The organism is Patescibacteria group bacterium, assembly GCA_041665585.1.
Taxonomy (GTDB): domain Bacteria; phylum Patescibacteriota; class Gracilibacteria; order JAHISY01; family JAHISY01; genus JAHISY01.
The window spans coordinates 1-115343 of the sequence record JBAYIN010000003.1 but is presented as its reverse complement, the minus strand read 5'-3'; the positions used below and the strand labels follow the sequence as shown (position 1 = coordinate 115343).

Here is a 115343-nt window from a genome sequence, read left to right as displayed (position 1 = left end):
CCTGAGGCTGTCCCAATCACGGTGAAACCCGAGCTGACGGTTTACACGAAAAATGACGAAGATGGCTATCCGATAGTCGAGGATCTCGCAGCGGATGATCCGCGCAATATCTCCGGCTGGATTACTTTTGACCAAGACGCCATCACGCTAGCGCCGCGCTCCGAAAAATCCGTGAATTTCACAGTCACAGTGCCGGATGGTGCTGAGCCGGGCGGTCGTTACGCTTCGCTTTCGTATACCACTGTCGCTGATACAGAGACGACCGGCATCAAAATTCAAACGGCTGTACCGAGTCTTATTCTCATCAAAGTCAGTGGTGAGGAAATTCACTCCGGTACGGTCAAAAATTTCGCGCTCAAGAATGAAAAAATTCTGAGCGACAAAGGTTTGATTTTCGGCTGCGATTTCCAAAACGCCGGCAATGTCCACGAAAAACCGCGCGCTTCAGTTTCGCTCACCGATGCTGCGGGCAAGGTGCTTACGGCAGTCGCGAGTTATGCCGATAACGATTCGGGTGCGGTTGTCGTCGCGGATACGATTCCGCTCAATCTCGGCGGCGGCAATGTTTTGCCGGGCAGTGAACGCATTTTCACAGGCGAATGGAATCACAATCTGCGCCCTGGTAAATTCACCGCGAAGCTCACGCTGGATTATGCCGACCAGCCGACGATCACCCAGACGACGGAAGTCGAGATCAAAGAAGGTTTAACGCTTGATTCTTTCGTCATCAATCAGCTCGAAAAAGCGACAGACTTTTCGCTCACGCTGACCAATTCGGGCAATGTTTTCGAACGACCAAAAGGCGTGATTGAAATCCGCAACGAGTACGACGAAGTCGTCGCTTCGCCGCAAATTCCGGACAATGTCGCATACATCGCGCCCGGTTCGACTGCGGTGATTACGATTCCGTGGTTAGAAAAAACCGTGCCGCGTGGTGACTACACAGCGCAGCTGGCCGCGACTTTCGGTTTTGCCGATGCGCCGCTCACAGCCGAAGTCCAATTTTCCTCAAACGCCATCGACTTAATTTTACTCGGTCTAATCGGCGGGGGAGTCGTGATTGCGATCTTGCTCGTCACCGTGATTGTCCTGCTCGTGCGTCGCAAAAAATCGCGCCACGCGGAATTGAATTCGTGATTTATAGCTGAGTAGCCCGGATCTCGAAACCCAACAACATGAAGCATGAAGCATGGAACATGGAACATGGAGAGAATTTTCAAATAAAACTCAAAACTTCTCTGATTAGAATTACCTTCCTTTTTGTCTTCCCCGCGAAAGCGGGGATCCAGATAACAGACATGTAAGCGGGGCAATGCTAGTCATCGAAATTTACTATTAAACGCGAATCTCGAAACTCAGCAACATGGGACATGGGTTCGGAGGGTCAGTGGTCATTAGGTTCGGAAGGTTATGGGTCAGTGGGTTCGGAGGGTTGTTAAGTCTTTAAGTCTTTAAGTTCCGCCGAAAATCCGCCTGCGTAAGCTGGCTGATTTTCATGTCGTTGAGTCATTCAGTGGATTTTCTAAAATCACGCCAGTGCAAAGTGGTGGGTTAATTAAACTTACGGAAGGCTACAAATTTTTAAAAATTAGAAATTGAAATTTATTTAAAAATTACAAAATTAAAAATTACCCCACAGCTCAAGCCTCGAATTAGCTTCGAGGTTCGCGTTATAAGAATGTGCGATTTTTGCCGGTTTAGTTTTAGCGACGGCGGAATCCACCGGCACTGCTGCTGCGTCCACTGCTGCTCCGACCACCACTACTGCGGCGCGGCGGCGGCATCGCACGATCATGTGACTGTGGCGGCATCACGCGTGGCGGTGGAAGTACTGTCGGAGTTTTGCTGAGCGGCAGACGGATGCGAATCAGTCGTTCGATGGCATTCACATCACGCGCTTGATCGGGCGCCGCGAAAGAAATCGCTTTGCCCGCATGACCGGCGCGACCGGTGCGGCCGATGCGGTGAACATAGTCTTCCGGATTTTCCGGTAAATCATAATTAATCACGAGCTCAATTCCTGTCACATCGATGCCGCGTGCGGCGATGTCGGTCGCGACGAGGATGCGGTATTTACCGGACTTGAATCCTGCGAGCGCACTGCGTCTCTGACCGAGGCTGCGATTGGCGTGAATCTCATCGGCAGTGTGTCCCATCTCGCGAATCAAAATTGCGAGTTTGCGCGCGCCGTGTTTCGTGCGGGAAAAAATTAAAATTGTGCCGCGGTATTCGGTGAGGATTTTTTCGAGGAGCTGCGTCTTGCGATCGCGTGGCACGACGAAAACTTCTTGCTCGACGATTTCGCTCGCGGTGCCGGAGACGGCGACTTCGATGCGCAGCGGCAGCTGCATGTACTGCGTCGCGAGCTTGCCGATTTCAGTCGGCATTGTCGCGGAAAAAAGCAGCGTTTGTTTTTGCTTCGGCACTTCTGCGAGAATTTTCTTAATCTGCGGCGCGAAGCCCATGTCGAGCATGCGGTCGGCTTCGTCGAGGATCAGGATTGCGATATTGTGTAGATTCGCCACGCGCTCTTGCATCAGGTCGATCAAGCGTCCCGGTGTCGCGATGATTATTTTTGGCTGGCGGCGCAGCGCGGCGACTTGCAGCCGTGCGGGTGCACCACCGATGATGAGCGCGAGCGGGAGATTTGGTGCGATTTGTTTCAGGCTCATCTGCACCTGCTCGGCGAGTTCGCGCGTCGGCAGTAGCACGAGTCCTTGACTCGTCGCGGGCATTGCCGCGAGTCGCTGAATCAGCGGCACGCCGAAAGCGAGCGTCTTGCCTGTGCCGGTCTGCGCGATGCCAATCAAATCTTTACCTTCGATGGCAATCGGGATGGCTTTGATTTGGATTGGTGTCGGAATTTTGAACTTCAAGCTGTCGAGACGAGCGAGCATTCCCGGCGCGATGCCGAGACCGTCAAAAGTTTGTTGTGGAGCTGGATTCATAAAAAAAATTAAATGGGTAGTCGATAATCCCGCCAAGCAGGATACGGACACCATTCAATTTTTTGAAGTTATCCGTTGTGATCGCTGCGCGGAGTTTAGCGTGAAATGATTTTGCGCGCTTGCTTTTGAAGGCAGCACGGCGATAGGGGATCGTGAGTATAATTTAGAGTGATTTAGAAGGTTAAATTTATTCAGTTCATGTCAGCCCAAAAAAATCATCCGAACAGGAAACCGCAACGATTAAAACAATTTGATTATTCTACGGACGGCGCATATTTCGTGACGATTTGCACACACGATCGCCAGTCCGCATTTGGTGAAATTCAAAATGGCGCGATGATTTTGAATGCGTGCGGGGAAATCGTGCATGAACAATGGGAATGGCTTGGTGCGCAATATCCGTATTTGGCGTTGGACGAATTTTGCGTGATGCCGAATCATTTTCATGGAATCGTGATGATTGATAATTTAGGTTTGATGGGGGATTGTCGGGTAGGGAATGGTTGTCCGGTAGGGAATGGTTTCAAACCATTCCCTACGCATACGCCTGTAATACGACCAACAAAACACCACGGTCTATCTGAAATTATTCGCGGGTTTAAAACATTTTCATCGCGGCGAATTAATAAATCGGTCGGGGATACGCTGACGAAATTTCATTGGCAAAAATCATTTCACGATCACATCGTTCGTGATGAAGATGAATTAAATCGCATTCGCCACGAAGTGGCCCCTTTGGGGGGATTACATCATCCAAAATCCCCAAAACTTCGCGGCGGACAAAAATAATTTATTTTAATTTTGGTGCCGGGGGCGGGACTTGAAGCTAGCTGCGAGTTTTGCGAAAAACAAAATTCCATCGCGGCGCGCGCCGTCACGCTCGTGCTTTTTTTGGTTTTGTTCCTTTGCGATTTCGCGTTCACCCCACGCCAAAAAACCAAAACTTCGCCTGTGGCGAAAACTTGGTTTTTGGTGCCGGGGGCGGGACTTGAACCCGCACGAGGTTTGACCCTCAAGAGATTTTAAGTCTCCCGTGTCTACCATTTCACCACCCCGGCAAACAATTTAAAATTTTTGGATTTAATATTGAAAATTTGGTGAAGTGATTTTAGCAAAGCTAAAAGTTTTCGGGTAAAATTCCCCGGCTCTTTTAAAGTAGGTAGTTGGTAGATTGTAGTTGGTAGTAGCTCTACAAACTATTGACTACAAACTAAAAACTAAATGGGGCTGTAGCTCAGTTGGCTAGAGCACCTGCTTTGCAAGCAGGGGGTCAGGGGTTCGAATCCCCTCAGCTCCACCATTCTCCGCGCTAGCGGAGAATGTCCTCCGAAGCCTTGGCGAAGGAGGGCAGTGCGTAAAAAAACCAAACTATTAACTATCAACTATCAACTATTAACTACTAACTAAAAACTATCCCGGCCACGTAGCCAAGTGGTAAGGCAGCGGTTTGCAAAACCGCCATTCCCCGGTTCAAATCCGGGCGTGGCCTCCAATAGTTTATAGTTTTTAGTTTGTAGTAATTAGTTTTTTTCTACCAACTACCAACTATTTGGTGGATCGGCTGGGGATTGAAGCTGGCTCAGAGTTTGTGCTTGTTTGATATTTATTGACGCAAATGCTTCGCATTTACTGCGGCGCGCGCCGGAAAGATTATTTTTTAATTGGTGCTCGTGCTGACTGGCTTCTCACCTCCAGCACAATCACCAATCCAAAACCTTCCCGCTTGGCGGGGCGAAGAATGGTGGATCGGCTGGGGATTGAACCCAGGACCTTTCGGTTAAGAGCCGACTGCTCTACCAGCTGAGCTACCGATCCATTTTCTTCTTGCCTGGAGCCGACTGTCCGCCGTGGCGGACTACTGATCCAGTTCGCGGATTTTACGCGTCATTCTTTTGCCTGCCAAATTATTGTGCCGTGATGCCGGGATTTTTCAGGAAGTCGGGGACGATGCGATCAATCGTACCGGTGAGCCAGAGGAATGTTGCGACCATGATGAGTACGCCGAGCAATTTCAAAAACGAGTAGGTTCCGCCGATGCCGAACCATTTTTCAGCGAAGCTGAAGTTGCCAGTGAAATCTTTCACTTGCTTGGTTTTGATGATGAGTCCGAGGCTGACTGCGAGCATCAGCAGCGACCAAAAAATTTTAGAAAGCATGTCCACATTTTAGCAAAAAAAAGATTTGACTTTCCAAATCGACGCGATTAAACTCCATCGGCTTTTTTAGCGCGCTCTTCCTGAGAGGCGAGCGTTGCTCCTTGATTTCTCGGCAAAAAATATAAGTTAGTATTCAAAATGTAGCGGGAAAAGGATTCCGAATGGTTCGGAAAACATGTCCCCATGAAAATGGGGATCTATATTTAAAATTTTTGTTGGAACTTCGGTTCCGACACAAACTTTTCTTTACGAGGCGTTTCTTACTTTCGAGTAAGTAACAATTCGTTTTTACGAAGAGTTTGATCCTGGCTCAGGATGAACGCTAGCGGTGCGTTTAATACATGCAAGTCGAGCGCCCAGCACTTTTTCTTTGACAGAAAAAGTAAGCTCCAACCTCCAAGCACCAAATTCCAATTATTGGGATTTGGAAATTGGGATTTGGAATTTACCGAGTCGAAGACGAGGTGCTGGGAGCGGCAGACGGCTGAGTAACACGTTGGTACCTGCCCGATACTCGAGGATAGCTCGGAGAAATCCGGATTAATACTCGATAGTCCCTACGGGGTAAAGATTTATCGGTATCGGAGGGGCCTGCGGCCTATCAGTTTGTTGGTGAGGTAATGGCTTACCAAGACAATGACGGGTAGCTGGATTGAGAGATCGACCAGCCAGAATGGGACTGAGACACGGCCCATACTCCTACGGGAGGCAGCAGTAAAGAATCTTCCACAATGGACGAAAGTCTGATGGAGCGACACCGCGTGAGGGATGAAGTTCTTACGAATGTAAACCTCTTTTGTGTGGGAGCAAATTTTTGAGTCAACCACACGAATAAGCACCGGCTAATCTCGTGCCAGCAGCCGCGGTAATACGAGAGGTGCAAGCGTTATCCGGAATCACTGGGCGTAAAGCGTCCGCAGCCGGAAATGTAAGTCTGGAGTGAAATTTCAGAGCCTAACTCTGAAAGCGTTCCGGAAACTGTATTTCTAGAGTTCGACAGGGGTACGTGGAATTCCGATTGTAGGGGTAAAATCCGTAGATAATCGGAGGAACACCAAACGCGAAGGCAGCGTACTGGGTCGACACTGACGGTCAGGGACGAAAGCGTGGGGAGCGAAGGGGATTAGATACCCCCGTAGTCCACGCCCTAAACTATGATTACTCGATTTGCGAGGGATTCGATCCCTTTGCGAGTCCAAGCTAACGCGTTAAGTAATCCGCCTGGGGAGTACGATCGCAAGATTAAAACTCAAAGGAATAGACGGGGACCCGCACAAGCGGTGGAGCATCGGGTTTAATTCGATAATAAGCGAGGAACCTTACCAGGACTTGACATCCCGAGAATCCTGTAGAAATACGGGAGTGCTGCAAAGAACTCGGTGACAGGTGCTGCATGGTCGTCGTCAGCTCGTGCCTTGAGGTGTTCGGTTAAGTCCGTAAACGAGCGCAACCCACGTCGTGTGTTACTTTTTCACACGAGACTGCCGGCCCTAAGCCGGAGGAAGGCGTGGATGACGTCAGATCAGCATGGCCCTTATGTTCTGGGCGACACCGGTGCTACAATGGTCGGTACAAAGGGTAGCCAACCCGCGAGGGGGAGCCAATCCTGATAAAGCCGGCCTCAGTTCGGATTGGAGGCTGCAACTCGCCTCCATGAAGTTGGAATCGCTAGTAACCGTGTATCAGCCATGATACGGTGAATGTGTTCCCGGGTCTTGTACTCACCGCCCGTCAAGCCATGAAAGAGAGGGGCACCCGAAGGCTCTCGGTAACGAGGGACCACGGTGAAACTCTTGATTGGGGCTAAGTCGTAACAAGGTATCCGTAGGAGAACCTGCGGATGGATCACCTCCTTTCTAGGGAGTTAAATTAGTGAGTGGCTTTTAGCCGCTAATCACTAGTTATGATCGAAACTCAACTTCGGTTGGGTTAAGTCCTCATATTCAGTAATGGAGTGAGGCAATTTTCCCGCTACATTTTGGACATTACTAACACAAGCCTCGAAACTAATTCGAGGTTTTAGCCGTGCAAAATTTTCGAATTTTCAAGTCTCTGTAGGGTAATTTTTAATTCTTAATTTTGTAATTTTTAAATAAATTTCAATTTCTAATTTTTAAAAATTTGGACTTAGGATTTATTTATAAAATTAAAAATTGTAAAAATTTGTAGCCTTCCGTAAGTTCAATTAACCCACTACTTTGCACCGGCACGATTTTAGAAAATCCACTCAACGACTTAATGGCTTAAAGACTTAGCGACTTAATGACCCTCCGAACCAATGACCCTTCATGCCCCATGCTCCATGCCAAGAGCCTTGTTTTTTTGCGTTATTTACTGCCATTAAAATGTTGGCGTAACAACACATGGCAATCAGCAGCATTCAGAAATTTGCAATGGAAAATTCAAGCGAACGAATCACACCACCTCGTTCATGTTTTTTGGAGTTGGTTCTTCTCTCCAGCGTAGGCTGGCAGCATCGATTGTGCTGCCGCGACTCAATTCCTCGCGATTGATAGTGAGCCAATTTTTAATTTGATCGAGATTTATTTTTCCATCCGAGCCCAATATCTTTTGAGTCTTGAGACTGGCGAGATCGTATTTGGCTTCTGCCGCCAATCCGCCGAGAATTTTCCAAACCAGGGGAGTGAATGTTTCATTCTTGTCAGGGTTAATTTCCTGAGCAATATTTTTAAATTCTGCTAGATCAAGGTCTCCCAAATCGTTATCTCCGCTTTCGTAAAAAAGCGAACGGATTGTCCGAGTCTGTAAATCTTTCTCCGAAAGTTCTTGCACGCCCTCGAAAATTTTACCGCTGCCGAGATCGAGCGTGACCGGCTTCGTCCCAAAAATAATTTCTCGTTTCTCGCTTTTGAAACCACGGTCTTTGAATTGGAAATTAACTTGGCGGTCGGCAATTCCGATTTCGTCCAAATCTTCAGCCAATGCGACAAGCTGTTTTTCATAAACTGCTGCATTTTCTGGAGTCAGCGTTTGCCCTTCCAACATCTCTGTCTGCAAAAGTGTTCGATTGATTTGAGATTGTTTTTCGATGTGTCCCTTTTTCTCTTGAACTTTCTCGCCAGTTAAATCGATCTCTTCTTTTTTGATTTCGGTATTTTCCCTTTGAATATCGGTTTCAGATTTTTCAGCTTCGAATTTGTTTTTGAATTCGGGATCGAGCAAAGCTACTTTTAAAATTTCTTGGGATTCAATTCCCGCATCTTTCAATATTTGCTGCTGCTCAAAAGTAAATTCAGCGAGAAAACTCGTTGCGCTCGGTTTTTCGGGATTCGACAAACTACCTTCTAAATTCATCTGAGATTATTTTAGCAAGTTTTATTTTTTTTCAGCTTCCATTTGAGCTTTTATCTTTTCTACAATTTCGCGCATTTTGCGACGATTTTCCTCGCTCCTTTTTTTTGATTCATCAATTTCTTTTTGCGCCGCATCAGCCTTCGCTTTATGTTCCTCAGCCTCATCATCCAATGTCGCTGCCTCAGCTTCTGAAGCAGAAAGAGCTTGTTTTAATTGTGTTTTAACTTTGCTGAAATCGCCTTCTGCTCCACCGTGCGCATTGTCCGCCGCGACCAAAACTGCGAGCGCGCCAAGCAATGCTGCGATGCCATCACGAGCAACACGCTTCCAGTCAATCTCGTGTCCACGAGATTTTTCAGCTGTTTCTGCCATGGTAGATGAAATTAAAAAAACGGCTCAGAAAAACCGAGCCGGGAATTTTGCCCGAGTGAGTGCGGGCGAAAAAAGACTTTTGGTGAACATAACTAAATGCTACCGGAGCATAATTTCTACTTCACCGCCGCAGCTGTCAATACTTTCGAACACAGATATTATTCAGTGTCAATTTGTTTTTGGGAAAAGCGCAATTAAACTACAAAATTTTTCGGCGGCGAATCATGACGAATTGCGGGCGACAGGCACATTGAACGCGGCGGGATTACGCTGGGATGGTGTCGCGGTTTAATTTTCCCGACAGATCTTCGACATTCCGACTTGGTGTACCGGGAAAACATCAATTTCAGCGATATTCACATGCGGTGGTCGGCTGGCCGCCCAAAAAATACATTCCGCGATGTCTTCAGCAACTAGGGGTTTGATTCCCGCGTAAACTTTTTTCGCGCGTTCAGTGTCACCGCCGAAGCGCACGACACTGAATTCGGTCTCGACCATTCCCGGGTCGATGCTTGTAATTCTGATCGGCTGGTCGGCGATTTCGAGACGCAGTGAATCGACGAGCGCGCGCTGGGCGTGCTTGCTCGCGCAATAACCGCCGCCGTTTTCATAACTTTGGTGGGCGGCGATTGAGCCGAGAAAAATCAAATGCCCTGATTTTTGTTCAAGCATTTTTGGCAGAATTAGTCGCGTCATCTCAAACGAAGCGACCACATTCACTGCGAACATTTTCTCGATGTCGGCTATTTCTGCGTTCAAATAATTCGCGAAGCCGAGTGCCATCCCGGCGTTGTTCACGAGCGCATCGACTTTGCCGAATTTTGCCAAAATATCTTTGACGAAATTCTCACGATTTTTTTGCTCGCCGATGTCGAGTTCGCTCGCCAAAACTTCCGCGCCGAGTTTCTCGCACTCATCCGCTACGAGTGCGAGTCTATCACTGCGACGAGCGCAAATTGCTAAATTATAGCCATTTTCTGCGAATTTCCGCGCGGTCGCCGCGCCGATGCCGGCGCTTGCGCCAGTGATTACGACTAGGGGTTTTTGCTTGTTCATTTTAATTAAAAGCGTATTTTAAAACTAAAAACACAAGTAGGGCAAAAAGTGTGATTAATTGAATTAATTTCAGCCATTTTTTATCGATTCGCAGAGCCAGCGAACTTCCAAAATAATTTCCGAGTGAGATTGAAACAATCATCGACAAAATCGTTGGGATGATGTTTTGGACTTCGAGCAAATTGAAACCGAAAATGAAAATTCCGCAAAGAACAAAATCAGAGAGAAAATTCATCAAGATCGCATTTGCGATCGACTCGATTTGGCTGAATCCTCGAAAGTTTTTGAAAACCGAAGCGGTGATTGGAATCATACCTACTCCGAAAATTCCATTGTAAAGTCCTGCGCCAGCAATCGCGGAGAAATATTTTAATCGGCTAAATTTAAGTCTTTTTTCCTTTCGAACTAATTTGTAAATCAAAAAAGCAATCAGAATCGAAAATATTATAGACAATGATTTTTCGTCAAAAATTAGGTACGCTCCTGAGCCAATAACCGAAAAAGCGAGGAGAGTGATTAGCGTTTTGAATAATTTTTCTTTTTTGGTGTGTTTACGCAGCTTGATGACCGAAACTGCCCCGCCAAAAAGACAAGTAGTTTTATTCACAAAAACAGCGACCATTGGCGTGAATCCGGAAGATATTAAGGCTAGTAGCATTAGCGCTCCGCCACTACTGCCGACGCCATTTAGCATTCCCGCCAAAAACGCGATTAAGATGAGGCTAGTCATCAAATTTTGTTCCGATGAATTTATCGGATTTATCGTGTCGAGTGATGCAGTAAAAATCACCCTGATCTGCGAAAAAGCGATCAACTTTTTTGTGGATTCTTTTCTCGATGTCTTTCATTCTTCCTCCGTCGCGCCAATTGCCAAATTCGGGTACTCCGGTGTTGTAATTACAAACACCGTAATCGCCGCGATTGTTGATGATGATTCCGTTGTTCATAAAAGTGCAACGCCTCAATTCTCTCGAATAACTGCAGCATCCGCCAGTGTCTGAAAGTTCTTGTGTGCGACTTACAATTTTTTTGTAATTTTCCGGCTCTCCGACAAATTCATCTTCGGAGCCTTTCAGTGACCCTTTTGAAAATGGTGCGCCATAAATGTGGATCATCTCTGATTCTCGAAATTTTTTAATATCATCCAGCTCTCCCCAGTTGTGCTGAGAAATAACTGTGTTCATGCCAACCCGCATTGCTATTTTTCTCCTTGTCGGCATGACTACATCTTCAAACACTTCCTGCGTGTCTTTAAAAATCTCGCAAGTTTTTTGGATGTTTTGCATCAGTCTATTGTAATTACCGTCACAGCTTTTACCCGATAAATATTTATATAAATCCTTTTTGAGCGAATCAACACTGAACATTATCGTGACTAGATTGTCCTTGCAAAAATTTATCAACTCTTCAGTTAACAATGTTCCATTAGTAAAAACTATTGTCCGCAAGTTATTCTTTGCTGCCTGCTCAATTGTATGAATTAACCTTGGTAATTCTGCCGGATGAAATGGCTCACCTTCGCCGATGATGTTTATTGTCTTGCCACCGCTTTCACTAAACTCTTTTACAACATCGTTTATTTCGTCAAAAGACAAAAGCGGTTGCTCTGGTCTGTCGACCAGGTCTGGATTCCTTAATCCTTCGTTTGCACACTTTCTGCACGCAATATTGCAATGAAAGGGTAGTGTCATCGCTAGGTTATGAAGCCTGTTGTTGTAATCCCATTCACCTTTTTGTTCAGCGTATGCCGGCGTGCCTGTGACGATTTTATCCATGGTAAATGGAATTAAAAAAACAGCTCAAAAAGATTGAGCCGGGAATTTTGCCTGAGTGAGTGCGGGCGAGAAAAGGCTTTTGGTGGACATAACTAAATGCTACTAGCGATGTAATTTCTACTTCACCGCCGCGGCTGTCAATGCTCTCGAGCAAGGATATTATTCAGCCCCAATTTGTTTTTTAGAAATAAGCTACGAAATTTTTCGAGTTCGGCTGGTGGTTGAACTTGTAAACTTGATTCGCTTTCTTTTTGGGTAATTCGCTAAAATAATCGCGAAATGGCACTCACAAAAAAAGAACTTCGCGAAATTGAATCCCTCGTTCGGCGTGCCCAAAAAGATGACGCCGAGGCTTTCGGCGAAATTTACGACCGTTTCGTCGTGACGATTTACCGCTACATTTATTACCGCGTGCCCAAGCACGAAGCGGAGGATTTGGCGGAGACGGTTTTTCTGCGGGCTTGGGAGAAGCGTCATTCGTATCACAAGCAAAAAGGTAATTCATTTAACGCCTGGCTTTTTCGTATCGCGCACAATGCCGTCGTCGATTTTTACCGCGTGAATGCCAAGACGGAATTAGTCGAGCTTTCTGACAACTTGCCCGAGATGCGCCGTTCCGCTGATCCGAGCGCGACGCTCGAAAATAAGTTCGAGCAAAAAAAACTGATTCTCGCACTGCGAGAGTTGCCGGAATTACAGCAGCAAGTCGTCGTCCTGAAATTCGTCAATGGTTTCGAAAACGACGAGATTGCCGAGATTCTCGAAAAATCGGTCGGTGCCGTGCGGGTCATCCAGTTCCGCGCGCTCAACCGATTAAAAGATTTACTCGAGAAGCAGGGACAAAGTAGTAACGAAAGTGAACATTTGGCGTTTAAAACAGCAGAGGATGTTTAGTTTTTGGCGCAAATTTTCCGAATCTCCACAACCGGCGCGTTTCGAGCGTTCGTTGCTGCGTCTTTTCGTGCGACCGCGGCTCGATGCTGCGACGCGCGCGAACATCAAAAAAAGGGTTTTAAATCACATTGCCGCCGAGTGTGAAGAATTGAGAAGTGCAGAATTGCTTGATCTGAAATTGTCCGGACAGAAAGTTCATTCTTCCGGTTTGCTTGATTTGCTCGCGGCGATTGCCGAGGCTTTGCTCAATCTGCCGAAGGTTTTGCCGCGTCACAATTTGCGTGAGGTGACGCGTGAGCATTTTCAGCCGCGGAATTTTTTCCGCTTGTTCGCAGTCTTGCGGCAGGCGACGGCTTTCTTCGTGCTGCTCGTTTTCGCCGGTGGCATCACGCTCACGACTTTCATTTCTCAGACGCAGACTGCAGTCGCGCAGCTTTCCGTCAGTTCCGGCATCGTCAAAATCCGCGTCGCCGATTCACCTTTCTTCGAAGATGTGCGCGAATTCGCGACCGTGCGGCTCGGCGACACGATTCGTGTCGGTGAAAATTCCACCGCCGAACTCGCTTTTTACGATGCGAGCAAAATGTTTCTCACTGAATCAACCGAAGTCGAGATCACTGATTTCAAGCCGGATTTGCTGACTCGCGAAAATAGCTCGGTCAAAGTCGCGCTGCTTTCCGGTGCGGTCGATGCCGAAGTCGCGAAGTCGGACTCCTCCTTCGCCGTCGAAACTTCGACTGGGCTAGTCGAGGCGACGAGTGCGAAATTTTCCGTCGCGGTGAATCCGACGACAGGCAGCACCAAGATCGAGACTTCCGAAGATTCCGTCGCAGTCAAATCCGCCAATGATTCCGAAGCGGTCGCGCTCACGGCGGGCGAGTCGGTCACTTTCGCCGATACGGTGCCCACGGTCGCCGTGGCAGAAATTCCGGAGTTGCCGGCTTTGAGCAAAATTCAAACTGACCTCGAGCTAGTCAAAGTGTGGAGCTTCGATGCGCTGATTGCCGCAGAAAACGGTGACCAAGCTGTGGCGCAGCAAACACTCGAGACGAATCGCGCCAAATTATCCGACCTGCTGGCAGCGGGTGGAGCTGAGTCGGTCGAGGGCGATGAGCTTGCAGCGTTTACGGATTTTCTCCAGCAAAATTATCCCGACGGTCCGGGTCGCGCGAGCGCACTTGCGGATTTGCAGCAGGCTGCTCGGGTCGATCAAATCCTGAATTATTATTTCACCGCGCCACAAAAACTGCGCGGCGTACCGGAGTTCCAGATTCTCGCGCGTGATGGTTACGCGCCGTCCGGACGACTTCGCAATCTATTCGCCATCCTGCGCGCCGGGGAGCTCGCGCACGCCGAAGTCCAGCCGCTCGTCGACCGTCTCTCCGCCGAATTGACTGCCGAACTTTTCGGCAAGCTCGATAACACTGCTTCGCTCAAGAGTGCGAATCAGCTGTTGAGTGAAATGCAAAACCAGCCAATTTTCATTCCAATACTTGAGAGACTGCAGGACTCGGTCGCTCCGAAATTTGCCGAAGCAATTGGGCAAAAAATCGCGGCGATGGAAGCGCGCGTGAGCGAATACATCGGCGGCTAAGCAGCCTTGCCGAAGTGTCTCTGCATCTCCTGTTTGTCGGCACTGTTCTTCGCATCGCGCAGCTCACGGGAGAGAATTTTGCTCTTATCGGTGAGGTTATTGTAAGCGCGCATCACGCGATTGTAATGGCTTGGAGAAAATTGGTCGAGGTGGGCGAGATTGATGAGATAATACTCTAGGAATTCGATGAGATTTTTGTTTACCTTAGTTTCATCAGCGATTTCTCCATAAGTTGTTTTGTTATTAATATCTTTTTTACGGTACATGATTCCGTAAGCTGGATTACCATCGGCACGAGTGAAAATATCGCGATCTTCAGTGTTTTTCACGATATTTCCAAACATGATTTCGAGGGCCTTAGTACCTTTTTCCAGGCGAACTTGCCCTTTCTTTTTCATGTCGGTCTGTCCGTAGCGCACCATCGTGACACCATCCTCGATTTCTTCGCAGGCAGCTTTGATGAGGAAAGTCACTTCTTGCTGAGTGCCGACGATTTGGTTTTTGTCGTTGGCGCGTTGCGTGGCGTTGTCATAAATTTCTACACCGCCAGCCTTGACGCAGGCCGTGCGCATTTTATCGGCGACCGGGATACCGAGACCGCGGAAGTCTGAAATCGAAGTATATTTCGTTGAGTGGCGCGCATAGGTTCCTGAATTATCCGCGATGTAAATAATATTGTTCTCGCCGTCAAAGGCAACGCGACCATCGAAGAAATTAATAATTTGGCGCCGACCGAGATTGGTGATTTTGCCGTCACGAATCCAGCCCCAGAGTTCGAAGCTTGAGATTGCACGAGACTTATCACTTGGGTCGCGTTTGTCTTTCGTAATCAAAACATCTTGAAAAGCTGCATACGGCGTGTAGCCCGCCTCATTCTTTTTACTGAGACCTTGGATAGTTTGACCCGATAGTAGCCCTTTGAGGTATCCGTCCACGATCTTGAGAGCATCGAGACCCGCAGTAGCATTGTCACGAATAATGGCTTCGTCACTGCTCTCGGTTCGCATTTTCATCGTGGTCATTTGACCGTTGTCGGTGTGCTTGTTGCCACGCCCAAAACCTTTTTTGATCAGTCCGGTCACGACATTGTCACCCTCGAGACCGGCGTTGTCTATCTGGACTGCGACCATCGCGGATTCGGCTGCCGGTGAGCCGGTGATACTGTGATCGCCCAATTTCTCCCCGAGTGATTCCTTGTTCGCTTGTCCGCTCGTCTGCATGTCGATGAGTTGCTGACCGTAGCCCACTTCGTCCAGGAAATAGTGATCAATTTTTTCTTTGAACTTTCGAATAATCTCGATGTAGTCACAAGTCGAGTCAGCGTAAATCCATTGTTCTTCCGTGATTGAATTATTCGTCACCTTATTGATGAGACGGTGGTCACTCATGCGCAGATTGCCGCGCTCGGCGAGCGTCTCGAGAATCGCGCGCCTTTTGTCTCGCGGTGGGAGATCGCAAAGTTCCGCGACGAGCTCTTCATAAGAAAGGTTTTTGTAGCGTTTTTTGCGTTCGTCCGCGCGTCCTTTCTCAGCGATCAAATCAGTCTCATGGACGCGGCGCTTAACTTCTTGTTTCCAAAACATCAGTTCCTTTGCCAAGGCTCCCGATTTATCTTCGGTATACGATTCGGTATGTTTCGCCCAAGATTTCCCGATGAGCTTGAAAGTTTCACTGATGTCGTGAAAGCTGTACCACTGGATGCGACCGTGCGCTGTCACGAAGCCGAAGAACGCCTTACCGAAATCATTGATTGCGTTGCTTTTCTCGTGTCCGGTCGCGCCTTTCATGCCTAGATCCGGCGTGCTAGTGCTGCGTTTATCTGGTAGTTTTTCAGTCTTTTTGGGTTCATCTTTCTCAGCGATTCTCTCTCTCGCACCGATGCGGGCGCGCTCGTCTTCCAAGTCTTTTAGTTCTTTCGTGCTGCCCTCCAAAAAAGCCTGAGCAATGCGCAAATTCGATTTGCTCTTGTCGGCGTTGATTAGCTCCTTTAGTTTGATGGCGTCGTTGCGGCGGCGCTGAAAATGATCCGGCCAAATTTCTATAAATGGCGCGGACTCTATTCCGCGCGGCGGATTTTCGCGCATGTCCACGGCGAAGCTCTCGAGCCTTTTTTCGTACTCGAAAAACTCACTGAGCAGCGCATCGCGGCTCTTGATATCTTTGTCTTTGATTTTCTCCCATTTCTCGAAAATCATCTTGATGGCATCGAGTGCTTGCTCGAGCTGACTCAATTCGCCACCGTCGACAATCCCGATTAGCGATTCGCTTTTTTCCCAGCGCCCTTCCATTCTGCTTGCGAGCGCGCTTAGCGATTTGATCTGCATTTTTTCCATCGCCGGGATGCCTTTCGTGTCAGAAAGCAGCTCGAGAAATTTCCGCTTTTTCTCATCGTGAAAAATCTCGCGTAATTTTCGATAACACTCCTTCGCGCGTTGTTTGTCGCGCTCGATGGATTGTTGGATTGCGGCATAATCCTTGTCTTTCAGCAGTGCCGTGATGCTGTCCAAAATCTCAGTCTCAAAATCCAAAAATTCCTCGAAAGCTTGGTCTTGGAAATCAGCGATGTCGTCGGCTTCGATTGTTAAAAAACTATTAATCTCCTGGCGCACGAATTTGCGAATCTCAGCCACATCGGTCAAAAATCCTTCCTTCACCGCATCGACTGTTTTCGCAATCAATTTTTTGTCCGAGCGAATTTTGCGCGCATCCTCAATCTTTTTTTTGATTGTCTCAGCTGAAGTCGAAGTTGCTTCTCGTTTTTCTCGCTTCCATTTTTCAAATTGCCGCTTGGCATGCGCGAGCATTCCAGGGACATCGGCTGCTTCAACTTTGCCCAAACGCTGCGCCTCAATTAAGTGTTTCTCGTAGGCTGCGTAAGATTCATTTTTCCAGTCTTCGACATCCGGTCGATAATCAGCTTCGGCGTTTTCGGTTGTCTGGTCAGTCTCTCCACCAGCATTCGCATCGATGAAAATCAGCCGCGACTCGCGCGGGTCGATTTCATTTTCGGGAAAAGTTGCGTGAATTTTCATTTCAGAGATTATTGAGCTGGTTCAAAATGTCGGCTTCACTGTCTTTTTCTTTGGCGTCTTCTGCTTCCTCCGCTTCCGCGACCGCTTCGCGTTTCGCGCGGAATTTCGCCGGATCCCAGCTCGGCGCATTCGTATTCAGCTGGGCGACTTCGGTCTCATATTTTTTATCCAGCTCGGTGAGCTGATCGCGCTCGTTTTGCAGGATGTTCTGCAATTTGCCGACTTGTTCTTCGCTCATCACAGGCAGGAGTTGAAACCAATATTTGCGCTCCTCGTCTTTCATCGACTCGGTTTTCAAAATCAAATCAATGAGCGCCGGATTTTCCCGCGCTAGATTTTCGTCAATCCCAAATTTCTCCAGATCCGCGCGCGTGATTGCAATCTGTTGCGTCGCGATTTGGGCGAAGGGTATTTTGCCGCTCGAACTTTCGTCGGGGAGTGGAGCGAAGCCGGTATTTTGAGTTTGGTCCGTCATTTTGAGATCAAATTATTTTTTTGAAAAATCAGATTTTCAGCTGTTATTTCAGGTTGTTTTGTTTGGTTGTTTCAGTCTGTCCATATAATTAGCATAAGAAGTTCCCATGTAATCAGTTCCACCCAGTTGACCGCGTTCGACCTTGCTTAGTGCTCCGGCTCCACCGAGATGCATCGCACCCAGCACTTGATCGATTGAATAAGCACCTTTACCGATTTGCGCGACGACGCTAGGATTATCGCGGACGCGACTAATGTGTTCGCTCGTGAAGCGATCCATGATTTCTTCTTGTAATTGGTCGTTCTGCTTGAACGCAGTGATATCAGTTTCATTTTTAATTGGCACATCCATTCCATTCAGTGTCTCGACAGTGAATTGATATTTGCCAAGCGCGCGTTTATTCCAAGTATCGTTTGCGCCGCGACCATGATTATCGGCATCGTAGCGGCCGCCACTTTCAATCGAGGCAATACCTTGTTTGTAGGTCGCGACATTAAAATCCTTCCAAAGTTCAGCGAATTTTTTTATCGACTCGGCTTGTTCTTTGGCGACGGCTTTCATGTCTGCGCTGGCGGTTGGATCTTTTTGCATTTCAGCCAAGAATTTATCGACCGACTCTGGAGTGAGTGTGAGATTTGCTTTTGCCAAAAAATCATCGAGCGCGAATCCGACATCGTTGCGCGCAAATTCTTGGCCACGAGTTTTGCGGAGTTGCTCGATTGTTTTTTGATCGTCCGCAGTCGGCTCGACGAGTATGATTGTCTCGTTTGTATGCGAGCGAACTGCACGGTATTCGCCATTTTTGTCGACGAATGGACCGCCCTCGCTAGCACGAAAAAATTTCTCGCCACTGATTTCGACGACTTTGATATTTCCCGGCAAAGTGCGTAAACCAGCACCCATTTCGAGATTTTTATTTTTGCCGTTTGCCTCGTTGATTGAGAATTTAACTTTGTCGCCGACTTTCAATTCGCTAGAATTTGAGATTGGCGTGAGCTTGTCTCCTTCCTCGATTTTCCAAAAACAAGTTTTCAAAAGCAGTTCTGGGTTTTTGCGTTCGAGATTACGAATCTGCGCGCGTGACATTTTTTGTAGTTCGGCTGGAATTTCGCGCGACTCGACTGCTGCCTTGAGGTCTTCGGAGTTTTTGTTTTTTTCTGGACCTGTTCCTGCTGCGGCGATTTTTTGCTCGATTACAGTGAGTTTTTTTTGGTCTTCAGCTTTCGACTCTTGCTCACGAGCCTGCAATTCTTGCATTTCCTTTTTTTGCTCTGGTGTGTTTAATTTCGCCGGTGCAGATTTTTTTTCTAAATTTTTACCCCCAATTTCTTGCGTCTCGGCGACTGGCTGATTTTCCGCTGAATTTTTCCAGACGAGTCGCTGAGTTAAATCTTGGGCGAGATTTTTTTGGAATGAAATCATTTTTTAGGCTTTTAGGTAATCTGGTTTTTCTTTAAGTTTTTCTTGCAGAAAAACGAAGACATTTTTATCTTCAGTTTTTAAAGTGTTCGCATTACTCTTACTCAGAAGTTCGTTGCGTAGTTTTTCCAGTCGGGGTCTTTCGATGCCAGTTTTTTCAACTTTGGCGAAAGCATCTAAATCAGCATTCTCTGCCAAAAATTCTTTCATGCTCACTGTTTCTAGACCTTTCGATTTCGCGTTGGGACCAAGGAAGTCGTTTAATATTTTCTCTTCAGGGTTTTGTTCGGGAGTTTGTTCGGGGGCAGGAGTAGGCGCAGCAGCGTTCGCCTCGGCAGCTTGAGTTTTGACCGCATCCTCACGAGCCTTGACGATTGCTGGTCCGGCAATCCAGATTTTCCCAATCCATTCTTTATTTGCATCCCAAAACATATCGCTAAAAAGCAATTCCAAAATCTTGCCGAAACCTTTTTTCCAGTCGCCACTCGAAAATGCATCAATGATTTCACCACCAGTCTGTTTAATTTTTTCGAGACTTTGTGTGATTTTGTCCACAACACTCTTGCTCTCTGGCGTGTTAGTTGGTGCGACGACTTCGACTTGCTGCTCCGCAACTTTGATCGGAGGGACAATTTCGCCAGCTTTTTCCTTGGTTTCGCGCGCTTGAATCAATTTGTCAAAATCTCCCAAATCTTCGGCGACATTATCGAAAGCGAAATAGCGCACTAGCCAGTCTGGATTGTCTTTCCATTTTTCGATTCCTTTCAATTTGAAAAAGTCCTCAAGTTGTTTTTTCTGAACCTCAGTCGAGAAACGAGTAAAGTCGCCGGGCTCTTTTTCTTGCTTCTCAGTAGAAAAACGAGTTTCAAAGTTTTTTAAATTAGTCGCAAGCGTTGTCTGATTTTCAGCAATACCAAACCAGCCAGTATCCAAAGCAATCAAATTCAAGAGCGCAGTTTTCGCTATCTCAGGATTAAGTCCAAAGTTCTTGGCGAACGCTTCAACCTTTTCGTTAGCGGGTTTGAGCTTTTCTTTGCCCTCTTCTGCTAGCTTCTTTAAGCTGTCCGCATCTTTTTGTTCGAATTTTCCGTTTGCATCTTTTTTATTCGCCCATTCCAATATCTGCGTTTTACTTAATTTTGCTTCGGCTGCGGCGATGATCGCTTCAGGATTTTCAGGCTCGTTGGCTTTGGTTTCATTTTTATTTGCGTCTTTCATCTTTGCTGCTTCGGTTTTTATAAATTCTGCGATTTCTTGAGCTTCATCTTTTGTGACCATCATGTCGATTTGGGCATTGCCCTCGCCTTTATCAATATTTGAGCCTTTTTCGCGGATTAGAGTTTCGACATCTTTTTCTAACTTTGCTCTTTGCTCTGGTTTCAAATCATTGGTTTCTTTTTCCCAAGAATTTTCGATTTCGTTGCGAGTAGCATTTTCATCGATTTTTTTATTATTTCGATCCTTGCCCTCATAATCTTTTGCTGCTTCGTCGAACTTATTTTCTGTGAGCTCGTTGTCAATTTCGTTTGAAATTAAGCTTAAAAGCTGCTCATTCGATTGATCGCCTTTCATTTCATTTTTCAGCTGCGCGACGAAATCACCGCGTTCGCGCACACTCCAAAAAATCTTTTCAGCCTTTTCTTTATCGTGGATTGGCTTAATTTTTTCAGCCAAATCAGTTTTTTTTGCCTCTATCAATTCTTGGCTGATTTGAGTTTTCATCCCTTCGACATTTTTTGCAGGAGGAGTATCGGGCACTTTTTTGGTGTTAAAATTTGCGACAAAGTCGACCTTGTAGGTTTTTGAATCTGATTATTTTATCATAAAAATGGACGAAAAACAAGCTCGCGAGCGTATTTCCAAGCTTAGAAATTGGCTTTTGGATTGGAATAAAAAGTATTTCGCAGGGGAGGCGAGTTTGGATATTTCCGAGGGGGCGCGCGACCAGCTCAAAAGAGAATTGGAAGATCTCGAAAAAGAATTTCCGCAGTTCGTGACGACTGATTCGCCGACGCAGCGTGTCGGAGCGCCACTCGCAGGCAGATTGCCGAAAATCGCGCACAAGACGCGCAAGATGAGTCTCGCGGATGTTTTTTCTTCGGCTGAATTGAGTGAATGGGCGGAGCGTGTCCAAAAATTCGTGCCGAATGAGGTGGTCGAATATTTTTGCGAGCTCAAAATCGACGGACTGAATGTTTCGGTTTGGTACGAGCAGGGTGAATTCGCGCGCGCGCTGACGCGTGGTGACGGCGTGATTGGTGAGGACATCACGCACACGATTCGGACAGTCGTGAATCTGCCACTCAGGCTGACTGAAAAAATCGATCTCGAAGTTTCAGGCGAAGTTTTTTTGTTGAAAAAAGATTTTGAAAAAATTAACGCCGAGATTCGGGCGAAGAACCTTGCGCTGAAAAAGGCTGAAAAAAAAGAGCTTTCCGAGTTTGCCAATCCGCGCAACGCTGCGGCTGGTTCGGTGCGCCAGCTCGATCCGGTGATCGCGGCGAGTCGCAATCTGCAAATCTTTTTTTACACGCTCGGTCAAAATTCGCTCGCCAAGTCGCCCCAAAAACAATCCGAAGTTCTCGAGCTTTTCGCGAAACTTGGTTTGCCAGTTTCCAAGTATCACGCGCTCGTCACCGAAATTTCCGCTGTCGAAAAACTTTTTCAAAAGTGGGGGAGTGAGCGCGAAAAATTGCCTTTCGATATCGATGGCGTCGTCGTGAAGGTGAATTCGCTCGAACAGCAGGCTCGGATGGGTGCGACCGCGAAAACGCCGCGCGGCATGATCGCGCTGAAATTTCCGGCGGCGCAGGTTTCGACCGTTGTTGAAAACATCCAGATTCAAGTCGGGCGCACCGGCGCGCTCACGCCAGTCGCGCTGCTCCGACCGGTCGCAGTCGCGGGTTCGATAGTCGCGCGGGCGACGCTGCATAATTTCGACGAGATTGAAAAAAAAGACATTCGAGTCGGCGACACCGTCGTGATCCAAAAAGCGGGAGATGTCATTCCAGAAGTGGTTTCCGTGATTCAGGAATTGCGTCCGGCGCATTCTCACAAAATTGCCCGCCCGAAAATTTGTCCAGTTTGTGGCTCGTCGGTTGTCAAAACTGAGGGCGAAGTCGCGCTGCGTTGTCCGAATCCGAATTGCGGCGCGATTCATTTCGAAAAATTTCGTCACTTCGTCGCGAAGGCGGCGCTCGACATCGACGGTCTCGGCGAAAAAGTGCTCGCGGAATTGCTCGATCAAAATTTGATTGAGGACACAGCTGACCTATTTTTGCTGACGAAAGATGAGTTGCTCGCGCTGCCGCTTTTCCAAGAAAAACGCGCGGACAATTTAATTTTAGCCTTAGAAAAAGCTAAAAAAGTTCAACTTGCCAAATTACTTTTCGGACTCGGAATTCGCTTCGTCGGTGAGGTCGCGGCTGCCGAGGTTGCGGCGGATTTTGAATCGCAAATGCAAAGTATACCGTTAACCCCCCAGATATCTGGAGGGTTAACTCAGGGGATATCTGGAGGGTTAACTCAGAAGGAGAATCTTACTAATTTTGCGACTTGGGCTAAATCAAAAACTTTAGAAAGCTGGTCTGAGATCGAAGGTGTGGGGGAGAAAGTCGCCGAGAGTTTGGCGGAGTGGTTTGCTGACGCAGAGAATCCGCAGTTGCTCGCGAAATTGGAAAAAGTTGGTGTCGAGATTATTCACGAAGAAAAAGCGCCGCAAAAACTGGGCGGGAAAACTTTCGTCGTGACGGGCAGTCTGGAAAATTTCTCGCGGCAAGGTATCAAAGACACGATCAAAAAATTCGGCGGCAAAGTGGCTTCCGCGATTTCTGCCAAAACCGATTTTCTCATCGCGGGTGAAAGTGCCGGCTCGAAACTCAAAAAGGCTTCAGAGCTTGGAATTAAAGTACTTTCCGAAGCTGAGTTCCAAAAGATGCTGGACTAAGTTTTGCGCGAAAAAAGATGGGTCAAGTTGCTTCTGACTTTTTGTACTAGGCTTGGTGTTTCAGGGATGAATTCAATCTTGCCAACCTTAAAACCTTCGGCAATCTGAATCGAAACTTGTTTAAATTTATCCATCTTTAGTTTTTGTTCTTTCGTATTTTACAATTTTTGACTAAAAAAGTCAATCTAGCGTATTGGTTTAGTAGCTCGGAAGCAGTAGAAACGCCCCGGTGGGGCGTTTCTACGAGAGCCAGCCCTGTATTTTCAGAACCAGGTAATCGAGAAAACAAAAAATTAAAATGCTTTAAAATTACCAAAATCGAAAATGCCAAAAGTTCCGCGCATCGCGATTGTCCACGAATATCTGACCCGGATGGGTGGAGCGGAAAAAACTGTGAAAGTGCTCGCCGATCTTTTTCCGGCGGCGCGCGTTTTCACTTTGCTTTACGATGAGGCGAAGTGCGGCAAAGATTTCCCGGCGTGGCGCGTCGAGACTTCGCGCCTCCAAAACTTCCCGAAATTTTTGCGCGCTCGTCCGAAATTTTTACTGCCTTTCATTCCGAGCGCAATCGAAAGTTTCGATTTCGACGACTACGATCTCGTAATTTCTTCCTCATCCGCTTTTGCGCATGGATTGATTTTACCCGTGAAAAATAGACATATTTGTTATTGTCATTCACCGGCGCGTTTTCTCTGGGACTATTCGCACGAGTATTTGCGTGAGAATAAAATCACCGGACTGAAGAAAATTCTGCTGAATTCCAAGCTCAAGGACTTGCGGATTTGGAGTCGGCTGTCGGCGCGGCGCGTCGATCGTTTCCTCGCGAATTCTCTGACCGTCCAAAAGCGCATTCAAAAATATTTCCGCACTGATTCGGAGGTCGTCCACCCGCCGGTCGAAGTCGCGAAAATTAAACTGGGCGATCACCACGAAAATTATTTCCTCATCGTGTCGCAGCTCGCGGGTTACAAAAAAATCGAGCTCGCGATTTCTGTTTTCAATAAGTTGCGGCGGCGGCTGGTCATCGTCGGGGACGGTCCGCGGCGCGAATTTCTCGAATCGATTGCGGGCAAGACAATCGAATTTCTCGGTTGGCGCAGCGATGCGGAGATTCACGAGCTGCTGCAAAATTGCCGCGGTTTTATTTTTCCCGGCGAGGACGATTTCGGCATCGCTCCGGTCGAGGCGATGGCAGCCGGTAAGCCGGTTTTAGCCTTCAAAAAAGGTGGTGCGACCGAGACAGTCATTCACAAAAAGACGGGGATTCTTTTTCCTGAGCAGACGCCCGATAGTCTCGAAAATGGCTTAGCCCTGTTTTTCGCGCAGGAAAAAAAGTTTGAGCCGAAGAAAATTCGGGCACACGCCCACCAATTTTCGCGCCAGGTTTTCGAGCGCGCAATTCGCCGTATCGTTGCGGAAGAATTTGCTAAAATTTCTGTCGATGATTGAAGAAATTCGGAAGATTCACGACGAGCATAAGGTCAAAATTTCCGAGCGGCGCATCGCGGAAAAAGTCAGCGCGACCGGCCTGGAAGATTTCGTGCGCTATCTGCACTCGCCGTGGCGGATTATTTGGTCCAATTTACTGGCGGGGATTTTTCGCGGACTGGGCTTCATCATCGGCGCGACGGCCGTAATCGCGATTACGGTTTACATTCTCGTGCAGGTGCTGGGCAGCTTGCCGGTTGTGGGTGAATTTTTTCAGGGTGTCGGCAATTTCGTGAACGATTTGCAAGAGAGTGCCTCGACGCTCAAGAGTCTGGGACACTAGATTTAGTGCTGTTTTCTGCGTGTTAAAATCGGCAGGATGACTTTCGTGCATCTGCATACGCACACGCATTTTTCTCTCCTCGACGGACTTGGCAAGCCCGAGGATTATTTGGCGCGGGCAAAAAAATTAAATATGCCGGCGCTCGCAATTACCGACCACGGCAATGCTTTCGGCTTAATTGATTTTTACCAAAAGGCGCGGGCGGCCGGAATCAAGCCCATTCTCGGAGTCGAGGCTTATGTCGCGCGTTATGGTCGCCACCAAAAACGCTCGGGCGTAGACACGAAACCGTGGCATCTCGTCCTGCTCGCGCGCAATCTCGAAGGTTACCAAAACATTCTTCAGCTCGTCACCAAAGCGAATTTAGAGGGTTTTTATTACAAGCCACGCATCGACTTCGAATTACTCGAGCAATTCGGCAGCGGGCTGATCGGCCTGTCCGCTTGTCTGCAGGGTGAGATTTCACAAAAACTTTTGTCCGAAAATTACGCCGAGGCGGAGGAGGCTGTGCGCCGCTACCAAAAATTTTTCGGGGCGGAAAATTTTTACCTCGAAGTCCAGTCGCATCCGTCGCTGCCCGAGCAAAAAATTGCGAACGAGCGTTTGGTCGCGCTGGCGCGCAAGCTCAGCGTTCCGCTCGTCGCGACGAATGACTGCCACTATGTCGAGCGCGAGGACGCGGAGGCGCAGGATGTCTTGCTCTGTGTGCAGACCGGTAGTCTGGTCAGTGACGAGAATCGCATGCGTATGACGGCGGACGATTATTCTCTGCGTTCGCCCGACGATATGCGCGCGGCGTTTGCGGATATTCCCGAAGCCATCGAAAACACTTTAAAAATAGCTGAAAAATGCAATGTCGAGCTGCCGCTCGGCAAGCGCTTGCTGCCGACTTACGCGACCCCGTTTCAAAAAAAACCGGAAGACTATCTGCGTGAGCTTTGCTACGAGGGTATCAACCACCGTTTCGGCATTCCGATTCCTGCCGAATTTCAGCGCGTCGATGGTGCGGAAGTCGCTGCCAAGATTATTCAAAGTCCGCCCTCGAAAGACGAGACGAAAAAAATTCTCGCGCGCTTGGAATACGAATTGGATGTGATTAACAAAATGGGTTTCGCGAGTTATTTCTTGATCGTCTGGGATTTCGTCAAATACGCGAAGGAAGCGGGAATTACGGTCGGTCCAGGACGCGGCTCAGCGGCGGGGAGTTTGATTGCTTTCGCGCTCGGCATCACCGATCTCAATCCGCTCATCTACGGGCTGCTCTTCGAACGCTTCCTCAATCCCGAGCGCGTGTCGATGCCGGATATCGACATCGATTTCGCCGACAACCGTCGTGACGAAGTTCTCGAATATGTCGCGCAAAAATACGGTCGCGATCATGTCGCCCGCATCATTACTTTCGGCACGCTCGCCGCGAAGGCGGCGGTCAAAGACACGGGTCGGGTTTTCGGTATCTCGTTTGCCGAGATGAATTCTTTCACCAAATTAATTCCTGCGCGTCCGGGAATTACTTTAAATGAAGCACTTGAGGCTGAGCCGGCGCTGCGCGAAGCGGTCCAAAAAGAGCCTTTCAAAAAAGTTTGGACGATTGCCCAAAAACTGGAAGGCGTGATTCGACAGGCGGGTGTGCACGCTTGCGCCGTCGTGATTGCCGACAAAAGTTTGCCGAATTACACACCGCTGCAGACTGCGCCGGGCGATTCCGCGGAGATCATCACGCAGTTTTCGATGCATCCGATTGATGACATCGGACTGCTCAAAATGGACTTTCTCGGCTTGCGCAATCTCACAATCATTCAAAAGTGTCTCAACATCATTCGTCGGACACGCAAAACGGAGATCGACATTTCCGCGCTGCCGATGGATGACAAAAAAACTTTCGAGCTTTTTCAAAAGGCGGAGACGACGGGTGTCTTCCAGTTTGAATCAAGTGGGATGCGCCGTTATCTGAAAGACTTGTCGCCGACGCGCTTCGAAGATTTAATCGCGATGGTCGCGCTCTTCCGTCCCGGTCCGATGGAAAATATTCCCGCTTACATTCGTGGCAAAAACAAGCCGGATTCAGTCAAATACCCTTATCCGATTCTCGAAGAATTTCTACAGGAGACGCACGGAATCGCGGTTTACCAGGAGCAGGTGCAGCAGATTGCCCAGTCTTTCGCCGGGTTTTCGCTCGGTGAGGGTTACCTCATGATCAAGGCGGTCGCGAAGAAAATTCCCGAGCTACTTGAGAAGCAGCGCGAAAATTTCATCAGCGGCGCAATCAAAAAGGGTCACACCAAAAAAGAGGCGGAAAAACTTTTCGCTATCATCGAACCTTTTGCCGGTTATGGTTTCAATAAATCGCACGCGGCGTGCTATGCGCTGATTGCTTACGAGACCGGTTACTTGAAGGCGCATTTTCCCTCCGAATTTCTCGCGGCACTTTTGACTTCTGATCATGGCAATCTCGATCGGCTCGCGATTGACATCGAAGAAGCTTCGAAAATGGGCATTCGTGTGCTGCCGCCGTCGGTCAATGAATCGCTGGCAAATTTCACCGTCGTCGGTGGCGGTGATATTCGCTTCGGGCTGAATGCGATTAAAGGCGTCGGTGAAGGTCCGATTCGCGCGATCTTGGACGCGCGCAAAGCGGGCGGAAAATTCGAATCACTCGCGGACTTCGCCAGTCGGGTCGAGCCGAGCGTAATCAATAAACGCACGCTTGAGGCGCTGGCTTTCGGCGGAGCGCTCGACGATCTCGGCGAACGCGCGGCCATCGCGGCGAGCGCGGCGAGCTTGTCTGAGTTCGCCAAGGCGAGTCGCAATTCGCTCGAGACTGCGCAGGGTTCGCTGTTCGGTGATTCGGTCGTCGCACCGAAGCTCGAATTTCAGCTCGAAAAAGTCACGCCCGCAAGTCGTTCCCAAAAATTAAAATGGGAAAAAGAACTGCTCGGCATGTACATTTCCGCGCACCCGCTCGCCGGACTCAAAAAAGCGCTCGGTAAAAAATTTCACTTGGTCGAAAAATTGGAGAAAAAAAATGTCGGTAAAACTTTCACCGTCGGTGGCATCATCACCAATTTCCGCAAAATTCTCACGAAAAAATCCGGGCAAATGATGGCGTTCGTCACGCTCGAAGATCCGACCGGCATCATCGAAGTTTCGCTGTTTCCGAAAGTTTTCGCCCAGTTCGGTGAGCAAATCGAAAAAGACGAGCTCGTCACGGCGACCGGACGACTCGAATTCCGCAATGATGTTTTCCAAATTTCCGCTAACGAAATCAAAAAAATCGACCTTGAAAGATTGCGTAAAAATGCCGAGGAGAATGGCTTCATCGATGATTCGAACGGCAAGTCTGCGCCGAAAATCAGCGAGCCGCTGCCTGAGGTCAAGCTCGCGACGCCGCTCCAAATTTCCCTGCCGGCCGATGCCGACCCCGCGATTTTGCCGCAATTAAAGCAACTGCTCGTCGCCGCCAAAAGTGAGGTCGGCGCGCTGGTCGAAATTTTAATCGCCGAAGACGCGAAGAAAGTGAAGCGCGTGAAAGTTCCGTTCCAGGTCGCGATTGGCGAGGATTTAGAAAAAGCGATTCAAGGCTTGGCGGCAGGAATTACGATTAAAAACGCACAATGAACTTGCCAAAAATACGCGCGTTAGTTGTCTTCTCGGGCGGGTTGGACTCGATGCTGGCGGTCAAGATTTTGCAAAATGCTGGCTGCGAGGTCGCGGCGCTGACTTTCGAATCACCATTTTTCACCGCCGAAAAGGCGCGCGTTTCCGCGCAAAATTTAGGCATCGAACTTTTTGTCCAAGATTTTTCCGAGACGATTTTGGCACTGGTCAAAAATCCGCCCCATGGTTTCGGTAAAAATTTGAATCCCTGTATCGACTGTCACGCCGCGATGTTTCGGCGCGCTTCTGATTTTGCGGCTGAAGGTTGTTTTCAAATTATCGCGAGCGGGGAAGTTCTCGGACAGCGACCGTTTTCTCAAAATTTAATTGCGTTGCGTCGCGTCACGAAAATCGCCGGTGTTGAAATTTTGCGACCACTTTCCGCCCAGCTTTTGCCCGAAACCTCGTTCGAGAAAAACGGCTTGATTGATCGCGCCAAATTGCTGGACCTGTCCGGGCGTTCGCGTCAGCCGCAATTCGCGCTGGCGGAGAAATTTGGCATTCGCGACTTTCCGCTGCCGGCGGGTGGCTGTCTGCTGACCGAGCCGACCTTTACAGAAAAATTAAAAATTTTGCTTGACCGTGATTCAGCGGCGATGGCGGACGATGTGAAACTACTTAAAATTGCGCGTTTTCTGCCACTCGGTGTGAAAAGTTTCGCGGTGCTCGGTCGTGATTCCGTGGAGAATGAAAAACTGGAAGCGCTCGCGAATTCCACAAATTATGTCATTCAAATGGCCGAGCTCGTCGGACCGACTGCACTCGTCAAAATTAACCAACCCGACGAATTTGCCAAGATATTTCCGCTGGCTGCCGCTGAGATTCGGAGCCGCGGACGCGATTCCAAAAATCTTCCCGGCAAAATCTGGTTCGCAATCTCCGGTGCGGTTTCCGAAGTGCGCGAAATTTAGACGGTCAAAAATTTTCGGAAACGCTCGACTTCATTTTTCGAGCCGACAGCGATGACGGTGCGCTGGTCGAGGTCGAGGACTTTTTCATCGAGAATCGAAGTCTCGAGATTGGTGCTCGCGCCACCTGCCGCTTCGACGATGAAAGCCAGCGGCGCGCATTCGTAAATCAGACGCAATTTCGGCGGGCAACTCGCGCTGCCCGGGTAGCTGAAAATGCCTTTGCCTTTCACCAAAATCTGATGCACATCCGGCACCATGCCGCCGGAATATCGTAATTGATAGCCATTTTCCGCCCAAAAATCGAGCAGCGCGAGGTAATTTTTGTTCTCGGCGCAGGCGCGCAGATTGCCCGGCGCGAACATTTTGCCTTCGCCGATTTCCATTCTCGCAAGCGAAAGTTTCCACTCGCCGTTTTTTTGCAGTGTGAATTCGACTGGTTTCTCGCCGAGGGAAAGCGTGAGTGTCGTGCGTGGTCCGTAAATTGCGTAGCCCGCTGCGACAATCGCGCGGCCAGTTTTGCCGATAAAACCTTTGCCTTTCCAGATTCCGAAAATCGTCCCGACCGCGAGATTCGAATCGACGAGACTTGAGCCATCGAGCGGATCGAAGGCGACGGAAAACTCGCCATCCGCGTGCAAGACTTTTTCATTCGACTGCTCTTCGCTCGCGGCAATCGCGACTGGCGGGCAGCTCTCCAATTCGCCAAAAATAATTTGGTCGGCGAGGACATCGAGCTTCAGCTGGTTTTCACCGAAAGTATTTTGACTGCCGGCTTCGCTCGTCTCGGCTGTCCCGATTTCGGCAGTGATTTTTTTGACCGAATCAGCAAACGCCAGAATCGTGCTCCGCAGATTTTCAGGTGTGTCGGCAAGGAATTTTTCGATAGTCACGCGGGAAGAATACAGGATACAGGCTAAAGAATACAGATTAATTGCGCAAATTCTCAACATCTTTTTCCCAGTTTGCCGGGTTGCTGAGAATATAGACCTGAATGTTATTGTGTTCTTTGTCATCACAAATAATGTGATCGTGGTAGCGCGCTTGCCAAGCAAAATCTTGGCGAATTTCGCGAGCGTGTTTGGTGCAGATTGATTTGAATTGATTGATAATCACGCCGATTGTCCCAGATTTCCATTCTGGATTGTGGTGAGGGTTACATGTTTTTACCATGTTGGTAGAGACGCCCTTGGTAGAGACGCCCTTGGTAGAGACGCCCCATTGGGGCGTCTCTACGGTCTTATCATTCCAATTATCAATGATTAAAATTCCATGAACATGGTTCGGCATTACAACAAATTCATCTAATTTTGTATTTGGAAAATGCTGCGGAATCTCCTGCCAATATTTCTGAACAATTTTTCCAATCGGCGACAGAAACATTTTTTTATTACAAATCTCGCCCAAAAAATTTTCTCTGTTTTTCGTGCAAATAGTGATGAAATAATAACCGTCTGCTGAGTAATCCCAGTTCCTCAGTCGAGTAGATTTGATGCGATATTTTCCGAGGAATTTATCGACCACGCCTGTATTTTAGCGCAGCATCTTCTTCAAATACTGCTTTGATAGATTATTACTGAATTTACTCAAAATCGTAATTCTTCTTATCAATCAGGGTAATAATTTGTCCAAACGATTTCTCGCTTGGTGAAAAGTTTTCCATCGCAAATCGTAAAAGACGGATGACATTTTTTTCGCTAAGCCGATTTGTGAACGTATTGAGGTCAACTTCGTCGCCTAGAATAATTTGGAAAATCATCCTATCTTGCTCGATTTCTTGGATTTGTTTTTGACGAACATCATCTTTCAGCCTTGAGTTTCCACAGCTGGAAAGTCTTTCTTTTGTAATTACGTCGAAAAGGTTCTGCAGATGTTCGCGAGTGAATCTTCGTTGCCTTCTTTCCGAGCCGCGAAGAACCGGATTGATCCTTCCATCTCTTTCCATACTGAAGAGCTTTGATTTAGAAATTCCAGTTATTTCTAAAACCTCTGCCGTAGAATATCCCTTTTGAATTTTACTAGTCATTTTTTAAAAAATAAGGGATAGATTATAGCAAATTGTCCAGCTACTTCAGCATTTTCTTCAAATACTGACCCGTGAAGCTGCGCGCGACTTTCGCGACTTCTTCCGGCGTGCCGCTCGCGAGGATCTCACCGCCGCCGGATCCGCCTTCCGGTCCGAGGTCGATCAAGTAATCGCAGGATTTCAGAACATCGAGATTGTGTTCGATCACGACCATCGTGTTCCCGGCATCGACCAATCTCTGCAGGACTTCAATTAATCTTTTCACATCGTCGAAGTGCAAACCGGTCGTCGGTTCATCGAGGATGTAGAGCGTTTTGCCCGTCGCGCGCTTCGAGAGTTCGGTCGCCAATTTGATTCTCTGTGCTTCGCCGCCCGACAGCGTCGTCGCCGATTGTCCGAGTCCGAGATAGCCGAGTCCGACATCGACGAGCGTGTCGAGCTTCTTTTTGATAGCTGGCTGCGCCGTGAAAAATTCCGCTGCATCTTCGACCGTCATTTCCAGGACATCGGCGATATTTTTCGAGCGATAAGTGATTTCCAGTGCTTCGCGGTTGTAGCGGCGACCGCGGCATTCTTCGCATTCCACATAAATATCAGGCAAAAAATGCATTTCAATTTTCTTCAAACCGTCGCCGCCGCAGGCCTCGCAACGACCGCCTTTCACATTGAAAGAGAAACGCCCGGATTTGTAGCCGCGCAATTTCGCTTCGGAAGTCGCCGCGAAGAGATCGCGGACATCGGTGAAGACGCCGGTGTAGGTCGCGGCATTCGAGCGGGGAGTGCGCCCGATGGGGTTTTGGTCGATGACGATTGCTTTGTCGAGGTTTTCAATGCCGATGAAATCTCGGTGTGCACCGGGCACATCTTTCGAGCGATTCAAGTCGCGCAGCAATCTTTTCGCGAGAATGAAATTAATCAGGCTCGATTTCCCAGAGCCGGAGACGCCCGAGATGCCGATGAAAGTTCCGAGCGGAAAAGTTGCGTCGACATCGCGTAGATTGTGCTCCGTCGCGCCGACGATTTTCAAAAATTTGCCGTTGCCCGGGCGGCGTTTTTTCGGCGTCTCGATTTTCTCTTTACCGGACAAATACGCGCCCGTTTTGCATTTCGTATTTTTCATGATTTCTTTCGGCGTACCCGAGCAGACCACTTTGCCGCCGTGGCGTCCCGCGCCGGGTCCGATGTCGACGATGTAATCCGCCTCGCGCATGATTTCCTCGTCGTGTTCGACGACGATGACTGTGTTGCCGATGTCGCGCAGCTCGACCAAGGTTTGAATCAATTTCGCATTGTCGCGTTGGTGCAGTCCGATTGACGGTTCGTCGAGGACATAAAGCACACCCTGCAATTTCGAGCCGATTTGCGTCGCGAGTCGGATGCGCTGCGCTTCACCGCCCGAGAGTGTGTTCGCGGCGCGGTCGAGCGTGAGGTAGGCGATGCCGACATTTTCCAAAAATGAAAGTCGCGCATCGACTTCTTTCAAAACCAAGTCGGCGACTTTTTTCTCGTTCGGCGAGAGCTTCAAGCTTTTGAAAAAGGCGCGCGCTTCTGTGATCGAGAGTGCCGTCGTTTCAATAATATTTTTCCCGCCGAGCAGGATGCCGAGCACATCCTGGCGCAAGCGTTTGCCGCCGCAGGTTTCGCAATTCTTGAGCAGCATGAATTTTTCCAATTTGTTGCGCACGAAATCCGAATCTGTCTCGCGGTAGCGCCGTTCGACATTCGCGATGACACCTTCGAATTTCGTCGAATATTCGCCTGCGAATCGTTCGCTCGCGAATTCCACTTCGTAGCGTTCGTCGCCCGTGCCGCGCAAAATAACATTGCGGTCATCGTCCGACAATTTGCGCCACGGTTTTTTCAAATCGAAGCCGTGTCGTTCTGCGACCGCGCGCAAAATATTGCCATAATAATCATTCGACGCGAGTGTCACCCAGGGCAGGATCGCGCCTTCTTCGACGGAGAGATCGGGATTCGGAATGATTTTTTTCTCATCGACGGTCAGCTTCGAGCCGAGACCGTGGCAGTCGGGACAAGCGCCGTGCGGTGAATTGAAGCTGAACATGCGCGGCAAAATTTCCGGCAAGCTGATTTCACAATCAGCGCAAGCGAAGGCTTCCGAAAAAGTTAATTCACCAAATCCTCCCGCCCCGCTTTGCGCGTCTTCCCCCCTTTTCGAAAGGGGGGTTGGGGGGGATTCCGCGTCGACGATTTTGATCACGCCGTTGCCGTGTTTCAGCGCGAGCTCGACGGAGTCGGCGAGGCGTGAACGGTCGGGATTCGGCTGCTCGATTTTCTCACCTGTCGAGAGTTTTTTGATAATCGGCTGCAAATTTTTCGTCACGAGGCGGTCGACGACGATTTCGATTGAGTGCTTTTTTTTCGGGTCGAGCGCGAGTTCTTCACTGATCGTCACAACTTTGCCATCGACGCGATAACGCACGAAGCCGTCCTTTTTGATTTTGTCGATTTCGGCGCGGTGTTCGCCTTTGCGGTCGCTGACGATGGGCGCGAGCAGGAGAATTTTCTTGTCCTCGGGCATCGCGGCGATCAGGTCGACGATTTGGCTGGCGGACTGCCGCTCGATTTTCTTGCCGCACTTCGGACAATGCGGTTCACCGATTTTCGCGAAGAGCAGACGCAGATAATCGTAAATTTCCGTGACAGTGCCGACAGTCGAGCGGGGATTGCGGCTCGCGGATTTCTGATCGACCGAAATCGCAGGCGACAATCCGTCGATCGAATCGACATCCGGCTTATTCGTCAGCCCGAGGAATTGCCGCGCGTAAGTCGAAAGGCTCTCGACATATCTCCGTTGACCTTCGGCGTAAATCGTGTCGAAGGCGAGACTCGATTTGCCCGAGCCGGAAAGCCCGGTAATCACAGTCAATTTGTCGCGCGGAATTTCGACATCGATGTTTTTGAGATTGTGGGTGCGCGCACCTTTCACACGGATTTTATTCATGAAACACGGATTTAAGTATTAAGTATTAAGTATTAAATCCTTAATTTATGATTTAAAACTTATGACTTATGATTTAGTTGCACGCGCAAAAAGCGCGAGCTTAACTCAACTGGTGGAGTTTACCGCACAGTGTCGCTTTCGTCAATCAAAATCGCCTGCCAAATTAGTTTGACTTAAGCTTTGGTCTCTAATAATATATCAATGTATATTGATTCAATAAGCATTGATTATGAAAAAAAATCTCTGTTGCCAGGGTGGCTGCAACTCGAAAGCTGATTTCCAGAAAGTCATCGATTTTCTAAAAGTCATCAATGAACCAAACCGCCTGAAAATCGTTTGTTTTCTCAAGCATGGAGAACAATGTGTTTGTGAAATTTGGAAAAAACTTGAGATTCCCCAAAATCTAACTTCGCATCACCTAAAGGCCTTGAAAGAGTTTGGAATCATTGTGTCTCGCCAAGAAGGCAGAAAAATGATTTATTCATCGAACAAAGAAATTATCTCTAAATACGCAGCTCTTTTAAATAATTTTTTAATCGCCAATTTATGAAAATTCAAGTCCTCGGCTCGGGCTGCGCCAACTGCAAAAATCTACACAAAGCAGTTGAAGAGGTAGTCAAAAAATTAAATCTCGATTTCGAAGTGGAATATTCCACCGATATCGTTGAGATCGTAAAACTTGGTGCGCTGAGTAGCCCGGTTTTTGTGATTGACGGTGAGATTGTCACTGCCGGCAAAATTCCGACGGCGGCAGAAATCGAGCAATCACTCGCAGCTAAATTTAAAAAATAACTTAATTAAATGAATATTTTTTACCCGCTCGAAGTACTCGCGAATTGGCTGGCGTTCAGCGTTTTCGGCGTTGCGCCGGGTTCGCAGCTTGGCAGCTCGCTGCAGTTCTTTTTCCTCGACACATTCAAAATTTTCGCGCTCATGCTGGTTATCACGCACTTCATGAGTGCGCTGCGCTACTATCTCCCGATCGAGAAATTGCGGGATTTTCTCGCCACGCATAAATTTTACGGACTCGATTATTTCCTCGCGACTGTTTTTGGCGCCATCACGCCTTTTTGTTCTTGCTCGTCGATTCCACTTTTCATCGGCTTCCTGGAGGCGCAGATTCCGCTTGGTGTGACTTTCGCCTTCATGATTACTTCGCCGCTTATCAATGAAGTGGCGGTGGCGCTTTTCATCAGTATCTTCGGCTGGAAGGTGACTGCGCTCTATGTCGCGGCCGGCATCCTGATCGGCATGGTCGGCGGCTTAATCCTCGGACAGCTCAAGATGGAAAAGTATGTCGCCGATTTCGTGTGGAAAGCGCATGTCCAAAAACAGAATCAACCAACAATCAAAAAAATCGCCTTCCTAAAAATTCTCCCGCAGATCTCACGCGAGGCTTTCGGCATCATCACGAAAATCGCGCTCTACATCGTGATCGGCGTGGGGGTCGGTGCTTTCATCCACGGCTATGTCCCGGAGGGATTCTTCGAAAAATACCTGCAAAGTGCTGGTTTCTGGGGCGTGCCGCTCGCGGTGATTCTCGGTGTGCCGATGTATGCGAATGCCAGTGGCGTGATTCCGATCATTCAGTCGCTAGTCGCCAAAGGCGTGCCACTCGGCACGGCGCTCGCTTTCATGATGGCAGTCGTCGGGCTGTCTTTGCCCGAGGCTTTGATTTTGAAAAAGGTTCTCAAATGGCAACTACTCGCGACCTTCTTCGGAGTCGTGACGGTCGGAATAATTTTGATCGGGTATGGGTTTAATTTGTTGGTTTAAAAAATAGATGAGCTAGGAAAGCGCGATTTTAAACAGCGAAATTTATTACACCAAATATGGTTTGTAGAATAAAGCCAGTTTTTCAACAGTATCCTAAATATCTAAAAATTTTACAATAAACTAAAGAATACCAATTTCTAGGCCAAGGAATAAACCTGCAGTAAAAATTACAAAACCGATTATGTAAGCAAGTACCACCCTAAATGGGAAATAAAATTTTCTATTTAGGATGTAGGTAGCTGAAAGACTTATGGGTAAATATACTACTGCGTATAAGTAAATATCTTCCTCCCTGAGAGGGAATCCTCTCTGCCAAGCCCCAAAAAAAATTGGAATTATTATTGCTATGAGGTATGACAGCGCTTTTTTATTTAACTTATTGAGTCTAATTATATTAAAAAATGCAAAAAATATTAGGCTAATTACTGTGATTGATTCGTAGGACATATACCACCACTTTGGGAAAGACGAATATAGGCAATCCCAAAATGTTCCGTCTGCATAATATATGCATGATTTAAAGTCATTATAACCATAGCCTCCCAAAAAATAGTGGAATATGAATACAATAAAAATTATAATTACAACATAAATATTAAAAACAATGAAATTAGGGTTTAATAGCTTATCTCGTAAATTATTTTCCTTAAAAAATGTTCGCAAATTCATGCTTCCTATTTTAGACTACCTTTGAATAAACAACAAAAAAACATAAATCCAACTAGCCTTCTCCTGACTAGGATTCAGTTACTTCACTCTCAATCCCATCGACTTCGCCGTGCCAGCGATGATTTTCTTCGCGGCTTCGATGTCATTGGCATTGATGTCTGGCATCTTGATAGCAGCGATTTTCGCGAGCTGTGCATCGGTGATTTCGCCGACTTTGTCTTTGTTCGGCGTGCCGCTGCCTTTTTTCAGTCCGAGCTCTTTCTTGATGAGTTCCGCGGTCGGGGGAGTCTTCGTGATGAAAGTAAAACTGCGATCGTCGAAAACAGTGATAATTACAGGGATGATGTCGCCTTTCTGATCTTTCGTGCGCGCGTTGAATTGCGAACAAAAATCCTGAATCGCGACACCGTGCTGACCGAGCGCCGAGCCGACTGGCGGCGCGGGATTCGCAGCACCGGCAGGGATTTGCAGTTTGATCTTCGCTTTGATTGCTTTAGCCATTGGAGAATTAAGTTAGTTAAGGGGTAAGAATTAAGTTAGTTGGTAAGGATTAAGGATTAAGGATTAAGAGAGTCAAGAAAACAAGAAACTTAATCCTGTTTTCTTAATCCTTACTTCTTTTTGACTTGGACGAAGTCGAGCTCGACGGGTGTGTCGCGTCCGAAAATCGAAACATTGACTTTGACTTTGCCTTTCGCCGTGTCGACCAGGCTGACCACGCCTTCGTAGCTCGCGAATGGACCGTCCAGAATGACGACCACATCGCCGATCTTCATCTCAATCTTGAAGCTGGTCTCGGTCGCGCCGACATGTTTCTCGATGATGCCAAATTCTTCCGGCGTGACGGGGACGGGGATGTTGCCGCTGCCGACGAAGCCTGTCACATTCGGTGTGTTGCGCGCGACATACCAGGATTCATCCGTGACGATCATCTCGACCAGAACATAGCCCGGGAAAAGTCTTTTCTTCTCGCTGACTTTTTCACCACGGCGAATCGTCACTTCTTCGACTTTCGGGACTTCGACGCGGAAAATATAATCCTGCATGTTGCAGCTGTCGATGCGTTGCTCGAGCGCACTCTTCACGGCATCTTCGTAGCCTGAATAAGTGTGGATTACATACCAATTTTTGCCGGTATTTTCAGCTTGTTTACCCATTGTTTAAATTGCAAGTTTTAGTAATTGTTGGTAGCTCCAGGCGAGGAGTGTGTCGAGGAAGCCGAGCGTGAGCGCGAAGACGAAGGTGACCGCGAGGACGATGAGTGAAATACGGACTGCCTGCTGGCGCGTCGGCCAGCTCACTCGGTGTAATTCCGAGATTGCTTCGCGAAAGTAATTCAGGATATTCATTTCAATTTTTTTAACCCGCGAATTTTACCACCTCTAAAAAGCTTCCGCGAATTCGAGCGAGATTGTAAATTAGTCGAATACGAAAAGCAAGCCCCCCGCTTTCGCGAGGATAGGCAAGATTTTTTTGTTTGAAAAATTTTTACTTGACTGAATAATTTTTTTACGCAAAATGGGTTGCGTTTTCCTGGAAGAGTGATTAGACTCACCCGGCTTAAATTTCCCAAGAGACATAAGTATTCAGATTTTAAGTTTGAAAACTTAGAGAATTAAGAAATTTTAAGTTTAAAGTTTTAAATTATTTAACCCCCCCATAAAATGGCTGAAGGAACTTACGACCGCAGCAAGCCGCACGTCAATGTCGGTACGATCGGTCATGTCGACCACGGTAAAACTACTTTGACTGCCGCGATTTGTACTTACCTCGCGACCAAAGGACAAGCGAAGGCTCGCAAATTTGACGAAATCGACAACGCTCCAGAAGAGCGCGAGCGTGGTATCACCATCGCGACTTCGCACCAAGAGTACGAGTCAACCAAACGCCATTACGCGCATGTCGATTGTCCGGGTCACGCTGATTATGTCAAAAACATGATTACGGGTGCTGCCCAAATGGACGGCGCGATTCTCGTCGTTTCCGCTGCGGATGGACCGATGCCTCAGACGAAAGAGCACATTTTGCTCGCACACCAAGTCAATGTCCCGAATATCGTCGTCTATCTCAACAAATGCGACATGGTCGATGACAACGAAATGATTGAGCTCGTCGAGGAAGAAATCAAAGAATTGCTCAAGAAAAATGACTTCGACCCAGCCAAGTCGCCGATTATTCGTGGCTCGGCGCTCAAAGCACTTCAGGGTGAAAATTCCGAACTCGGCACGCAGTCGATTGATCGCTTGATTGCTGCGCTCGACGAATACATCGCCGATCCAGTGCGTGATCTCGACAAACCGTTCCTCATGCCGGTCGAAGATGTTTTCTCGATCAAAGGTCGTGGTACAGTCGTCACCGGTCGTATCGACCAGGGTGTCGTCAATGTGAATGACGAAGTTGCAATCATCGGTATCCGCGACACACAGAAATCCATCGTCACTGGCGTCGAGATGTTCCGCAAAACACTCAATCGTGGTGAGGCTGGCGACAACGCTGGTATTCTCCTCCGCGGTATTGAAAAAGATCAGGTCGAACGCGGTCAAGTGCTTGCGAAACCAGGTTCAATCACTCCGCACAAAAAATTCGAGTGCGAAGTTTATATCCTGACGAAAGACGAAGGTGGACGCCACACTCCATTCTTCAAAGGCTACAAACCGCAATTCTACATTCGCACGACTGATGTGACGGGTGATGTCGAATTACCAGCTGGTACTGAGATGGTCATGCCTGGTGACAAAGTCAATTTGGTCGTCACGCTCGGTGTGCCGGTCGCGCTCGACAACAACACACGCTTCGCGATTCGTGAAGGTGGTCGCACAGTCGGAGCGGGAGTCGTCATCAAAGTCATCGAGTAAGAAATAAGTCAGTAAGGATTAAGGAATAAGCATTAAGTTAAATCAAAAGAGGTGACCCGATGGGTTGCCTCTTTTTTTGGCACATGCTGAAATTCCATTCGTTTTGCTCGGCGGTTAATTTTTCCCAAGTATTTTTTCACTTCGCTAGTCGCGCTGCGACCGCCGACCAATTTACAATTTCCCAAAAAGCGGCGACGAACTTAGCTTTTTCATTCTTATAATCCAGGTAAAAAGCGTGCTCCCAGACATCGAGCACGAGCAGAATTTTCGCTTCCGGGAAGTAAATTTTGTTGTGATTTTCAATCGGCGCGAGGAAGAGCTTCTGATTTTCCGGCGCGTAAAGCAGCGCTGCCCAGCCCGAGCCCTCGATGGTCGTCGCGCTGGCAGTGAATTCTTTTTGAAAATTAGCGAAGCTGCCGAAATTCGCCTCAAGCAATTTTTTTAATTCACCGGTCGGTTCGTCACCACTTTGCGGTGCGAGATTTTCCCAGAAGAGTGAGTGCAATTTGTGACCGGCGACATTGAATGACAGCGCGCGCCAGAGTTTCGGATCGACATCGGCATTCGCTGCGCGCGCCGCGGCGATTTTTTCCATCAGTGCATTCGCATTCGCGATATACGCGGCGTGGTGTTTGCTGTGATGCAGTCGCAACTGCTCTTCCGAGATCTGCGGTGCAAGTGCGCCATACTCAAATGGCAAAGCGGGAAGTGTGAAGTCAGGCATTTTGGTAATTTAATAATCAAAGGTTAGCCAAACTAAAGATGGTTGGCAAAATTAGCTGAAAGCTCGTCGCGCTTATTTTTTTAAAAAACTGTAAATCGCAGCAGTGACTTTGGCAGCATTATTTAAAACAACCACATGATTGCCTTCAGGAATAATTTTAAATTTCGAACCAGCAATTTTTTCGTGGATTTTTTTCGAGATTGCCGATGGGAAAATACTATCTTTGCCGCCGACGATTACGAGGGTCGGAGTTTTGATTTGCGTGAGCTTCGGTTCGAGCTTGAGCTTGATAATTTCCTTCGAGATCAGGGCGTAGCTACGCAGTGAATTGTGCGTGATTGTTCGTATCAGACCAGTCCACTCGTAATCACTGTGAAATTTTCCGACCGGATAATCCGAATGCTTCGGCTTGTAAGGTTTCGGGCTCACGAGTGCGCCTAGATTGGCGAGACCGGCAGCTAGAGCTTTCAGAATTTTCCCGACGAGATATGGCGGTCCGGCATAGGAGCCTGAAATTAAGATTAATTTTTTCAATTTCTCAGGATGCTTGAGTGCGAAATGCATCGCCGTGATAGCACCGAAACAATGTCCGACCAAAACAACTTTTTTGAGTTTTTCTTTCGCCATGATTGCGACGACATCCGCGATGAAATTATCCATCGCATAGCTCGCGAACTTGCGCGGGTGATCGGAATAGCCGTGTCCGCGCAGATCCAGCGCGATTGAGGGCACGCCTTTTCGCGTGAGCTCGTCTCGGATAAAACGCCAAGCGTCGAGATCGCCACCCAAACCATGCAAAAAAAACAGAACTGGTTTTTTGGTCTTGGAGAAATTTTTCTCGTAATACAATTTGTAGCCATCCTGACTCTTCGTTCTCCGCGAGTTGGTCTTGGCAGAATAATCTGCGGAGGGCATGCCTGAAATTTTTTTAAAAATTAGTTTGCGACTGGATGAAATTGGCTGAACAGGTGAGTCTAGTGTCACAACCTTGCGGGGATTTTAGAGGCATTTTCTCGAAGTCGCCAGAAGGCGTGTCTGCCGGTAAGCAGGCAGGTCGTCTAGAAACGAGACACTGTAAAACAATTTTAATCCAAACCTAAAAATGATTAATGTTCTGCAATAAACAAAAAATCACTTTTTAGTGCCCAGTTTTTGAGATTTTTGTAGTAGCGCATAATTACTTTAGAGACAGCAAATCAAAACTACCGTTATCCAAATCTTGCGCGATAAGTCGAAGATTTTTTTCTAAAACAGCAGTAAAAGCTTTATTTTTAGGAGTAATATTTTTACCGACAGCATCCTTTTTCAGCCTGATCACAATAGGAATAATGTATCCCTCTTTTAGTTTGATCAGAAAAACTGCTCTTCCTACTGCTTGTTTGCTGGTTAGATAAACTTTAATGAGTTTAGAATTTTCCGGAGCACCCGAAATTGGAACGCCAATACCATCTTTAACTTTTTTAGCGGCTTTTACGATTGAAGAAATAGGGAAAAACTCACCGATGGGTTCTAATTCATAAAAAACAATGGAATGAGGTAAAAGCAGCATTAATTATTTTTTAGCGAGTTTTTTCGCGATAGCTTTTTTGGCTAATGCGCCCAATTCGTCTACCTTTTGCTGCAAATCGGCTGGAAGCTCAATCATCTGAGGTTTGCCGATGATGACGCTGTCATCAGATTTGAGAAAAACCCTCAAGGCATTATTCAAAACCAAAGATAGCGGAATGCCCATATTTTGAGCTTTTTTGGCCGCTTGATCACGGAGATTAGTACGAAAAGTCAGAGTTGGAGTAGGCATGTTTTTTAATTAATACACCTCAATTTTAACTTAAAATAATCTGTAATGCAAATGTCTTACAGATTATTTTTGTAGCCATCCTGACTCTTCGTTCTCCGCGAGTTGGTCTTGGCAGAATGATCTGCGGAGGGCATGCCTGAAATTTTTTTAAAAATTAGTTTGCGGCTGGATGAAATTGGCTGGGGCGGTAGCCTGCCTGCCGGCAGGCAGGGATTCGAAGCTGGCTCGGAGCTTATCTCAGATTAAAATTTATTCGCGGCGCACGCCGGAAAGTTTCACGAAAAATAAAATTCGTGCTGAGTGGTTTCTCAACCTCACACCCCAAAAATCAAAACCCCCGCCTGCGGCGGAGAACTTGATTTTGGCTGAGCGTGCCAGTCTCGATTCAAACCATTGCAGGGATTCTAGAGGCATTCTTCAGAAGTCGCCAGAAGGCACGTGAGTCGCCTAGAAATGAGACAAATGAGACACTATAAAAGGGGTTTGTCAGAAGATCGCTTTTCGGTATTTTTTGGCTTATTCTGGCGGTTTTCTATCAATTTAATCAATTCCTCCTCGTCTTCTATGCCTTTTAGCTTTCCGTTCAAAAATCCCATCCTATAATCAATCCCTCCGCTCATCAAAACCCAGTTGGTGTCAATCAGTGCTTCTTCAATAGCTTTCTTGAGTTGGCTTCGGCTGTCATATTGGTTGCGACCTGATTTACCATCTCGGATGGTGAATTCAGTAATCACATACTTAGTAATTTCAGGTTTGCCCAGGTCTAATTTATAGTAATCAGCTTTTTCGAGATTGGCTAATAACAACTTCTCAAGATCAACAACGTTTAGCCTTTTTAAATTGTCTAGTTGGTTATAAAGCTTTTTATTTTTCTCTTTGTGCTCGGCTTCCTCACTAATTCTTGCGATGTCTTTCATTGTTATTTGAAAATCTAAATATTCCTTACCTTCTTTTTCCGATAAACAGTATTCAGCTTTGTCTTGTTCAAATTGTTCTATCTCCTTTACGGTTGGTTTTTTCTCGTCTTTATCTTTAGGTAACTCGTATGTGCTTTTTTTCTTATGGTCACATTTAGTGCAAGTTTGAATTGTAATCATCAACCTTCCTTTCAGGGAGCTTTTTGTTTTCATAATTCCAGAGCATTTTTCGCAATACTGATTCAAATCTTTTTCTGTTCCGTCACTATAAAAAGCTCGACCTACTAGACAGTTATCGCATCTGAAATAAAACAAGACTAAGCTGGGCTTCTTGTCCCATTTACCTTGGAGATCTTTTGAAAAGCATTCCATCGCTTCATTGCAATGCAGACAACGCACGTCTGGGACCTTCGTATTTTCTAATTTTTCATCAGCTTCTCGGTCCCTGTCTATCCACTCTCGTATCACACCTTCTCTGTTGGCATAGCGATCACCTTTAGCAAAATACATCGACAAATCAGTAAGACATCCACGTATTTCATATTCGCTGCGATTTGTTTTTATTTTCTTGGTGTGTTTTTTGACATCAGCTTCTCTAAATCTTTTCTCTGCATCTCGACAATATTCAACAGTATGACGATCGTAGAGATCGATATAGTACTGTTCGGACTTTAGATGTTTGTAAACGTGCAAAATTATCCTTATTCAGAATTAGCCGTCTATCTCTAAAGCTTCATCCATGGTTAGCTCTCCGTCTACCACCATTGTTTGCAATTCATCATTCAAGTTGTTGAAATCGTCTATTTGCGAAGGATCTAATTCGCCGTCCGCAACGAGCTCGAGGATTTCTTCATCGTCCATGTTTTAATTTTACTTTCCATAATCAAAATAATACAATTGAGATACTTTCATTGAGAGTGCGGGGAGAGGTTTGGCTCTACGAACCGCCAGCAACCTACCAACAGGCAAGGTGCTAAAACCAAATTGATGAACTCAATGGAGGTTAAAGAATACCTTTTATTTTTTAACTTCCTCAAAATGTCTAAAAAAGACTACTCATCAAAAAAGATGGGTAAATCTACATCACCAAAAGTATTATTTCTTCCCTTAACCCTCTCAGCCGAGGAAGTTTGGAAGAGGACAATAGCGGCTTTCGGGATTGACCAAAAGAAAGATAGCGGATGATAGAAGCTGAGAGTAAAACTTCTAAATAAATGAGAGGAGCAGTAATTTTTATTTTTAACGACAAAACCATGACTACAATAAATATTAATCGCGTTATAGACGACGGCAGTAAGGAGGAAAAAGAAATTTATGAATTAGCAGAGGCGGATACCCGTAAATATAGGCTAATTGGACAGTCAACAGGGATAAATATGGATCACTGTGTGATATTGGGATCAGATCACAAAGTTGATTTTTGGCATAGAGTATACGGATACAGAATTATCCAGAATGAGGAAATGGAAAAGATGATGCTTGAAGCAATGAGGAAAATTAAACCCGAAACCGAATCGTACATTACGGTTGATTTTTATGAGCGTTTTGCAGATAGAGAGGTTATGTTTGTACCTAAGCGTTTAGAAATTCCTGATCGTCCAGAATTAAATAATTTCCCACTCAACATTGTATTTATGACCGTAACTCTGCTTGATGATAATACGGAGAGACACGAAACATCGATATATGAGCCTGATTTATCAACCTTTACGCATGAAGGGGCTGAACAAAAAATGAAATATTATAACAACCTAGATCTTGGACGGCATTTTTGGGCAGAGATTATCTATGATACGAATAAACAATCTTATGTCGGCACTAAATATCACAATGATAAATACGCAGGCATGGCTTTCGGCAAAACCTGGGATATATTTTTCTTCCACTTCACGCTTTTGGGAGTAACTAATGGTGTAGACATATGAACGCAAATAGGTTGGTAAGAAAGTATCAATGCTGGAGAGGGCTTCCCGAAGAGAAGCCCTCGGCTTGTAACCCGCTTCAATCGTTTGAGGATTACGCTGAATTATTTTAGATAAATCAATGTCCGCATGAACCATGAGCCATCATCTCCGTTAATCTTGCACATACCTCATAGCTCCACTTATATTCCAGAGGATTTGCGAAAATCTATCTGTTTAACAGATGATGAACTGAAACAAGAAAAATTGATAATGGTGGATAAATATGCAGATGAGCTATTCAAACCAAGCTCTCCCTTCGTTCAAGAAGTTGTCTTCCCCGTATGCAGGCTTGTCGTCGATCCTGAGAGATTTGTAGATGATTCGATGGAGATAATGGCTAAGAATGGCATGGGAGTGGTGTACACAAGAACAGAGCAGGGCAAACCACTGCGTAAAAGCCTGACTCCAGAAAACAGACGACAGCTAGTCGAAAGATTCTATGTGCCGCACCACGACAAACTATCAAATTTAGTGGGAGCTGCGTTAAGCGAATACGACAAATGTGTGATTGTCGACTGCCATAGTTTTCCATCATCACCTTTTTCTTTTGAGGATGAGAGTCTTGATCGACCAGATATCTGCATAGGGATAGATAGTTTTCATACACCTCGTTGGCTGTCAGATCTCGTGGTGCAATTATTTCAGCAAGAAGGATTCAGTGTCGCGACAAACACGCCTTTCGCGGGATCATTCACGCCAACAAAATATTTTGGCAAAAATAAAAACGTATATTCAGTCATGATCGAAATAAACAGAAAATTGTATATGGACGAAAAAACAGGCGAAAAAAATCCAAATTTTGAATCTTTACAGAAGACGATAAGTAGGAATATTGATTGTTTGTTTCAAAAATTAAAAAATAACACCCACATCTTCTAATAAAAAAGTGACTCTTGTCGATACGCCTCGACAAATTTTTTCAAAATCTGAAAAGCCAAAGACAACGAATATTGTGTGTGGTTAGGAGGTTTTCTCTATAATTATTCCCATAATGCCGAAAAATTTTCCATTTCGACAGGAAGATTTACTGACTGCCAGCAGCTTTACATCTTATTGCGAAGCAAGAGGCATAAAGGTTAAAGAATCAGACCTAGAGAATTTTCATAAACAGGGACTGCTTTATCCCTGTATCAGAGTGTTTCCAGGGGTTAGTGTGTTGATTAAAGTCAAATTGCCAGAACATAATCAGCCAAGATACATCTATCCTGATGATTTTAAAAAGTTCAAAGGAGCAAGACGCATAGATAATAAAAAATACTACTCTTATTGCTCCATCTCTTATGGAACTAAGGACTGGTTAGATTTTTATCTAAAAAGAAAAATGGCGGATTACCCAATAGAGGATAAGAAATTTTCTAAGTGGGAAAAGTATCGATTAAAAGATGCTGGATTTGCTACGGATATGAATAAATTTAAGGACTATCGACTATTGCTTTATTCAAAACATCAAATACATATGCTGGAGAATATCCTGAAGTGGAGACCATTTAACATAACCTTTAACTACCCTCCGAGTGAGAAGCTTTTGGGAACGCTAAAAGAAGATATTCCTAAATGGTTAAGCGCTTTTGATAAAAATTTCAAAGAAAAACGCTACGAGGAATACCTGAAATTTTTTGGGATCCTGATGAAAATTCAAGATATGAATTTTGATTGCCACAAAAAAACAGTCGAAAACACAGAATTCTCGTTAAAAGAATATAGCGAGAAGGATCGAGAAAAGGAATGGATTAATGATTACACCGAATCCAGGAAAGCGCTAATTGCCGAAGAATACTCTCAAAAAGCTAGAAGTATGCTCAAAAAATGTTCAGTTGATGCTCGATGGATAGATGAATGGCGAGAGAAGATATTAACTCAAGGAATATCCTCACATGAGAATCTTAGTATTTTTGATTTAGCTAGAACCAAATATCGTTTATCGAATTTTCACAAGAGAGGCAGGCTTCAATTCATGTTTGATTGTTTTGAGATAAGCAGTTCAATAGAACATTTTTTTGAGTTTTGTAACTATGAAAAATTCATCAGCATCCAAAAATTATTTTGGAATATTGATAAATTCAAGATTTGCGCCGTGTGTGGAAAAGATTTTTTACCGAAAAGATCAAACCAAAAAACATGCTCCTCGAAAGAGTGTACAATGAAAAACAAGCTAGAAATAAAAAGAAATAAGCGAAAAACTAAAGAATATAAAAATTAGATTTTGTCTACGGAACTTAATGGAACTTATTAAGTGTGGGGCGGGGGAGATTAATCTCGACCACGAATCTAACTTTTTTGTTATGCAAAAATCCCTACTTCAATCAAAAAATCTTAAAGTCGTTCAAGTCCCCATTGGAGCTTTAAAACCTAATCCTAAAAATCCAAGGGTTTGGTCGAATCAAGCATTGGAAAATCTGAAGGAAAGCATGCGCCGACATGGATTTGTCGAGCCAGTTATTGCAAATTCTTGCCCCAAACGGAATGGACAGATTATTGGGGGCCACATGAGGAGTGTTGCGGCTCGCGAATTGGGCTACAAAAAAATACCTGTCGTTTGGGTACGCATAGATGACCCAGATAAGGAGATGGAATTGAATTTGCGCTTAAACCGCAATACTGGAGAGTTTAATTTCGAAATGCTGAAAGAATTTGATCCGAGCTTTTTATTAGAAATTGGCTTTGACGATAAAGATTTATCTGAAACTTGGGATGACTTACTCCAAGCCGAGGATGATGACTTTATTGTCGAGGAAGAAATCAAAAAAATCAAGATACCAAAAACAAAAACGGGAGAATTATATCAACTTGGTGGACACCGATTAATTTGTGGAGACTCTACCGATCCTAATGTCGTTAAAAGGCTGGTTGGTTCCGAAAAAATAGATGTTCTTGCTTGCGACCCTCCCTATAATATAAATCTTAATTATGACAAAGGGCTTGGCGGCAAGAAGAATTACGGCGGAACGCTGACTAACGATTGCAGGTCAGATGAGGATTATCGAAAGTTTCTCAAAAAGACAATTGAGAATGGTTTGGCGGTAACCAAAAAAGATTGTCACGCATTTTATTTTTGCTCACAGCGATACATAGGGATAATTCAATCTCTCTTTTCAGAGCTTGGTTTGGAGAATAAAAAAGTTTGCATCTGGGTGAAAAATAATCAGAACCCTACTGTTCAAGTGGCATTTAATTGTGTATACGAGCCAGTAGTTTACGCCGTTAGAGGAAAGCCATATCTCAACACAGATATTACCAAGTTTAACGAGATACTCAATAAGGAAATTGAAACGGGCAATCGTGGGGTGGCTGATATTTTGGACTATTTAGATATTTGGTTAATAAAAAGACTTCCTACCAATCAATATTTTCATCCGACAGAAAAAAGCCCGACACTTTATGAAAAACCATTTCGACGTTGCACTAAAATTGGAGATAGGATTCTCGATCTATTTGCTGGTTCAGGATCTGTTATGGTGGCGGCTCACCAATTGAAACGCAAGGCATTTCTTTGTGAGCTTGAGCCCATTTTTTGCGATTTAATAATTTCACGTTATGAAAAACTTACAGGCCAAAAGGCCGTCAAAATCGGTTAAACCCGGAGATATCTTCGTCTTGGGCGATCACATCCTTGGGTGTGGCGATGCCGCTGATTCGGCTTTCGTGAAAAAGCTGATTGGCAAAGAAAAAATTCAGCTCTGCCTCACGGATCCTCCTTATGGAGTCGCATATGTCGAAAGCAAGCAAAATTTCAAACAAGGGATCAAACACAAAGTAATTTTGAATGATCACCTCCAAAGCGAGAAAGAATACTCCGCTTTTACTCAAAAATGGCTGGAAGCCATGAAGCCGCATCTTGCGAGTAAAAATTCCTGCTACATTTTCAATTCAGACAGAATGCTGTTTGCTCTGCGAGATGGGATGCAAAACGCTGGCTTCAAATTTTCACAATTACTCATTTGGGTAAAAACCCAAGCTGTAATTGGTCGCCTAGATTATTTACCAATGCACGAGCTAATTGCCTACGGATGGTTCGGCAGACACCACTTTCGGAAATCCAAAGATAAAAGTGTGTTGGTTTATCCAAAACCGAGTAAATCAGAATTTCACGCTACTCAAAAACCGGTTGGACTTTTACGAAGATTGATTCTCAATAGTTCTGAGATTGGCGACATCGTTTACGACCCTTTTCTCGGTAGTGGCTCAACTTTACTCGCTGCCGAGCAAACCAAGCGCAAATGTATTGGCATAGAAATTGATCCTGAGTACTGCCAAGTCGTTATCTCTCGATGGGAGTCTCTTACCAAACTTAAAGCCCAAAAATTATGAAATCCGAACTAATTGATCAACGTCAACAGAAGCAGAAAGAGCTTCTAATCGAGCAGCTAAAGAAAATGCCGATTATTCAGGTTGCTTGCGAAAAAATCAGTGTGGGTCGAGCGACTTATTATCGCTGGATGAAAGAAGATGCTGACTTTAAAGAGCAAGCGAGTGAAGCAATTGAAATAGGGGTAAAGCTCATGAACGACTTTGCTGAATCTCAATTAATTACTGCCATTAAGAATAGTAACTTGCCGGCTATCACTTTTTGGCTGAGACACCGGCATAAGGCTTATACCCAAAGAGTGGAAGTCACAACCAAAAAAGAAGATTTGGAACTCAACGATGAGCAACAAAAAGCCGTGGAACAGGCTCTTGAATTTGGCGGTTTACTGAAAAAGAAAAAAGCTAATAAAAAGATTAATAAGTAACTTTTGCTATGCAAAAACAACAGCCCATAGAATTACCGCCGGAGCTTTATAAGAAAATAATCAGTGACAACAAAGTCAGAAAAAAAGTCACAAGGGAGAGCCATTACTGGTTTTTTCACGTCTATTTTTCGCATTACATCACTTATCCAACCGCGGATTTTCAGAGGGAGATTTTTGGAATAACGGAAGATGAAGGAACACAAAACGCAGTTATTGTCGCATTCAGAGGATCTGGTAAGTCTACAATTATGAGTCTCTCATATCCGATTTGGGCAATTTTAGGCAAGCAACAGAAAAAGTTTGTTTTGCTGGTCGGACAAACTCAATACCAGGCTCGTCAGCATCTCAAAAATTTAAAACGCGAATTAGAATCAAACGATCTTCTTAAAAAAGATTTAGGACCCTTTGAGGAATGCGACGACTGGAATGCGAGTTCGTTGCTGATCAAGGATCACGATGCCCGCATCATGGCAGTTTCGATGGAGCAGAGTGTTAGAGGTCTGCGCCACAATCAGCACCGCCCCGATTTGATTATTTGCGATGATATCGAAGATTTGGCTTCTGTAAAAACACGAGAGGGGCGTGATAAAACCTATAATTATCTGACTGGCGAAGTTATTCCGGCTGGCAGTCAAAAAACGCGTGTAATCATGATTGGCAACCTTTTGCACGAGGATTCACTTCTGATGCGTATGAAGGAAAAAATCCGAAAAGGAGAAATGTACGGAACCTACAAAGCTTATCCGATTGTTAATAGCAAAAATAAGATTTTATGGCTGGGCAAATATTCCTCAATGAAAGCGATTAGAGAGGAGAAAAAACGAATAGGGAATCACATTGCCTGGGAGCGAGAATATAAATTGAGAATAATCTCTGAAGATGGCCAGTTAATTTGCAGAGATCAAATCCATTATTACAGTGAATTCCCAGAATGCAACTCTGATCGAGACAACAGAGTTGAATTGAGACTCTATTGTCTAGGAGTAGATTTAGCTATTTCGCAAAAACATACAGCCGACTATACGGCTATCGTGCCAGCGCGGGTTTATCTTTTTAAATACAAGCCTTTTATTTATATTTTGCCGAATATTGTTAATAAACGAATGAATTTTTCAGGAGCACAAGAAGAAGTAAAAGCGATAGCTCGTGTTATTTGTGCAGATCATCCAAACTCGGTAGACATGTATGTTGAGTCAGTAGGTTATCAGGCAGCTTTTTGTCATGCTCTCAAAGATGATGGTTTCAAATCAATAGAGGTGCTGATTAAAGGCGATAAGCATTCTCGTCTCTCAGCATCTAGCCATTACATACAATCAGGTAGGGTTCTTTTCCCAAAAAAAGGAGCTGAAAAATTAATTGAACAAATGACGGGATTCGGCATTGAAAAGCATGATGATATGGTCGACGCTTTTACTATTATGGTTAATAAAGTGATGGCTGATCCCCCAAGAAGATTTGTCATAGTTTTTCCTGGCAATGACGACGATGACGAGAATGAATATCATTATTTTTAGTCTGGACTTCCACCACCCATCGGGCATCCTTGGGGTAGCTTCTAACCCCTACAATATGCCTACACCCACAGTCCTTGAGCGACCACAGGAAGCTCAAGCACCACCCGAAAGCGAGCCGGTTCGCTACTGCCTTTACGCGCGAAAATCATCGGAAGATGACGAGCGCCAAGCCCTTTCAATCGAATCGCAAATCAACGAGATGCTGATTCTCGCCAAAAGAAATAACTTGGAAATAGTCGAAACTAGGAAAGAAAGCCACTCAGCCAAAGCCTCAAGCGGACGACCAGTTTTTAATCAAATTGTGAAGGATATTCGCAGCGGAATGTTCACCGGAATTATCACATGGGCACCGGATCGGCTGAGTCGCAATGCGGGGGATTTGGGAACCTTAGTAGATCTCATGGACCAAGGTCTCCTTCACGATATTCGCACCAATGGTCAACGCTTCCGAAACTCACCGAATGAGAAGTTTCTACTGATGATTCTTTGCTCGCAGGCGAAGCTGGAGAACGACAATAGGGGAATCAACGTTAAGCGTGGGCAGAAAACGAAGGCTGAGATGGGAGTTCGACCTTGCATGGCTCCTCTTGGCTATCTCAACCAAAAAGGCTTCGGGAGGCACAACAAGGCTGTTCTTGATCCTGACCGTGCTCCGATCATTCGCGAGATTTACGAGCGGGTGGCGAATCGGGGATGGTCGGGGCGTCAGATCATGAAATGGTTGGAGGGGGAGGTGAATTTCACTACACGAGGAGGCAAACGCGCAAATCTCAGCATCATTTACCGTATGCTTAGTAACGAGTTTTACTATGGCTACTACGAATACCCAATCAGAAGTGGCAATTGGTATCGCGGCAATCACGAACCGATCATCACGAAAGAGATTTTTGAGAAAGCGCGAGAGCAACTCAAAACCGTGCCGAAAAATTGGGGTGTGAAAGATTTTGAATACACGAAGCTATTTACTTGCGGAGTCTGCGGAGGAAATGTGACCGGCGAGGAAAAATTCAAAACGCTCAAAGATGGTACCAAAAAACGTTATATTTACTACCGATGTAATAATGCGAGACTAAATAAGTGCAAGGAAAAATACATTCGTGAAGATGCGATCGCGAAGCAACTCATCGAGCTGATCGATAAAATCGATCTCAACCAACTTGGGATGAGGCAGAAAATCGAGGAAGAAATTTCCCGCTATCAAAAATTCACAACTGGCGTGTTGGGTAGCGAGGCGAAGATTCCGAAGGTGGATGTGCGGAAGTATGCGAAGTATGTTTTGCGAGAGGGCACGAAGGAAGAGAAGCGGGAGCTGATAGGATGTTTGAAGGTTGGGTTGAGGGTGAAGGAGGGGAAAGTGGAAACCGAGCTTACTTCTTCTTAATCGGTTGTGCCTTCTCTGCTAATTCTTGTAGTTTGACTTGAAGTTCGTTCTTCATGCCCTCGATTTGGGTTTTGGCTCCGTCGATCGCGGTACTGGCTTTTGTCAGCGTCGATTGGATCCCAGCGAACTCGCTCAGCTTTTTTGTGATCTCTTCGATCAAAGTATTGATGGCGACCAGATCGACGGCTTCAGATTTCATTTCTTTGGTTTGTAAGCTTAGCAGGAGCTTGGCGCGGGCGAGCTTATAAGCGACCTCAAGCGCGGTGGCGTCGGGATACTCTTTGTCGAGTACGCAGATGGTTCGCTGGCCAGGATAGTCACGGAAAACACCGATGGCCTCACGGACATCCTTGAGTGTGTCTTTACCACTCACGACAGCAACGGCCACGGTTGCGCCGCGGTTCTTCTTCGCGCCTTCCAGCTCGTCGAGTAGAGCGTTGAGGTACATGCCTTTGTCTTTGGCTTCGAAGACAATCCGAAGGGTCGCGCCGCCAGTGTTCGCTGGATTGAGTGTTACGACAGCATCACCTTGTTTGCTGTCGAGCGTTAGTCCAACTTCTTTGGCAGTTGGCAGACAGGTATCACCAAACACGCGGGCGACTTTCTCCAGCTCGGCAAAGACGACTTCCTCGTACTCGAAACCTTTTTGCGTACCTTTGGCCGCTTCGAGCTTGGTAGCCTCTTTGGCGGACTCTTTGGCTTTGATTTCTTTTTCTATGCTGACGAGTCGCTCAATCAAATCTTTTTTGAAACTATAGAGCGGGCTATTCTGATTATTGGCATCGAGGAGTTTTACGACTGTTGAGGCGTCTTCGTCGAAGTACTCGGCGAGGATGGATTTGAATTTGGCTGTGGCACTAGTACTCTGAGTCTCGTCGAAAAGATCAGCAAGTGTGCCGCCTTCGCCAAGGTAGCGTTCGAGTACGTGAGGTAAAACGCCGTCTTTGGAATCGAAATTCTTTTCGAGTTGGTTTTGGATGAGTTTGTCGGCGTCCTCGAGTTTTTTGGCGAATTCTTCTTTGAGATTCTTGAGCTCTATTTCAAGTCCTTGGCGGAATTTCTGGAATTCTTTTTCGACGTAGTCCACGTTACCGACGGTTTCCATGTCTTTCAAGGCGATGAGTCCGATCTTGATGGCCTTGAGCGCGGCGGCTTCGCGCTGGTCAGGTTTGTAGGCTTCAAGGAGTGCGAGGATTTCGGGGTCGGTGATGGTGAGGGAGAAGGGCATAGAAAATTCAAAATTTGCTTTTTTTGTAGGGATATCATACCATGGAGGAAGCCCTGACGATTAGGTCAGAAGGATTCTCGGTTAATGAAGGTTGTCAAGAAGAAGTTAATTATCACTGATAATAAACTTCTCACGCCAGCACCCAATAAGGTGCAGCAGGCAGCTGAGTTAATACGAGTAGCGAAATCGGTGTATTGCATCGGTATCATGCTATCAAAGCTAATCGGCGTAAAAGCAAGCAACATTAAATTTTGATTAAGTGATTGCGTGCATCAGGAGGCAAGAAGTTAGAAATGCCGTATCATAATTCTAACTTCGTTAATTGACCTCCTGATTTTGAAATGGACATAGAACAACTCAAAGACGAATGGATCGTAAAAGAAAAAAGACGACGGTATGCGTACGATAAAAAAAATAAAAAATGGAAGACGAAAAAGAGCTACTTACATTTTGACTACAAAATTAGTAATTCTGATTTTGAAAAATGTCTTCAAAGGATGTTTAAGATGGGCTCTTTCGAAAAACATGGTTTTTTACCTTTCGTAAGAAATATTTCAACTACACTCAAATATAAGAAACAAAAAAATGATAATGGTGAATATATTTTTAACGAGAAGGGAAAAATCAAAAGAAAAATAGAAAAGAAACCTAGACCAATATGCTACGCATCGCATTTCGATTCCTTAATTTATTCATGGATCGGTTTTCTTCTGTCGAAGAAGTACGATGACCTTCTGACACAAGAAGGTCTTGATAAATGTGTTTTGGCTTATAGAAGAATAGAAAAAATAGTGGACGATGAGGAGCTCGGAAAATCAAATATAGATTTTGCGAAAGAGGCTTTTGACGAAATCAAAAACAGGAAAAACTGTGTTGCCATGGCTTTCGATATCAAAAGTTTTTTTGACACACTCAGTCACACGCATCTCAAAATTTGCTGGCGTAAATTTTTCTCGCTACCAAATGACTACTACCCAGTCCTAAAATCTTTGATTAAATTTAGATTTGTGGAGCGAAGCGAGGCCATGAAATTATTTGGCATAAATCCTAAGACTGCTAAAGCAATTTGCCCCTTCGAGGAATTGAGGAATGCTGTGCAGACTAAAAAAATAAAGATTCATAAAAATGAAGAGGAGGAGAAAAAAGGATTTGACGACATAAACATTGGAATACCTCAAGGATCACCCATTAGCGGAGTTTTAGCGAATATCTACATGACAGAGTTCGATAAAACCATCCACGATTTTTTACAAAGCAGAGGCGGATCATACAGACGGTACAGTGATGACATGTTGGTGATTTGTGATGCGCAGTATAAAGGTGAAGTAATGAAAAAAATGACCGAAGAAATAGCTAAATATCACTTAAAAATTAGTGAAGATAAAACAGAGCTTGTTGAATTTTACGAAGATAACGGCACAATAAAAATTGATCAATCGGACTCGAAATCGAACAGACCAGCGTTGCAATATTTAGGTTTTGAATTTGACGGCAAGAAAATATTAATCCGAGCATCAAGCATGGCTAGGTTTTATAGAAAGATGAAGAGCGCCGTGCATGCTGCGGCAATTCGAGCAAGCAAAAACCCCAAAGATAAAACTATTTGGAAAGACAGACTCTATAAAAAATTTACCCATCTTGGAAAACAGAATTTTATTTCTTATGCGAAAAAAGCATTTCGCGACATTATGAAAATTGATAGTATCAAAAAACAAATTTCACGATATTGGAAAATATTGCACAAAGAAATAGATAAAAGATCGGGACGCATCAAGTATTAATTACTTCCAACTCGACGCGAGGATTCTAATCTTAGATTTGGGATTTTGATTTTTTGACATGATGCAAAATCAAAGATTCGCATAGTCGCAATCATGAGTTATTTTAACTCGATCTACTCCATGGGCCACTTCTTTATCAGGTGGTCAATTTCCTGCATGATACGCCGAGTTTCGCGAAGCGAAACAACGATTTTCATGTAGTGTTTGAGATCATCGACTGATAAACATCGCTCGGCTTTTTTGCGGTCTTTTAGCCATTTTTCTAGTACCTGATAGCCGCCAATCATAAATTCCCACACTTCCTTTTCGATACCATCGAAATATTGTCCAGCATTTACATAGACACGTTGTTTTTGCGGATCGTACTCAACTTTTGTTACTTTCCAATCATCTGTTCCGACGGGAGCTTCGTCCTCCGCTTTCACGCCCCATTTGCTTGTGTCGTCAAAAATAGTTGGTGATGAATCGAATGGGTTTTTGCCAAGGAGGTGAAGATTTACAAGCTGACGACCATTTACCACAAGATGTTTGAATAACCTAGAGTTGGAAGTAAGCGGGAGGCGTGGAAAGTCGATCTTCAACTGTTCAGCATAACGAGCGCGATACGCGGGTGAGTGGAAGACGGCGTAGGTGTAATAAAATACGTCTTCGGCGTCAAAATATCTATCTGATGGTCGTATCTGAGGTGATTTACTACCGTGTGGCACGCTGCACATCAACTCACACCAACGACCGCCAAAATACTTCAAATAGCCTTCCTTTTTTGCGGACTCATTCTCAGCATCCTCTCTCGCCACCATTTCTCGCACATCGGGATCAAATTTTAAGTCAATTTTGTTTTCTAGATCGGCTATGAATTTTGGATTGAGGTTAGGTGTGCGAGTCTTAATTTGTTGCCCACCTTTCAAAAATTTCGTCTCGTCGTTTTCGGTCGAGTTTTTTTCTGTTTCGGGGTAGAGGTAGAGAGGAAAAAGATAATTTTGATCAGAAACAATATGAATATCGATTAGGCTATTTACGCAAAACAAATGCTTAAAATTCTCATCGGGAAGCAACCGTGTTGTCACTAATCCCAAATTCGGTTGAAGCATGTGGCGCATGGTTTCCCAGCCTGGACGACTTGTAAATCCAACTTTGTAATATAAAAACTGTTCATCAAAAGGTCGATATTGGCATTTATAAATTGCCGAATTGTCGAAACTTTGTTCAGTAAGTTTGTCTTTAAACTTATAGCTACTTGAGTTTTTGATTTCGTATTTTTCAACAAATTTCCGCTCACAATCTTCCGAAAATGCTTTCTTCATCCTTGCCTCAAGTTTCTTTTTTTCGTAATCAAAACAAAGATTATCACGATCAGTTTTTACTCCACTTCCAGATTGTTCAAAAATATCAGTCACTCCCCAAAATTGCCCGTACTCCAACATTTTTTCTCCTGCATCAGCAGCTGGTGGCACGAGGAAATTGAGTGCGCCGAGTTTCTTACTCCACCGTGTCGCGCAGAAATCAGCGTTGAATTTTTGCCAGTCAATCTCACACCACGCGTTTTTTTTAAACCAATCAGTGTCGGCAAAACTTTTTTCAACTTGCGTATTACACCACTCAAATTTGGCGTCTTTTCGACCCCAAAGATCAAGATACTTCACGACACATTTTTCATGGCGCTCCGGCAACCGTACGAAGATATTTATCGAGACGCCAGTCTGGATGTTGAAAACATTTTCGTCTTTGCTTCCATCGGGACTCGTCTCGCCTTTGCGACTGTTGCCGTGTAGATTCACGATGTACACCTCGTCGAAATCTGCGAGGATGCTTGCTCGCATTTGGCGGTGTGTCACGCCGTCGAGAAAGCTATTTGCCGTAATCATCGCGAAAATTCCACTACCAGATTTTTCGATTTTCCACTGTGCGAAACGGATGAATTTAATGTAATCATCATCGAGATTGATTTTCTTTTCGTTGAGATTTTTCTTGTAGTCATCAAGTAGTTTTAAAATCCACGGCTGTTTATTCATCATCCCGAAATTCGAATATGGTGGATTGCCGAGGATGGCGAGTACGGGTGCTTCATTTTTTACTTTTGTAGCCCTATTGCTTTCTTCCGCAATTTTTAACCCTGGCATGTCGAGTCGTGGAGGTTGATTCGGATCGTCGAGCGTATTTGTGAGATAGATTTGGAAGCGATCATTCGTCGTGTCTCCGTCTTCGTAAGTTTCTTCCCACCGGAAACCGTATTTCTCGATGATTAATGACAACTTAAGATGTGCCATCGCATACGGCGCCATCATAATTTCGAAACCGTAAAAGTGCTTTAAAATGTGATTGCGAACGACCTTGGAAAACTTTCCTTTCACAATACTTTCACCGAGTGTGCCGTTTTCGGATGTAATGTTTTGGTAGATGGTTTGAATCGCAGACATGAGGAAAGTGCCCGTACCAGTCGCTGGATCGAGAATACTCACACTTTCATCGGCAAGACCTTCTTTTTTACTGAACTTTTTACGAAGTAGTGAATCGGTTGCAGCGACGATGAAATCTACCACTGGTTTCGGTGTGTAAAAAACGCCACCTTGCTTCTTGGCCTCGGGATCGTAAGCTTCCAAAAAATCTTCATAGAAATACTCTGCCACTGGATCGCGACCGCGTTTCGGGTCTTCCAGCCTGGCTTTGATGCTGCCAATCTCCGAGTTTTTCAGTTGCTCCAGCACGCCATTTACCGCGTGCGAAATGCTCTTTTCCGAGTTCGAAACATTTTTTACGAGGTCGTACATTCCTCGCAAAATCGGCACATTTTTCGGCAGATAATCAATCGCTGTCGTGAGCGTGAGTGATTCGTCGGCATCTCGTTCCTCATGTTCGAGCGCAGCGAGAAAAAGCGAGTATGCCATTGTCTCTGCCACCATGTTGGCAAATTGATGAGGTTTAATAGCTTCAACAAGTGTCTCTTCGAAAAACTTTTTTAATTTAACTAACTCAGAATTTTCGACAGATTTCTTCAAAACATCTTCGATTTGCTGACTTAAAAATTTAGCCTTACGAGCAAGAGCTAGTGCCAACTGCTTTGGCGTGCGGGCAGCATAAGCTTGACCTTCGAAAAACTTGAAAAAAAGATCGTGAAGTTTTTGATCTTCTCCAATTTTGAAATCCTGTAAATCAAAAAGTAGCGTGGAAATTTTTTCAGCCTTGCCCGCGCTATTCCATTGCCAGAGCTGCCATTCGCGCAGATTTGTAAAAATAATATTTTCTAATGCGTCTTCGTATTTTTTAAATTGCTTTTGAAATTTCTCTTTGGTGAGCGAATCATTTGGTAATTTCAGCTCGATCCAACCGACGAGGCGGTCGCCCTGGCGTACAGTGATATCTGGGAAGCCGATGTTGTCCTCATGTTGTGTCGAGTTTTCCTCGGCAGTTGCGATTATTTCCTTATATTTAAGTTCTGTCGCTATGTTTTCTATAAAAATACAAAAATCTTTGTAGAGCGTACGTTCAGTACCGCTCTCAAGAAGTTTGGACAACTTAGCCGAAAAAATTCTAATAATATCAGGCATTACTTATTTGAGATTTTAAACTGTAAGGTGAGTAAGTGCTCGGGTGTGATTGCAAGATTGAGTCTTTTTTTAAGTAGAGCTAGGTCATGATCCTTTTCTTTGAAAGCTTGTTTTTGGGCTTCGAAAAAGCGCTCTTGGCTTTTTAGAAAATCCTTCTGTTTTTTGTCGATTTCATCACGAATTTGACGACGTTCATGAGCACCGATTGTACGTGTAGTTTTTAGTTGTTTCTCTATCGTTTCAATTTCATTCTGTTTTTCTTGCATCTCGCGCTGATTCCTAAGTAATTGGTCTTTAGCGTATTGCTGGAGAATATCACGTTGGCGATCGATATAAGCTTCATTTTTATCCTCAATTTCCTGTTTTTTTATATCAATATTTTTTTTGAGCACATCTTTTAAATCATCACGAATGCGCACCGAAGATTCAACTATGCTTTTCCATTCGGTGCTGGCAGGATCGATAAGTCGTTTGAGCTGCTCGGAGCTCTCGATAATTTTCCAGCCATCAACAGTTTTTATAATGCCAGAATATACAAAATCCTCAAATTCTTCTTTGCCGTTATTGGCATTCTGTTGCTCACAGTGCAAACGATGAACCACGATTTGTCCCTCGCACCCAAACCAATCTGTGTGTGTATTTTGGGGATGAAGTATGGCTTTACCGGCAAGTGCCCGCGATGTTCTGTCTTTCGCAAGATATGGTCGCAAGATTTCTGAACGAGAAGAAAGTTGAATAATTCCGCGTTCCTGATCTTCAGGTGAAATTTCACCGACACTGTAGGTTATAGCAAGCTCTTTGGCAGATAGATGTTGCAGCTCGTCTGGAATAGTAGATAGCTTGTAGTAGCGGGGAGCGATTTCACGCCAACCTTTCCGAAAAGCCAATGTGACATAAGCCTGCATGTGTTTGTCGTACCGTGAAAGCGCATCTCTGATGTCTTTACCGCGAATTTGTAATTTTTGACGCACCTCTTCATCGAAATGCTGGATAACTTTACGGTGGGCGTTCTCAAACTTCAAGTCAATTTCATGTGAGAGCTCCAGCTGTAGTTGATCAAATTGCTGCTTAATCTCTTTGTCTGAACGAAAATTCTTAAGAATTCCAAGAATTTTTTTCTCGAAGCCAACACCACTATCGAGAGACCCTAGTGCAACCTCACGCACATCATAACCATCATCAGTTATGACTTCGGTGCCTAAAATCTTGTCTCCAAAATCAAAAAGATTACCGAAAAGTTTGATCTTTTCTCTTAATAATTCATAGATTCTTTTATCTGCATAGTTGGTCTGGTTGAGAAAATTCACAACGAGAACATCAAGCTCTTGACCATAACGATGGCAGCGTCCAATGCGCTGTTCAACTCTCTGTGGGTTCCAGGGCAGATCGTAATTAATCACAACATTAGCAAATTGTAAATTCAGACCCTCAGCACCGGCTTCAGTTGTGATGAGCATGTGACTCTCTGGCTGGCGAAACTTCCAAACAAGAGCACGTCGTTGGTTAATGCTTTTGGAATTTTGTGCGGCTTCTTCTGGGAATTCTTTTGCCCATTCCGCATAAGCGTCCTTAGCTTTTTGTGAAGCATTTGTGCCATTAAAAAGTACAATGCCTTCAAAACCTTTTTGGGTTAAAAGTCTCTCTAGGTAGTCTTGCGTACGACGGGATTCGGTAAAAATAACAACTTTTTCCGGCCAACCCTGCTTGTGGTTAAATTTGAATATTCTGCTAAGCGCACGCACGAGCGCTTCACCTTTCATATTTTTTTGGATTGATTTCGCAAGAAAAAGATAGTGGAGAATGTAATTGAACTCTGCTTTAACTTCTTCTTCTGTAAATTGATGGCCCGTTTTTGGTATAGATTCTTTTTTATCTTCTTGCTTTTCTACCTCGTCTTTATCATCAACGTCTTCATCTTCACCGAGATCGTCAGATATTTCCGCCTCGGCATCTATCTGAGTCTCTTCTTCCATTTCTGATAAATCTCCTAGATTAATTTCAGTATCTTCAAGCGGTAAGACCTGTGTTGGATCGACAATCTCTTTTTTAATTGCTTTTTCAATAGTCACTGGTTCAATAGGACTGCGTCTTTTTTTGAGTTCTTCTTGGAGGACTTGATCAGCAATAGCTTGTAAATCTTTTTGCGAGACAGAAAATTCCAGCTGTAATTTTTTTGCCAAAAATTGTGCTACTTTTTCTAGTGTGCCGGCAATAGCATAAGAAGAACTGGCAAGGATTTTGCGATAGACGAGCTCCATCATATTGCGCTGAGTGGCCAACATAGAAGCAAGATATGGCCTTCCTAAATATTCACTAATACCATCATAGAGATCGATTTCATTTTTTTCTGGTGTGAAATCTTCGGTGATACAGTGACGTTGGGTAAATTTCACAAGCCCTTTGACTTGTTTGCGTAGAGTGCGAGTTAAAACCCCACCTTCTACCGTGCCAGTTTGTTGATCAAATTTACCCATCAGCCTTTCGCGTAAAAGGCTTAAATCAGCACCATTTCGGCTCTTTTGATAAAGCGTTCTGAAGGAATAAGCAGTGCCAAGAATTTTCTCATCAATAAAGCTCACCAAACCATAGAGTTCCATTAAATTGTTCTGAAGCGGCGTAGCGGTAAGTAGAATTTTAGGACGACCTTGGATATTGTCTCGTAAACGTTTAGCAGTTTTATTGCCTCGACGATAGACATTACGCATGCGGTGGGCTTCATCAATTACAATTAAATCCCAAGCAGTTTTTTTTACGTACATTTCATATTTTTGGCTCGAGCCAAAGTTGTGAGAAGCAATATAAATACCGCCTTCTTTGTTATCGAATGGATTAAAAGATTGAGTTTCCTTAATAAGTTTTTGCAATTTAGCACCGTCAATCAAAATTGAATCTAAACCAAAACGATCCCGTAATTCATCGACCCACTGTGTACGAAGTGAAGCCGGCACCAAAATGAGGATTTTTCTTTTTCCTTCTACCCAAAGCTGATTAAGGATTAATCCAGCTTCGATTGTCTTACCTAGACCAACTTCATCAGCTAAAATTGCGCCTCTGGAGATAGGGCTATTAAAAGCAAAAACTGCCGCATCTATCTGATGTGGATTGAGAGCGACATTTGCCGAGCGAATAGATCCATTAAGTTTCTCCAGCGCATGCTGTGGATGTTTTTGGCTAATTTGGCTAGCGAGATAGCAACGAAGTAGCTTGGACATTTTTTGTATTTTACCCCAAAAACCCTGCCCCCCACGAGTCGGGGCACATAACGGTCTAAGTAGAGAATTTTATTCTCAAGCTCTAAAATTCAATTTGAAGAAATTATTATTAATTAATGGACCCCGAATTGCTTATTGCCGAATACAAAGAAAAAAGGCCTATTTATGAAGAATGTGTGATTGCATTAAAGTCTCTTTTGGAGGGGCTTTTAGATAAAGAAGTCAATTATCAGGTTGTTCAAGCGCGGGCTAAAGAGGTTATTTCTTTAAAGAAGAACTTTGAGAATAAAGACAAATATAAAAATATTAAGGATCTAGACGATATTCCCGACTTGGCAGGATGTAGAATCATTTTCTATCTCAGGTCTGATTTACAAAAGTTTTTAGGGATCCTAGATCAAGAATTCGAGGGTAGATTTAAAGATAAACAGTCAGACGAAAAGTATAGTGCATACCACTTTATTGGAGTTTTTAAAAAACCTAGATCTGAGCTACCTGAATACACAAAATTCGACAAAATAAAATTTGAAATACAACTTACAACGGTAATGTTTCATGCATGGAATGAACTAGAGCACGACATTCTTTATAAAAATAATGAGGAAATAAAGAAAAAATTTCCCTATATGTTTGAAAAATTAGGAAGGATTGCTGGAGATGTAATGCTTAGCTTGAATAAAGCGCAAGAAGATTGGGAGTACATTACAGAGCAGTATAATTTGGCTCGCAGAGCCCCATCGAAACTAGATTTATTTGAGTTGAAATTATTAGCTAAATCAAATAATAATAATGAAATCTATGCATGGATAGATTCCATTAAAAAAGACGTTGAGTCATTAGAAGAGGCTCCAAAAATCACGGAAATAAAAAAATTATTTGATGCGCTATATGACTTAGCACTAAACTCAAAAACAAATAAAATCATAAAAGAAACTACCCCTTTTGGTGTATGGGAGGGTAAAAATCATTGTGATGTAGTGGTGGCGATAGTGGCGCTAATAAACCAACTCAAATATCAAGCAATAGATTATGCTTTTCGGATTTTGATAAAACTGTTTTTTATATCTGAGTCAGAAGCACAAAACAATATAACCGAATGCATAAAAAGAACTACAACATACAATATCAATGTTATTAAAAAACAAGGATGCATTGTTCAAGAAATTTTTCTAAATGAAATTAAGAACAACAACATAAGCAAAAGATTGGAATTACTACCTCTTATTTGTGGAGCTTCAAGCTCAATTTTGAGTGCAAGTTATGAGGCAACAACAACAGACTTTAAAGATGGATGCGAAGTTATTAATTTTTCATCTGGCTCTTTACCGGCGGATAAAAACATTAAAAATATCCGTAATAAGTGGATTTTTCTTCTGAAACAGTTATATCTTCGTGCAACCACTTATTCACAGAAAAGAGTGTTACTGCAGGCATTTAGTTGTGCTCTCTACGCGTCATCTCATGGCGGTGAGATTAGAGAAATAGTTAAAGATAGCACTGATTCAGTATCGAGGTTTTATGCCAACATAGCGAGTAAGGAATCGCTTAACTTATTGCTACATATCGAAGGTCAGTTCCTTATCGCAGAAAGAGTATTTGGTGATGAAGGACTACCAGCTTTGGCGAAACTGTCTGAAACATTGAATAGCAATCCGGAATATGATATTTATCGTGCACTTGTTGGTTGGGATTTTCGCCACAAAAAAAATTCGTCTATTGATGATGAGCGAGCAGTTAGGAGTGAAAGAGTAGAGGAATATTTAACTGATATATCAGCTAAAACTTTTAACAAGTGGCAGAGACGAATCGTAAAGTTTGCTGGCACAAACTTACAAGAAAAGGATTCAAGCAAATTTCTTTACTTTAAGGAGTTATTACTAAAGATAGGCGTAGACAAACCTATTTTAGCGATAAAATTACTGAAAAATAAGCATAAACACCTTAGAGAATTCATGAGCCCACTAATGCAAGGAGTTTGGCAATCGAATAAGCAAACACAGGTAGAAAGGATGATGAGCAATTGGATAAGGCAAGGACTTTATTTATTCGAAATTACAATCGCAATGTGTAATTTAAAAGGACGTGACACTGTTAATTTACTTAAAGAGATTTTTAAAAAATCAAAATCTATGAAAAGACGATCAGAAAAAATAAATATTTTAGTATACATCTTAAGAAAAATAGGTTTCTGCGATACATCACAGAAAGAATTTCTACTTCAAATTATTGAAGAACTAAACAAAGAAAAATATTACAAGTGGGTTAATGAATTTTATGAGCAGGATAGTAAAAAAACTATTTTAAAAAAATTTAAAAAAAGCGACTGGGAAAGAATTTCCTATGGATTTATAAAAATAAATCATGTTGATGACTATCATTTACCGCATGTCCTTCAACACCTTATTAGAAATTATCCAAAAATGTTTACTCATTTATTGATGAGCCGAATACAATTTCAACAAAGCATGAGGGGATTGGTAGATTCTCGTTACTCTGATATACCAAGAAGTAATAACTACTGGACAGATGCACTCCATGTTAGTCAAAAACCAATAATTGATGAGATATTAAAATGGCTAGATCAAATAGACACTTGGAAAGTTGGATACACTTTGCATAGTCTTTACCCAGGACTATGTGATCACTTAGTAGATCGTATTCATCGAATAATTGACAATGGAAAGCACGAAGAATCAAAAGAATTACTACATGGATTGACTAGTTGGTATTCAGGAGATGTGATAACTGAAATAATTTTATATGCCATTAAAAAATTACCAAGCGATGAAAGAATGTGGAACGATTTCATAGTACATATCGCAAATCCTGGTGGCGTATCAGGTTTGGCAAGCGAGCCAATTATGGCAAACGCATACCGTAGGAAACTAGCAGCAGCCAATAATTGGAAGATAGGCAAAAATAAAAAATTACACGAATTTATTATCGCTTATAAAGAATATCTAATTAAAGGAATAGAATCTGAAGAGAGAGATCATAGACGGGGTATACAGAGAAGGAAAAGAAGATATGAATCTTAGTTTAACGAACCTGCCCTTATGACCAAGGCACATGGGTCGCTATTTGCGCACCCCTACCTAGGGCAAGTGAGTCAGACTCACTGCCCGTGATGGCTGGGGCGGTAGGATTCGAACCCACGCATGCCGGGACCAAAACCCGGTGCCTTACCGCTTGGCGACGCCCCAATAGTTATTAGTTGGTAGCCCCGAAGGGGTCCCTTCAGGATTGGTAGTTAACCCTTAGTTCTTACCAACTTAATCCTTACTCCTTACCAACTTAATCCTTACCAACTTAATCCTCAGTTCGTTCTTAAGGAAAAAGTGCCGGAATTTTAACAAAGCTTTGATTTTTGCGCTAACATAGTGCGGTTCCGATTTTAATTAACTCCTACAAAATGAGCAGCAAACGCCATTTCACGGTCGAAGAAGCCAGTGCCGTCGCAGAGCAGCTTGGCATTGATTTCGTCCAAGTTAAATTTACGCTCGAATCTTTTCGCGCGGGGATGGTCGTCGAGCTAGAACACGGCTTGGTTGCTGCTTCTACGAATGTCAGTAATGACGATCCGCTCATGACTGGTAAAATTGCACTCGCGCATTTGCACGAATTTCCAGATTATTACGAGCGTTTAGCTAAAATGGAAAAAGAGGCGGAGGCGTTCTGGGAAACGCAAAATTAGCTAAGCGCGCGCCGAGATTGACTACGCCCATGTCTATTATCATTTAATTCCCACGGTTTGAGCTCATTAGTTTCACTGCTACTGGCTTATAAGTATCATTTACTTATTCCGCTCGCGATTGTCGAAGGTCCGATCGTCTCTGTGCTCGGAGGATTTTTCGTCACGCTTGGAATTTTTAATCCTTTCGTCGTCTATGCCATCATCGTCGCGGGTGATTTAGTGGGTGATACTTTGTATTATTCGCTTGGGCGTTTCGGTGCTCATTTTTTATTCGCGCACTTCGGACATTTCCTCAAGATCACTCCGGAAAAAATGGCAGACGCGAAACAGTATTTTCATAAGCATCGCAATAAGACGATTATTTTCGCCAAGCTGATTCACGGTATCGGCTTCACCGGCTTGGTCGCGGCGGGTACTCTCAAAATTTCTTATTGGCGTTACATTCTGATTTGTTTTTTGACGACGCTTTTGCAGGCGGCGGTTTTTCTCATCATCGGCATCCTTTTCGGACACGCCTATCTCCAAATCAACAACTATTTGAATTACTTTGCTGCCAGCACTTCCGTCATCGCGCTCGCAATCGTGCTGATTCTTTTGTTCCGTAAGTGGAAAATTAATCCCAAACCCTGATGCGTATTTTGCTGGCGGCCGACACTTATTACCCGCATGTGAACGGAGCTTCTTACTTCGCGCAAAGGCTCGCGCAGGCGCTGCACCAAAAAAATCACACGGTGGCAGTGGTCGCACCTGCGCAATCTTTCGCCCACACCAAAACCTACATCGACGATATTTTGGTTTATGGCATTAGGTCTGTGCCAGTCTTTTTTTACCGCGATTTTCGTTTTGCGGCTTTCGCCTCGGACGCTACTTTCCAAAACATCCTCACCGAATTTCAGCCGGACATCGTCCATCTGCAGGCGCATTTTTACATCGGTCGCAAAGTCTTCCAGGCGAGTCAGAAAAACAATCTGCCAATCGTCGCGACGAATCACTTCATGCCGGAAAATCTGGTTCACTATTTGCCGGTGCCGGAATTCATGCGCAATATCGTCAAAAACTGGGCGTGGCGTGATTTCGCGCGCATTTACAATCAAGTCGGGCGGATTACCACACCGACTGAGACGGCGGCAGATTTGATTCGTGACAAAGTCAAATTGCCGGTCGAGGCGATTTCCTGCGGGATTGATTTACAAAAATTCGACCGCAGTCAGCCGACCGCTGATTTGCGCGAGCGTTACGCTTTACCAAATCAGCCGATCCTGCTCTATGTCGGACGGCTTGATCGTGAAAAAAATCTCGATACCGTTTTACGCGCGGTGGCACTGGCGAGGCAGCAAACACAATTCCACTTCGTGATTGCGGGGACGGGCGCCGAACGCCAGAGACTGGAAAAGCTGGCACGCGAACTTGGGATTGCCGAGCATGTCACTTTCGCCGGATTCGTGCCGAATGCAGATTTGCCGGCGCTCTACTTGCTGGCGAGTTGTTTCGTCATCGCCGGTATCGCTGAGCTGCAAAGCATCGTCACGATGGAAGCACTCGCGGCTGGACTGCCAGTGCTCGGCGTCAATGCGATGGCTTTGCCTGAATTAGTGCACGATGGGGAGAATGGTTTTCTCTTCGAGCTTGCTGACATTTCGGGATTATCCGCTAAAATTATCCAGCTTTTGGCTGATTCAGACTTGCAAAAAAAGTTTGGTGCCGCCAGTTTAGCTATCATCGCCAAACATGACATCACTAAGACTATTGCGGCTTTCGAACAGCTTTACCTTGAGCAAATTGCTCGCGCGCGGTCGGGTGCAAAGAGTGCTTGAGCAGTACCGGACTTATTTCCGCGATAAAAATTTTCTATCCTCAACAGGGCTTGCTGTTCTACTGTTTGCTTTAAGCCTGTGGATTAATTTTCACGCCGGAATGTATGCGACCAGCCGCTCCAGTAATTTCGTCACGGATGTTGTCCTGAGCAATGTCCCTGTTTTTCACCTCGAATTTTTATTTGTTTATGGCTCGATTGTGTTTTGGGCTTTGGTCGCAATTTTGTGTTTAGTAAAACCGCGAGTCATTCCCTTCACGCTCAAAAGCATTGCGCTTTTCGTCATTATCCGTGCGGTATTCATCTCCATCACGCACATCGGTCCTTTTCCGACGCACATGGAAATCAATCCTGCCAGCATCGTCGGGGATTTTACTTTCGGCGGTGATTTGTTTTTCTCGGGTCACACGGGTCTGCCTTTTTTGCTGGCGCTGATTTTTTGGGAAAATCGTTTTCTGCGTATTGCTTTCGTCATGACTGCCATCGTTTTCGGTGTGGTCGTACTTTTGGCGCACCTCCACTATTCGATTGATGTACTCGGCGCATTTTTCATTACCTACACGATTTTTCACATCGCCGAAGTTATTTTCAAAAAAGACCACCGCTTCCTGAATGCCAAAAACATCGAGTCGATTTTTCCAAAGTAATTTTTCCTCAGCCAAAAATTCTTGTGCCGGTTCGAATTTGTAATTCGAACCTGCATATTTGAGCTAACAGAAAAATGGACGGTTCATTTATAAACTTGAACTTGCGAGGGTCATCGCTCTGATTCTACCGCCAGCACTCCTAACCCCGGAATTAATTCCGGGGTTAAAAATGAGACGGATAAAATTAAAAATTTGCGCAGCTCAAACCTCGATTAGTCTCAAGATTCACACAATCAAGACAGTTCTAAGCCGCTAAATTATTTCGCGCGTTTGCGCTCGTGCTCAACCAAAAGCTTTTTGCGCAGGCGAATTTTGCTCGGTGTGATCTCGACGAGCTCATCGTCCGCGACATATTCGATCGCCGTCTCGAGCGTCAATTTGCGCGGTGGAACCAATTTCAACGCTTCGTCCGTGCCACTCGAGCGCATGTTCGTCAGCTTCTTACCTTTCAGCGGATTCACGATGATGTCGCCGGGGCGCGAAGCTTCGCCGATGATCATGCCTTCGTAAACTTCGACCTGTGGTCCGATGAAAAGCATTCCGCGTTCCTGCAAATTCGAAAGCGCAAAACCGACCGAGATGCCATTTTCCTGGGAAATCAGCACGCCATTCGAGCGGGCGGGGATGGCGCCGCGCCATTCATCGTAATTCAAAAAGATGTGATCAAGCGTGCCTTCGCCGCGCGTGTCGCGAATAAATTCGCTGGCGTAGCCGATGAGTCCGCGTGTCGGGATTTCGAATTCGATGCGCGTGAAACCTTCCTCGGCTTTCATGTCGCGCATTTCGCCGCGGCGTTTGCCCATTTTTTCAATCACGCCGCCGGTGAATTCGTCCGGCACATTGACCACCGCAGTTTCAATCGGCTCGAGTTTCTTGCCGTCGACTTCTTTCAAAATAACTTCCGGACGACCGACAGCTAATTCAAAGCCTTCGCGGCGCATATTTTCAATCAAAACCGCGAGATGCAATTCGCCGCGACCGGAGACTTTGTAGCTGTCCGAATTCGGAATTTCTTCGACGCGCAGTCCGACATTCGTCTCGAGCTCACGGAAAAGGCGCTCGCGAATTTGGCGCGTCGTGACAAGTTTGCCTTCTTTGCCCGCGAGTGGAGAAGTATTGACATGGAAGGCCATCGCGACAGTCGGTTCGCCGATTTCGATGACTGGCAGTGCTTCGGGTTTCGCGACCTCGGTGAAAGTCTCGCCAATCGTGATATCCGCGAATCCGGCGACGCCCACGATTTCTCCGGCAGCAGCTTCATCTGCCTCGATTTTGCTCACGCCTTGAAAAACGAACATTTTCGAAATGCGACCTTTCGCGATTGAGCCATCGCGACGGGCGATGGCGATTTCCTCGCCTTTTTTCAGCTTCCCGCGAATCACGCGGGCGATGCCGATGCGTCCGAGGTGATTGTCATATTCGAGCGAATAAACCAGCGCCTGCAACCCACCTTCGCTTGAGCCGACACGCGGTTCGATTTTCGAATGAATCAAATCAAAGAGGGGATCGAGATTCGTCGACTCGTCTGATTCCGCTAATTTCGCGATGCCTTGTTTCGCGATGGTCAGAATCATCGGGAAGTCGAGCTGCTCGTCCGTCGCGCCGAGCTCAGCAAAAAGATCAAAAATTTGATCGTGGACTTTCGCGACATTTGACCCAGGTTTGTCGATTTTATTAATTACGACAATCGGATTCAAACCTATTTTCAAAGCCTTTTGCGTGACGAAACGCGTCTGTGGCATCGGACCTTCCTGTGCATCGACGAGCAGCAACACCGTGTCGCAGACCTTCAAAACGCGTTCGACCTCGCTTGAGAAATCGGCGTGGCCAGGTGTGTCGACGATATTGACCTTCAAATTTTTGTGACGAATCGAACAGTTTTTCGACAAAATCGTGATGCCGCGTTCGCGCTCCTGTGCATTCGAATCCATCACGAGTTCGCCGACAGCTTCGTGCGCCGCGAACGCGCCGCCCTGTTTCAGTAGTGCGTCGACGAGTGTCGTCTTGCCGTGATCGACATGCGCGATGACGCCGAGTGTGATTATTTTTTCAGTCATTTATTAGGGGGGTAGGGTTTAGGGTTTAGGGGGTAGATATGTCGGCATTAGTAAAACCAAAACCGCGAGCTACGGATTGATTAATCCGAGCGAGGCAAAATTACTCGACGCGCTTCTTGCGGTCGGGTTCTTCCAAAATTTTGCGGAAGTCGCCGTCGAAGTCTTCCAAAAAGTTTTTCATCTCGACGACATCGGCAGGCGCGATTTTATTAAACGCGACTTTCGAAATTTGGCGTTCACGCTTCGCAATCTTCTGGCGGTACTCGCGGATATTCATCGCGACCAAAGTGGCGGAATTGCAGTGCAGGCAGTGCGCCGAAAAAAGTCCGCGGTCGCCGGTGATATCCACAACATCGACGGCATCGCCCACGAAGTGCTTACCACATTTTGGGCATGTCAGCGTCGCAGCCACATTTTTGACGATTTCGGTGAGGTGAGAGAGTTTCATTACGGCGAGAGTTTACAATTTCCGAGCGAAAAAGGAAGCGAGCTTAATCCTATTTTTTTAGTTTGTCAAGCATTTTTCGCATGCGCGTCAGGCTTTCATCTCGACCGAGCGCGTCCGCCATTTCCCAGACTCCGGGCGAAAATTTCTCGCCGGTGAGCGCGGCGCGCAGCGGCCAGAGGAGTTGACCATTTTTCCAACCGAGCTCCGCTACTAGGGCGAGAAGTTCTTTTTGGATTTCTTCTGTCGTCCAGTTTTCAATTTTTTCTAAGACAGGCAAACTTTTTTCGAGCGCCTCGATCGAGCTCGCGCGGTCGACTTTCATTTTTGCATTCTCGAAAAGCTCAAGTGGCGGGTCAATTTCGCCGAAAAAATAGTGCAAAAATTGCGGTGCTTCTGCCAAAAATTGCATCCGCTCGGACGCGAGCTGCACAGCTTTTTTCAGACGCACATCGTCATCGACCACAAAATTTAAAAATGGTTTCACTCGCTCGACTAATTCTTCAATCGGCAATTGCCGCAAATAGTGCGCATTAAAAAAATTCAATCTTTCCAAATCAAAAACCGCACCGGCTTTCGCGACACCCGCGAAGTCGAATTTCGCGACCAATTCATCCATTGAAAAAAATTCTTGCTCGGATCCTCCGCCCGGATTCCAGCCGAGCAGCGCGAGAAAATTCACGACTGCCCCGGGCAGATAGCCGTCATTTTTCAATCTTTCCACTGTCGCCGGTTTGCCCGATTCGTCGCGCTTCGACATTTTCGAGCGGTCTTTATTCAGCAGTAGCGGAAGGTGTCCGAAGCGCGGTACCTCCGCACCGAGCGCCTCGAAGAGCAAAATGTGTTTCGAAGTATTGGAAATGTGATCTTCGCCGCGGATGACATGGCTGATTTTCATTTCGACATCGTCGACGACGACGGTGAAGTGGTAAAGGAATTGACCGTCGGATTTACGAATCACGAAGTCGGCGATGTTTTCACCTCGCTCAGAAATTTCGCCACGCACGAGGTCAGTGAATTTGATTTCGCTAGCCGGGACGCGGAAACGCCACACCGGTTTGCGTCCGGCTTTTTCAAATTCGGCAATTTCTTCCGCTGACAAATCGCGACATTTGCCCGAGTAGCGCGGTGGTAATTTCTGTGCGTTCTGCGTTTCGCGCTCGGCTTCGAGCTCTGCCGCACTACAAAAACAGGGATAAATCGCGCCGGACTTTTTCAGCTGTTCAAAATATTTCTCGTAAACTGCATCGCGCTCGGATTGGCGAAACGGCCCTTCGTCGAAATCCAGCCCGAGCCAGCTAATGCCGTCCAAAATTTCTTTTTCAAATTCCCGGGTCGAGCGTGCGCGGTCGGTATCCTCACTCCGAAAAACAATTTTCCCTCTGTGCTGGCGCGCGAACAAAAAATTCACGAGCATAGTTCGGGCAGTGCCGATGTGCATCGGTCCGGTCGGGGAGGGGGGAAAGCGGACTTTGATCATTGGGCTTTATTCTAAGATGAAGCGATTTTAACACGCTGATATTTGGTGAAATTTTTAATTTTATAATTTTTAATTTTGTAAACAAATTCAAAATCTAAATTTTTAAAAATTAGAAATTAAGATTTATTTAAAAATTGTAAAAATTTAAAAATTAAAAAACCTCTGTCAAATAGACAGGAGAGGCTTATTTTTGGTTCTGATATTTGATATAAACATTATTTCGTGGTAAAATTCCAAGATTCAAAAATGCAAAAACTGAAATCAAAAAACCGGCTCGGCGCAATCCTGCTTGCTTTGTTTATTTTCTGTGCAGCAAGCGGTGCGGTTTTTGCCGCTGATGAAAAGAAATTCGAGGTTACTTTGCAGACACCATTTTCTCCGCCGCCTACGGAACCATGTACGCAAAGCCCGGACGATCAGTACACGACGACGACTCAGAGCGGCGAGACGATCAAGTGGGTCTGCCGCAAAGGCTCGATTCTCTGGCAGCAAGTCATCGAGGGTGACGACGGCAATGAAATTCTCACGAATTACATCGCGCTAGTTTACAAATTTCTCGCTGGAACAATCGGATTTGTCGCCGTCCTGATGATTGTCTTCGGTGGTATTGAAATTTCTACCGCTGGTGCGAATCAGGCTGGATTACAGTCGGGCAAGGATCGGATCCTCGCCGCGCTTGTGGGACTCACACTACTTTTTCTCTCTAGTTTGATTCTGTACACCATCAATCCGACTTTTTTCACTTAAAAAATGTTGCGCAAAATTCTGATTTCGTTGCTCCTCGCGTCATTCGCTTTCGCGCTCGTGCCAGTTGGAGTTTTGGCTGACATGCCGCAATTAATCGGCGGTACGATTTTGCCTGGTGCGGACGATGAGACCAAAGGCACCATTGCGCCCAATGTGACCGAGTGGATGCAGGGGACTTTTCTCAGGAATTTAATCGATCAGGCGATTGGCTGGACGGCTGCGCTGGCTGTAATTTTCCTCATCATCGGCGGTTACCAATACCTCACGGCGATGGGTAACGAAGAGCAACTCAAAGTGGCGCACAAAACTATCATCTGGAGTATCGCTGGTGTGCTCCTCGCGCTGCTATCTTTCGCGATCGTGCAGATCATCGTCAATATCCAATTCGAAGTTCCGGCGGCGAATTTGCTCGCAGCCAAAACGGCCGACATTTTGCCTTTCGCAGAGACGAATTGGGATAAAGTCCCCGAGGTCAAAGCTTTGCCGCAGGCTGATTTCAAAGAACAGTTTTTACCGATTGTCGCTCAATTTTTGATTTACGCGATGGCCTTCATCGCGACCTTCGTCATTTCTTTCGCGGGTGCGACTCTGGTCAATGGCTGGGGCGACGAGGCAGCTGTCAAAAAAGCCAAAAATGCGATTATCTGGGGAATCACGGGTCTCGCTTTCGCCGCGGCGAGCTATATCATCGTCAAAGGCGTGTTGATGCTTGATTTCAGTACGCCCGCGACAGCAGCGGCTGATGGTACAGGGCTTCTGGACATGCTTGGCGATGTCTGGGATTCAGTCACTGATTTTCTCTCCTTTTGATAAGGTGAATCTCGAAGCTAATTTGGATTTGGGCGGCGATAAATTTTCAAATTTTAAAGTCTCTGTAGGGTAATTTTTAATTCTTAATTTTGTAATTTTTAAATAAATTTCAATTTCTAATTTTTAAAAATTTGGACTTAGGATTTATTTATAAAATTAAAAATTGTAAAAATTTAAAAATTTGTAGACTCCCGCAAGTTCAATTAGCCCACCACTTTGCACCGGCGCGATTTTAGAAAAAACTGACTCAAAGACTTAAAGACTTAACAACTCTCCATGCTCCATGTTTCTGGGCTTCGGGATTTAGGCCAATAAAGCACTGACGCGATTCGTTTTTTCCCAAGAAAATTCCGGCCGACCGAAGTGTCCGCCGGTCGCAGTCCGCAGGTAAATCGGTCGCACCAAATCCAGCTCTCGCAAAATGCCCGCCGGGCTGAGGTCAAAAACTTTGGTGATGGCGGTGATGATTTTTTCATCCGCGATTTTCCCTGTTCCAAAAGTTTCAACACTGATTGAGATCGGTTTGGGGTGACCGATGGCGTAGGCGATTTGTAATTCAAGTCGATCCGCGAAGCCGGCGGCGACCAAATTTTTCGCGACCCATCGTGCAGCGTAGGCGGCACTGCGATCGACTTTCGTCGGGTCTTTGCCACTGAAAGCACCTCCGCCGTGGCGTGCCATGCCACCGTAAGTGTCGACGATAATTTTCCTCCCAGTCATGCCAGTATCGGCGGGCGGACCGCCACGCACGAAACGCCCAGTCGGGTTCACGAGGATTTCCGTCTTCGCGTCGAGAAATTCGCCGAGCACGGGTCGAATAATTTTCTCGATGACGGCGTTTTTCAATTTACCGTTCGTCACTTTTTCATCGTGCTGAGTCGAAACGACGACGGTCGCGACGCGTTTTGGTTTTCCATTCTTATCGTATTCCACCGAAACCTGGCTCTTACCATCTGGTCGCAGGAAGTCGAGAATTTTTTGCTGCCGCGCTTCTGCCAAACGCGCCGTCAGCGCGTGCGCCAGCGTGATTGGCAAAGGCATCAATTCCGCCGTCTCGCGACAGGCGTAACCAAACATCAAACCTTGATCGCCGGCCCCCAAATTTTTGCCGAGCTTGGAATTCGTGCCGCGGGCGATGTCGGGTGACTGCTCGTGAATCGAAGTCAAAACGGCACAGGCGCGAAAATCAAAACCGAACTTCGCATCGTCGTAGCCCGCATTTCGAATCGTCTCGCGGACCAAGCTTGGAATATCGGCGAAACCGCGCGTCGTGATTTCACCTGCGACCAAAGCCAGACCATTCGTCACCAAAGTCTCCACGGCGATGCGGCTCTGCTTGTCCTGGCGAATGAGGTCATCGACAATCGCGTCCGAGATTTGATCCGCGAGTTTGTCGGGATGGCCGATCGTGACTGATTCAGAGGTGAAGAGCAAGAAGTAAGGATTAAGTTTGTAAGGATTAAGGAATAAGTTTTTCAGGATTAAGTTTTTTGTTTGCGAGCTTTTTGATTTTATCAAAGCATTGGGCTTTCAGCTAAAATTCTCGCGTGAAAAAACTCTCGCCTGACATCATCGCTGAGAATCGCGCTGCGCGCTTTCATTTCGAAATTCTCGAAGAATTCGAAGCGGGTTTGGTCTTGACCGGTGTCGAGACGAAATCGCTGCGCACGAATCGTCCGCGTCTCGCAGGCAGCTTCGTCAAAGTGCGGCGCGGTGAATTGTGGCTGACCGGGCTCGAAATTCCGATTTACCAATTCGCCAAAAATCAGCCGCACGAAAAAGCGCGTGACCGCAAGATTCTGCTCAATGCGCGCGAGATCAAAACGATTGAAAAAAGTTTAAACGAAAAAGGCGCGACGGTCGTCGTGCTGAATCTGCATCTGGCTCACGGTAAAATCAAAGCCAAGCTCGCGCTCGCCCGCGGCAAGAAAAAATGGGACAAGCGCGAGACGATCAAGCAGCGTGATGTCGAGCGCGATTTGCGTCGCGGAGTTAAGAGTTTCTAACTGTTTTGTTGGCTTTAGTCTTCTTCCGGAGTGCTTCGACGACTGGTCGAATTTCAGCTCGCAGTTCTTCAATGGAATCCAGGAGGGCGTCTTTGGCGGCAATCGCATGAGGAACTCCCTCGGGGATTATTTGATCCATATTTTTAGCTATGAATGCGAGTTGATTTTTTAACTCAAAAACTGTTTGCGAATTTTTCCTTACCATCTCAGCAAGATTTTCAATTGGTGTTTTACGCAATTTTTGCTCAAGAGTTAGCTCTTGTTTATTAGGAGTAGCTTCGTGAGCTCGAGAGAGAGGATGTAGATACATTGTCTAAAAATTTGAAGACTATATTTTAGGCAAAGTAATTTTTTTCGCAAGTCGTGTGTAGGTGGAGATTCGAAGTGGTGAAACTTATCTTTAATTCATACGAGTCGTTGTTCGGATTGCTGTTCGGATTTCTGCAGTCTCAGTTTCAAGCGCAAGAATTTTTTCTACGAGGCTGAGTCTGATTTGATTATATGCGTCGAATTCGACATCGCTCATTTGGGATATTTCACTTATTTCGCTCAATGAATTTCCGTCGCCCTTGAAAGCCAGCATGGCTAAACCAAGCTCACGAGATTTTCCTTGAAGCGTAGTCGCAAGCGCAGTCAAATTTTCGTCCGGAGCTTTCTGGAGTTGATTCATTAGGTTCGGAGGGTCATGGGTCAGTTGGTTCGGATGGTCTTTGAGTCATTAAGTTGCTAAGTCGCTGAGTGAATTTTCTAAAATCGCGCCGGTGCAAAGTGCTGGGTTAACGGCAGGTGTGCATCAAGACTCAAGGCTTAAAAAATCCAAACGCTGGAAATTTAAATGGTTTCTCCGAATTCTTCGCGTGCTAGCTCTCGTAATTTTTGGTTTGCTGTTTGGCGTTGTTCGATGATCATAAGCGCACCAACATCCCTTGCGAAATTATCTTCAAAAGAGGCAAAGCCGTCGTCGTCGCCGATTTGTAATTCAGGTTTGACGACACTGTTTCGAGAGTTGTTTCTCAGCTGTGCGATGGTAGTTTCATTCATTTGGACAGTCCGACGAATACTGTCGAGGGTGAGAGCAGGGCGCTTGCTTAGGGTTTCTTTGGTCATAAATGCAGGTTTTTCTCAGCTTAGTTTTTTCGCGAATTGTGATTCATGGGAATTACAGAATTACCCCAAATCTTTCGCGAGCTTCTTCTTGGATTTCTAGATAATATGCCTCGAGTTCTCCAATTCGCTTTTCAGTGTTTTCAGTGAGTTCAAGTTTTTTTAAATCATCTTCCAGTCCTCCAATTGGAAGTCCAGTTTGTTCGCCTTCGGCTTGCTTTAAGCTAGCCTCAAAATTACTTCTTAGTTGCGTGATGCCAGCGTCGATGACGCGAAGGGTTTCTGCGTAATCAGCAAGTTTAAGCTCGGGGCGTACCTCGGCAATTTCTTCGAGTTTAAATTCTTCAGTCATCTTAAAAAATTAAAGACTGTATTTTTAGGTAAATCTATTCTTTTTGCAAATCGCGTTTCGCGAAGCACGAAATTCGGCTAAACTCACCCGGCTTTTATTTCTCAACTCTTAACTTAATTCTTACAAACTTACTCCTTAGTTCTTAATTCTTACTCCTTACACCTTATTACTCCTTACAAACTTAATCCTTACCTCCCAATGCCCAAACTTTTCATTCCTGGACCGACCGAAGTTTTTCCGGCGCAATTGCAGGCGCAGACGCGCTCGATGATTGGTCACCGCGGCAAAGCATATGCGGCGCTGCATGCCTCGATCGAAGAACGGCTCAAGAAAATCATGTTCACGCAGAATCGCGTTTTCATTTCCACTTCGTCTGCGACGGGTGTGATAGAAGCCGCGCTCAAAAATTCCGTGAAGAAGAAAGTGCTCGTTCCCGGCAATGGTGCTTTTTCCAACAAGTGGGCGGAGGTCGCGGAAATGTGTGGCATCGAGGCTGTCCGTTTGAATTACGAATTCGGCAAAGCGGTCAAGCCGGAAGATGTCGAAAATGCCTTGAAAAATGATTCAGAAATCGATGCGGTGATGTTCACGCATTCTGAAACTTCGACGGGTGTTTTGTCCCCACTGAAAGAAATTGGTGCCGTCGTCAAAAAATTTCCGAATGTCGTTTTGCTTGTCGATGCTGTCTCGAGCTTCGCGGCGACGGAGATTCGCGTCGATGAATGGGGAATTGATCTCCTGCTTTTCGGCATGCAAAAAGCTTTGGCTTTGCCATCGGGTTTGGCATTTTGTTCCGTCACACCTGAGATTCTCGAGCGTGCGAAAAATCAGCCGCAGGGACGCAAAGGCTATTACTTCAATTTCACTGAGTGGGAAAAAGCGGCGGAAAAAAACAACACGATTATCACGCCGGCGGTGAGTCTCATGTTCGCGCTGGATTTCCAATTATCCGAAATTGAGAAAAATGGCGGAATCGAAAAACGCTGGGCGGATCATTCCGAGATGCAAAAAATTACGCTGGATTGGGCGGCGCGCCGTGGCATCAAATATTTTTCCGAAGAGGGTTTTCATTCGCCGGGAGTTTCCGTGCTCGAGAATTCACTCGGCTGGAACATCGGTGAATTGAACGCGAAGCTGCAAGCCAACCACGATGTCGAGATTGCGAATGGCTACAAAGACTTGAAAGAAAAAACTTTCCGCATCGGACACATGGGCGATCACACGCCGGCTGGAGTTTCAGAATTACTCGCCTGGATCGATGGACTCACGGAATAGGGGATAGGGAATAGGGAATAGGGAAGCCCTGAAAAAATAGGGAATTTTTACAATTTTTAATTTTATAAATAAATCCTAAATCCAAAATCCAAATTTTTAAAAATTAGAAATTGAAATTTATTTAAAAATTACAAAATTAAGAATTAAAAATTACCCTAATTTTGTGCAACTCAAACTTCGAATTAGTTTCGAGATTCGCGCGGCGAATAGGGAATGTTCCATGCTGTGAGTTCCATGTTACTTGCAGCAGAGAATTGGTAGTGGGTGGGCTGCGGCGCAGCTTGAGACAGTCGGGTAGCCATTGAAGACTGTGCCGAGTCCGGTTTCGCGTGTCCAGCCACCACAGTCATTGATCTCATTTGCACTGGAAGCGTAGTAGCTCACCGTGAAAGTACTGACCCAGCCGTAGGTGCCAGCTTCAGGTCGACCGTAGGCTAAATCAGTGGCGATACACATTTGTGTGCCGGAGCCGAATTCGGCGGCACATTTATTGTCACCACCGTCGTAGCCGCCGACGCCGCTACCAGAATATCTTTTCGTAGTTGCTCCGATGAAAGTTCTGAATCCGGCTGGGCCCATCGCACCGACATCGCCTTTGGCACCTGTGTCGCCTTTTTGACCAGCTGGCCCTGTCAGTCCGATTTCGCCTTTGTCACCTTTGGGACCGATGGGACCGACGGGACCGGCTTTTCCAATCGCGCCAGCAGGACCAGTCAATCCAATGTCGCCTTTATCTCCTTTCGGACCAATCGTACCTACATCGCCTTTGTCTCCTTTCGCTCCAATCGCGCCGACATCACCTTTGTCTCCTTTCGCACCGACGGGACCGACGGGTCCAGTTTTTCCAATCGCACCGGCGGGACCAGTCAATCCAATGTCGCCTTTGTCACCTTTCGGTCCAATCGCGCCGACATCACCTTTGTCACCTTTCGGTCCAATCGCGCCGACATCACCTTTGTCTCCTTTCGCACCGACGGGACCGACGGGTCCAGTTTTTCCAATCGCACCGGCGGGACCGACATCGCCTTTTTCTCCTTTCGGTCCAATCGCACCGGCGGGACCGACATCGCCTTTTTCTCCTTTCGGTCCAATCGCGCCAGTCGCACCTTTCGGTCCGACGGGACCCACTGGCCCGGGTTTTCCAATCGCACCGGCGGGGCCAGTCACACCGACATCGCCTTTGTCTCCTTTCGGACCAATCGCGCCGACCGGTCCAGCGTCGCCCTTGTCACCTTTCGGTCCAATCGCGCCAGTCGCACCTTTCGGTCCGACGGGACCCACTGGCCCGGGTTTTCCAATCGCACCAGGCAGACCGGCCGCACCAGTCGTGCCCTTGTCGCCTTTGTCTCCTTTCGGTCCGATGGGACCGACTGGCCCGGGTTTTCCAATCGCTCCGGCAGGACCAGTCGCACCAGTTGCTCCTTTCGGACCGATCGCGCCAGTTTCACCTTTCGGACCGACGGGTCCAATTTTTCCAATCGCGCCGGCGGGTCCAGTATCGCCCTTGTCTCCTTTCGGTCCGATCGCTCCTTTCGGTCCGATGGGACCGACGGGGCCTACTGGTCCGGTCTTTCCAATCGCTCCGGGTAGACCAGTCGCGCCAGCTGATCCGGTTTTTCCAATCGCACCGGCGGGGCCAGTCGCACCGACATCGCCTTTGTCTCCTTTCGGTCCAGTCGCACCAGGCGCACCGGCTGGACCTACCGGTCCAGTTTTTCCAATCGCTCCGGCGGGACCAGTTGCACCGACATCGCCTTTGTCTCCTTTCGGTCCAATCGCGCCAGGCGCACCTTTCGGTCCAATCGCTCCGGCGGGACCAGTTGCACCGACATCGCCTTTGTCTCCTTTCGGTCCGACCGGACCCACGGGTCCAATTTTTCCAATCGCACCCGCAGGACCAGTTGCACCGACATCACCTTTGTCGCCTTTCGGTCCAATCGCGCCCGGCGCACCTTTCGGTCCGATTGCACCGGCAGGACCAGTCGCTCCGGTTGCACCAGTTTTGCCGGAGGCTCCGGTTAGACCGATTTCGCCTTTTTCTCCCTTCGGTCCGACGGGCCCCATCGGTCCAGCAGGTCCGATTTTGCCGGGAGCTCCGGTCGCACCAGTCGCTCCGGTTGCACCAGTTTTGCCGGGTGCGCCTGCTGGTCCCATCTGTCCGGTCGCGCCAGTCGCACCGCTGGCTCCGGTCGATCCGGGGGGACCCTGGAGATTGACCCATTCACCCCAAATTCCGCTTGGTTCCAATAATCGCAAATAAGTACCGCTCCACTGGTGTTCGGACGGAGCGACGATTTTCAGATTTTCTGCCGGAGCTGTCGCCGTGGTTTTAGTCGGAGTGGGGCTTTGCTGAAACCAATTTGGCAGGTTGAGCGCAGAGGCAGGAATAACCGTAGCCAAAAAAACAATTGATAAAACGGCTATAATTGCCGCATTTTTTTGGAAAAATGTTTTTGTCAGTTGGAAGAAATAATTTATTTTGGAGTGCATTTGGATCAAAATTAAATTTACCTTCTGCGAGATTTTAACAAAATAAAAAATAATTTGGATTTTCGAAACTAATCCAGATAGAATGCGCTCGCATTTTTTAACTTTTTAAAATGAATTTCAAAAAAATACTTGCGGTGGCAGCTATCGCGCTTTCGCTCGCCAGCTGCAGCAGTGGACTTTCCAGCACGGAAGCGAAGGATTTCGCGCAAAAATTTATCAATGAAGATTTGCTCTCGGGCGGCATGACTGCCGAGGTCACCAATGCCGAGAAGGGTTCGGGATTTTGGAATCTCGACATCAAGCTTTCCGATGGTCGCGAAGTGAAATCGCTGCTTTCGCTGGATGGCAAGATTTTTGTCCCGGAGGCGATTTATGTTGACGAAGTCAAAGCGGCAGCCGAGACAGCCGCCACGGCGCAGACCGAAGCACTCGCCAATTTACCGAAATCCGCCAAACCAGTCGTCGAACTTTTCGTAATGAGTTATTGCCCCTACGGCACACAAGCTGAAAAAGCGATTATCCCGGCGATTGAAGCACTTGGCGACTCAGTCGATTTCCAGCTCAAATTCGTGAATTACGCGATGCACGGCGAAAAAGAAGTGACAGAGAATTTGCTGGAATACGCACTCGCCAAAAATTATCCGGATAAATTGATTCCTTATTTGAAAGAATTTCTCAAAGCGAGTGACTCGACGGCGGCACTCGCAGCTGTCGGAGTCTCGCCAGCCGACCTTGCCGCGACCATCGCCGCGACTGACAAGGAGTTCCAGATTACCGAAAATTTGAACAATCAAGACTTGTGGCGCAAGGGTCAGGACGGTACGCCGACTTATCCGAATTTCAACATTGACACCGCTGATAATGAAAAATACAGCATCCAAGGTTCACCGACTTTGATTATCAACGGTCAGGCTGCCGAAGGTGACAGGACACCAGCCGCGATGCTCGCGACGATTTGTGCTGCCTTCGAAACTGCGCCTGAATCTTGTGCGACTGAGCTTTCGTCGGCTTCGCCATCGGCTGGGTTTGGCGAAGAAGTGCAATCAGCTGGTGCGAGTGGAGGCGAATGTTCCTAAACTCTGCTAAAATCCGCGCACCCCTTTTTCAAAAATAATTCCTTTCGCAATGCTTTCTAAAACTCGCACCCGCAAACGGGCACGGACTCACGGCTTCCTTTCCAAGATGCGCACTTCGGGTGGTCGCAATGTCATCGCGCGTCGTCGCGCCAAGGGCCGCGCGAAAATCACAGTTTAATGCTTTCTTCAAAGTTCCGTCTCCGCAAAAAGACGGAGGTGGACGCGGTTTTCCGACGAGGCACGACGATTGCAATTCCGGAACTCGCGTTCCGTTTTCTGCCGAATACGCTCGACCATTCTCGTGTCGCTGTCTTAGTCGGCAAGAAATTGGCAAAACGCGCCGTCGATCGTAATCGCATCCGTCGTCGCTTGCGCGAGATTGTGCGCACTCATTTCGACCGAATTCCGCCCAGACTTGATTTGCTCGTCATCGCGCGCGAACTCAAACTGCGAGAAATCAACTTTGCAGAGGTCACTCAAAAATTTCTCACACTCGCTGCCAAGATTCATTAATCAGCCAAAATGGATAAGCAAAAATTCCTCAACTACGCCCTCATCGCGATTATCGCGATTTTGCTCGTACAAACTTTCGCGCCGAAAGCTCCATCGGAAGCTGCTCCCGCGGAAGACCTCCAGATCGTCGGTACTGCGACCGTCACGACTGGTTCGGCGGTGACGATTTCACTCAAAAATAATACTGCCGCGCCACTTACGCTGCCGAGCGATTGTCCGAGTGAACCGTTCATTGTCTCCCAATATACCAATGGCGCCTGGCAGCCGATTACTGCGCTGGCAGCAGCGGGACGCTGTTTGACGGAGTCATTCGTGATTGAGCCGGGCGCGCGCATCTCAGTCAATTATCAGCCGTGGCAGCGCGAACTTTTCGCAGCAGTCGGTCGCTACCGTATCGAGATTCCGGTTGGCACCAAAACTTTCTTGCATGAAGTTGAGATCAAGGCTCCGAACATTATTGGTCAAGTTTGGCGCGTGACTGTCTATCGTCCGATTTACAATTTACTCGTCGGGTTGACTGATCTCGCCGGTCACAATTTCGGCTGGGGAATTATTTTGCTGACGATTTTGATGCGCGCAATTCTTTTCGTCCCATTCCAAAAAAGCCTGAAATCCCAGCGCCGCCTCCAAAAGATTCAGCCGCAGCTCGATGAAATCAAAAAACGCTACGAGGGCAATCAGCAAATGATTGCGATGGAGACGATGGCGTTGATGAAGAAAAATAATGTTTCGATGTTTGGCAGCTGCCTGCCGATTTTGATCCAGATGCCTTTTTTGCTTGCGTTGTATTGGTCGACGCGCGATGGACTCGGTGAAAATACTTTTGTTTACCTTTATTCTTTTCAGTCCAATTTCGACCTTGCGGCAGTCTCGACCAATTTTTTCGGACTCAATCTACTCGATACTGGCACGCAATTTTATTTCGCGCTCCCGATCTTCCTCGCCGTCACGCAATTCATCCAAATGAAACTCGCGCTGCACCACGCCAAGAAAAGTCAGTCGGACAACAAGAAGAAAGGTGAGAATGCGATGGCGGACGCGATGCAGGACATGAGCAAAATGATGCCTTATTTCTTGCCGGCGATGATTGGTTTCTTGTCCATTTCTTTACCGACGGCGGTTGGGATTTACTGGGGCACATCGACGCTTTTCGGCATCGGGCAACAGCTTATCGTCAACAGGCAGATCAAATAAATCATAAGTATTAAATCATAAGTATTAAGCTCTTAAATCAGTTAATTAAAAATTTTTCCAACATGGAACTCCAAATTTCAAGGTTTTGAAAAGTTTGCATAATTTAAACATTGGAATTTATTTGGAAATTGTTGCTTGTAAATTGGAAATTAAAACGCATCTAATTTGCTCAATCTAATCTTAATTATCACTATTAGAAAATTTATCCTTTAATTGATTTCAACCATGGAACTCCAAATCAAAACTTTGACCGAGGATTTTCTGGCGGGCTTGCAGCTCGATGAAGCCAGCTGTTCGGTCGTGCGTCGCACGGAAACCGAGGGCGAAGAGCTCGAACATTATTTCGTGCAAATCAAAACGACTGATGCGCCGCTTTTGATTGGTCGGCACGGCGACAATCTCGAGGCTTTCCAGCACCTGCTGCGGCTTGCGGCAAGCAAAAAAGCGGAAGAATTAAATCGCCGCGTCACACTTTTCGTGGACATCGACGGTTATCGCAAACGCAAAGAAGACGAGGCAGTCGAGCTCGCGCTGCGCCGTGCGCAGCAAGTTCGCACGACGGGCAATCCGATTAAGTTGCCGCCGATGGACGGATTTCTCCGCCGACTCGTGCACCTCGAATTGGCCAAGCCGGAGTGGGGAGATGTCACGACCGAGTCAGCCGGTCGCGCTGGATTCCGCGCCGTGGTGATTAAAAAAAGCTAAAAGCTTTTTTGGTTTGAGCGGTTCAAATTGTTTGAGTTGTTCGAAGTGTTTGAATGAAAGTTTTTCAAGTTTCGTAATTTCCAAGCTTCAATTCTCCGCATCATAATCTCCAGCGTTTGGATTTTTTGAGCTTTAAGTCTTGATGCACGCTTGTCGTTCCGAACCAATGACCCTCCGAACCAATAACCCTCCATGTCCCTGAGATTCCGGTTTAAAGAGCTTTAAGGACAAATAATCATTATAATCTTCAAAGCTCTTTATTATCCTTAGAATCATCAGAATTTTTATTGCCGGAATCGCTCTCGACGCGTTGACTGAAAAAACTGCGCTTGCAGCAATCGACGATTTTTTGGCTGGACGGATTTCAGCTAATCAAAAAATTCAAGCGGCGTGGGGGAGTGTGCGGGGAGCGCCGAAATTTTTGCTCGTCACGCCGAATCCCGAAATTATTCTCGCGGCGCAAAAAAATTCCGCCTTCAAAAAAACGCTCAATTCTGCCGCGCTGGCGACTGCCGACGGTGTCGGACTTTTGTGGGCAGCTCACTTTTTAGCCTTGAAAAAAAGGAATTTCTTGACGCTCATTAGCTCGCTGCTGGCGATTCTTTTGCGTCCGATGAAAATTCGCGACATTTTGCCGGAGCGCATTACCGGTACAGATTTGTTTCCCGCGATTCTCAAAATCGCCGCGCGGCGCAAGAAAAAAGTTTTTCTGCTCGGTGCGGCGGAAGGTGTCGCGGCAGGATTGAAAATCAAATTTGAGTCTGCAATTCCAGGACTTGAGATTGCCGGGACTTTCGCCGGTTCGCCCGCCATCGAAAATGAAAAGATGCTGCGCGCGAAAATTGACGCATCGGGCGCGCAAATTCTTTTCGTCGCTTTCGGCGCGCCGCGACAGGAGCTGTGGCTCGCGCGCAATTTACCGCTGCTCAAAACTGTGAAATTTGCCGCGGGAATTGGCGGTGCCTTCGATTTCCACGCTGGCAAGATCGCACGCGCTCCCCAGATTTTTCGGCGACTCGGGCTGGAATGGCTGTGGCGCTTGCTACGCCAGCCGAGCCGTTTGCCGCGCATTTGGAATGCGACTTTCCGCTTTGTTCGTTTGGTTTGGCGCAGTCGGAATGCTTGATTTGCGACAATAGATTCCCACTTTCGTGAGGATAAGGTTTGCAATTTTTCTCAAATTTTGGTAGAATATACTCGTTCCTTTACTGAGATTGTCTCTTCTCCTGGTTGCTTAGGTAGCTAGCAGAATCTCAATCATTCACTCGGTCATCCTCGGATTACTGAATGAAATCAGGACTGGAGCCAAAAACAAAAATAGCTCAGCCAAATAGGTCGAGCTATTTTTGCGTTAGCAGCGTTTGCATTTTCTGCTTGAAATCTCTAAAATCGCGCGGCTCTAATTTTTTCCAATGAAAACCGGAATCCACCCGAAGACGCAAAAAACGACTGCGACCTGCAGTTGTGGCGCGACATTTGTTTTTAATTCGACGGCACTCGAGATCAAGACTGAGGTCTGCTCGGCTTGCCATCCTTTTTACACTGGCAAACAGAAGTTGGTCGATACGGCTGGTAAAGTCGACAAGTTCCGTGCGCGTATGAAGACAGCGGAAGCGGCGCAAACTTCCAAGAAGAAAACGAAAATTTCTGAGAGTGTGCGTTCCGCTGCGGCGGCGAGTTCCGTCGCGCGCGTGAGTGCGGTCGATTCCGCCAAAGCTGTGAAGAAAGTGAAATCGGCAGTGACGAAGCGCGAACTCGCAAAAGCGAAATTAGAAGAGAATTTGAAAGCGCAAAAAGAAACTGAGAAGCCAGCCGAAGAAGCTGCGGCGCCAGAGCAGACGGCAGCTTAATTTCCGCTAAAATCTTGGCGTGCAAATTATTCGAGCGGATCACGCGGGTTTTTGTTTCGGTGTGCGACGCGCTGTCGAGCTGGCGCGTTCGGCGAGCCGTGATTTTCAAAAAGTCACGACGCTCGGCGAGCTGATTCACAATCCCGAAATTTTGGAAGAACTAAATTCGCGCGGCGTGCGGGCGATTTCCGCCATCTCCAAAATTCGCGAGGGCGTCGTGGTCGTGCGTGCGCACGGGATTTCGCAAAAAAAACTGGCAGTGCTACGCAAAAAGAAAATTAAAATTGTCGACGCGAGCTGTCCCTTCGTCCAAAAAATCCACCGTGAAGTTTCACTTTTCGCCGCGCAAAAAATTCCGGTCGTGATCCTCGGTCGGCGCGGTCATCCCGAGATGCGCGCAGTCGTCGAGGATTTTCCGGCGGTCGAAGTCCTGCAAAAAATTTCACCCAAACGCTTGCAAAAATTCGCCGGTCAAAAAATTGGCGTGCTGGCGCAAACGACTGAAAATCCCGAGAATTTCGCGCAATTAATTGCTGCGTTGGAAAAAATCGGCGCGCAAATTATTGCCCGCGAGACGATTTGTGGCGCGACGCTCGAACGCCAAAATTCTGCCCGTTTACTCGCCGAAAAAGTTGATGCCGTCGTCGTCGTCGGTGGTCGCAAGTCCAATAACACGAAAAAACTTTTCGAGCTCGTCGCGAAAATCCGCCCGGCTTTTTGGATTGAAAATGAAACGGAAATTTGTCCGGGTGATTTCACCAAGTTCAAAAAAGTCGGCGTGACGGCGGGCGCCTCGACGCCGGAGTCGACGATTCGAAAAGTCGAGGAGAAACTATCTCAAATTTCAAATTAAAAATTTCAAAACAAGCTTGAAGATCAAATTTCAAAATTAAAACTTGTTTTCAAATTTAAAACTTATAGCTAAAAACTATAATTCAAAATAATCTACGCGCTCCTAACCATGCCGTTAACGGCATGGTTAAAAATGTACGCGTGTTGTTTTGCAGTTGCTTAGCTATAGAATTAAAAATTCTTTTGCCGGTTTGCCGAACGCTGGAAAAATTGTAAAATAATCCTGTTTTAACGCCTCCAAAATGCTCGGCAAAAGAATTCGTCTCGAAAGAATCATTGACCGCAATTCCGGCAAAACGGTAATTTTGCCGCTGGATCACGGTGCGGGCATGGGTCCGATTGAAGGGCTCGTCGATTTGAAAACGGCGGCTGACGCAGCGGCGGAAGGCGGTGCGAATGCGGTGCTTGGTCATCTCGGTCTCGCTTTGCACGGTCACCGCAGCGCGGGCAAAGACATTGGTTTGATTCTGCATTTCTCAGTCTCGACTGAATTCAATCCGACCGACGGCGATGCGAAAGTCTCAGTCAATAATGTTCAAACTGCTTTGAAATTGGGCGCGGATGCGGTTTCGATTCACATCAATCTCGGCTCGAATACTGAGGCGGCGCAGCTCTACTCTTTCGGGCAGATTGCGACCGAATGCATCGAGTGGGGAATGCCGCTCCTCGTCATGGCTTACCCGCGCGGACCGAAGATCGAAAATCCGAACGATGTCGAGAATGTCAAAAAAGTCGCGCGCATCGCGGCGGAGCTCGGCGCGGACATTATCAAAGTGCCGTACACTGGCGATTCCAAATCTTTCGAGCAGGTCGTGCGCGGTGCGCTCGGTGTGCCAATCGTGATTGCGGGTGGCGCGAAAGGCGACGATCTCGCGGCGCTCAAAAATGTCGAAGGTGCAATTGCCGCGGGCGGTGCGGGAGTCGCGATGGGTCGCAACGCTTTCCAGCACAAAGACCCGGCGGCTTTCATTCGCGCGACAGCAGCCGTCGTACATCGTGGTATCTCAGCGGAAGCGGCAGTGAAGGAGTTTTTGAAATAATTTTTTGACAGGAATATATTTTTTTGTCAAAATACCGGCTTAAATTATTTCAATGGCGGAAATTTATGTTCGCGACATTGACGGTTTTGGTCCACGACTTTTGGACAGCGAGCTGCTTGCTAAAATTTTTAAATCACGAGGATTTAGGCTGGCAAGAAAATCTTACGGGCGAGTGCTTTCAGTTTTGAGTGAGCATTCGCGAGATCGGGACGACGGACCATTTTTACCGGAATATATTCTGTGGGTCGCGAAAGCGGTGCGTGAAGAAATTCGCAAGATCCAAAAAGCTCCCACGGGTTTGGAGCTGGAGCCGACCAAAGATTTGTTTGAAAAAATTTTAAACGATGCCACCAAGGGTTTTCACGCTGATCGCGGCAAAATTATTATTTCCAGAGCGGCTTGGGAAAATTTTCGCGAATTAGATTCGCGAGAATACAGTGAAAGAGTTTTTCGGCAAATTATTGCTGAGGCTGTTGCGGAGCGTCGCAAGGTCAACTCAGATCGAGGCATCGAAATTCGTGCGCAAATGCGTGACATTCGTAAACAACTTACAGACTGTTATTGATTTCACTTTCCTGAGGTTTTCGCGCAAAATCGGCGGGATGTTGATTCTTGGAATTGAAACAAGTTGCGATGAGACTGCGGCTGCCGTCGTCGAAGACGGCTCGCGAGTTTTGGCGAGTGTGATTGCTTCGCAAATTGCCATTCACCGCAAGACGGGCGGTGTCGTGCCGGAAGTTGCGGCACGCGAACATGTTGGCAAAATTATGCCGACGATTTCTGAGGCTTTGAAAAAAGCTAAAAAATCATTCGCGCAGATTGACGCGATCGCGGTCGCGGCGGGTCCGGGGCTGAATTCCGCGTTGCTCGCAGGCGTTGTCACTGCCAATACTTTGGCGGCTTTTTCCGGCAAAAAACTAATTCCGGTCAATCACATCTTTGGGCACATTCGCGCGAATTGGCTCGAGCGCGATGCCCGCCAAATTCAATTTCCGATCGTCGTGCTGACGGCGAGCGGCGGACACAATGAATTAATTTTGCTCAGAGATTCCAAATCCAAGCCGAAACTTTTGGGCGAGACTTTGGACGATGCGGCGGGTGAGGCTTTCGACAAAGTTGCGCGTTTGCTTGGCTTGCCTTATCCGGGCGGACCGGAGATCGAGCGCATGTCCAAACTTGCGAAAAAGCCTGAGAACTTACCGCGGGCGTGGTTGCTGCCGAAAGACATCGCGCGCAACTTCGATTCAATCGAGGTCGGGGAGCGGCTGCGTGTGGGTAAATTGCAGCTGCGTAATTTTGATTTTTCTTTTTCCGGGCTGAAGTCGGAAATGCGACGACGCGTTCAGAATTCACCCAAATTAAAAAAAGCTGAACTCGCAAATCTCGCGGCTGGTTTTCAGGAAAGCGTTGTCGATGTGCTCGCGACTAAGACTTTTTTGGCAGCCAAACAATTTCACGCCAAAGAAATTCACCTCGCGGGCGGTGTTTCTGCGAATTTGCAGTTGCGTGCGCGGTTCCAAAAATTTGCGACTGAGCTTGGAATCGAATTTCGCCATCCTGCAAAATTTGAATTTTGCACTGATAACGCCGCGATGATTGCCGCCGCCGGTTTCTGGCTGCACGAAAATTCGCCTAAAAAATTCGCTAAAATGGCTGTTGTCGATCCGAATTTAGCAATTTGAAAATCTCCGTCATCATCCCGACTTTCAATCGCGCCGAGATTTTGCGGCGGACTTTGAATTTACTCGCGGTGCAAACTTTCACTGACTTCGAGGTGATTGTCGTCGACGACGGTTCGAGTGACGGGACGCCGCGCTTGCTGAAAGAATTTCAAAATAAGGTTGATTTCCCGCTCCAATTTTCCTCGCAAAAAAATTCTGGGCAGGCGGTGGCGCGCAATCGTGCGCTCGTTCAAGCTTCTGGCGCAATCATTCTTTTCCTCGGTGACGACATGTTGCCGCAAAATAATTTGCTCGAAGTCCACGCCAATTTTCACCAAAAATTTCCCGCTTCAAATTTCGCCTGCCTCGGGCTTGTGCGCTGGCATCCCGAGCTGCGCGTCACGCGCTTCATGCGTTGGCTCGAAAAATCCGGCGCGCAGTTCAAATTCTCTGATCTCGCGCAAAATTCCGAGACGGACTTTTGGCGTTTTTACACCGCGAATTTGTCACTCAAAAAAATCTTTCTCGGTGCGGCAAAATTCTCTGAGCAATTCTCCGGCTGGGGATTCGAAGATGCCGAGCTGGGTTTTCGTCTCGCTAAAAAAGGCTTAAAACTCCTTTTCGAACCGGAGGCAGTGGTCGAACATTTTCACGCGATTTCCGCGGACTCACTCGCTGCGCGCCAGTTCGCCGCCGGTCAAAATTTAGTCGTGTTCCAAAAACTTCATTCGGAAGCTGCGATTCTTCCAGCTGGTGCGAAATTGTTTTTCCAAAAACTGGCGGCGACGCTTCTACAGTTCACATTTTACGGGCGGGCGAAAAAGGCTTTTCTCGCAGGAATTGCCGAAGCGCGTCGGGAAAGTTAAAATTCCTCGCGAATGCAAAAAAAACTTTTGAAAATTCTCGCGGTGATTGGTGGTCTGATCGTCGTGTGGCTTTTGCTTTTCCTGATTTTTGGTCGCCCAAAAGCGGATCCAGGTAAGACGCTGGAATTTTGGAGCGTCTTTGATTCCAGTGAAGACATCCAGCCCTTGCTCGACGACTTCACTGAAGAGACTGGGATTAAAGTTAATTATCGTAATTTCACAGATTTAAACGATTATCGCGAAACGCTTTTGATTGAATTGGCGGCAGGAGAGGGTCCGGATGTTTTCGTGATTCACAATACTTGGCTGACAAAATACAAAAATTTTTTACGAACATTGCCAATCGAGCTGGGTTATCCGCTCACCAATGTTTCCAAGGATTTTGTCAGTGTGGTCGGAGATACGCTTTTACTCAAAGACGCTGCGGGCATAGAGCAGCTTTTTGGTCTGCCAATGTATGTAGATTCGCTCGGACTTTTTTACAACAAAACTTATTTCCGCAATGTACTCACGAAGGCTTACGCTGCCCCGGAATTGACTTGGGAGGGCGTGCGCGACGACTCCGTCGGGCTCACGCAATTGCAGCCAAATTCGTCGACGGGATTTCGTTTGGCGGGCATCGCGCTTGGGCGTGCGGATAATATCTCGCGTGGTGTCGATATTTTTTACAATTTGTATCACCAGTTTGGCGGTGGCGATTTACTCGCCGAAAGCTCGTCCGTTTCGAATAAAATTGTCCTCGCGGCACTCGATTTTCTGACCAGCTTTTCGCGGAATCCGCTCAACCAGGAATATTCGTGGAATACGAATATCACTGTGGATCTGCCTCAGCAGGAAATTTCCGCTTTCGTGCATGGTCGGGTCGCGATGATTTTGGGATTTTCCTATTACTACGATCAAATCAAAGCCTCACTTGGTGTGGGCGACAATTCAATCACGCTCGACGAAGTCGGGGTCGCGCCACTACCGCAAATTGGCGATCCGCTTCTAGGCAATGCGAAAGTCGCCGTGGCAGATTTTTTCACGCTCGCAGTCGCGAAGTCTTCCGCCTCACCGGTCGAGGCTTGGCGCTTGATTCTCGAGCTGACTTCGCGCGAAGCAGAAGAAAAATATTTTCAGGCGACCAAAAAACCAACCTCGCGCCGTGATTTGATTGACTCGGAAAGAGCCGATCCGGCAGTCGGAGTTTTCGTTGATCAGGCGGTTTATGCTGACACGCTGGAGCTCGCCGCTGACACGGTTTTCGATTCGGCTATTGCGAGCGTGCTCAATCGTATTTCTGACGGCACTCTGACACCCGCTGCTGGTGCGAGTGAACTGACAGAGATTTTTAAAAATCCACTCGTAAAATCCGAATAATTTCCGAGTGCTGCGAACGCGAGTTTCGAAACCCAGAAGCATGAAACATGGAGCACGAAGCATGGAGGGAATTTTCAAATTTACGATTTTCAAATTTTCAAATAAAACTCAAGGCTCAACTCAAAAGTTAACCCACCACTTAAGTGGTGGGTTAACGGCAGGTGTGCACCAAGACTCAAGGCTCAAGAAATCAAAACGCTGGAAATTCCAGGGTGAAGAATTGGAGCCTCAAAATTATTTCGTAAATTACGAAACTTGAAAATTCGAAAATTTTTCACAGCTCAAGTCGCGAATTAGTTTCGAGATTCGCGTTGTGGGGTAAAATTTCCGCAATGCGTTTTTGGCGAAAAATTTCGCGGCCGAATTTTCTCCGTCTGGCGCAGATATTTTTCGGGCTTGCGCTTTTCGCTTTGCCGCTACGGATTCGTTCGCTCGTCTATTTTGGTGAGTCTTACGCTGGTGGCTTCTTCGACGAGTATCTCGCTTTCTTCGTCCAGGCGAGCGAAATTTTATTTCTGATTTCCTTTGTCCTGCTCGGGCTCGCGTTCGTCTTCGCGCAGGTTGAGCCGGAAATTCCTTCGCCTAGATTGCTCGCACCGTTTGCGCTTTTGCTCGCGGTTGAAATTCTCGTCGTCCCATTCGCGCACGATCCGCTGCTCGCCTTGCTGGAGTTTTGGCGCACGCTCGAATTCGCCGCTGCCGCTTTTTTCATCGCGTCCGGCATTTTCGGCACGCGCTCTGTCGTGCGTATTCTGGCTGCGGCGATCTTTTTTCAGTCTGCGCTGGCAGTCGCACAATTTTTCGCGCAGGGTGATCTCGGGCTGCATTTTTTCGGCGAATCATTTTTCGACACGACGACTTTCAATATCGCCAAAACTTCTGCGGCGAACGGCGAGACCTTGATTCGCGGCATGGGTACGCTCGCGCACGCGAATATTCTCGGTGGGCTCGCGGCGTTGACATTGGTCGCGCTGACGAATTATTCACGCAAGCATCCGCTGGTTTACTTCGTCTCGGCTGTTATTTTCGCTGGTCTGTTCTTTTCCTTTTCGCGCGCGGCGGCGCTGGCTTTTTTCCTCGCGCTTGGTGCGCTTGTCATTTTTCAATTTCGCCGCCGCATTTTTTCCGCCGCTATTGCTGTTGGGCTTTTTGCGCTGCTGCTGATTTTTTTCGGTGCGCCGTTTTTCGCGCGCTTTGCCGAATCTGCGCCGAGCTCGCCGACGCGTTCCGCGCAAATTGTCACTGCCGTCACGCTGGCTCGTGAAAATATGCTCGGCACGGGACGGGGGAGCTTCACTGCCGCGCTCGTGACGAAATTTCCCCAGCTTGATTTCTACGCGGTTCAACCGGTTCATAATTTTTTCGTACTGAAAACTGCGGAGGAATCTATTTTTACAGCAGTTGCGTGGGTTGTGATTTTCGGCACGCTCGCTTTTTTCGCTTTCCAAAAACAGAAATTCGAAGCGCTCGCGCTCGTCGTCGCGGCTTTCACGCTTGCGAATTTCGACCACTATTTCTCGACGAATTTTTCCGGCGAGGCGTTTCTCTGGCTTGCGTTTGGCATCGTCGTCAGTGCGATTTCCGCCAAACCAAAATTCGAGAAAAGCGCAGTCAAATCGGCACAGTAATTTTCCACAAAAAAACAGCCACCCTAAGGCAGCTGTTTTTTAAATGAGAGTTAGGTTAACTCTGGCGGATAATCCTGAAATAATTAGTATTTCAGAGCATTGCCGCTCAATCCTGATATTCCAGCTCCGACCCATTTGATGTTACTAGTATTTGAGTCGCCCCACCAGAAGTTGCCTGAGTCAATCGCGCTGCCAAGGAAAATACTTGGAGTGAGGAGGTCATCTTTTCCGGCTTCGTCGACAATTAGTTTGGTTGTGTCGAGCTGCAGCGTAAAGACTTCACTTATGCCCTTGGTGATTACCTTTGAACTAACTGTCGAGCCAAAGTCAAAAGTGATTGAACCACTAGATGCATTTGGGATTTTCACTAATCCAGTTGCGATTGTCGTGCCGCCTGATTTGAGGTAGGCAGTGAGCTCGTTGTTCCATGCTGGATTCAGGCTTGCATCCGAGCTGAGGTCGATTTTGATCTGATTGAGATAAACATTTTCAGTGGTACTCGCAGAAACAGTGAAAATGAAAAAGCCGTCAGCAGAGGCAGTCGTGCGGCTGCCAGTCGGGCTGGACGAAGCGAGCATCACGGTCGGTTTGGTTTCGTAAACAGTCATCTCGTTTCCCCACAAAGTCTCTGTGAAGCCAGGATTGGTAACCTTCGTTCCAGCAGCTTGATCGATTGCCTCGAAACCAGCAGCCAAGAGTCCGATTTTGATTTTACCGCCGCTCTTTGCTCCGCTATTGATTGAGTTTAAGTTTGCCTCGACCTGGAGAGTTTTTTCGCCGTTTGCTGGGATTGTTAAATTCAGTCCGCTGAATTCAGCGACATGGTTTGTCAAATAGCCATTTTTCTGTGAGCTGCCATTATGCAAAATCAACGAGATGATATTTTCGTCATTGCCAGAGTTAGTAATCTGCAATTTATTGATTACCACCTCTTTGCTTGAGGTGATTTTTAAATTTGTCAGGTGAACCGTGTTCGCACCTGCGACCAAGATGTCTGCAGGAGGAGTGTCGTTCGCGATTGCGATATCTAGCGATGGAGTTGCAGGGGTAATAGGTGGTGTTGGCACAGGTACACAAGTATTTTCGTTCTTCACGAAACCAGTAGCGCAAATATACTCGCAAGATTGCGTTCCAATGCTACAACTAGTGACGAGTTTTGCCGGCGTATCAGTGTTTAGGCTAGAGTTGTTTCGGCACGAGCTTGAATGCGCTGGCACGGCGGTGCAATCAAAAGTGTTTTGAATATATCCACACTTTTTCGCTGATGTGCAGCTTGTCACTAGCATCTTAGGTGTGTTTGCAGTCAGACCAACATCAGCCATTGGGCACATAGTGGTGTTAGGAGGGGTAGCGCCAGTGCAAGAATGAGTAATTATCACCGCTGGTTTTAGTGTGATGTTTTTTGTGAAGGAGTTATTATTTTCGTTTGATTCAGGAATTGTATTACTGAAATCAACTGTAGAGGTCAAAATAACATCTGAATTAAAAACAGCATCTTTAAGACCGTAAGAAATTTCCCCATTTTCTGAAATAGTTGGTCCACAGGCAATTAAGCTGCCTATCGATAAATCGGTGCTCTGTAGCCCGTCAATAATTGGAGTGGCAGACTGAATCTTCAAATTATTTAAGTATAAGCATTCTCCCGGAGCAACTTGAACAGCCTCATTGCCGATGTTTTTAATTTTCGTTCTAATTTCACCATTAAATTTTTCACCTTTAATTGGTATGTTCGGGTAAAAATAAATACCTTTAACAACCAGGTCTGGTTTTTGAGTCTCTTCATTTTTTTTGCACGCTCCAGCATCGACACCATTTTTACATTTGATTGTTTTTAGATTGACTCGGTTATTGTTGCAATAATATTCCAGAATGGAAGTTTTATTCTGATTGCGGTCAGTATATTTTTGAGTAAATGTTCGACCGAAGAAATTAAGTGTCGCTGTGACAGTCCCTTTTTGCTCGGCATTGATTCCTCCATCGCTGTCTTGGCAGGTTAAGCTAAAACGGCTGATCGGATTGGTAATTGAAGCTGGATGAGAGGTCGCTGTAGAACTACCTGTGTTGTTTCCAGTGTCTGTAGCTGTCGTAGCTCCCGATTGACCAGAGCCTGGTGTTGTCGCAGTGGTCGTCGCATCAACACATTTTGGCGGACCAAAGCATCCATTCGCATCTTTCGGTTGAGGTACAATCGTCCCATTGGCGCACCAGTCTGGAGCGGGAGGCGAATAAGCTGGGCAATCTATTGGGCTGGTATTTTCCGAGGAGCGAGTCGAGGGTTCTTGGTTCATCCGACTTACTTTCGCCGAGAGTACGCTCCCAGAAAGAAAGGTCATGGCGGCAGCAGTCACGAGTACGAGAGCGAAGGCACCAGCTGTTAATAGTGCTTTGTTTTTGGTTATTTGTTTTTGCATTTTTGGTTGGTTAGAAGCTATATTCTACTATATTATTGAAAATAAAGCAAGCCATTCTAAACCTAATTTTTATAGCCCGAAAATCAATTAGAATTTTGCTACAATCCCTACAGAATTTTAATTCTCCAAAAATGCTCGGTACACCGCTCACTGCTACTGCGACCAAAATGCTCTTACTCGGTTGCGGCGAGCTCGGCAAAGAAGTTGCAATCGAGGCGCAGCGACTGGGCATCGAGGTCATCGGTCTCGATCGCTATGCGAATGCACCAGCGATGCAGGTCGCGCAAAAGGGTTTTGTCATTGACATGCAAAACTCATCCGAGCTGCGCAAAATTATCGAACGCGAACGACCAGATTTCATCGTGCCGGAGATTGAAGCGATCAATACCGAGCTGTTGCTCGAGCTGGAAAAAGAGGGTTTCAATGTGATCCCGACGGCGCGTGCGGCGCATCTCACGATGAATCGCGAGGGGATTCGGCGGCTGGCGGCGGAGGAATTGAAAATCAAAACCGCGCGTTACGCCTTTGCGGAAAATCTGGCAGAGTTCCAAAAAGCCGTCGCGGAAATTGGAATTCCTTGTGTCGTGAAGCCGATTCAGTCTTCGTCGGGTAAAGGTCAGTCCACAATCAAATCCGCAGCTGACATCGAAAAAGCCTTCGCTTATGCACTTTCCGGCTCGCGCGGCAAATCAGAAAAGGTCATCGTCGAAGCCTTCGTCAAATTCGACACGGAAATTACTTTACTCACGGTGCGGCACGCCGGCGGAATTTCTTTCTGTCCGCCGATTGGTCACATCCAAATTTCCGGCGATTATCGCGAGAGTTGGCAGCCGCAAACTTTTGCTCCCAAAATTCTTGCGCAGTGCGAAGCGATTGCGCGCGCGGTCGTCGAAAATCTCGGCGGGCGGGGAATTTTCGGTGTCGAGCTTTTCATCGCTGGCGACGAAGTCATCTTTTCTGAGGTTTCGCCGCGACCGCACGACACGGGACTCGTCACTTTGATTTCCCAAAACTTGTCCGAGTTCGAGCTGCATGTGCGGGCGATTCTCGGGCTGCCGATCCCAGAAATCCGCAACCTGCGCCCGGCGGCATCGCGCGTGATTCTCGCAGCCAAAAACTCCGAAAAGATTTCTTTCGAGGGAATTGAGAAAGCACTAGTCGAGCCAGACACTTCGATTCGCCTTTTCGGCAAACCGAATTCACGACCAAATCGGCGACTCGGCGTCTGTCTCGCGGCGGACGATTCGACTGAAAAAGCACGGGAAAAAACTGCACGGATGTTGGAGCAGATTAGAGTTATCGAGGGATAAAAAAGAAGCAGGTATCCTTGAGCTCTATGGTTTATTGGATTTATGCCACAAACCTGAGCGTAAAATTGCAACGCGTGCATTGCCTATATTTGGATCAAGTAATGATTTTGGCATCGTATATTCAAACGGTGTTCCTGCAACTGCATTTTCAATTCTACTTCTGTAGCCTTGAATATTTATTCCGTTTTTATCAAGACGATCTAATTCATCAGGAGATAAAGATGATCCATCAGTACGCTCTACGCTAACTACCGGACTGTAAGCTTCAGGTTTGCCAATGAGTAAGCCGTTAAACTTCATATAACCAATAAGTTCTTGCAGACTTTTATGGTGCATGACAACATTTTCGCCACCACCTAGAATCTGTTTCGTTACATATGGGGCTGTCGCAATGTGCTCTTTGTCTTCTATCATATTAAATATTAGGTTCCTATATTATGTATTTTTTAATTAATGTCAAGCGGGCGGGTTCTTTTCCGGACGATTCGACGGAAAAAGCACGGGAAAAAACCGCGCGGATGTTGGATTAGATTAAGGTGATTGAAGAGTAAAAAAATTTTCTCGTAGCGTCTGGGTCCCCGCCTACGCGGGGATGACAAAGAGGGGAGGCGGGAATGACAATCGGGGTTGCTTCACTGCGTTCGTAATGACAGTTGGGCGCGGGAATGACAAATTAAAAAAACTTCGTGACTACGAACTACAAACTACCAACTAAAAACTAGACTAGCGTTTGCTCCACTGTGGTGCGCGGCGGGCGCGTTTGAGACCTGGTTTCTTGCGCTCTTTCGTGCGACCATCGCGAGTGAGGAAGCCGGCTTTGCGCAAGATTCCGCGGCGCGATTCGTCTTCTTTCACGAGGGCGCGGGCGATGCCGAGCTGGCAAGCTTCCGCTCCGGCTGCGATACCGCCACCGACAATTTTGATTTCGAGATCGTAACTTTTTTCGCTGGTTTCAGCTGATTTGAATGGAGCGAGGAAAGCCGCGACATCTTTGCCGACGCAGAAATACTCTCGCAATTTGCGCTCGTTGATGGTGATGTCACCTTTGCCCTGCGGGAAAACTTTCACGCGAGCGACAGCAGTTTTGCGTTTGCCGATGGCGAAGACATACGGTCGCGCTTCGGTTTTCGCATCGTCCTTTTTGGCAGTTTTGGCTTCCATCTTAGAAAGGAATAAGTTAGTAAGGAGTTTAGTGAGGAGTAAGGAGTAAGAACTAAGGAGTAAGTTTGTAAGGAGTAAGAAGTAAGTTGTTATTTGATTTCGATAACTTCAGGTTTCTGCGCGGTGTGCGTGTGTTCCGCGCCGACAAAAATCTTCAAACGGCAGAGGCGGGGATCTTTCATCTTGTTCTTCGGCAGCATACCTGCGACTGCGAGCTCGAAGACGCGCGCTGGATTTTTCTTAAACAAATCTTCCGCTGCAATTTCTTTCAAGTTGCCGCGATAACCGGAGTGAGTGCGGTAAAGTTTGTCCGTCCATTTCTTGCCGGTGAATTGCACTTTCTCCGCATTCACGATGATGACGCCGTCGCCGAGATCGAGGTGTGGCGTGAAGTCAATGCGGAATTTGCCAGTCAAACGGCGTGCGGCTTCAGTCGCGACTTTGCCGACGGTTTTGCCTTCGGCATCAATCAGAAACCATTTCGCTTTCGCGGAAATTTCGGAAACTTTGGGAAGAGTGGTTTTCATGTTAAGCAGATGAGTCTTTGAGTCGTTAAGTCTTTAAGTGGATAAGTCATTGAGTCATTGAGGGGATTTTTTTAGTTCTTACTTAACGACTTAGAGACTTAATGACTAAACGACTTGATTAGATTAATTCAATTTGGACTTTAGGGGCGCAGTCGCCTTTTTGCACGCTGATCGGCGTGATGCGGGTGAATCCGCTTGAGCGTTCGGCGTATTTCACTTTCAGCTCAGAAAGGGCTTTTTTTTGGGCTTTTTCTGTGAGCAAGATTGATTTCAGATAACGCACCGCTTCGCGATCGTCCGGTTTTTTCTTCAGATTCACGATGAGGCGGTCGAAGACCGGCTGCAGCGCTTTGGCCTTGGACGAGGTCGTCTGGATTTTTTCGTGAATGACGAGGCTGGTCGCGAGATTGCGAATCAGAAGTCCGCGGTCGCCAGCTGCTCTGCCTAATCTCGAGATTTTATTGACACGATGGCGCATGAGTTAATTTAAAATTTAAGATTGATGATTTAAGATTGGAAGCTTGATTTTTTGGGATGAATTTAAGAAGTAAAAAATTAGAAATCTAAAATCTTAAATCTTAAATTCTTTATTCTTCTTCGCCTTCGAGTTTCAGACCTTTGGCAGCGAGCTTCTCGGCGACCTCGTCGAGTGCTTTCGAGCCGAAGCCACGCAGTTCGCCGATTTTGGTTGGGCTGCATTTCACCAATTGCTCGACCGAGCCGATACCACCATTGATCAAAGCATTCAAAGTGCGCGGGGAGAATTGGAGTGTTTCAATCGGCGTGTATTTCTCATTGCTCGGTTCGCCGAGTGTGTCATTTTTCATGAGTGGTTTGGCTGCCTCGGCTTTTTCCGCTGCGCTCACTTTCGCCGGGTCAGTCGCGAATTCTTCTTCGACTGGCTCATTCGCTTGATTGAACAGGTCGAAGTAGGATTTCAAAATGTTGCTGGCGAATTTCATCGCGTCTTCCGGTGTCATCGAGCCATTCGTTTTTACTTCGATTTCGAGCTTGTCGAGATTGGTCATCTGACCGACACGAGTCGCGGTGACATCGTAGCGGACGCGCTCGATCGGCGAGAACATCGCATCGAGATAGATCAAACCGACTTCTTTGTTGTTCTTCTGGCGTTCGGCGGCAGCGAGATAGCCGACATCTTTCTCGACGACGATTTCCATTTTGAGGTCGCCTTTTTTGTCGAGTGTCGTGATGACGAGGTTCGGATTCAAAATCTCGACATCCGAATTCTTTTCAATGTCTTTCGCGGTCACTTCGCCGCTGCGGTTTTTGACTTCGAGCTTCAAAATGGTCGCTTTCTTCGAGTGTTTTTTCAGATTGAGTAATTTCAAATTCAGGAGCATGTCGAGCACATCGTCTTTCACACCAGGAAGTGTGGTGTACTCATGTGTCGCGCCTTTGATTTTCACCGCGGCGACAGCTGCGCCGGGCAAGCTCGAGAGCAGCACGCGACGAAAAGCATTGCCAAGCGTCATGCCATAACCATTCGGAAGTGGAGCAACTGCGAAAAGCGTGTGATTTTCACCAACCTTTTTTGCGACGATTTTCGGCAAACCAATTTCTTGTTGAATGATATGCATTGCGGCAGGATTAAAAAAAATTAGCGGGAATAGAATTCGACGATTGTTTGGGTGTCGATTTGCTCGCTTTCTTCGAAGGTCGGCATGCCGACGACTTCGGCAGTCATTTTCGCGAGATCGACTTTCAGCCATTTCGGTGCGTTGTCTTTCTTCTTCGCGAAACCGGCGAACAGTGGGGAATCAGCTTTTTTGATGACGATTTTGTCACCGACTTTGATCTGGATGCTCGGAGTTTTGGCGCGTTTGCCATTCACCTGAAAAAAGCTGTGACCGACGAGCTGGCGCGCTTGGCTGCGGGATTCCGCGAAACCGGCGCGATAGATTGCGTTGTCGAGGCGCGTCTCGAGCAGCTGGATGAAATTGTCAGCAGTATTGCCTTCGCGGCGATTTGCCTCATCGTAATATTTCTTGAACTGTTTCTCGCTTAGATTGAAAACGCGTTTGCCGGCTTGTTTCGCGCGGAGCTGACCGTGGTATTCAGTCTTTTTGCCCATCGCGTTTTTGCCGTATTTGCCAGGTACTTCTGGATTGCGCGCAAATCCGCATTTCTGCGTGTTGCAGCGCTCGCCCTTCAAAAACAATTTCTTACCTTCGCGGCGGCAAAGTCGGCATTTCGGTCCGTTGTAAAGCAAGTTGTTAAATTAAGATTTAAGATTGATGATTGAATTTTTTGACGACTTGGATTAGAGGTTCAGAATTTTAAGCTGGAATTAAAGGAGGAAAAATAAAGCTAAAATCTGAAATCCAAATTTGAAAATTCCTAAACGCGACGCGGGCGGCGTTTGCGGCAACCGCCGTGAGGATAGGTTGTTTTATCAGTGATGGAGTTGACCTCGACTCCGGCGGAAGAAAGTCCGCGGACAGCTTGTTCGCGTCCGGGTCCGATACCTTTGACGAAGACTTCGACAGATTCCAATCCAAACTCTTTGCATTTCTCAGCAGCATTTTTCGCGGCGACTTGTGCGGCATAAGGCGTCGACTTGCGCGCGCCCTTGAATCCGCTCGCACCGGAGCTCGCCCAGACCAGGGTGGCGTGGGATTCGTCGGTAATCGTCACGAGTGTGTTGTTCATTCCCGCCAAAATATGGGCGAAGCCGTGAGGAACGACGCGGCGAATTTTCTTCTTCTTGCTCTTGACCTTTTTCGGAGCAGGTTTCGCGGCAGTCTTTGCGGTCTTTTTTACTTTTTCAGCCAAGGTTTAAAAAATTAAAATTACTTCTTATCGACTTTCGCGCGACCGGAACCCATCGTGACGCGTTTGCCGCGTTTCGTGCGCGCATTATTTCGCGTGCGTTGACCGCGCACCGGCAGTCTTTTCTTATGGCGGCTGCCACGGTAGGAGCCTGTGTCTTGCAGGAGCTTGATATTTTGACTCACGATGCGGCGCAGATCGCCTTCGGTTGGTCGTTTCGCGACTTCCGCGCGCAGCGCTTCTTCTTCTTTCTCAGTCAGATCTTTCGCTTTGGTATCCGGATTGACTTTCGCATCCGTGCAAACCTTGAGCGCGAGTGAGCGGCCGATGCCGGTAATCGCGAGGAGCGCTGCTTCGATGCGTTTTTCGGGAGCGAGATTTATGCCGGCGATACGAGCCATAAATAGTTGATAGTTATTAGTTCGTAGTTGGTAGAATTTCTGATTTACTTAATATTTAATACTTAAGACTTATGATTTAATCTATCCTTGGCGTTGTTTGTGGCGTTTGGTTTCGCAAATCACGCGCACGACGCCTTTGCGGCGAATGATTTTGCATTTTGGGCAACGAGGTTTGACGGAGGGTTTAACTTTCATGTTCTGATTCAGAATTATTTTGTTGAGCGTCACGGAGCGCGTCGAGCTTGCTGTGGAAGCGGAAGGTGAGGCGACCGCGATTGAGATCGTAAGGGTTGAGCTCGACTTTCACATAATCGCCGAGAATGATTTTGATGTGGTGCATGCGCATCTTGCCGGAGATGCGGGCTTTCAATTGATGTCCTTTGTAAATTTCATCAATCAGCTCAATCAGAAACTCGGCATTCGGGAGAGTCTCCATCACTCGGCCGAGCGCCGAAATCACTTCTTTATCGGCTTTGGGCGCGTCCTTCTTTTTGTTGCGGACGACTTGCTTCTGGATTTTGAAGTGTCTTGCCATAAAAAATTAAAGCCGGGAGATTATACGCATCGAAAAGAGCAAAAGCAAACTTTCGCAACTAAATTTCCTTAAATCGGCAAAATTGGCTTGCAAAAATTGAAATAATATTTTCTAATAAAATAAAATAGATAACCTTTGCGCGCAGTTGATGCGGAGATTTTCGCGCAAAATTTTCGAATTTTCAAGTTTCGTAATTTACGGAATAATTTTCAAGAAACGCCCGTCGGGGCGTTTCTACCGCAAGCCCTGGAATTTCCAGCGTTTTGATTTTTTACCAAGGTTTATCTACGCTTGTCATTAACACACCACTTCACGATGCTAAATCTCCCCAACCCTGCCTGCCGGCAGGCAGGCCCTCTTTACAAAAGAGGGGCTTTTCAAACTACCTCCATGTTCCAAGTTCCATGCTTTATGTTTCATGCTATGTGTTCCATGTTCCATGCTTCATGCTCCATGTTCTTGGGTTAGTAAGGAAAATACAGTGCTTTTATCAGGTTTGCTAAAATTCTAAAAATGCACAAGCCTCTTCAAATTCTCATTCTCGCGGGTGGTGTCGGCACGCGGCTCTGGCCGATGAGTCGTCAGGCTTTGCCGAAGCAATTTCAAAAGCTCGTCGGGCAAAAAACTCTTTTCGAGCTGGCAGTCGCGCGCGCCCGCAAATTGGCTTCGCCGCAAAATATCTTCGTCGCGACGAATCAGCAATTCACCAAAGTCGTCAGAAAACAGGCTCCCAAGATTCCGGCGAAAAATATTATTTCTGAGCCGGCGTTTCGCGACACCGCGACCTGTCTCGGTTTTGCGGCGGCATTGCTCGAAGCGCGCAATCCCGGCGGAGTTTTCGCGGTGGTCTACGCTGACCATTTGATTCGCGCCGAGGAAGTTTTCGTCGCCAAGATTCGCGCGGCGGCGGAGCTGGCTGATGCTGGAAGAATTGCGATCGTCGAAGTCGAATCCGAATTTCCCGCGACGCAGCTTGGCTGGGTTGCGGTCGGTCAGAATCTGCCACCAATCCAGAAGCAAAAAGTTTTCGCGCTTTCCAAATTCGTCGAAAAACCGGATCTGGCGCGCGCAAAAAAATTCCACGCTTCGCCGAAATATTTTTGGAATACAGGACTCTTCGTCTGGCGCTCGGATTTTTTGCTCTCGAAATTTCAGGCTTTTTTACCAGATACTTTCGCGCGGCTGCAGAAAATGACGGCGGCGAACTTCGCACCAAAAATTGTCACCAAGGAATATTCCGCGTGCCAGAAAATTTCCATCGACTTCGCGATTCTCGAAAAAGTTGACCCGAGTGAGATTGCAATCCTGCCCGCGAAACTCGGCTGGAGTGATGTCGGGACTTGGGAGAGCTTGAAAAATGAGCTTTCCAAAGATGCGGAAAATTTAGTCGAAAATGATTTCGTCGCGATCGAGAGCTCGGGGAATTTCGTCAAAACTAATTCCAAGAAATTCGTCGCGCTGGTCGGCGTCCGCGATTTAGTCGTGGTCGAGACGGACGATGCGATTTTAATCTGCGGAAAATCGCACTCAGGCAAGGTCAAGGATGTTGTCAAAAAATTAGAACAGCGACTTGAATATCGCCAGAGACTAATTTAAAATCCGCGGGCTTTGTTGGATGTTCTAGCTGTTCGAAATGTTTGAACGCTGCAATTAGAACAAGTTCCGCCGTGGCGGAACAATCGGACAAATCGAACATTTCTAACTTTATCATCATGGGTTCTTCCTCCAAATTTCACGGACTGACGGGCATCTCGTCACGACGGATCAAATCGAATGTCGCGCAACGCACGCGCAAGACCAAATTAAACGCGCGCAAAAAAGCGGATCAAGCTACTCTCGCCGAGACTTTGAAAAGCACTCCTGAGGTCGGATAGTACTGTTCGAAATGTTCGAGATGTTGGAATTGTTCTAAATGAACGGGTTTACGGGAGGCAGACATTAGATCAAACAACTTGAACAAATCGAACAAACCCCGTCTTGCGGGGTGATTGAACAATTAGAACAATATATGTCTAAGACTTTCAAACTTACCGTCCTTTCCGCCGAGCGCGAACTTTATTCTGGCGAAGCGACCGCACTGACTGCGCCGACCGAGATGGGCGAGGTGACTGTGATGGCGCACCACATTCCACTCGTGGCGAATTTGCATGCGGGTGAATTGACGATCAAAAAAGCCGACGGAGCAGACGATTATCTTTTTGCTGGCGGTGGTGTCCTCGAATTCACTCCGACGAATGAGTGCCGCGTGCTCGCGGATGTCGCCGAACGAGTTTCCGAAATTGACGAAAAAGCTGCGGAGGAGGCGCGTGAGCGTGCCAAAAAAGCTATCGAGGCAGCTGAGTCTGAGCCAGAGGTCGCGGCAGCGCAGGCAGCCCTACTGCACGCGATTGCGCGTTTACGCATCGCGGAGAAGAATCGTCATTTGCGCGGACGACACTAGGAAATGTGAAAATGATTCATTGATTCAATGTGAGAATGTGCGAATGATTCAATAATCCAATGATTCAATCAATACGCGTTTTTTTTGTTTGATTGGATTGCGGGTTAGCAACTTCGTGCCGCTGGCGGAGAACGCAGATCTGCGTTCTCCGGGAATTCACACGAAACTTTTCGCCCTCCCCTAACCCCTCCCTGAGGGAAGGGGAATAGATATTTCAAAAGATTAAATCCACGCATTTTGAAACAGGTCGGGAATAAAAATTTTTCACTTCCTAACTGAATCATTTACATATTTTCACATTCAATCATTTATTCCAGGTCTTTCCAATTCTGACCGAGGACGAGCGAGATGTCGAAGCCGCGTTTTTGCAGTTCGACTGGTCCGAATTCGATCTGACCGCCGACGAAGCCCTGCAAAATCTCCGCAGTTTCGCGCGCGCTTTCTTCGTAAATATAAATCGTCGTCTCGGGGAGTTTGCCGCCCGGATAATTATTGACCCGCTTCGTATTCAGCCCGTAGCGATTCAGCGCGTAAGCGGCGCGCTCGGCGATGCCACCCCGACCGCTGCCATTTAGCACTTCGATGGCGCGTTGTTCGATGGCGACGCGCGGATGATTGAAAAGGATATTTGTGATTGCGTGAATTCTCAAAAAATCGTTGCCGAGCGGGAGCAGTACGGCCGCGCCGCCGTAGTCGGCGCGATCCGGCGGATAGAGGACTCCACCGACTGCAGTCGGCTCGTCATTCAGTACGATTGTCGCCATATTTTGTTTGTCGAATTCATCCGCGATTTTACCGAGCATCAGGATTTCCCGGAAGCGTAAATTCGTCGCGACGCGCTCTTCGAAGATGCTCCAAATCGCTTTCAGCTTGGTTGGACTCGTTAAAATATCTTTTTCAAAAGCTTTCTCGCGCAGCGCGGCGATGATTTTTTGCTGGCGTGCGGCGCGGTCGAAATCGCTCGTCGTCTTGCGGCTGCGGGCGTATTCCAGCGCAGTCTTACCATCGAGCGTCTGCGTACCGGCAGCGATCGAGAACGGACAGTAGTCGACCAAATTTTCGCAGGGATAATACGGGTCATCGATGGCTTCATCGACCGTGATTTTCACTCCGCCGAGCGCATCGACGAAATCACTGAAAGCCGTGAAATCAACTTTCACATAATAATGAATCGGCACATTGGCGATGGAGCTTGCCATTTTCGCGACTGACTCGAGTGCCGCTTGCTCGTCGTCGAGCTGGATTCTTTCGTACTCGTAAATTTTATTGACGCGCATGCCACCGCCATCGCTCGCTTCCACCCAAAAATCGCGCGGAATCGAAAGCATCGAAAGCGTGTTTAATTCATGGTTGTAGCTTGCGACGATGATCGAGTCGGTCAGTTCGCCGCCGCCGCCGTCGTGATTTTCACCGCCGGTGCCGAGCAGCAAAATATTCGTGCGACCTTCCGTGTCGGTATGGAGGTTACCCGCAAAAAACCAAATCAGGTCGACGAAGCTGCCGCCACTCACGATTGCGTAAGCTCCGCTTAAAATTTCGAAAACGATGTAAATCCCAATCAGGACGAGCGTCCAGCGCACGAAAGTAGCGAATTTCTGAAACATCGGGTTGGAAGTTTAGTGGTGAATTATTTTTCGAGCAATTTTTCGGCGCGCTGATGGTCGAGCTCGAGAAAAGTAATCGTCCAGGCGGCGGTCGTGAAGACATGCAGTACGCCACCGAGATACGAGGCGATGCCGACGACGATGAGTCCGGCGACAATCGCGAGGATGATTCCGAGAATCAGTGCGACTTGGCTGACAAAAAAATTCGTGACAAAGGCAATTAATAGTGGAATTAAAAAAACTAGGATGACATTGATGAGCACACGAATCGAAATCAGAAACATCAGAAACCACATCAAAAAAGTTTTGCCAAAATTCGAAATCACGAGTTTCGCGCTGCCGCCGAGTGCGCGGGTCAAATTCCGATTTTCAAGTATGATGAAATTGGCAGCGTAGATGAAGAGAAAACCGAACAAAATCGAAACGACAAAAAGGACACCGAGTAAAATCAGCAGCCAAAAAGGCAGTCCGAGGTGACGGATTGTCATTGAGGTAATTGTCAAAAATTCGAAAAAACTGAAAGTGCTGACTGCCATGCCGAATTCAAACATCCGCAAATAATGGTGCGTGCCGATTATGATTCCGTCGTGGATTTCCACGCCTTCTTTTTGCTTGTGAAAAGCGGCGACGAGTCCGATCAATCCGCCTTCCGTGAGTGGTGGCACCAGGAAATAACCCAGCAAAACAATAATTGTTAGGATGATTCCGAAGATGATTAGTCCGGAATGTTGTCCGGCAAAATCTAAAACCAATCCACTGATTTTCGTAAAATCAAAATGTTTATTCCCAAAAAAAGGCGAGGTTTCGAACGCCATGAATTGATACGAAAAATAGCCGAGCCCCACCAGCGTCGTGAAAAAAGTCGGCACGATGCCGAACCAAACCAGACTTTTTTTAGCATTTGTCAGTTGCCACGCGATTTTGATGACCTCGCTACTTTTCATAAATTCCGGAGCATTCTAACCCGAATTTTGAAACCCAGAAACATGAAGCATGAAGCATGGAAGTGGTTGGTCATTGAGTGGTTGAGTCAGTCATTTCTTAAGCTCGCGGGAGTCTGCAAATTTTTAAATTTTTACAATTTTTAATTTTATAAATAAGTCCTGAATCCAAATTTTAAAAATTAGAAATTAAGATTTATTTAAAAATTACAAAATTACATTCCTTCTTCGCGCTGTTTTGCATGACGCCAACAACCAACTGACCCATGACCATCCGAACCCTCCGAACCAATGACCATCCGAACCCTCCGAACCAATGACCTCGAACTATTATTGGAGTTGAGCTGCGGGCGATTTTTTGGCAGAATCATTCCTGCATAAAAAGTTGCCCGCAATGAAAAAACTCTTCTTCGCATTTATCTCGCTCGTTTTTCTTTCGGCGTGTCAAAATTTCGACCTCACTACCGTGGTTGTCGAAATCCCCACAGCTGCGAATTCGGCGAGCTTCGTTTCGCCGCTCGTTCGTGCGGGCGAATTCAACGCTTTCTTTTTCAAATTTACGCTCGACGGAGAGGCGACTGCGACAGCGCGCGCTTTCTTCGAAGTCGCTGACGGAAGCGGACAGCTTGCAGAGCGCGATCTCGGAATCGAGTGCGAGGGTTCCGCTTGCTCAGGTTTCGCGGTGACACCACTCGCCGCAGCGTGGAAATTTGACCTCACGCTTTCCGGTACGGTGGGTGCGCGAGCGCACGACTTCACTGTCGAAACGAAAAATTTGTCAGTGCGTGAGCCGTGGAATTTGATTCCGGCGGCAGCGGCGCAGATGGAAGAACTCGGCATCGTCGCACGGGACGAATGGGGTGCGGATGAAAATTTGCTCCTCAAAGTGGACGACGAAGAGGCGGGGGCGTCGAGTGCGACGGCGAATCAAAAATGCACAGACTGGATAGCGAATCATCCCGACGAATTCCAGACAGACGGTCGCAAAATCACCACGAATTCGACCGGCGAGGAGCTGCAGTGGCCGCGCACTTACTCCACCGAAGTCAAAAAAATCATCGTCCACCATTCTGCGGAGAGCGGGGAAAAAGACCTGAACGGTGATAACAAATTCGACAAGGCCGATGCCGAGATTCTCGTGCAGGCGATTTATTATTACCACGCCCGGACGCGCGGCTGGGGTGACATCGGCTACAATTTCCTGATCGATCCGCTCGGCAATATCTACGAAGGACGGAGTGGTGGTGACTTCGTCGTCGGCGGGCACACTTATTGCGCCAATATAGATACTATCGGCGTTGCGTTCATCGGCAATTTTCAAAACGCCATGCCCTCTGCGGACGCGCTCGAATCAGGTACGCGCTTGCTCGGTGAGTTGGCGAATTTTTACGGACTGGATCTTGACGAATTCTCTGATTTTCACGGAGCGAATACGCGCAATCTCGTCGGTCATCGCGATTACGGCGCGACGGTTTGTCCGGGGAATTCACTTTATTCCTATCTTTCGAAGCTCGCCGCCGATGCGATGGCGTACGCGCGCGGCAACAAAATGAGCGCGGCGGATTACGATTTCAGCATTCTCGAAAAAGATTCGCCGGTCAATGTGCAGCCTTTCGGTGAGGCGACTGCGAAATTTAAGCTGAAAAATGTCGGGCAAAAAGCCTGGCCGGCGGGCTCCCAAATCGTCGTCGCGAAAGCCGAAATCCTGCGCAACAAAACCGGTGTCGCGATTGCGGGCGGTTCGGAATTCGCCGTCAAATTGACTTCGGCTGTCGCGAGTGGCGGGACGGCCGACCTCCGCATTCCGCTCACTGCCGCCGCGAAACCAGGACGCTACCGCTTCGGACTTGCGCTTCAGATTGGCTCTGAGGAGCTGCGCAAATTTTATCTCGTCGTGAATGTGCTCGAGCCGACGAAGCTCGATTACCAATTAATTAACGCGCTTTGGCCGCCGCAGCCTTTCGCACCAGCGACGACCGGCAAGGCTGAGATTACCGTTTTAAACAAATCGGATTTCACTTGGAAAGCGAGCGGAGCGAGCCGCATGGTTTTGCAGACGACGGATGGTTCGATTTCGCCTTTCACGAATTCCGCGATTGTCGGCTATCTCACGGGGGACACGCCTCCCGGTGGAACCGCGAATTTCAAAATGAATCTCACTGCGCCGTCACGGGCGGGGCGTTATTATCTCGGCTTCCAGCCGGCGGCGCGCGGCGGTTTGGTCTTGCCGGATTACGGCATGCAATTTCACATCTCCGTGCGTGAGCCGCGTTTTTCCGGAGAAATTCTCGGTAAATCGAGCGGCGCGGATTTGCGTTTCGAGCCGGGCGAGACCAAGAATCTCTCGCTTGAATTCCGTAATACTTCGCAGGTTGATTGGACACCGGAAGCTTTCGCGCTGAAAATTTTGACCAATGAAGGTGCGAAAATTGGCACCGGTAATTTGAAATTACCGAACAAGGTCGCACAAAACGCGGTCGTCAAAGTCGAATTTCCTGTCACTGCCTCGACTCAGGCGGGCAAATATCTGCTCACGCTGCAGCCGCTCTGGACGGCTGGCAAAATCAAGGAAATGACGCCGATTGATTTCTTGGTCGAGGTGAATCCGCCACGCCTCACGGGCGAGCTCGTCACCGCACCGCCGACTTTCACTCTTGCGAAGGGCGCGACGGCGGAGGTCGAATTGAAACTCAAAAACACGGGCAATGTGACCTGGAATGCGCGCGATGTTCTGCTCCAAAACTTGCCGGCCGAACCGTCGTCGCTCGCGACGAGCAGCTGGCTGTCCGCCACTCAGCCGGCGAAGCTGATTGAGGCATCGGTCACACCTGGCAGTGTCGGGACTTTTCGTTTCGTGATCAAAAAGAGTTCGGACGCTTTGCTCGAGAATTTATGCGTCGCGCCGATGCTGCGCGGACTCGGTCGCATCCGCGGTAAGGAAATTAACATTGCCGTCAGAAAACCAGATGCGCCAAGCACTGCCAATTCCGAGAGTTCCACGAGTTCGGACAATTCCGCGCAACCAGAAACCTCTGCGCAACCAGAAACTTCCGCTAGTTCGGAAAGCTCCGCCAGTGCGGCGAATTCCACCAGCTCCACCGAGCCAGCAGCAGCGACACCTGTTGTGACGGATGCGTCGGCCGGACCGGCGATTCGCCTCAAGCTCGGACTCGAAGCGACCAAGATCACGATTGGCGGAGGACCATTTGCGATTGAGCAATTTGGCAAGACACTTTTCCGCGGCAGTTTCGCTGATTTTTCGCTCGACAAATTACAAGACGGTCAGTATGTGCGCGTCTTGCCCGAGGGCGACACGATTCTCGAAGTGCCGAGTTGGTGGCATCCGAATTGGAATGGCAAAGTGAATTACAACAAATTCCGCGGTATTCTCGAAGTGCGGCGCATGGGCGACACTTTGGTTTTGATCAATGAGCTGTCGCTCGAAGAGTATCTCGCTGGCATCGCCGAAGCTTCGCCGAGCGATCCAGTCGAAAAGAAAAAGACGATGGTCATTCTCGCGCGCAGTTACGCGCTTTATTACATCGGACCGGAGCATCGCAAATTTCCCGGCAAAGCCTGGGACGGTGACGATTCACCGGCGCGCTTCCAACAATACTTCGGCTACAATTACGAAATCGCGGGCGGACTGCCGGACATCGTCCAGGCGACGCGCGGTCAGGTTGTCACTTTCGAGGGACGCGTCGCGAAAACGCCTTATTTCACGAGCTCCAGTGGTGTTACTAAAACCTCTGTCGCGGCTGGTTGGGGTGCGGTCGATTTCGACTTCGTAAAAGTCGTCGAAGATCCGTGGAGTTGCGGCGGGACTTCCGCGGACGCGGGCGTGCGCTGTCCGGACAATGCGCGCGGTCACGGTGTCGGCGTCTCGGGTCGTGGCGCGGCTGGTCTGGCGAAGGAAGGCAAGACTGCGAGTGAGATTTTGAATTATTTTTTCAATAAGATTGAAGTGAAGAAAATGTATTAATTTACACTTTTTTATAATTGTCTTAAAATCAGCTCTCTAATTTATTTTTAGGATGCTAGATTGTTCGAGTGGTGCTGGTCTGGGCACATGCGAAACCGAAGAGCCGAGATGTGCGAATGAAAGTAAGCAGCCGGCTGGCACGAAATTAAAAGCTATTCAATGGCAAGTCCAACACCTCAGAAGCTTGCCGGTTTTTTTGGCGCAAATTAAAGGTATAGCTAGTGACAGAAAACTATCACCAGTCGATAGAAATCGCCAAATTACCGACGGCATGAGTTCTTTTATGTTAGATCTGACCTCTTTGATTACGCTCTTCCCGGAAGATGCACCGCGTCTGAATATACTTACCGACGGAATTTGCGAATCGTTTTGCGGTAGTCGTTTTAGTTTGAGACAAAGGATAGAACGAGTGCTGCTTTTTTCAGACCTTGCAGTGTTTATTTTGGAGAGAGTGAAAAAACTGGGAATAGAATTTGAGGATAGTCCCGCTGAAATCCTGAGCTAAAATACCGGCGTGCTCCACAAAAATTCTCAGAAACGGATTTATTCTTCGGATGCGATTTATTTCGTCACATGCAAGACGAAGAATAATTTTCCATTTTTCAGAGAAGATTTTTTCTGCGAACTATGGATTGAGGAATTGGGGTTTTGCAAAAAGATAAAGGAATTCGACCTATTTGGATTTTGCTTGTTGCCGGATCATTTTCACATGGTTTTTCGTCCGAGAGGGAATGAGAATTTATCGCGCGTGATGCAATTTCTGAAGCGTCATTTTTCGAGAAATGCCAATCAAATAAGCGGGCATTCAGCTGAAGGCGACATTAGCCAATGTCGCCTGCGGGATGAATTTAAAAATTTATCCGAAATCATTTCTCGACATGGTGAGAAAGTCCAAATTTTCAAAGAGAGGATTAAAAACAGTTTGCCAAAATTTCAATGGCAAAAATCTTTCCATGACCACATAATCCGTGGCGACCGCGATTTTGAAAATTGTCTCCAATATACGGTGGAAAATTTTCTCAAGCATGGATTGCCGGGAAATTGGCGCTATACTTCACTGAACTATCCAAAATTAATCGATGCTTTCTGAAAATAATTTTCATTTCGTTGGAATCGGGGGAATCGGGATGTCTGGTCTGGCGCGGCTTTTGCGTGATTCCGGCAAGAGTGTGAGTGGTTCCGATGCCGAAGCTTCGCCGATTGTCGCGAAGTTGCGCAGTGAGGGATTTGCTATTTCTACGCCGCAAGCAGCTGAGAATCTTCCAACGAATTGCGAGGTCGTCGTCCACACCTTGGCAGCGAATTCGGCTAATCCCGAGATTGCCGAGGCGACCAAGCGCGGTCTCAAAATTCTCAGCTATCCGCAGGCTTTGGGTCAATTTCTTGCTGGCAAAAAAGTAATCGCGGTCGCGGGCACGCACGGCAAGACGACGACGACGAGCCTCATCCTCGCGGGTTGTCTCGCGGCAGGCGCAGATATTTCCTGTCTCGTCGGCACGAATCTGAAATTGCTCGACAATCAAAATGCGCGACTTGGAAATTCGGACTGGTTCGTCATCGAGGCGTGTGAATATCGTCGCGCCTTTCTGAATTTCGATCCGCAGATCTTGGTCGTCACGAATGCCGAGCCGGATCATCTCGATTATTACAAAAACTGGGCGGATTACGAATCAGCCTTCGTCGAATTTGTCGGGAAGCTGCCGAGTGACGGTGTGCTGGTTGCGAATTCACACGAGCAGAATCTGGAAAAAATCATTGCCGCTGCGCCGCATTTCTTCGACGCAGGCGAAGTGCTCGAGCATTTCGCGCTCAAGATTCCGGGTGAAATGAATCGTCGCAACGCGAAGCTAGCTTTCGTCGTCGGTGAGTTGCTCGCGCTTGATTCAGAAAAATTTGCTACCGGGCTCGAGAATTTCGAGGGCGGGGAGCGGCGTTTCGAGCTGCGCGGAGAATTCCGCGGCGCCCAAATTTTCGACGATTACGCGCATCATCCGACCGAAATTATCGCGACGCTGGAGGCGGCGCGCGAGCGTTTTCCTACCCAAAAAATTATCGTCGTCTATCAGCAGCACCAGCTGGATCGCGCCCAAAAAATGCTGACCGAGATTGGACTGAGCTTCCTCGACGCTGATCTAGTCGTGATTCCAAATATCTATGCTGTGCGCGAAGAGGCGAGTTCCGCCAATAAAATTTCCGGTCAGGATCTCGCTGACGAGATTGCCAAGTCTGGAGTCAAAGCGATTTTCACCGAAGATTTCACCAAGACAGTCGACTGGCTGAAAGCGAATTTGCAAAAAGACGGCGTCGTAATTGTCATGGGTGCAGGTGATGTTTTCAAAATTTCGCGCGAATTACTCGGAAATTAAGGTCGAATAATTACAATCTTGGTTTCGTTGTGGCGTCGAAATTTTAAGCATGGTTTAGAATTATTTACCCAAACCGCGATTTCATCATCGGGGGAATAAATTGCTTTGCCGTTATTAATTTTTTTCAGATGTTCTACCAGACCGCGCGTGAGATTTGATTTGTCATCAGGTGTCTGCAAAATATCTTTGCCGTAAATTTTCGAGTTTTCAGCGTTAGAATCGGAGATTGCATCAGAGACAGATCCATTGATTTTCCGAAATTTTGCTTCGGGTTCAGTTTTTTCCGGTGAGCGTGGCGAAACCCACTTCGTCTTTTTTTTCGGAACTATCGTAGTTGGATCTTTAGAAAATAAATTTGGATCTTGATAAGCAAGCAGAAGATTTTCAGCGTCAGCAGCAGTTTTTTGGTTCACGGAAGACCTCTCAACTTCCTTGCTTAATTGTCGCAGTTTTTGAAAATCTAGTACTGATTTTTCTGCATCAATTTTTCCGACTGAGTCCAGCGCTTCGGTATTTATGTCAGGGTTTGTTGACAAGTCTTATTTTTAAATCTGAAGATTTTAGCACAAAAAAGCCTTTTTCGCAAAGGGTGCGTTCGCTAAATTCGTCTGAGCTTTATTTCACCGCCGCGACCGCGACGATGGTTTTGCGTTTTTTCTGTCCGTTGAATTTCAGAATGCGCTTCTCCGAAAACTTCACCTGACCGTCAATCGTCGCGTGCAGGGAAAAATCTTTGCCGGCGTAGACATTCGTTCCCGGCTCATATTTCATGCCTTTTTGGCGCAGGATGATATTTCCGGCGACGACTTTT

106 protein-coding genes, 5 tRNA genes, 1 rRNA gene, 1 pseudogene and 1 riboswitch (1 of these 114 running past the window's edge) are annotated in these 115343 nt (G+C 46.7%); of the genes and pseudogenes, 57 read left to right on the top strand and 56 right to left on the bottom strand.

Annotation, left to right across the window (positions count from 1 at the left end; all coding sequences use genetic code 11):
• Nucleotides 1-1137 carry the 3' portion of a hypothetical protein gene (locus tag WCV72_02855; GenBank protein ID MFA6458303.1) on the top strand. Its footprint begins 156 nt before the window's first position, so 1137 of the gene's 1293 nt are visible here — the last part of the coding sequence; its start codon lies beyond the left edge, outside the window; the stop codon is at nt 1135-1137.
• A 566-nt stretch (nt 1138-1703) separates the two neighbouring features.
• Here WCV72_02855 and WCV72_02850 read toward each other — a convergent pair.
• Nucleotides 1704-2948, bottom strand: a complete 1245-nt coding sequence (locus WCV72_02850; protein ID MFA6458302.1) for a DEAD/DEAH box helicase — start codon at nt 2946-2948, stop codon at nt 1704-1706.
• Nucleotides 2949-3146: 198 nt separating this feature from the next.
• Between WCV72_02850 and WCV72_02845 the strand changes: the two genes are divergently transcribed.
• Nucleotides 3147-3737, top strand: a complete 591-nt coding sequence (locus tag WCV72_02845) for a transposase (GenBank protein MFA6458301.1) — start codon at nt 3147-3149, stop codon at nt 3735-3737.
• Between the two features lie 181 nt (nt 3738-3918).
• On the opposite strand, the gene WCV72_02840 is transcribed toward WCV72_02845, so the two are convergent.
• Nucleotides 3919-4006 (bottom strand) — tRNA-Leu (locus WCV72_02840).
• 165 nt (nt 4007-4171) lie between these two features.
• Here WCV72_02840 and WCV72_02835 point away from each other — a divergent pair.
• Nucleotides 4172-4248, top strand: a tRNA-Ala gene (locus WCV72_02835).
• Nucleotides 4249-4365: 117 nt separating this feature from the next.
• A tRNA-Cys gene (locus WCV72_02830) sits at nt 4366-4440 on the top strand.
• A 247-nt stretch (nt 4441-4687) separates the two neighbouring features.
• Here WCV72_02830 and WCV72_02825 read toward each other — a convergent pair.
• Together WCV72_02825 and WCV72_02820 are read right to left on the bottom strand one after the other, a co-directional pair.
• Nucleotides 4688-4763 (bottom strand) — tRNA-Lys (locus WCV72_02825).
• Nucleotides 4764-4852: 89 nt separating this feature from the next.
• Nucleotides 4853-5104, bottom strand: a complete 252-nt coding sequence (locus WCV72_02820; protein MFA6458300.1) for a hypothetical protein — start codon at nt 5102-5104, stop codon at nt 4853-4855.
• A gap of 287 nt (nt 5105-5391) precedes the next feature.
• Between WCV72_02820 and WCV72_02815 the strand changes: the two genes are divergently transcribed.
• A 16S ribosomal RNA gene (locus WCV72_02815) occupies nt 5392-6960 on the top strand.
• A gap of 559 nt (nt 6961-7519) precedes the next feature.
• Here the strand turns inward: WCV72_02815 and WCV72_02810 are convergent.
• The 5 genes from WCV72_02810 to WCV72_02790 all read right to left on the bottom strand — a co-directional run bounded on the left by WCV72_02810 (nt 7520) and on the right by WCV72_02790 (nt 11622).
• The gene (locus WCV72_02810; protein ID MFA6458299.1) at nt 7520-8419 is read right to left on the bottom strand and encodes a hypothetical protein; all 900 of its coding nucleotides are present in this window, start codon (nt 8417-8419) and stop codon (nt 7520-7522) included.
• A 21-nt stretch (nt 8420-8440) separates the two neighbouring features.
• A complete protein-coding gene (locus WCV72_02805) occupies nt 8441-8791 on the bottom strand; it encodes a hypothetical protein (protein ID MFA6458298.1) in 351 nt (116 codons plus the stop codon).
• Between the two features lie 288 nt (nt 8792-9079).
• Nucleotides 9080-9847 (bottom strand): SDR family NAD(P)-dependent oxidoreductase, encoded by a 768-nt coding sequence (locus WCV72_02800; GenBank protein ID MFA6458297.1) that lies wholly within the window; start codon nt 9845-9847, stop codon nt 9080-9082.
• Nucleotide 9848: 1 nt separating this feature from the next.
• A complete protein-coding gene (locus tag WCV72_02795; GenBank protein ID MFA6458296.1) occupies nt 9849-10577 on the bottom strand; it encodes a sulfite exporter TauE/SafE family protein in 729 nt (242 codons plus the stop codon).
• The gene (locus WCV72_02790) at nt 10570-11622 is read right to left on the bottom strand and encodes a radical SAM protein (GenBank protein ID MFA6458295.1); all 1053 of its coding nucleotides are present in this window, start codon (nt 11620-11622) and stop codon (nt 10570-10572) included. The genes WCV72_02795 and WCV72_02790 overlap by 8 nt, the downstream gene beginning before the upstream one ends.
• A 279-nt stretch (nt 11623-11901) precedes the next feature.
• Between WCV72_02790 and WCV72_02785 the strand changes: the two genes are divergently transcribed.
• Both WCV72_02785 and WCV72_02780 read left to right on the top strand, forming a co-directional pair.
• Nucleotides 11902-12516, top strand: coding sequence for a sigma-70 family RNA polymerase sigma factor (locus WCV72_02785; GenBank protein ID MFA6458294.1), 615 nt, complete (start codon nt 11902-11904; stop codon nt 12514-12516).
• Entirely contained in the window at nt 12509-14110 is a 1602-nt protein-coding gene (locus tag WCV72_02780) for a FecR domain-containing protein (GenBank protein MFA6458293.1), read from the top strand. The genes WCV72_02785 and WCV72_02780 overlap by 8 nt, the downstream gene beginning before the upstream one ends.
• Here the strand turns inward: WCV72_02780 and WCV72_02775 are convergent.
• Genes WCV72_02775 through WCV72_02760 form a run of 4 tightly spaced genes read right to left on the bottom strand, consistent with a single transcriptional unit; the run spans nt 14107 to nt 20794 of the window.
• A complete protein-coding gene (locus WCV72_02775) occupies nt 14107-17142 on the bottom strand; it encodes a hypothetical protein (protein ID MFA6458292.1) in 3036 nt (1011 codons plus the stop codon). The two genes, WCV72_02780 and WCV72_02775, sit on opposite strands and share 4 nt — an antisense overlap.
• Before the next feature lies 1 nt (nt 17143).
• Nucleotides 17144-17617, bottom strand: a complete 474-nt coding sequence (locus tag WCV72_02770; protein MFA6458291.1) for a hypothetical protein — start codon at nt 17615-17617, stop codon at nt 17144-17146.
• A gap of 48 nt (nt 17618-17665) precedes the next feature.
• Entirely contained in the window at nt 17666-19039 is a 1374-nt protein-coding gene (locus WCV72_02765) for a hypothetical protein (GenBank protein MFA6458290.1), read from the bottom strand.
• A gap of 3 nt (nt 19040-19042) precedes the next feature.
• Nucleotides 19043-20794 carry a hypothetical protein gene (locus tag WCV72_02760; GenBank protein MFA6458289.1) on the bottom strand — a complete coding sequence of 584 codons (1752 nt, stop codon included), beginning with the start codon at nt 20792-20794 and terminating at the stop codon, nt 19043-19045.
• A gap of 70 nt (nt 20795-20864) precedes the next feature.
• On the opposite strand from WCV72_02760, the gene ligA reads away from it, so the two are divergent.
• The 5 genes from ligA (at nt 20865) to WCV72_02735 (ending at nt 29318) form a co-directional block, all read left to right on the top strand.
• Nucleotides 20865-22982 (top strand): NAD-dependent DNA ligase LigA, encoded by a 2118-nt coding sequence (gene ligA, locus WCV72_02755; GenBank protein MFA6458288.1) that lies wholly within the window; start codon nt 20865-20867, stop codon nt 22980-22982.
• A 324-nt stretch (nt 22983-23306) separates the two neighbouring features.
• On the top strand, nt 23307-24431 hold the full coding sequence (locus WCV72_02750; GenBank protein ID MFA6458287.1) for a glycosyltransferase: 1125 nt from the start codon (nt 23307-23309) through the stop codon (nt 24429-24431).
• Nucleotides 24424-24753, top strand: a complete 330-nt coding sequence (locus tag WCV72_02745) for a DUF5665 domain-containing protein (GenBank protein ID MFA6458286.1) — start codon at nt 24424-24426, stop codon at nt 24751-24753. Before WCV72_02750 ends, WCV72_02745 begins: the two co-directional genes overlap by 8 nt.
• Nucleotides 24754-24789: 36 nt before the next feature.
• Entirely contained in the window at nt 24790-28368 is a 3579-nt protein-coding gene (dnaE, locus tag WCV72_02740) for a DNA polymerase III subunit alpha (protein ID MFA6458285.1), read from the top strand.
• A complete protein-coding gene (locus WCV72_02735; GenBank protein MFA6458284.1) occupies nt 28365-29318 on the top strand; it encodes a tRNA 4-thiouridine(8) synthase ThiI in 954 nt (317 codons plus the stop codon). Before dnaE ends, WCV72_02735 begins: the two co-directional genes overlap by 4 nt.
• On the opposite strand, the gene WCV72_02730 is transcribed toward WCV72_02735, so the two are convergent.
• Genes WCV72_02730 through uvrA form a run of 4 tightly spaced genes read right to left on the bottom strand, consistent with a single transcriptional unit; the run spans nt 29315 to nt 34306 of the window.
• Nucleotides 29315-30268: a fructose-bisphosphatase class I gene (locus WCV72_02730; GenBank protein ID MFA6458283.1), complete on the bottom strand. Its 954-nt coding sequence runs from the start codon at nt 30266-30268 to the stop codon at nt 29315-29317. The two genes, WCV72_02735 and WCV72_02730, sit on opposite strands and share 4 nt — an antisense overlap.
• Nucleotides 30246-30839, bottom strand: a complete 594-nt coding sequence (locus tag WCV72_02725; protein ID MFA6458282.1) for a transposase — start codon at nt 30837-30839, stop codon at nt 30246-30248. Before WCV72_02725 ends, WCV72_02730 begins: the two co-directional genes overlap by 23 nt.
• 58 nt (nt 30840-30897) lie before the next feature.
• The gene (locus WCV72_02720; GenBank protein MFA6458281.1) at nt 30898-31341 is read right to left on the bottom strand and encodes a MerR family transcriptional regulator; all 444 of its coding nucleotides are present in this window, start codon (nt 31339-31341) and stop codon (nt 30898-30900) included.
• Between the two features lie 40 nt (nt 31342-31381).
• Nucleotides 31382-34306: an excinuclease ABC subunit UvrA gene (uvrA, locus tag WCV72_02715; GenBank protein ID MFA6458280.1), complete on the bottom strand. Its 2925-nt coding sequence runs from the start codon at nt 34304-34306 to the stop codon at nt 31382-31384.
• Between the two features lie 229 nt (nt 34307-34535).
• Here uvrA and WCV72_02710 point away from each other — a divergent pair, with 229 nt between their 5' ends.
• From WCV72_02710 to WCV72_02700, 3 genes are read left to right on the top strand one after another with little or no spacing between them, the layout of a single operon-like run.
• Nucleotides 34536-34856 carry a metalloregulator ArsR/SmtB family transcription factor gene (locus tag WCV72_02710; GenBank protein MFA6458279.1) on the top strand — a complete coding sequence of 107 codons (321 nt, stop codon included), beginning with the start codon at nt 34536-34538 and terminating at the stop codon, nt 34854-34856.
• On the top strand, nt 34853-35098 hold the full coding sequence (locus WCV72_02705; protein MFA6458278.1) for a thioredoxin family protein: 246 nt from the start codon (nt 34853-34855) through the stop codon (nt 35096-35098). The genes WCV72_02710 and WCV72_02705 overlap by 4 nt, the downstream gene beginning before the upstream one ends.
• A 9-nt stretch (nt 35099-35107) precedes the next feature.
• Complete coding sequence (locus WCV72_02700) at nt 35108-36082, top strand: permease (protein MFA6458277.1); 975 nt, start codon at nt 35108-35110, stop codon at nt 36080-36082.
• A 120-nt stretch (nt 36083-36202) separates the two neighbouring features.
• On the opposite strand, the gene WCV72_02695 is transcribed toward WCV72_02700, so the two are convergent.
• The 4 genes from WCV72_02695 to secE form a co-directional block, all read right to left on the bottom strand.
• Nucleotides 36203-36751, bottom strand: coding sequence for a hypothetical protein (locus tag WCV72_02695; protein MFA6458276.1), 549 nt, complete (start codon nt 36749-36751; stop codon nt 36203-36205).
• A gap of 78 nt (nt 36752-36829) precedes the next feature.
• Nucleotides 36830-37252 (bottom strand): 50S ribosomal protein L11, encoded by a 423-nt coding sequence (gene rplK, locus WCV72_02690; GenBank protein ID MFA6458275.1) that lies wholly within the window; start codon nt 37250-37252, stop codon nt 36830-36832.
• Nucleotides 37253-37362: 110 nt separating this feature from the next.
• The gene (gene nusG / locus WCV72_02685; protein ID MFA6458274.1) at nt 37363-37908 is read right to left on the bottom strand and encodes a transcription termination/antitermination protein NusG; all 546 of its coding nucleotides are present in this window, start codon (nt 37906-37908) and stop codon (nt 37363-37365) included.
• Between the two features lie 3 nt (nt 37909-37911).
• Nucleotides 37912-38100, bottom strand: coding sequence for a preprotein translocase subunit SecE (gene secE / locus WCV72_02680; protein MFA6458273.1), 189 nt, complete (start codon nt 38098-38100; stop codon nt 37912-37914).
• Between the two features lie 315 nt (nt 38101-38415).
• Here secE and tuf point away from each other — a divergent pair, with 315 nt between their 5' ends.
• Nucleotides 38416-39606, top strand: coding sequence for an elongation factor Tu (tuf, locus tag WCV72_02675; GenBank protein ID MFA6458272.1), 1191 nt, complete (start codon nt 38416-38418; stop codon nt 39604-39606).
• 136 nt (nt 39607-39742) lie between these two features.
• Here tuf and WCV72_02670 read toward each other — a convergent pair whose 3' ends face one another.
• The 7 genes from WCV72_02670 to WCV72_02640 form a co-directional block, all read right to left on the bottom strand.
• Nucleotides 39743-40330 carry a superoxide dismutase gene (locus tag WCV72_02670; protein MFA6458271.1) on the bottom strand — a complete coding sequence of 196 codons (588 nt, stop codon included), beginning with the start codon at nt 40328-40330 and terminating at the stop codon, nt 39743-39745.
• A 72-nt stretch (nt 40331-40402) separates the two neighbouring features.
• Entirely contained in the window at nt 40403-41245 is an 843-nt protein-coding gene (locus WCV72_02665; GenBank protein ID MFA6458270.1) for an alpha/beta hydrolase, read from the bottom strand.
• Between the two features lie 262 nt (nt 41246-41507).
• Nucleotides 41508-41879 carry a hypothetical protein gene (locus WCV72_02660; GenBank protein ID MFA6458269.1) on the bottom strand — a complete coding sequence of 124 codons (372 nt, stop codon included), beginning with the start codon at nt 41877-41879 and terminating at the stop codon, nt 41508-41510.
• A gap of 3 nt (nt 41880-41882) precedes the next feature.
• On the bottom strand, nt 41883-42128 hold the full coding sequence (locus WCV72_02655) for a hypothetical protein (protein MFA6458268.1): 246 nt from the start codon (nt 42126-42128) through the stop codon (nt 41883-41885).
• Nucleotides 42129-42377: 249 nt separating this feature from the next.
• Entirely contained in the window at nt 42378-42542 is a 165-nt protein-coding gene (locus WCV72_02650) for a hypothetical protein (GenBank protein ID MFA6458267.1), read from the bottom strand.
• 56 nt (nt 42543-42598) lie between these two features.
• Nucleotides 42599-43738 carry a hypothetical protein gene (locus WCV72_02645; protein ID MFA6458266.1) on the bottom strand — a complete coding sequence of 380 codons (1140 nt, stop codon included), beginning with the start codon at nt 43736-43738 and terminating at the stop codon, nt 42599-42601.
• 18 nt (nt 43739-43756) lie between these two features.
• Nucleotides 43757-43906, bottom strand: a complete 150-nt coding sequence (locus WCV72_02640) for a hypothetical protein (GenBank protein ID MFA6458265.1) — start codon at nt 43904-43906, stop codon at nt 43757-43759.
• 44 nt (nt 43907-43950) lie between these two features.
• Nucleotides 43951-44054, top strand: a riboswitch (SAM riboswitch).
• Between WCV72_02640 and WCV72_02635 the strand changes: the two genes are divergently transcribed.
• The 9 genes from WCV72_02635 to WCV72_02595 all read left to right on the top strand — a co-directional run bounded on the left by WCV72_02635 (nt 44033) and on the right by WCV72_02595 (nt 52634).
• The gene (locus WCV72_02635) at nt 44033-44230 is read left to right on the top strand and encodes a hypothetical protein (protein ID MFA6458264.1); all 198 of its coding nucleotides are present in this window, start codon (nt 44033-44035) and stop codon (nt 44228-44230) included. It overlaps the preceding riboswitch by 22 nt.
• Before the next feature lie 29 nt (nt 44231-44259).
• Nucleotides 44260-44970, top strand: a complete 711-nt coding sequence (locus tag WCV72_02630; protein MFA6458263.1) for a hypothetical protein — start codon at nt 44260-44262, stop codon at nt 44968-44970.
• Nucleotides 44971-45096: 126 nt separating this feature from the next.
• The gene (locus WCV72_02625) at nt 45097-45888 is read left to right on the top strand and encodes an N-formylglutamate amidohydrolase (GenBank protein ID MFA6458262.1); all 792 of its coding nucleotides are present in this window, start codon (nt 45097-45099) and stop codon (nt 45886-45888) included.
• A 112-nt stretch (nt 45889-46000) separates the two neighbouring features.
• The gene (locus tag WCV72_02620; GenBank protein ID MFA6458261.1) at nt 46001-47209 is read left to right on the top strand and encodes a hypothetical protein; all 1209 of its coding nucleotides are present in this window, start codon (nt 46001-46003) and stop codon (nt 47207-47209) included.
• A gap of 82 nt (nt 47210-47291) precedes the next feature.
• On the top strand, nt 47292-48584 hold the full coding sequence (locus WCV72_02615; GenBank protein ID MFA6458260.1) for a DNA modification methylase: 1293 nt from the start codon (nt 47292-47294) through the stop codon (nt 48582-48584).
• Entirely contained in the window at nt 48544-49317 is a 774-nt protein-coding gene (locus WCV72_02610) for a site-specific DNA-methyltransferase (GenBank protein MFA6458259.1), read from the top strand. Before WCV72_02615 ends, WCV72_02610 begins: the two co-directional genes overlap by 41 nt.
• Nucleotides 49314-49739, top strand: a complete 426-nt coding sequence (locus tag WCV72_02605) for a phBC6A51 family helix-turn-helix protein (protein MFA6458258.1) — start codon at nt 49314-49316, stop codon at nt 49737-49739. The genes WCV72_02610 and WCV72_02605 overlap by 4 nt, the downstream gene beginning before the upstream one ends.
• A gap of 8 nt (nt 49740-49747) precedes the next feature.
• Complete coding sequence (locus tag WCV72_02600; protein MFA6458257.1) at nt 49748-51253, top strand: hypothetical protein; 1506 nt, start codon at nt 49748-49750, stop codon at nt 51251-51253.
• Between the two features lie 55 nt (nt 51254-51308).
• Nucleotides 51309-52634 carry a recombinase family protein gene (locus WCV72_02595; GenBank protein MFA6458256.1) on the top strand — a complete coding sequence of 442 codons (1326 nt, stop codon included), beginning with the start codon at nt 51309-51311 and terminating at the stop codon, nt 52632-52634.
• Here the strand turns inward: WCV72_02595 and WCV72_02590 are convergent.
• Nucleotides 52621-53862, bottom strand: coding sequence for a hypothetical protein (locus WCV72_02590; protein ID MFA6458255.1), 1242 nt, complete (start codon nt 53860-53862; stop codon nt 52621-52623). The two genes, WCV72_02595 and WCV72_02590, sit on opposite strands and share 14 nt — an antisense overlap.
• 341 nt (nt 53863-54203) lie before the next feature.
• On the opposite strand from WCV72_02590, the gene drt2 reads away from it, so the two are divergent.
• Nucleotides 54204-55643: an antiviral reverse transcriptase Drt2 gene (gene drt2 / locus WCV72_02585; GenBank protein ID MFA6458254.1), complete on the top strand. Its 1440-nt coding sequence runs from the start codon at nt 54204-54206 to the stop codon at nt 55641-55643.
• Nucleotides 55644-55756: 113 nt separating this feature from the next.
• Here the strand turns inward: drt2 and WCV72_02580 are convergent, their stop codons facing one another.
• Both WCV72_02580 and WCV72_02575 read right to left on the bottom strand, forming a co-directional pair.
• Nucleotides 55757-59188 carry a type ISP restriction/modification enzyme gene (locus tag WCV72_02580; GenBank protein ID MFA6458253.1) on the bottom strand — a complete coding sequence of 1144 codons (3432 nt, stop codon included), beginning with the start codon at nt 59186-59188 and terminating at the stop codon, nt 55757-55759.
• On the bottom strand, nt 59188-62400 hold the full coding sequence (locus WCV72_02575; GenBank protein ID MFA6458252.1) for an SNF2-related protein: 3213 nt from the start codon (nt 62398-62400) through the stop codon (nt 59188-59190). Before WCV72_02575 ends, WCV72_02580 begins: the two co-directional genes overlap by 1 nt.
• 116 nt (nt 62401-62516) lie before the next feature.
• On the opposite strand from WCV72_02575, the gene WCV72_02570 reads away from it, so the two are divergent.
• Entirely contained in the window at nt 62517-65438 is a 2922-nt protein-coding gene (locus WCV72_02570; protein MFA6458251.1) for a hypothetical protein, read from the top strand.
• A 90-nt stretch (nt 65439-65528) separates the two neighbouring features.
• Here WCV72_02570 and WCV72_02565 read toward each other — a convergent pair.
• Nucleotides 65529-65603: transfer RNA gene (locus WCV72_02565), tRNA-Gln, on the bottom strand.
• Nucleotides 65604-65812: 209 nt separating this feature from the next.
• Between WCV72_02565 and WCV72_02560 the strand changes: the two genes are divergently transcribed.
• From WCV72_02560 to WCV72_02545, 4 genes are read left to right on the top strand one after another with little or no spacing between them, the layout of a single operon-like run.
• Nucleotides 65813-66094, top strand: a complete 282-nt coding sequence (locus WCV72_02560) for a DUF5661 family protein (protein ID MFA6458250.1) — start codon at nt 65813-65815, stop codon at nt 66092-66094.
• Between the two features lie 57 nt (nt 66095-66151).
• Complete coding sequence (locus tag WCV72_02555; GenBank protein ID MFA6458249.1) at nt 66152-66724, top strand: DedA family protein; 573 nt, start codon at nt 66152-66154, stop codon at nt 66722-66724.
• Complete coding sequence (locus WCV72_02550) at nt 66724-67908, top strand: glycosyltransferase (protein ID MFA6458248.1); 1185 nt, start codon at nt 66724-66726, stop codon at nt 67906-67908. Before WCV72_02555 ends, WCV72_02550 begins: the two co-directional genes overlap by 1 nt.
• Nucleotides 67865-68554: a phosphatase PAP2-related protein gene (locus WCV72_02545; protein ID MFA6458247.1), complete on the top strand. Its 690-nt coding sequence runs from the start codon at nt 67865-67867 to the stop codon at nt 68552-68554. Before WCV72_02550 ends, WCV72_02545 begins: the two co-directional genes overlap by 44 nt.
• A 257-nt stretch (nt 68555-68811) precedes the next feature.
• Here the strand turns inward: WCV72_02545 and typA are convergent, their stop codons facing one another.
• From typA to gltX, 3 genes are all read right to left on the bottom strand, one after another.
• Nucleotides 68812-70611, bottom strand: a complete 1800-nt coding sequence (gene typA, locus WCV72_02540; protein ID MFA6458246.1) for a translational GTPase TypA — start codon at nt 70609-70611, stop codon at nt 68812-68814.
• A gap of 100 nt (nt 70612-70711) precedes the next feature.
• Nucleotides 70712-71059 (bottom strand): hypothetical protein, encoded by a 348-nt coding sequence (locus WCV72_02535; GenBank protein ID MFA6458245.1) that lies wholly within the window; start codon nt 71057-71059, stop codon nt 70712-70714.
• A gap of 49 nt (nt 71060-71108) precedes the next feature.
• Nucleotides 71109-72536: a glutamate--tRNA ligase gene (gltX, locus tag WCV72_02530; protein MFA6458244.1), complete on the bottom strand. Its 1428-nt coding sequence runs from the start codon at nt 72534-72536 to the stop codon at nt 71109-71111.
• A gap of 246 nt (nt 72537-72782) precedes the next feature.
• Between gltX and WCV72_02525 the strand changes: the two genes are divergently transcribed.
• Both WCV72_02525 and WCV72_02520 read left to right on the top strand, forming a co-directional pair.
• Complete coding sequence (locus tag WCV72_02525) at nt 72783-73283, top strand: hypothetical protein (GenBank protein MFA6458243.1); 501 nt, start codon at nt 72783-72785, stop codon at nt 73281-73283.
• A gap of 3 nt (nt 73284-73286) precedes the next feature.
• Nucleotides 73287-74093, top strand: a complete 807-nt coding sequence (locus tag WCV72_02520; GenBank protein ID MFA6458242.1) for a hypothetical protein — start codon at nt 73287-73289, stop codon at nt 74091-74093.
• Between the two features lie 303 nt (nt 74094-74396).
• On the opposite strand, the gene metK is transcribed toward WCV72_02520, so the two are convergent.
• Nucleotides 74397-75527: a methionine adenosyltransferase gene (gene metK, locus WCV72_02515; protein MFA6458241.1), complete on the bottom strand. Its 1131-nt coding sequence runs from the start codon at nt 75525-75527 to the stop codon at nt 74397-74399.
• Between the two features lie 113 nt (nt 75528-75640).
• On the opposite strand from metK, the gene smpB reads away from it, so the two are divergent.
• On the top strand, nt 75641-76099 hold the full coding sequence (gene smpB / locus WCV72_02510; GenBank protein ID MFA6458240.1) for an SsrA-binding protein SmpB: 459 nt from the start codon (nt 75641-75643) through the stop codon (nt 76097-76099).
• On the opposite strand, the gene WCV72_02505 is transcribed toward smpB, so the two are convergent.
• The 4 genes from WCV72_02505 to WCV72_02490 all read right to left on the bottom strand — a co-directional run bounded on the left by WCV72_02505 (nt 76086) and on the right by WCV72_02490 (nt 77555).
• Nucleotides 76086-76409 (bottom strand): hypothetical protein, encoded by a 324-nt coding sequence (locus WCV72_02505; protein ID MFA6458239.1) that lies wholly within the window; start codon nt 76407-76409, stop codon nt 76086-76088. The two genes, smpB and WCV72_02505, sit on opposite strands and share 14 nt — an antisense overlap.
• A gap of 90 nt (nt 76410-76499) precedes the next feature.
• Nucleotides 76500-76769, bottom strand: coding sequence for a hypothetical protein (locus WCV72_02500; protein ID MFA6458238.1), 270 nt, complete (start codon nt 76767-76769; stop codon nt 76500-76502).
• 161 nt (nt 76770-76930) lie between these two features.
• Nucleotides 76931-77206 carry a hypothetical protein gene (locus WCV72_02495; GenBank protein MFA6458237.1) on the bottom strand — a complete coding sequence of 92 codons (276 nt, stop codon included), beginning with the start codon at nt 77204-77206 and terminating at the stop codon, nt 76931-76933.
• 52 nt (nt 77207-77258) lie between these two features.
• Nucleotides 77259-77555, bottom strand: coding sequence for a hypothetical protein (locus WCV72_02490; protein ID MFA6458236.1), 297 nt, complete (start codon nt 77553-77555; stop codon nt 77259-77261).
• A 198-nt stretch (nt 77556-77753) separates the two neighbouring features.
• Between WCV72_02490 and WCV72_02485 the strand changes: the two genes are divergently transcribed.
• Nucleotides 77754-78830 carry an alanine--glyoxylate aminotransferase family protein gene (locus WCV72_02485; GenBank protein MFA6458235.1) on the top strand — a complete coding sequence of 359 codons (1077 nt, stop codon included), beginning with the start codon at nt 77754-77756 and terminating at the stop codon, nt 78828-78830.
• Nucleotides 78831-79067: 237 nt separating this feature from the next.
• Here the strand turns inward: WCV72_02485 and WCV72_02480 are convergent, their stop codons facing one another.
• Entirely contained in the window at nt 79068-81230 is a 2163-nt protein-coding gene (locus WCV72_02480; protein ID MFA6458234.1) for a hypothetical protein, read from the bottom strand.
• Nucleotides 81231-81430: 200 nt separating this feature from the next.
• On the opposite strand from WCV72_02480, the gene WCV72_02475 reads away from it, so the two are divergent.
• From WCV72_02475 to WCV72_02410, 14 genes are all read left to right on the top strand, one after another.
• Nucleotides 81431-82396: a hypothetical protein gene (locus WCV72_02475; GenBank protein ID MFA6458233.1), complete on the top strand. Its 966-nt coding sequence runs from the start codon at nt 81431-81433 to the stop codon at nt 82394-82396.
• Between the two features lie 49 nt (nt 82397-82445).
• On the top strand, nt 82446-82574 hold the full coding sequence (gene rpmH, locus WCV72_02470; GenBank protein ID MFA6458232.1) for a 50S ribosomal protein L34: 129 nt from the start codon (nt 82446-82448) through the stop codon (nt 82572-82574).
• The gene (gene rnpA, locus WCV72_02465) at nt 82574-82909 is read left to right on the top strand and encodes a ribonuclease P protein component (GenBank protein ID MFA6458231.1); all 336 of its coding nucleotides are present in this window, start codon (nt 82574-82576) and stop codon (nt 82907-82909) included. Before rpmH ends, rnpA begins: the two co-directional genes overlap by 1 nt.
• Before the next feature lie 9 nt (nt 82910-82918).
• Entirely contained in the window at nt 82919-84103 is a 1185-nt protein-coding gene (locus tag WCV72_02460; GenBank protein MFA6458230.1) for a YidC/Oxa1 family membrane protein insertase, read from the top strand.
• Between the two features lie 225 nt (nt 84104-84328).
• Nucleotides 84329-84808, top strand: a complete 480-nt coding sequence (locus tag WCV72_02455; protein ID MFA6458229.1) for a R3H domain-containing nucleic acid-binding protein — start codon at nt 84329-84331, stop codon at nt 84806-84808.
• Nucleotides 84809-85118: 310 nt separating this feature from the next.
• Nucleotides 85119-85934 (top strand): WecB/TagA/CpsF family glycosyltransferase, encoded by an 816-nt coding sequence (locus tag WCV72_02450; protein ID MFA6458228.1) that lies wholly within the window; start codon nt 85119-85121, stop codon nt 85932-85934.
• A 286-nt stretch (nt 85935-86220) separates the two neighbouring features.
• Nucleotides 86221-86658 (top strand): 50S ribosomal protein L31, encoded by a 438-nt coding sequence (rpmE, locus tag WCV72_02445; protein ID MFA6458227.1) that lies wholly within the window; start codon nt 86221-86223, stop codon nt 86656-86658.
• A 19-nt stretch (nt 86659-86677) separates the two neighbouring features.
• Nucleotides 86678-87511: a 4-hydroxy-3-methylbut-2-enyl diphosphate reductase gene (gene ispH, locus WCV72_02440; protein ID MFA6458226.1), complete on the top strand. Its 834-nt coding sequence runs from the start codon at nt 86678-86680 to the stop codon at nt 87509-87511.
• Between the two features lie 241 nt (nt 87512-87752).
• Nucleotides 87753-88550, top strand: a complete 798-nt coding sequence (locus tag WCV72_02435; GenBank protein MFA6458225.1) for a class I fructose-bisphosphate aldolase family protein — start codon at nt 87753-87755, stop codon at nt 88548-88550.
• A gap of 52 nt (nt 88551-88602) precedes the next feature.
• Nucleotides 88603-89115 carry a hypothetical protein gene (locus WCV72_02430; GenBank protein MFA6458224.1) on the top strand — a complete coding sequence of 171 codons (513 nt, stop codon included), beginning with the start codon at nt 88603-88605 and terminating at the stop codon, nt 89113-89115.
• Nucleotides 89116-89152: 37 nt separating this feature from the next.
• Nucleotides 89153-90232 carry a tRNA (adenosine(37)-N6)-threonylcarbamoyltransferase complex transferase subunit TsaD gene (gene tsaD, locus WCV72_02425; GenBank protein MFA6458223.1) on the top strand — a complete coding sequence of 360 codons (1080 nt, stop codon included), beginning with the start codon at nt 89153-89155 and terminating at the stop codon, nt 90230-90232.
• Nucleotides 90229-91077 carry a glycosyltransferase gene (locus WCV72_02420; protein ID MFA6458222.1) on the top strand — a complete coding sequence of 283 codons (849 nt, stop codon included), beginning with the start codon at nt 90229-90231 and terminating at the stop codon, nt 91075-91077. The genes tsaD and WCV72_02420 overlap by 4 nt, the downstream gene beginning before the upstream one ends.
• Before the next feature lie 12 nt (nt 91078-91089).
• On the top strand, nt 91090-92436 hold the full coding sequence (locus tag WCV72_02415; GenBank protein ID MFA6458221.1) for an extracellular solute-binding protein: 1347 nt from the start codon (nt 91090-91092) through the stop codon (nt 92434-92436).
• A 332-nt stretch (nt 92437-92768) separates the two neighbouring features.
• Nucleotides 92769-94064, top strand: a complete 1296-nt coding sequence (locus WCV72_02410) for an O-antigen ligase family protein (protein MFA6458220.1) — start codon at nt 92769-92771, stop codon at nt 94062-94064.
• A gap of 83 nt (nt 94065-94147) precedes the next feature.
• Here the strand turns inward: WCV72_02410 and WCV72_02405 are convergent, their stop codons facing one another.
• Entirely contained in the window at nt 94148-96475 is a 2328-nt protein-coding gene (locus WCV72_02405; protein MFA6458219.1) for a CARDB domain-containing protein, read from the bottom strand.
• Nucleotides 96476-96606: 131 nt separating this feature from the next.
• Between WCV72_02405 and purT the strand changes: the two genes are divergently transcribed.
• Nucleotides 96607-97785, top strand: a complete 1179-nt coding sequence (gene purT, locus WCV72_02400) for a formate-dependent phosphoribosylglycinamide formyltransferase (protein ID MFA6458218.1) — start codon at nt 96607-96609, stop codon at nt 97783-97785.
• A 24-nt stretch (nt 97786-97809) separates the two neighbouring features.
• Here purT and WCV72_02395 read toward each other — a convergent pair whose 3' ends face one another.
• The 10 genes and pseudogenes from WCV72_02395 to infA all read right to left on the bottom strand — a co-directional run bounded on the left by WCV72_02395 (nt 97810) and on the right by infA (nt 103199).
• Nucleotides 97810-98199, bottom strand: a complete 390-nt coding sequence (locus WCV72_02395; protein ID MFA6458217.1) for a hypothetical protein — start codon at nt 98197-98199, stop codon at nt 97810-97812.
• 309 nt (nt 98200-98508) lie between these two features.
• Nucleotides 98509-98946 carry a 30S ribosomal protein S9 gene (gene rpsI / locus WCV72_02390; GenBank protein MFA6458216.1) on the bottom strand — a complete coding sequence of 146 codons (438 nt, stop codon included), beginning with the start codon at nt 98944-98946 and terminating at the stop codon, nt 98509-98511.
• A gap of 89 nt (nt 98947-99035) precedes the next feature.
• Complete coding sequence (rplM, locus tag WCV72_02385; GenBank protein MFA6458215.1) at nt 99036-99473, bottom strand: 50S ribosomal protein L13; 438 nt, start codon at nt 99471-99473, stop codon at nt 99036-99038.
• A 118-nt stretch (nt 99474-99591) separates the two neighbouring features.
• Nucleotides 99592-99951 carry a 50S ribosomal protein L17 gene (rplQ, locus tag WCV72_02380; protein ID MFA6458214.1) on the bottom strand — a complete coding sequence of 120 codons (360 nt, stop codon included), beginning with the start codon at nt 99949-99951 and terminating at the stop codon, nt 99592-99594.
• A 109-nt stretch (nt 99952-100060) separates the two neighbouring features.
• A complete protein-coding gene (locus WCV72_02375) occupies nt 100061-101071 on the bottom strand; it encodes a DNA-directed RNA polymerase subunit alpha (protein ID MFA6458213.1) in 1011 nt (336 codons plus the stop codon).
• Between the two features lie 20 nt (nt 101072-101091).
• Nucleotides 101092-101703: a 30S ribosomal protein S4 gene (rpsD, locus tag WCV72_02370; GenBank protein MFA6458212.1), complete on the bottom strand. Its 612-nt coding sequence runs from the start codon at nt 101701-101703 to the stop codon at nt 101092-101094.
• Between the two features lie 128 nt (nt 101704-101831).
• Nucleotides 101832-102266, bottom strand: coding sequence for a 30S ribosomal protein S11 (gene rpsK / locus WCV72_02365; protein MFA6458211.1), 435 nt, complete (start codon nt 102264-102266; stop codon nt 101832-101834).
• Nucleotides 102267-102283: 17 nt separating this feature from the next.
• Nucleotides 102284-102664, bottom strand: a complete 381-nt coding sequence (gene rpsM / locus WCV72_02360; GenBank protein MFA6458210.1) for a 30S ribosomal protein S13 — start codon at nt 102662-102664, stop codon at nt 102284-102286.
• Between the two features lie 81 nt (nt 102665-102745).
• Nucleotides 102746-102859: a 50S ribosomal protein L36 gene (gene rpmJ / locus WCV72_02355; protein MFA6458209.1), complete on the bottom strand. Its 114-nt coding sequence runs from the start codon at nt 102857-102859 to the stop codon at nt 102746-102748.
• A gap of 55 nt (nt 102860-102914) precedes the next feature.
• Nucleotides 102915-103199 (bottom strand): annotated as a pseudogene (gene infA, locus WCV72_02350) (translation initiation factor IF-1).
• 513 nt (nt 103200-103712) lie between these two features.
• On the opposite strand from infA, the gene WCV72_02345 reads away from it, so the two are divergent.
• The 3 genes from WCV72_02345 to atpC all read left to right on the top strand — a co-directional run bounded on the left by WCV72_02345 (nt 103713) and on the right by atpC (nt 105639).
• Nucleotides 103713-104795, top strand: a complete 1083-nt coding sequence (locus tag WCV72_02345; protein MFA6458208.1) for a sugar phosphate nucleotidyltransferase — start codon at nt 103713-103715, stop codon at nt 104793-104795.
• 116 nt (nt 104796-104911) lie between these two features.
• Nucleotides 104912-105073: a hypothetical protein gene (locus WCV72_02340; GenBank protein MFA6458207.1), complete on the top strand. Its 162-nt coding sequence runs from the start codon at nt 104912-104914 to the stop codon at nt 105071-105073.
• A 134-nt stretch (nt 105074-105207) separates the two neighbouring features.
• Nucleotides 105208-105639: an ATP synthase F1 subunit epsilon gene (gene atpC, locus WCV72_02335; protein ID MFA6458206.1), complete on the top strand. Its 432-nt coding sequence runs from the start codon at nt 105208-105210 to the stop codon at nt 105637-105639.
• A 308-nt stretch (nt 105640-105947) separates the two neighbouring features.
• Here atpC and WCV72_02330 read toward each other — a convergent pair whose 3' ends face one another.
• Nucleotides 105948-107243 (bottom strand): LCP family protein, encoded by a 1296-nt coding sequence (locus WCV72_02330; protein MFA6458205.1) that lies wholly within the window; start codon nt 107241-107243, stop codon nt 105948-105950.
• A 23-nt stretch (nt 107244-107266) separates the two neighbouring features.
• Nucleotides 107267-108187 carry a hypothetical protein gene (locus WCV72_02325; protein MFA6458204.1) on the bottom strand — a complete coding sequence of 307 codons (921 nt, stop codon included), beginning with the start codon at nt 108185-108187 and terminating at the stop codon, nt 107267-107269.
• A 391-nt stretch (nt 108188-108578) separates the two neighbouring features.
• On the opposite strand from WCV72_02325, the gene WCV72_02320 reads away from it, so the two are divergent.
• From WCV72_02320 to murC, 4 genes are read left to right on the top strand one after another with little or no spacing between them, the layout of a single operon-like run.
• Nucleotides 108579-112166 (top strand): N-acetylmuramoyl-L-alanine amidase, encoded by a 3588-nt coding sequence (locus WCV72_02320; GenBank protein MFA6458203.1) that lies wholly within the window; start codon nt 108579-108581, stop codon nt 112164-112166.
• A gap of 52 nt (nt 112167-112218) precedes the next feature.
• The gene (locus WCV72_02315; GenBank protein MFA6458202.1) at nt 112219-112671 is read left to right on the top strand and encodes a hypothetical protein; all 453 of its coding nucleotides are present in this window, start codon (nt 112219-112221) and stop codon (nt 112669-112671) included.
• Nucleotides 112672-112680: 9 nt separating this feature from the next.
• A complete protein-coding gene (locus WCV72_02310) occupies nt 112681-113256 on the top strand; it encodes a transposase (GenBank protein ID MFA6458201.1) in 576 nt (191 codons plus the stop codon).
• Nucleotides 113246-114532 carry a UDP-N-acetylmuramate--L-alanine ligase gene (gene murC, locus WCV72_02305; GenBank protein ID MFA6458200.1) on the top strand — a complete coding sequence of 429 codons (1287 nt, stop codon included), beginning with the start codon at nt 113246-113248 and terminating at the stop codon, nt 114530-114532. The genes WCV72_02310 and murC overlap by 11 nt, the downstream gene beginning before the upstream one ends.
• On the opposite strand, the gene WCV72_02300 is transcribed toward murC, so the two are convergent.
• Nucleotides 114529-115068 carry a hypothetical protein gene (locus tag WCV72_02300; protein ID MFA6458199.1) on the bottom strand — a complete coding sequence of 180 codons (540 nt, stop codon included), beginning with the start codon at nt 115066-115068 and terminating at the stop codon, nt 114529-114531. The two genes, murC and WCV72_02300, sit on opposite strands and share 4 nt — an antisense overlap.
• 79 nt (nt 115069-115147) lie before the next feature.
• On the bottom strand, nt 115148-115343 hold a 196-nt coding region (locus tag WCV72_02295), incomplete at its 5' end, for a 50S ribosomal protein L27 (GenBank protein MFA6458198.1).

Coding starts and splice junctions, on each gene's coding strand:
- dnaE (MFA6458285.1), top strand. CDS start 24,790: ATGACTTTCGTGCATCTGCATACGCACACGCATTTTTCTCTCCTCGAC.
- murC (MFA6458200.1), top strand. CDS start 113,246: ATGCTTTCTGAAAATAATTTTCATTTCGTTGGAATCGGGGGAATCGGG.
- WCV72_02410 (MFA6458220.1), top strand. CDS start 92,769: ATGCGTTTTTGGCGAAAAATTTCGCGGCCGAATTTTCTCCGTCTGGCG.
- WCV72_02580 (MFA6458253.1), bottom strand. CDS start 59,188: ATGCCTGATATTATTAGAATTTTTTCGGCTAAGTTGTCCAAACTTCTT.
- WCV72_02735 (MFA6458284.1), top strand. CDS start 28,365: ATGAACTTGCCAAAAATACGCGCGTTAGTTGTCTTCTCGGGCGGGTTG.
- WCV72_02665 (MFA6458270.1), bottom strand. CDS start 41,245: ATGCCCTCCGCAGATTATTCTGCCAAGACCAACTCGCGGAGAACGAAG.
- WCV72_02490 (MFA6458236.1), bottom strand. CDS start 77,555: ATGACTGAAGAATTTAAACTCGAAGAAATTGCCGAGGTACGCCCCGAG.
- tuf (MFA6458272.1), top strand. CDS start 38,416: ATGGCTGAAGGAACTTACGACCGCAGCAAGCCGCACGTCAATGTCGGT.
- WCV72_02520 (MFA6458242.1), top strand. CDS start 73,287: ATGTTGCGCAAAATTCTGATTTCGTTGCTCCTCGCGTCATTCGCTTTC.
- WCV72_02785 (MFA6458294.1), top strand. CDS start 11,902: ATGGCACTCACAAAAAAAGAACTTCGCGAAATTGAATCCCTCGTTCGG.
- rpsM (MFA6458210.1), bottom strand. CDS start 102,664: ATGGCTCGTATCGCCGGCATAAATCTCGCTCCCGAAAAACGCATCGAA.
- rplM (MFA6458215.1), bottom strand. CDS start 99,473: ATGAAAACCACTCTTCCCAAAGTTTCCGAAATTTCCGCGAAAGCGAAA.
- tsaD (MFA6458223.1), top strand. CDS start 89,153: ATGTTGATTCTTGGAATTGAAACAAGTTGCGATGAGACTGCGGCTGCC.
- WCV72_02745 (MFA6458286.1), top strand. CDS start 24,424: ATGATTGAAGAAATTCGGAAGATTCACGACGAGCATAAGGTCAAAATT.
- WCV72_02460 (MFA6458230.1), top strand. CDS start 82,919: ATGGATAAGCAAAAATTCCTCAACTACGCCCTCATCGCGATTATCGCG.
- rpmJ (MFA6458209.1), bottom strand. CDS start 102,859: ATGAAAGTTAAACCCTCCGTCAAACCTCGTTGCCCAAAATGCAAAATC.
- purT (MFA6458218.1), top strand. CDS start 96,607: ATGCTCGGTACACCGCTCACTGCTACTGCGACCAAAATGCTCTTACTC.
- rplK (MFA6458275.1), bottom strand. CDS start 37,252: ATGGCTAAAGCAATCAAAGCGAAGATCAAACTGCAAATCCCTGCCGGT.
- WCV72_02810 (MFA6458299.1), bottom strand. CDS start 8,419: ATGAATTTAGAAGGTAGTTTGTCGAATCCCGAAAAACCGAGCGCAACG.
- nusG (MFA6458274.1), bottom strand. CDS start 37,908: ATGGGTAAACAAGCTGAAAATACCGGCAAAAATTGGTATGTAATCCAC.
- WCV72_02560 (MFA6458250.1), top strand. CDS start 65,813: ATGAGCAGCAAACGCCATTTCACGGTCGAAGAAGCCAGTGCCGTCGCA.
- WCV72_02430 (MFA6458224.1), top strand. CDS start 88,603: ATGGCGGAAATTTATGTTCGCGACATTGACGGTTTTGGTCCACGACTT.
- WCV72_02710 (MFA6458279.1), top strand. CDS start 34,536: ATGAAAAAAAATCTCTGTTGCCAGGGTGGCTGCAACTCGAAAGCTGAT.
- WCV72_02330 (MFA6458205.1), bottom strand. CDS start 107,243: ATGTTTCAGAAATTCGCTACTTTCGTGCGCTGGACGCTCGTCCTGATT.
- WCV72_02535 (MFA6458245.1), bottom strand. CDS start 71,059: ATGAAACTCTCTCACCTCACCGAAATCGTCAAAAATGTGGCTGCGACG.
- WCV72_02770 (MFA6458291.1), bottom strand. CDS start 17,617: ATGACGGACCAAACTCAAAATACCGGCTTCGCTCCACTCCCCGACGAA.
- typA (MFA6458246.1), bottom strand. CDS start 70,611: ATGACTGAAAAAATAATCACACTCGGCGTCATCGCGCATGTCGATCAC.
- WCV72_02805 (MFA6458298.1), bottom strand. CDS start 8,791: ATGGCAGAAACAGCTGAAAAATCTCGTGGACACGAGATTGACTGGAAG.
- WCV72_02850 (MFA6458302.1), bottom strand. CDS start 2,948: ATGAATCCAGCTCCACAACAAACTTTTGACGGTCTCGGCATCGCGCCG.
- WCV72_02320 (MFA6458203.1), top strand. CDS start 108,579: ATGAAAAAACTCTTCTTCGCATTTATCTCGCTCGTTTTTCTTTCGGCG.
- WCV72_02625 (MFA6458262.1), top strand. CDS start 45,097: ATGAACCATGAGCCATCATCTCCGTTAATCTTGCACATACCTCATAGC.
- WCV72_02790 (MFA6458295.1), bottom strand. CDS start 11,622: ATGGATAAAATCGTCACAGGCACGCCGGCATACGCTGAACAAAAAGGT.
- WCV72_02670 (MFA6458271.1), bottom strand. CDS start 40,330: ATGCCTGACTTCACACTTCCCGCTTTGCCATTTGAGTATGGCGCACTT.
- WCV72_02750 (MFA6458287.1), top strand. CDS start 23,307: ATGCCAAAAGTTCCGCGCATCGCGATTGTCCACGAATATCTGACCCGG.
- WCV72_02775 (MFA6458292.1), bottom strand. CDS start 17,142: ATGAAAATTCACGCAACTTTTCCCGAAAATGAAATCGACCCGCGCGAG.
- WCV72_02485 (MFA6458235.1), top strand. CDS start 77,754: ATGCCCAAACTTTTCATTCCTGGACCGACCGAAGTTTTTCCGGCGCAA.
- WCV72_02570 (MFA6458251.1), top strand. CDS start 62,517: ATGGACCCCGAATTGCTTATTGCCGAATACAAAGAAAAAAGGCCTATT.
- WCV72_02575 (MFA6458252.1), bottom strand. CDS start 62,400: ATGTCCAAGCTACTTCGTTGCTATCTCGCTAGCCAAATTAGCCAAAAA.
- WCV72_02550 (MFA6458248.1), top strand. CDS start 66,724: ATGCGTATTTTGCTGGCGGCCGACACTTATTACCCGCATGTGAACGGA.
- WCV72_02700 (MFA6458277.1), top strand. CDS start 35,108: ATGAATATTTTTTACCCGCTCGAAGTACTCGCGAATTGGCTGGCGTTC.
- WCV72_02590 (MFA6458255.1), bottom strand. CDS start 53,862: ATGCCCTTCTCCCTCACCATCACCGACCCCGAAATCCTCGCACTCCTT.
- WCV72_02640 (MFA6458265.1), bottom strand. CDS start 43,906: ATGGACGATGAAGAAATCCTCGAGCTCGTTGCGGACGGCGAATTAGAT.
- WCV72_02660 (MFA6458269.1), bottom strand. CDS start 41,879: ATGCTGCTTTTACCTCATTCCATTGTTTTTTATGAATTAGAACCCATC.
- WCV72_02730 (MFA6458283.1), bottom strand. CDS start 30,268: ATGTTGAGAATTTGCGCAATTAATCTGTATTCTTTAGCCTGTATCCTG.
- WCV72_02765 (MFA6458290.1), bottom strand. CDS start 19,039: ATGATTTCATTCCAAAAAAATCTCGCCCAAGATTTAACTCAGCGACTC.
- WCV72_02315 (MFA6458202.1), top strand. CDS start 112,219: ATGCTAGATTGTTCGAGTGGTGCTGGTCTGGGCACATGCGAAACCGAA.
- ligA (MFA6458288.1), top strand. CDS start 20,865: ATGGACGAAAAACAAGCTCGCGAGCGTATTTCCAAGCTTAGAAATTGG.
- rpsI (MFA6458216.1), bottom strand. CDS start 98,946: ATGGAAGCCAAAACTGCCAAAAAGGACGATGCGAAAACCGAAGCGCGA.
- drt2 (MFA6458254.1), top strand. CDS start 54,204: ATGGACATAGAACAACTCAAAGACGAATGGATCGTAAAAGAAAAAAGA.
- secE (MFA6458273.1), bottom strand. CDS start 38,100: ATGAATATCCTGAATTACTTTCGCGAAGCAATCTCGGAATTACACCGA.
- WCV72_02610 (MFA6458259.1), top strand. CDS start 48,544: ATGAAAAACTTACAGGCCAAAAGGCCGTCAAAATCGGTTAAACCCGGA.
- WCV72_02695 (MFA6458276.1), bottom strand. CDS start 36,751: ATGAATTTGCGAACATTTTTTAAGGAAAATAATTTACGAGATAAGCTA.
- WCV72_02375 (MFA6458213.1), bottom strand. CDS start 101,071: ATGCATATCATTCAACAAGAAATTGGTTTGCCGAAAATCGTCGCAAAA.
- rplQ (MFA6458214.1), bottom strand. CDS start 99,951: ATGCGCCATCGTGTCAATAAAATCTCGAGATTAGGCAGAGCAGCTGGC.
- WCV72_02325 (MFA6458204.1), bottom strand. CDS start 108,187: ATGAAAAGTAGCGAGGTCATCAAAATCGCGTGGCAACTGACAAATGCT.
- WCV72_02435 (MFA6458225.1), top strand. CDS start 87,753: ATGCTCGGCAAAAGAATTCGTCTCGAAAGAATCATTGACCGCAATTCC.
- WCV72_02500 (MFA6458238.1), bottom strand. CDS start 76,769: ATGAATCAACTCCAGAAAGCTCCGGACGAAAATTTGACTGCGCTTGCG.
- WCV72_02505 (MFA6458239.1), bottom strand. CDS start 76,409: ATGTATCTACATCCTCTCTCTCGAGCTCACGAAGCTACTCCTAATAAA.
- WCV72_02395 (MFA6458217.1), bottom strand. CDS start 98,199: ATGATAGAAGACAAAGAGCACATTGCGACAGCCCCATATGTAACGAAA.
- WCV72_02630 (MFA6458263.1), top strand. CDS start 44,260: ATGAGAGGAGCAGTAATTTTTATTTTTAACGACAAAACCATGACTACA.
- WCV72_02620 (MFA6458261.1), top strand. CDS start 46,001: ATGCCGAAAAATTTTCCATTTCGACAGGAAGATTTACTGACTGCCAGC.
- WCV72_02525 (MFA6458243.1), top strand. CDS start 72,783: ATGCAAAAACTGAAATCAAAAAACCGGCTCGGCGCAATCCTGCTTGCT.
- WCV72_02345 (MFA6458208.1), top strand. CDS start 103,713: ATGCACAAGCCTCTTCAAATTCTCATTCTCGCGGGTGGTGTCGGCACG.
- uvrA (MFA6458280.1), bottom strand. CDS start 34,306: ATGAATAAAATCCGTGTGAAAGGTGCGCGCACCCACAATCTCAAAAAC.
- WCV72_02655 (MFA6458268.1), bottom strand. CDS start 42,128: ATGCCTACTCCAACTCTGACTTTTCGTACTAATCTCCGTGATCAAGCG.
- WCV72_02475 (MFA6458233.1), top strand. CDS start 81,431: ATGAATTTCAAAAAAATACTTGCGGTGGCAGCTATCGCGCTTTCGCTC.
- WCV72_02720 (MFA6458281.1), bottom strand. CDS start 31,341: ATGACTAGTAAAATTCAAAAGGGATATTCTACGGCAGAGGTTTTAGAA.
- WCV72_02595 (MFA6458256.1), top strand. CDS start 51,309: ATGCCTACACCCACAGTCCTTGAGCGACCACAGGAAGCTCAAGCACCA.
- WCV72_02405 (MFA6458219.1), bottom strand. CDS start 96,475: ATGCAAAAACAAATAACCAAAAACAAAGCACTATTAACAGCTGGTGCC.
- rpmH (MFA6458232.1), top strand. CDS start 82,446: ATGCTTTCTAAAACTCGCACCCGCAAACGGGCACGGACTCACGGCTTC.
- WCV72_02705 (MFA6458278.1), top strand. CDS start 34,853: ATGAAAATTCAAGTCCTCGGCTCGGGCTGCGCCAACTGCAAAAATCTA.
- rpmE (MFA6458227.1), top strand. CDS start 86,221: ATGAAAACCGGAATCCACCCGAAGACGCAAAAAACGACTGCGACCTGC.
- WCV72_02415 (MFA6458221.1), top strand. CDS start 91,090: ATGCAAAAAAAACTTTTGAAAATTCTCGCGGTGATTGGTGGTCTGATC.
- WCV72_02455 (MFA6458229.1), top strand. CDS start 84,329: ATGGAACTCCAAATCAAAACTTTGACCGAGGATTTTCTGGCGGGCTTG.
- WCV72_02795 (MFA6458296.1), bottom strand. CDS start 10,577: ATGACTAGCCTCATCTTAATCGCGTTTTTGGCGGGAATGCTAAATGGC.
- atpC (MFA6458206.1), top strand. CDS start 105,208: ATGTCTAAGACTTTCAAACTTACCGTCCTTTCCGCCGAGCGCGAACTT.
- rnpA (MFA6458231.1), top strand. CDS start 82,574: ATGCTTTCTTCAAAGTTCCGTCTCCGCAAAAAGACGGAGGTGGACGCG.
- gltX (MFA6458244.1), bottom strand. CDS start 72,536: ATGATCAAAGTCCGCTTTCCCCCCTCCCCGACCGGACCGATGCACATC.
- WCV72_02800 (MFA6458297.1), bottom strand. CDS start 9,847: ATGAACAAGCAAAAACCCCTAGTCGTAATCACTGGCGCAAGCGCCGGC.
- WCV72_02820 (MFA6458300.1), bottom strand. CDS start 5,104: ATGCTTTCTAAAATTTTTTGGTCGCTGCTGATGCTCGCAGTCAGCCTC.
- WCV72_02600 (MFA6458257.1), top strand. CDS start 49,748: ATGCAAAAACAACAGCCCATAGAATTACCGCCGGAGCTTTATAAGAAA.
- WCV72_02605 (MFA6458258.1), top strand. CDS start 49,314: ATGAAATCCGAACTAATTGATCAACGTCAACAGAAGCAGAAAGAGCTT.
- WCV72_02845 (MFA6458301.1), top strand. CDS start 3,147: ATGTCAGCCCAAAAAAATCATCCGAACAGGAAACCGCAACGATTAAAA.
- WCV72_02340 (MFA6458207.1), top strand. CDS start 104,912: ATGGGTTCTTCCTCCAAATTTCACGGACTGACGGGCATCTCGTCACGA.
- WCV72_02615 (MFA6458260.1), top strand. CDS start 47,292: ATGCAAAAATCCCTACTTCAATCAAAAAATCTTAAAGTCGTTCAAGTC.
- WCV72_02495 (MFA6458237.1), bottom strand. CDS start 77,206: ATGACCAAAGAAACCCTAAGCAAGCGCCCTGCTCTCACCCTCGACAGT.
- WCV72_02780 (MFA6458293.1), top strand. CDS start 12,509: ATGTTTAGTTTTTGGCGCAAATTTTCCGAATCTCCACAACCGGCGCGT.
- WCV72_02635 (MFA6458264.1), top strand. CDS start 44,033: ATGAACTCAATGGAGGTTAAAGAATACCTTTTATTTTTTAACTTCCTC.
- WCV72_02650 (MFA6458267.1), bottom strand. CDS start 42,542: ATGCCTCTAGAATCCCTGCAATGGTTTGAATCGAGACTGGCACGCTCA.